We start from the raw sequence: 112,226 nt of genomic DNA, 5'->3' as shown, positions 1-112,226 counted from the left end.
CCGGCGGTGCTCGCCTTCCTGCGCGAGGCCCCCCTGTCGCGGGACGGCGAGGACGACCTCGTGCTGTGCGTGCACAACTTCTCGCGCTTCGCCCAGCCGACCGAGCTGGACCTGAGCCGGTTCCGCGGGCGGCATCCCGTCGAACTGTTCGGCGGGGTCCGCTTCCCGGCGATCGGTGAACTGCCGTACCTGCTCACCCTCGCGGGGCACGGCTTCTACTGGTTCAGGCTGCGCCGCGAGTCCGCGTAGCGGACCCGCGTGGTTCCGGCCGGGCGGGGCGGTGGCGCGTTTCCACCGGCCCGCCCGGGGCACGCACAAGGAACACCCCCGACGACCCCGGGGAAAGGACATGACCCCCATGGCGGATCCGGTCACCACCCCCTCGCTCCTGGATTCCCTCGCTCCTCTGTTGCGCACCTGGCTGCCGAGACAACGCTGGTTCGCGGGCAAGGGACGCGCGGTCACCGGGTTCACCCCGGTCGCCGTCACCGAGCTGCTCCCGCCCCACGGCCGCCTCGGCCTGTACCATCTGCTGCTCCGCGTCCACCAGCCGGACCTGCGCGGCCCCGGCGACTGCTACCAGTTCCTCATAGGCGTGCGCGAGGCGCTGCCGCCCCGGCTGGCGCCCGCGCTGATCGGACACGTGGACGAGGGGCCGCTCGCCGGACGCACGGTGTACGAGGCCCTGTACGACCCCCGGCCCGCCGAAGTGCTCCTGGAGGCCCTGCGCACCCGGGCCCGCGTCGGCGGGCTGCGCTTCGAACGGGACCCGGGGCACGAGATCCGCACGGGTCTGGTGGCCCGGCTGCTGACCGCCGAACAGTCCAACTCCTCGGTGGTGTACGGCGACACGTTCATCCTGAAGCTGCTGCGCCGGGTGGTGCCCGGCGTCAATCCCGACCTGGAGCTGCCGCTCGCGCTGGCCCGCGAGGGCTGCCCCCGGGTGCCCGCGCCGACGGCGTGGGCGCGCGCGGAGATCGGGCGGGAGACGTATGTCCTCGCCGTGCTCCAGCCCTTCGTGCGCGGCGCGGCCGACGGCTGGGAGCTGGCGCTGCGCGAACTGGCCAAGGGCGAGGACTTCGTCGCCGAGGCGCGCGCGCTGGGCCGGGCCACCGCCGAGGTGCACACCGCGCTCGCCCGCGCCCTGCCGACGGTCACCCTCGGGCACGCCCCCCTGCGGGCGCTGGCCGAGGGGATGAGGGAGCGGCTGGGGGCGGCCGTACAGGCCGTACCGGCGCTGCGGCCGTACGAGGACGGGCTGCGGCAGGCATACGCGGATCTGGACCGGCCGGCCGCCGAGGGCCGCACCTGGACCGCGCAGCGGATCCACGGCGATCTGCACCTCGGGCAGTGTCTGCGCGCGGCGGACGGGACCTGGTCGCTGATCGACTTCGAGGGCGAGCCGGCCCGGCCGCTCGCCGAACGGCGCCTGCCGCAGCCGCCGGTGCGGGACGTCGCCGGGATGCTGCGCTCCTTCGACTACGCGGCCCACTCGGTGCGGCCGCCCGCACCGGACTGGGCGCGCGGGTGCCGGGCCGCCTACTGCGCGGGGTACGCGCAGGTGGCGGGCCGCGATCCGCGCGCCGACGCGGTGCTGCTGCGGGCCTACGAGACCGACAAGGCGGTGTACGAGGTGCTCTACGAGGCCCGGCACCGGCCCGACTGGCTCCCCGTACCGCTCTCGGCGATCCGCCGGCTCGCCGCGTCCGACCAGGAGGCCCGTCCGTGACGAACCGGCACACCGGCTCCGCCGCCGTGGACCGAGCCGACCGCGAGCGGCTGCTGCACGGCGTCCATCACGACCCGCACGCGGTCCTCGGCGCCCATCCGGTGCCGGGCGGTGTCGCGTTCCGGGCCTTTCGGCCGTACGCGCTGTCCGTCACCGTCGTCGCCGGCGAGCTGAAGGCGGAACTGCACGACGACGGGGACGGCTTCTTCAGCGGCCTGCTCCCGCTCCCCGAGGTCCGCGCCTACCGGCTGCGCGTGGCGTACGAGGGGACGGTCCTGGAGACCGAGGACGCCTACCGTTTCCTGCCCACGCTCGGCGAGCTGGACCTGCATCTGATCGGCGAGGGCCGGCACGAGCAGCTGTGGCGGGCGCTCGGCGCGCATGTCACGGTGCACGAGGGCGTGTCCGGCACCCGGTTCGCGGTGTGGGCGCCGGACGCGCGCGGGGTGCGGCTCGCGGGCGGTTTCGACTTCTGGGACGGCACCGGGCATCCGATGCGCTCGCTGGGCTCGTCCGGGGTGTGGGAGCTGTTCGTGCCGGGCCTCGGCGAGGGCGAGCTGTACAAGTTCGAGATCACCCGTCCCGACGGCTCGCGCACCCTGCGCGCCGATCCGCTGGCCCGCCGCACGGAGGCCCCGCCCGCCACCTCGTCGATCGTGACCGCCTCGCACCACGAGTGGGGCGACGCGCAGTGGATGGCACACCGGGGGGACAGAGACGTGCACCGGGCGCCGCTGTCGGTGTACGAGGTCCATCTGCCCTCCTGGCGGCCGGGGCTGTCGTATCGCGAGCTGGCCGACCAACTCCCTGCCTATGTCTCCGAGTTGGGTTTCACGCATGTGGAGCTGATGCCGGTCGCCGAGCATCCCTTCGGCGGCTCCTGGGGCTACCAGGTGACCGGCTTCTACGCCCCCACGGCCCGGCTCGGCACACCGGACGACTTCCGCCACCTGGTGGACAGGCTGCATCAGGCCGGGATCGGTGTGCTGATGGACTGGGTGCCGGCGCACTTCCCGCGCGACGACTGGGCGCTGGCCGAGTTCGACGGGCGTCCGCTGTACGAGCACCACGATCCGCTGCGGGCCGCGCATCCGGACTGGGGGACGCTGGAGTTCGACTTCGGCCGCCGGGAGGTGCGCAACTTCCTGGTGGCGAACGCCGTGTACTGGTGCGAGGAGTTCCACATCGACGGGCTGCGCGTGGACGCCGTGGCCTCGATGCTGTACCTGGACTACTCGCGCGAGCCGGGCCAGTGGACGCCGAACGAGCACGGCGGCCGGGAGAACCTGGACGCGGTGGCCTTCCTCCAGGAGATGAACGCGACCGTGTACCGGCGCTGCCCGGGGGTCGTCACCATCGCCGAGGAGTCCACGGCCTGGGACGGGGTGACCCGGCCCACCGACAGCGGCGGGCTCGGCTTCGGCCTGAAGTGGAACATGGGCTGGATGCACGACTCGCTCCAGTACGTCCAGAAGGAGCCGGTGCACCGCAAGTACCACCACCACGAGATGACCTTCTCGATGGTGTACGCCTACAGCGAGAACTACGTCCTGCCCATCTCCCACGACGAGGTCGTGCACGGCAAACGGTCCCTCGTCTCGAAGATGCCCGGCGACTGGTGGCAGCAGCGCGCCGACCACCGGGCCTATCTGGGCTTCATGTGGGCCCATCCCGGCAAGCAACTCCTCTTCATGGGCCAGGAGTTCGCGCAGGGCGCCGAGTGGTCCGAGGCGCACGGCCCCGACTGGTGGCTGCTCGACCCGGCGTACGGCGCCGAGGCCGACCACCGGGGGGTACGGGACCTGGTCCGGGACCTGAACACCCGCTACCGCGCGGCCCCCGCGCTCTGGGAGCGGGACACCGACCCGGCGGGCTTCGAGTGGATCACCGGGGACGCGGCCGACGACAACGTCCTCGCGTTCCTGCGCCGGTCCGCCGACGGCACCCCGCTCCTCGCCGTCTGCCACTTCTCGCCGGTGGTGCGCGAGGACTACCGCCTCGGCGTCCCGGAGGACGTGCCGGCGTGGGCGGAGGTGCTCAACACCGACGCCGTGCGCTACGGCGGCAGCGGCGTCGTCCACCCGGACGTGGTCAAGCCGGAGCCGAGGGGGGCCCACGGCCGCCCCGCCAGCATCCGGCTGACCCTGCCCCCGCTGGCTACTGTGTGGCTGCGGCCGGCGTGAGCGCCTCGGGCAGAGCGTCCGTGTACAGCACCCCGAGCCGCTGCGTGGCCCGGGTGAGGGCGACGTAGAGGTCGCTGGTGCCGTAGCGGCCCGGTTCCACCACGAGGACCGCGTCGAACTCCAGGCCCTTGGACTGGCGGGGGTCGAGGAGGACGACGCCGCGGGTGAGGTCGGGTTCGGCGCCGGCCGTGACGCCGTCGAGGCGGGCGGCCAGCCGCCGGTGCAGCTCGCGCGGGGCGATGACCGCCAGGCGGCCCTCGGCGGGGGTGAGTTCGGCGACCGCCTCGGCGACCGCGCCGGGCAGGTCGTCCGCCGCCCGGCGCACCCACGGCCGTACGCCCGTCGAGCGGACCGAGCTGGGCGGCTCGAAGTCCGGGTGCTCGGCGCGTACGACGGCCGCGGCCAGCTCCATGATCTCGGCCGGGGTGCGGTAGTTGACGCCGAGCCGGGTGTGCTCCCAGCGGTCCTCGACGTACGGCGCGAGGATGTCCGCCCAGGAGCCGATACCGGCCGCCTCCGCCGTCTGGGCCGGGTCGCCGACCAGGGTCATCGAGCGGGTCGGGCTGCGCCGCATCAGCAGCCGCCAGGCCATCGGCGACAGCTCCTGCGCCTCGTCCACGATGATGTGCCCGAACGCCCAGGTGCGGTCGGCCGCGGCCCGTTCGGCGGCGCTGCGGTGGTCCGCCTCCTCCTGCCGCTCGGCGAACCGCTCGGCGTCGATGATGTCGTGCGCGGACAGGACCTCGGAATCGTCGTCCTGCTTGTCCTCGAACTCGTACGTCCGGGACGCGTAGGAGACGTCCAGCACGCCCTGCGCGTAGGCGACCTGCGTCTCGCGTTCCCGCTCGGCCCGGGCGCGGGCCGAGCGGTCGTCCTCGCCGAGGAGTTCGGCCGCCTCGTCGAGGAGCGGGACGTCGGCGACCGTCCAGGCGCGGGTCACGGGTCTGCGGATCGCGTCCGCGTCCGCCTGCGTCAGGTGGTCGTGCGGGTCGGCGAGGAAGTCGGCGACGAGGCGCTGCGGGGTGATCCGGGGCCACAACCGGTCGACGGCGGACCAGACTTCGGGGTTCTCGGCGAGTTCGTCGCGGATCTGGGTGATGTCGGAGGCGTCGAGCAGGCTGGTTCCGTCGTAGGGGTCGGTGCCGACGCGTTCGGCGTACAGCTCGGTGAGGGTGTTGAGGATGTGGCCCTCGAAGTACTCGCGGGCCGCGTTGTGCGGGAGCTTCGCGGCGCGGGTGCGCTCGCGGGCGACGGAGACGAGTCCGTCGTCGAGCATCAGCACCTCGCGGTCGTGCTGGACGGTGATCACCGGGTCGGGCAGGGCCTGCCGGTCGCGGACGACGGCGGCCAGCACCTCGGCCATGTCGGCGCGGCCCTTCACGGCGGCCGCCTCGGGGGTGTCGGTCGCGGTGGCCTTCACGCCGGGGAACAGCTCGCCGACGGTGGCGAGCAGCACGCCGGTCTCGCCGAGCGAGGGCAGCACCTCGCCGATGTAGCCGAGGAAGGCCGGGTTGGGGCCGACGATCAGCACGGCGCGACGGGCCAGCAGCTCGCGGTACTCGTAGAGCAGATAGGCGGCGCGGTGCAGCGCGACCGCCGTCTTGCCCGTCCCCGGCCCGCCCTCGACCACCAGCACCCCGCGGTGCGGTGCCCGGATGATCTCGTCCTGTGCGGCCTGGATGGTCTGCACGATGTCGCTCATGCGGCCGGTGCGTGCCGAGTTCAGCGCGGCCAGCAGCACGGCGTCGCCGCTCGGGTCCTCGTGCCCGGTGCGGGTGGTGTCGCCGAGGTCCAGGATCTCGTCGTGCAGCGAGGTCACGGTGCGGCCCTCGGTGCCGATGTGCCGGCGGCGGCGCAGGCCCATCGGGGTGTGCCCGGTGGCGAGGTAGAAGGGCCGGGCGACGTCGGCCCGCCAGTCGATCAGTACCGGGGTGTGCTCGGCGTCGTCCTCGCGCAGCCCGATCCGGCCGATGTGGTGGGCGGTGCCGTCGGCCAGGTCGATCCGGCCGAAGCAGAGCGAGCCGTCCACGGCGTTCAGCGCGGCGAGCAGCCCCGAGCGCTCGGCGACGAGGATGTCCCGCTCCAGCCGGGCCTGCATGGGCTTGTCGCCCTGGGCGAGCGCGTCCGTGACCGAGGTCTCGGTCTCCCCGCGCAGTACGTCCACGCGCGCGTACAGTCCGTCGATGAATTCCTGCTCGTTGCGCAATTCATCGCCTGGATATTCGCTGTTTGACAATTCCACTCCCGCCCGGATATACTCTGCTCAGTGAACTTCCTCGCGACATCGCAGGATTGAAGTCGCGAACCACCGAATATACGCAGAGAAATCCCCCGAGCGCAATTGCTCAGGGGATTTTTTGGTGCCCGGCTGTTCTTTACCGCATGTCGTCCAGCACGTCGGCCAGTTCCTCGCGCAGGCGCCGTTTGGGCCGCGCCCCCACCATCGCCTTCACCGGCTCACCGCCCCGGAACAGCATGAACGTCGGCATCGACAGCACCTTGTACGCGTTCGTGGTCTCCGGACTGGTGTCCACATCCAGCTGTACGACCTTCAGCCGGCCCTCCTCCTCGGCCGCGAGTGCGCTGAGCACCGGGCCCATCTGCCGGCACGGCGGACACCAGTCGGCCGTGAACTCGACCAGCACCGGAAGATCCGCCCGCAGCACCTCCGCCTCGAAATCCGCGTCCCGCACCTCGGCCACGCCCGCCGCGTTGATCACCGCTGCTGTCCTCCCAGTTCGCACCCGGGCTCCGGACCCCCCGGAACCAGCGCGTCGGCGGCCAGCGCGTCCCGCGCCTCCTCGGCCCGCACCAGCTGCCCCGCGACCGTCTCCCGCACCGACCGGAGCTGCCCGATGAGCGCGTCCAGCTCGGCCAGCTTGCGCCGGTAGACCTGGAGCGAGGCCGGGCAGGAGTCGCCCTCCGGGTGCCCGGCCCGCAGGCACTCCACGAAGGGCCGCGTCTCCTCCAGCCCGAACCCGAAGTCCTGGAGGGTCCGGATCTGCGCCAGCAGCCGCAGATCCCCCTCGTCGTACGTGCGGTGCCCCTTGGCGTCGCGCCGGGCCGGCAGCAGCCCGCGCGACTCGTAGTACCGCAGCGCGCGGGTCGTGGTCCCGGCCCGCGCGGCCAGCTCGCCGATTCGCATGACGACGACGGTAGGCGTTGACGCCGGGGTCAGGGCAAGACCGGCTGGACCCCCGCCGACTCCTCGACCTCCATCAGCGACGCGCTCTGCCGCTCCTCCTCGAAGGCCCTGGCGCCGCCCCGGAGGCCGAAGAGGCGTTTGGCGACGGCGATGTAGAGGACGGCCAAGATGTTGAGGACGAGGGTGGCGATCTTCAGATAGCTGACCTTCTCGGTGAGTTCGTAGATCTCCAGGGGGAGGAACGCGGCCGTCGCGACGACCGTCAGGTACTCCGCCCAGCGCTTGGCGTACCACAGGCCGACCGCCTCGACCAGCTCGATCAGGGCGTAGGCCAGCGCCAGGGCGGCGACGATCATGAGGGTGGAGTGCTTGTAGCCGAACGCCTTCTGGATCGAGCCGACCACGGGTGAGTGGTCGAGGTCGTAGTGGAAGTGCCGGAAGACCGGGCGCAGGACGTCCAGGTATTCGTTGAAGAGGCGGCGCACCGCGTCCTGGCTGTTGCTGAACTTCCAGACCGCTATGGCGACCAGCACGATGAACACGCCGCGCACCAGCCGCTCGATCGCGAGGAAGCGCAGGATGAACAGGTCCCGCAGCACCTTGCCGCGCGGCACCAGCGGGGCGTTCGCCGCCGGGCCCGAGCCGTGCGGCTCGCCGAGCACGAAGTCGCCGCAGCGCAGACAGCGCCAGGCGTCCCCGAGCGCGGTCCCGGCGTGCAGCCGCGGCCGCAGCGTGGGCTCGTCGGGCGCGTAGGTCGTATGGCCCTTGCGCGCACAGGTCCGCCGGTCCCAGTCGATCTTCATGTCCCCCGAGCCTCCACTTGCGTGTACCTGATGTCTCGCCTGTACGGACGCCACGCGCGAACGTGCCGTTCCGAATGATCCGGAGCGGCACGTTAGCGGACGGGGGCGAGGAGTGCTCAGGCGGCGGTGCTGTCCACCAGTTCCCTCTCCTGCTCCTTCACCTCGGGCGCGGCCTTTTCACGGCGCGGGAGCAGAACGGCCACCAGGACGGTGCCGATGCCGAGGATGACCGCGCCGACCAGGCTGGTGTGCGCGACGGCGTCGGAGAAGGAGGAGCCGACCGCGTCGGCCATCTGCCGGGCGCCGGCGGCGAGTTCGGCGGCCTGCTGCTTGAGCTGCGCCGCCTGCTGCGGGTCGGTCGCCTTCGCGGCCTGTGCGGCCAGTGCGTGCGCCTTGTCGCCGATGCCCTGGGCGACCGCGTAGCCGGCGCCGACCGAGTCCTGCGCGGTGTCCAGGGCGCTCGCCGGGAGCTTGCTGCCGGCCGTGGCGTCGCTCAGGTGGTTGCCGTACGACGTCGCGAGCAGCGAGCCGAGGATGGCGATGCCGAGCGAGCCGCCCAGCTCCAGCGAGGTGTCGTTGACCGCGCCACCGACGCCCAGTTCGGACTCGGGGAAGGCGCCCATGATGGCGTCGGTGCAGGGCGAGAGGGCGAGACCGATGGCGAGGCCCAGGATGATCAGCGGGGCGAGGAAGTCGCCGTACGTCGAGCCGGCGTCGACCCGGGTCAGCAGGGCGAGGGCGGTGGTGCCGCCGACCATGCCCGCGCCGACCGTCCATTTCATGCCGACGCGGGGGGTCAGGAAGCCGGTCAGGGCCGAGCCGACGAAGACCGCGCCGGCCAGCGGGAGCATCCGGACGCCGGTCTGGAGGGCGTCGTAGCCGAGGACGAACTGGAGGTGCTGGGTCAGGTAGTAGAAGGCGCCGAAGACGGCGAGGAAGAACAGGGCGACGGCGAGGTTGGAGCCCGCGAAGCGGCGGTGCGCGAAGCGGCGGACGTCCAGGATGGGGCGGGGGTGGCGCAGCTCCCAGAGGACGAACGCCACCAGGGCGGCGCCGGCGACGGCCGCGGCCGTGATCGCCTTCGCGTGCCAGCCGAAGTGCGGACCCTCGATGATCATGTAGACGAGGGAGCCGGTCCACAGGACGGAGAGCAGGCCGCCGACGTAGTCGATGCGGTCGTGGTGACCGGCCTTGGACGGCGGGATGAGCACGAAGGCGAGGACGATCGCGACGGCCGCGACGGGCACGTTGATCAGGAAGGTCGAGGACCAGCCGTGGTCGCGCAGCAGCGCGCCCGCGACGACCGGTCCGGCGGCGATGGCGAGGCCGGCGGTGGCGGTCCACAGCACGATCGCCTTGGCGCGCTCGGCGCGCGGGAAGGTCGCGGCGAGCAGGGAGAGCGTGGCGGGCATGATCAGCGCCGCGCCGACGCCCATCACGGCGCGGGCCGCGATGACGGTCGTGGAGCTGTCGGCGAGGTAGCCGAAGACGGCACCGCCGCCGAAGACCGCGAGACCGAGGACGAGTGCGCCGCGCCGGCTGTACTTGTCGCCGATCGCGCCGAGCAGCAGCATCAGCGCGGCGTACGGGACGGTGTAGCCGTCGATCACCCACTGGAGATCGGCACTGGAGAGCCCGAGGTCCTTCGTCATGTCGGGTGCGGCGACCGTGAGGGCGGTGTTCGCCATCACGATGATCAGCAGGCTCAGGCAGAGCACGAGCAGTGCCCACCAGCGCCGGGCGTACGGGCGCTCCATCTTCTCGACCGGTTCGGTCATGACGAGTCGCATGGCAGGGGTCGCCTTCCTCGGATCGCGACGGTTGGTGCGGAACGGTGCGGACTTGCACAGTGACGTGCAATTGCACAACCATGTGTAATGTACGCCGTTGCACAGTGGTGTGCAAATCGTGAAGGGCATGCAGAATGACTGCCATGACCACGGGTAACAGCCGCGCCGACGCCAACCGGCGCCGCATCCTCGACGTCGCCCTCGCGGAACTGCTGCGCGACCCCGACGCCTCCATGGACCAGATCGCGCGCGCCGCGGGGGTCGTACGACGGACGGTGTACGGCCATTTCCCCAGCCGCGAGGCGCTGATCAGCACGCTGGTCGACGAGGCCGTGGCGGCGCTGGCGGACGCGGACGCGGGCGCCCGCAGGGAGGTCGCCGACCCGGCGGAGGCGGTGGCCCGGTCGGTGCTCGCGATCTGGGAGATCGCCGACCGCTACCGGCTGCTGGTCGCGCTCGCCCAGCGCACGGTCACCGTCCAGGGCATCCGAGAGCGCCTCGCCCCGCTGCGCGCGAACAAGGTCCGGCTGCTGGAGCGCGGGCTGGAGAAGGGCGTGTTCAGCTCACCGCTGCCGGCCCCGGCGCTGGCGTACGTGCACGAGCAGCTGCTGTTCGCCGTGATGGAGGCGGTGAACGACGGCCTCCTGACAGCGGCGGAGGCGGGCCGCTCGGCCACGGTCACGGTCCTGACCGCGGCGGGCGTGCCCGCCTCGACGGCCACCGAGCTGGTGGCCGAGGTGAGTGAGGAGTCGTAGCAGCGCCGTAGCGGTGCCGTGGACATGCCGGATGCCCGGCCCCGGTTCAGGCGGGGCCGGACATCCGGAGCTTCTTTCGGGGTCAGGCCTTGGCCAGCGCATCTTCCCGCTGCTCGGGCACCTCGGCCACCGTCCCGTGGCCCTCGTCCATGAGCGTCGTCTCGTCGAAGGGCAGCTCACCGGCGAGCACCCGCCGCACCCGCTCCTTGTCGATCTCCTTGGTCCAGGTGCCCACGAGCACCGTCGCCACCGCGTTGCCCGCGAAGTTGGTCAGGGCGCGGGCCTCGCTCATGAAGCGGTCGATGCCGACGATCAGACCGACGCCGTCGACCAGCGCGGGCTTGTGCGACTGGAGGCCGCCGGCCAGGGTCGCGAGACCGGCCCCGCTGACGCCCGCCGCGCCCTTGGACGCCAGCAGCAGGAACAGCAGCAGCGGGATCTGCTCGCCGATCGACATCGGCGTGCCCAGCGCGTCCGCGATGTAGAGCGACGCCATGGTCATGTAGATCATCGTGCCGTCGAGGTTGAACGAGTACCCGGTCGGCACGGTGATGCCGACGACCGGCCTGCTGACGCCCAGGTGCTCCATCTTCGCGATGAGCCGCGGCAGCGCGGACTCGGAGGAGGAGGTGGACAGGATCAGCAGGAACTCACGGGCGAGGTACTTGCACAGCGAGAAGACGTTCACCCCCGCGACGATCCGCAGGATCGCGCCGAGCACCACGAAGACGAACAGGACGCAGGTGATGTAGAAGCCGAGCATCAGCACGGCGAGGCTCTTGAGCGCGTCGATGCCGGCCGAGCCGGTCACGGCCGCGATGGCGCCGAAGGCACCGAGCGGCGCGAGCCACATGACCATCGACAGGATGCGGAAGACCAGCCGCTGGATGTGCTCGACACCGCGCAGCACCGGCTGCCCGACCGGGCCCATGGCCTGGAGCGCGAACCCGGCGAGCAGGGCGATCAGCAGCGTCTGGAGGACCTGGCCCTCGGTGAAGGCGGAGACGAACGTGGTCGGGATGATCGACAGCACGAACTCGACGGGCGGCAGCGCGTCGCTGGAGACCTGGGCGTGCCCGGTGTGCTTGATCGCGTTGGTCAGGTGCAGCCCGTCACCCGGGTGCAGCACGTTGCCGACGACGAGGCCGATGCCGAGCGCGACCAGCGACATCACGAGGAAGTAGCCGAGGGCGATACCGCCGACGGCGCCGACCTTGGCCGCCTTCCGTACCGATCCGATGCCGAGCACGATCGTGCAGAAGATGATCGGCGAGATCATCATCTTGATCAGGTTCACGAAACCGGTTCCGAGCGGCTTCAGCTGGACGGCGGCATCGGGCCAGATGAGCCCCACGGCGATGCCGAGCACGACCGCCGCGATCACGGCGATGTACAGGTAATGAGTCCGGTCCCGCTTCACGCGGGGTACGGCTGGTGCCGTATCGGGGGTGCTGGCGGCCACGGCTGCCCTCCTTGACGTCTTCGTCGGCATCACCGGCGTGCGGCTCACGTCCGGGGGTGTTGTGGGGGATGCCGTGACTATCTCCCGGCCTGTGAGAGCGGTCACCCTTCCGTTCATTTAGTTCACGCTTAACCGAGGGGGCACACTGCTGACATGCGCGTTCCCTCCCTCCCCCGACCTCGCAGCCTGGCGGGCCAGCTGTTCGCCATGCAGGCCGTGCTGATCGCACTGGTCGTGGCCGGGTACGCGCTGTTCACCTACGTCAGCGACCGCGGGCAGGCCGAGGACGCGGCGAAGCGGCAGGTCGTCGCGGTGGCCCGGTCGATCGCGGACGCCCCCTCGGTCCGCTCGGCGATCCACACCCCGAACCCCTCCGCCGCGCTGCAGCCCTACGCCCTCCAGGTCACCCGGGACGCGGACGTCGACTTCGTGACGATCATGAACACGGACGGCATCCGCTGGACCCACCCCGACCCCTCGCAGATCGGCAAGCGCTTCCTCGGCCGTATCGACCCCGCCGTGCACGGCCACACCTTCACCGAGACCTACACCGGCACCCTCGGCCCGTCCGTCCGCGCGGTGACCCCGGTCGAGGACGGCGGCCGCGTCATCGGCCTGGTCAGCGCCGGCATCAAGGTGGAGGCGATCAGCGAGCGGGTCCAGGGCCAGGTCACGGCCCTGCTCGGGGTGGCCGGCGGCACCCTGCTGCTGGGCGCGGTCGGCACCTACGTCGTGAACGCACGCCTGCGCCGCCACACCCACGGCATGAACGCCACCGAGCTGAGCCGGATGCACGACTACCACCAGGCGGCGCTGCACGCGGTCCGCGAGGGCCTGCTGATGCTGGACGCGCAGTACAGGGTGGCGCTGATCAACGACGGCGGGCGGGAGCTGCTGGGGGTGGGGAGCGAGCAGGAGGTGATCGGCCACTCGGTGGCGGACCTCGGCCTGCCGGGCCCGCTGACGGGCGCGCTGCTGTCGTCGGAGCCGAGGGTCGACGAGGTCCATCTGACGACCTCCCGGGTCCTGGTGGTGAACACCTCCCCGGTGTCGGGCGGCGAGCGGCGCGGAACGATGGTGACGTTGCGCGACGTGACCGAACTCCAGGCGCTGATGGGCGAGTTGGACTCGGAGCGCGGCTTCACCCAGGCCCTGCGCTCACAGGCCCACGAAGCCGCCAACCGCCTCCACACGGTCGTCTCGCTGATCGAGCTGGGCCGGGCCGAGGAGGCGGTGGCGTTCGCCACGGCCGAGCTGGAGCTGGCGCAGGCCCTGACCGACCAGGTGGTGGCGGCGGTGAGCGAGCCGGTGCTGGCCGCGCTGCTGCTCGGCAAGACGGCCCAGGCCAACGAGCGGGGCGTGGAACTGGTCGTCTCCCCCGACAGCCGCCTGGACGACGGCCTGCTCCCGGCGGAACTGTCCTCCCGCGACCTGGTCACGATCCTCGGCAACCTGATCGACAACGCGGTGGACGCGGCGCAGGGCAGCGCCGGGGCGCGGGTGACGGTCACGGCGTACGCCTCGGACGACGAGGTGGTCCTGCGGGTGACCGACACCGGCCCCGGTGTCGACCCGGCCCATGCGGACCTGGTATTCCAGCGGGGGTTCTCCACCAAGCCGGCCGGGCCCGGCGGGCGGGGCCTCGGGCTGGCCCTGGTCCGGCAGGCGGTGGCCCGCCACGAGGGCACGCTGACGGTGGCGGAATCCGACGACAACGGCGCGGACGGCGAGGGCGGAGCGGTGTTCGAGGTGCGGTTGCCGACGCGTGCGGCTTCCCCGGTGCCGGGAGGCGACACGACATGACGGATGCACCGGCGATCAGGGTGCTGGTGGTCGAGGACGACCCGGTGGCCGCCGACGCGCACGTGCTGTACGTCGGCCGGGTCCCCGGGTTCGTCGCGGTCGGCAAGGCCCACACGGGCGCGGAGGCACGCCGCGTCCTGGACCGCACGCCCGTGGACCTCCTTCTGCTGGACCTCCACCTCCCCGACGTGCACGGCCTCCAGTTCGCCCGCTCCCTGCGCGCGGCGGGCCATCACGCGGACGTGATAGCGGTGACCTCGGCCCGCGACCTCGCGGTGGTCCGCGAGGGCGTCTCCCTGGGTGTCGTCCAGTACGTCCTGAAGCCCTTCACCTTCGCCACCCTCCGCGACCGCCTCGTCCGCTACGCCGAGTTCCACGCCGCGGCCGGCGAGGCGAGCGGCCAGGACGAGGTCGACCGCGCCCTCGCGACCCTCCGTGCGCCGTCCCCCGCCGCCCTGCCGAAGGGGCTGAGCGCCCCGACGCTGGAACGCGTGACGGCGGCACTGCGGGAGGCCTCGGAGGGCCTCACAGCAGCGGGCCTGGCGGAGTCGGTGGGCATCTCCCGCATCACCGCCCGACGCTACCTGGAGCATCTGGTGGACTCGGGCCGAGCCGGACGCAGCCCGCTGTACGGGCAGGTGGGAAGGCCGGAGCTGGTGTACCGGTGGGTGGCACAGGGGCGGTGAGGCCGCGCCGGCCCGGCGTCTCTGCGCCACGCCAGTGCCCGGAGCAGCGCCTGAAGGGCGAGGTCCGCCGTGACCCGCGGCTTCTTACTCCGCCGTGGCGAATCCCGCGTACGACACGACCTGCACACCGAGGCCGACCACCGCCAGTGCCTCCAGCACGGAGACCGCGACGAGCATCCCACCGTCGTCCCCCGCCGCCCAGAACAGCACGAGGGCCGCCAACGGCACGACGCAGAAGGCCGTCAGGTCCACCACGCACTGAATGGCCTTGCGCGACCTGCGGCGTGCGTCGGTGCGGTGCTCCGTTTCCCAGCGAAAGACAGAAGAGTCGTCGGGGGCGCCCGCGAGTCGGGTCAGTCGCGGCCCCAGGTCGTCGCGTACGTACGCCCCGATCGCCGAGATCTTCTGATCGTTCACGAGATACGTCCAGCCGAGTACGACACACACCGGCGGCAGCGCCAGCAGCATCGACGCCTGCTTGGCCTGGGCGGCGGCGGCGATGACGGCGGCCACGACGGTCAGGGTGACGTACAGCAGATTGTCCCGGAACCCGATCCGGGTCTTCTGCTCGTCCTTGAGCGTCTGGTACTCGGTGAGCAGCAACTGCCCGACGGTGACGTCTCGTTCCGGCACTCCAGCCCCTTCCCCCGGCAGTACTTGAGGAGTGTGCCGCAGCCCCCCGTACCCCAATCCCGCGCACATCCATTGACCTGACTAGACCACTCCTCTTACCTTCACACGGCAGTCATCTCCGCGCCATCCCCACGTGCGCTCAGGAGGTCATGCCCGTGCGCCCCACCGCCGCCCTCTCCGCCCTCCTCACCGCCGCTCTCGCCGCCGCGACTCTCACCGGGTGCGGCAGCGGTTCCGGAAGCGGTCCGAACACGCTGAAGGTGTCGTACAAGCAGTCGACCGACAACTCCATCAAGGTGATGGACACCTATCTCGCCGGGATCAAGAAGGAGTTCGAGAAGAAGTACCCGGGGAAGAAGGTCGAGTTCGTTCCGGTGAAGGCACCGGACTCCGAGTACTACACCAAGGTCCAGCAGATGATGCGTTCGCCGAGGACCGCGCCGGACCTGGTCTACGAGGACACCTTCCTCATCAACTCCGACATCACGAGCGGGTATTTGAAGCCCCTCGACCCCTATCTCGCCGGCTGGCCGGACTGGAAGCAGTTCCTCGACACGGCGAAGGCGTCGGCGCGGGGGGAGGACGGGAAGACGTACGGCGTGCCGGACGGGACCGACACCCGGGGGCTGTGGTTCGACAAGCGGGTGTTCCGGAAGGCCGGGCTACCGCTCGACTGGCAGCCGAAGACCTGGGCCGACGTCCTCGCCGCCGCCCGCACCATCAGGCAGAAGGTCCCCGGCGTCGTCCCGCTCAACGTCTACACCGGCAAGCCGGCCGGCGAGCGGGCCACCATGCAGGGCATGGAGATGCTGCTGTACGGCACGGGGAACGGGACGTCCGACCCGTTGTACGACAGCGGCAGCAAGAAGTGGATCACGGGCGGCCAGGGGTTCACGGACTCGCTGAAGTTCATCGAGAGCGTCTACAAGGAGAAGCTCGGGCCCGACGTCTCCGACGCCCTCGACCCGAACTACGCCACCACCGTCGCGGGCGAACTGCTCCCCGAGGGCAAGCTGGGCATCGACCTCGACGGCTCCTGGCTGCCGCAGAACTGGCTGCCGGGCAGCGGCCGTGACTGGCCGGACTGGTCCCGGCAGCTCGGCCTCGCGTACATGCCGACGCAAGCCGGGCAGGCACCGGGCAAGGTGAGCATGTCCGGCGGCTGGACGTGGGCCGTCCCGGCCAAGGCGGCCCACCCCGACCTCGCCTTCGACTTCGTCAAGACGATGCAGACGGAGGCCAACGCCAGGAAGTGGTACATCGCCAACTCCGGTATCGCGCTGCGCAAGGACGTCGCCGCCGACCCCGCGTACGCCACCGCCCAGCCCGGCATCAAGTTCTTCACCGACCTCGTGTCCAGCACGCACTACCGGCCCGCGTATCCGGCGTATCCGAAGGTGTCCACGGCGATCCAGGAGGCGATGGAGAGCGTGACCACCGGTGACGCGTCGGCCGAGAAGGCGGCGAGCACGTACGACTCGACGCTGAAGGACGTCACCGGCGGCCAAGTGGTCCACAAGTGAGGCGCCGTCCCGGCCGGGCCCGTCCCGGCCAGGCCCGCCGCCGGTTCACGCGGGCGCTCCCGCTCACCCCCGCCGTCGTCCTCATCCTGCTCTTCCTCGCCGGGCCGATCGCCTACTGCGTCTACATCGCCTTCACCGACCTGCAGTTGACGGGGCAGGCGCACGCGTCGTTCGTCGGGTTCGACAACTTCCGCCGGGCCTTCCAGGACAGCGAGTTCCTGAACGCCGTATGGCTGACGCTGGTGTTCACCGTGCTGTCCTCGCTCGTCGGGCAGAACACCCTGGGGCTCGCGCTGGCCGCGCTGATGAAGCGGGCGAGCAAGCCGGTGCGGACCCTCACCGGCGGGGTGGTGGTCACGGCCTGGGTGCTGCCGGAGGTCGTCGCCGGGTTCCTGCTGTACGCCTTCTTCCGACGGGAGGGGACGCTCGACGCCATCCTGGAGTGGCTTCATCTGCCGCGTCAGAACTGGCTGTTCACCCTGCCCGTCCTCGCCGTGTCCTTCGCCAACGTCTGGCGCGGGACGGCGTTCTCGATGCTCGTCTACTCGGCCGCGCTGGACGAGATCCCCGCCGAGATCACGGAGGCCGCGGAGGTCGACGGGGCCGGCGGCTGGCGCCGGATGTGGCACATCACGCTGCCGATGATCCGCCGGTCCATCGCCACCAACCTCATGCTCAACACCCTCCAGACGCTCTCCGTCTTCGGGCTGATCTGGGTGATGACCCGGGGCGGCCCCGGCAACAAGAGCCAGACCCTGCCGCTGTTCATGTACGAACAGGCCTTCCAGAACAGCATGATCGGGTACGGCACCGCGGTCGCCCTGCTCCTGCTGCTCGTCGGTTCCCTGTTCTCCGTCGTGTACCTGCGTCTGCTGCGAACGGAGGTGTGACCGGCCGTGCCCCGCAAGCGCGCCTCCCGCCGGCTCACCGCGGACGCCGCCCTGCTGCTGGTGGCGGCCGCCTTCGCGCTACCCCTCGCCTGGGTGGTGCTGTCCGCCGTGGACCCGCACGCCGACCTGAGGGTCCGCGTCCCGGGCGGCTTCACGCTCGCCAACTTCCGGGCCGTCCTCACCCCCGACATCACCTACACCCCGCTGCTCAACAGCCTGATCCTGTGCGGCTGCGCGACCGCGCTGACGGTCGTCTGCGCCGCCCTCGCCGCGTACCCGCTCTCCCGCTTCCGCTCCCGTCTGAACCGGCCGTTCCTGCTGACGGTCCTGTTCGCGACGAGCCTGCCGATCACCGCGATCATGGTGCCGGTGTACGCGCTGTTCGTCCGCGTGAACCTGATCGACACCATGCAGGGCACGATCCTGTTCTTCGCCGCCTCCCAACTCCCCTTCGCCATCTGGCTGATGAAGAACTTCATGGACGGCGTGCCGAGGGAGCTGGAGGAGGCGGCCTGGACGGACGGCGCCTCCGGGCTCCAGTCGCTGCTGCGCATCGTGCTGCCGCTGATGGGCCCCGGCGTCGCCGTCGTCACGGTGTTCTCGTTCGTGACGATGTGGGGCAACTTCTTCGTCCCGTTCATGCTGCTGCTCACCCCGGACCAGATGCCGGCCTCGGTCAGCATCAACGACTTCTTCGGCAACCGCGGCATGGTGGCGTACGGCCAGCTCGCCGCGTTCTCCGTGCTCTACTCGACGCCGGTGATCCTGCTGTACGTCCTGGTGGCGCGCAGACTGGGCGGCGGGTTCGCGCTGGGCGGGGCGGTCAAGGGGTAGCCGGGAGAGGTGTTCCGTCCGTTACATTCCTTGCATACCGAACAGTCGGAACTGTACGTTCACACAATCCGTGTTCCTGGCCGAACAGACCGTAGCCATCCCCGCACCGACCCCCTTAGTTTGTGCGAGGTGCGCCAACCGTCAGCTCCTCCGTTCAACGCCCAGGCCGCCCGCAGACTGCGCGCGGCGCTCGGCATGGGCCCCGAGCATGTCGCCTACGGCATGCGGGTCTCGTACGGCATGCCCTATGTCACGCCCGATCTCGTCATCGCCTGGGAGCGGGGTACGGCGGTGCCGTCGAGCCCCGAAGTCACCGCTCTCGCCGGGGTGTTGTGGTGCTCCCCCGGCGAGCTGATCGGACGGCCCCGCACCCTGCGGGAGCACCGCGTCGCGCGCGGCCTCGCCGGTGAGGACGTCGCCCGTGTCACCGGCCTGGAGCACCGCGCCTATCTGCGGATGGAGGAGAGCGACGACTGGCGCGGCAGCGAACGCCAGTCCGCCGCGCTCGCCGAGATCCTCCAGCTGTCCCTGCCGGACTTCGTCGCCGTGACGAAGCGGGAGGGGAAGCTCACCGAACTGCTGCGCAGCGCGGTCACCACACGCTGGCAGGCCTACGTACGGCCGGTCGCCAGGCTGGTACCCCTGGACCGGAAGCTGCTGGAGAGCGCTCTCCAGCGGCTGCACACGGACTACCAGGGGCAGATGGTGGCCAGCCTCAACTGGGGCGGGAACAGCGCGGCCGACGCCGCCGGCGACGCGGGCCGCGAGTTCCTCGACGGGATAGTCGAGCGCTTCTGGGCGCTCGCCGTTCCCTAGGGTCACTCGTGCCTAGAAGACCGACTCCGCCTCGTCCATCCGGTCCTTCGGCACCGTCTTCAGTTCGGTGACCGCCTCGGCGAGCGGCACCATCTGGATGTCGGTGCCGCGTAGCGCGGTCATCCTGCCGAACTCGCCGCGGTGGGCGGCCTCGACGGCGTGCCAGCCGAAGCGGGTGGCGAGGACGCGGTCGTAGGCGGTGGGGACGCCGCCGCGCTGGACGTGGCCGAGGATGACCGGCTTGGCCTCCTTGCCGAGGCGCCGCTCCAGCTCGTAGGCCAGGGCGGTGCCGATGCCCTGGAAGCGCTCGTGGCCGTACTGGTCGATCTCGCCCTTGCCGTAGTCCATGCTGCCCTCGGCGGGGTGGGCGCCCTCGGCGACGCAGATGACGGCGAACTTCTTGCCGCGGGCGAAGCGCTCCTCGACCATCTTGACCAGGTCGACCGGGTCGAAGGGCCGCTCGGGCAGGCAGATGCCGTGGGCGCCGGCGGCCATGCCGGACTCCAGGGCGATCCAGCCGGCGTGCCGGCCCATGACCTCGACGACCATCACGCGCTGGTGGGACTCGGCGGTGGTCTTGAGCCGGTCCATCGCCTCGGTCGCGACGCCCACGGCCGTGTCGAAGCCGAAGGTGCGGTCGGTGGAGGAGATGTCGTTGTCGATGGTCTTCGGGACGCCCACGACGGGCAGGCCGGCGTCGGAGAGCATGCGGGCCGCGGTCAGCGTGCCCTCGCCGCCGATCGGGATCAGCGCGTCGATGCCGAACTCCTCGACCATGTCGGTCGCCTTGTCGCAGGCCTCGCGCAGCCGGTCGCGCTCCAGCCGGGAGGAGCCGAGGATCGTGCCGCCGCGGGCCAGGATGCCGCTGACGGCGTCCAGGTCGAGGGAGCGGTAGTGGCGGTCGAGCAGACCGCGGTAGCCGTCCTCGAAGCCGATGACCTCGTCGCCGTACTGCGTCACGGCCCGGTGCACGACCGACCGGATCACGGCGTTCAGGCCGGGGCAGTCGCCGCCTGCGGTGAGAACTCCGATGCGCATCGTGCTGTGTCTCCTGCTCGCTGTCGGTGCGGGTGAGCCAGTGCCGATTGTTCCACGTCCGCCGGAGCACTGACCTACTTGACGGGCGCTTTATCCGGAGCCGGAGGTATTGTCAAGAGGGTTCCGCTCACCTTGGTGGGCGATTTTTATGCCGGTGATGCGACATACGAGACTTTGCGACATACAAGACATGAGGAACGGAGTGGACGCGTGACGCGCAGCGTGTACGTGACCGGGATCGACCGCGGTGACGGCCGCCAGGTCGTGGAGCTGGGAGTCATGGAGCTCCTGACCCGCCAGGTCGACCGGGTGGGGGTCTTCCGTCCGCTCGTCCACGACCGGCCCGATCGGATGTTCGAACTGCTCCGGTCGCGCTACCGGCTCTCCCAGGACCCGGCGACCGTCTACGGCATGGACTACCACGAGGCCTCCGCGCTCCAGGCCGAGCGGGGCACCGACGAACTGGTCTCCACGCTGGTCGACCGCTTCCACCTGGTGGCCCGGGACTACGACGTCGTCCTCGTCCTCGGCACCGACTTCGCCGACACCCAGCTGCCCGACGAGCTGTCCCTGAACGCCCGCCTGGCCAACGAGTTCGGCGCCTCCGTGATCCCGGTGGTCGGCGGCCGCAAGCAGCCGGCCGAGTCCGTGCTCGCCGAGACCCGCAACGCCTTCCGTGCCTACGACGGCCTCGGCTGCGACGTGCTCGCCATGGTCACCAACCGGGTGGCCCGCGAGGACCGCGACGAGATCGCCGAGCGGCTGCGCGACCGGCTGCCCGTGCCCTGCTACGTCGTCCCCGACGAGCCCGCACTGTCCGCGCCGACCGTCTCCCAGATCGTCCACACCCTCGACGCGAAGGTCCTGCTCGGCGACGACTCGGGGCTGGCCCGGGACGCGCTGGACTTCGTCTTCGGCGGCGCGATGCTGCCGAACCTGCTCGGCGCCCTGACGCCGGGCTGCCTGGTCGTCACCCCGGGCGACCGCGCCGACCTGGTCATCGGCTCGCTGGCCGCGCACAGCGCCGGCACCCCGCCGATAGCCGGGGTGCTGCTGACCCTGAACGAGGTGCCGCGCGAGGAGATCCTCACCCTCGCCGCCCGCCTCGCCCCGGGCACCCCGGTGCTGTCCGTGACCGGCAACAGCTTCCCCACCGCCGAGCAGCTGTTCTCGCTGGAGGGCAAGCTGAACGCGGCCACCCCGCGCAAGGCGGAGACCGCGCTCGGCCTGTTCGAGCGCTACGCCGACACCGCCGAGCTGGCCGCGCGGGTGAGCGCGCCCAGCACCGACCGGGTCACCCCGATGATGTTCGAGCACAAGCTGCTGGAGCAGGCCCGCTCCGACAGGCGCCGGGTCGTGCTCCCCGAGGGCACCGAGGCGCGCGTGCTGCACGCGGCCGGGGTGCTGCTGCGCCGGGGCGTGTGCGACCTGACCCTGCTGGGCCCCGAGGACCAGATCCGCAAGAAGGCCGCCGACCTCGGCATCGACCTCGGCGACACCCAGCTGATCGACCCGGCCACCAGCGAGCTGCGCGACGCCTTCGCCGAGCAGTACGCCCTGCTCCGGGCGCACAAGGGCGTCACCGTCGAGCTGGCCCACGACGTCGTGTCGGACGTCAACTACTTCGGCACCCTGATGGTCCAGGAGGGCCTGGCCGACGGCATGGTCTCGGGCTCCGTGCACTCCACGGCCGCCACCATCCGGCCCGCCTTCGAGATCATCAAGACCACGCCGGACTCCTCGATCGTCTCGTCCGTCTTCTTCATGTGCCTCGCCGACAAGGTGCTGGTCTACGGCGACTGCGCGGTCAACCCGGACCCGGACGCGCAGGCGCTCGCGGACATCGCCATCCAGTCGGCGGCGACGGCCGCGCGGTTCGGCGTGGAGCCGAGGATCGCGATGCTGTCGTACTCCACCGGCACGTCCGGCTCGGGCGCCGACGTCGACAAGGTGCGCGAGGCGACCGAGCTGGCGCGCTCGCGCCGCCCCGACCTGAAGATCGAGGGGCCGATCCAGTACGACGCGGCCGTCGAGCCCACGGTCGCCGCGACCAAGCTGCCGGACTCCGACGTCGCCGGGCAGGCGACGGTCCTGATCTTCCCGGACCTCAACACCGGCAACAACACGTACAAGGCCGTGCAGCGCTCGGCCGGCGCGATCGCCGTCGGCCCGGTCCTCCAGGGTCTGCGCAAACCGGTCAACGACCTGTCCCGGGGCGCGCTCGTCCAGGACATCGTCAACACCGTCGCCATCACGGCCATCCAGGCCCAGACGCCCGCCAACTGACCTCCCCGTACAGAGAGTTCTCGAACACCGTGGCTGCAACCCGCGTCCTCGTCCTCAACTCCGGCTCCTCGTCGCTGAAGTACCAGCTGCTCGACATGCGCGACGCCGCCCGGCTGGCCGCCGGTCTGGTGGAGCGCATCGGCGAGCAGACCTCCCGGCTCCGGCACACCTGCCTCACCAGCGGCGAGACCCGTGAGCACACCGGGCCCATCGCCGACCACGACGCCGCGCTCAAGGCGGTCGCCGCCGAGCTGGGCCGGGACGGCCTCGGCCTGGACTCGCCCGAACTGGCCGCGATCGGCCACCGCGTGGTGCACGGCGGGCTGTTCTTCACCGAGCCGACCGTCATCGACGACGCGGTGATCGCCGAGATCGAGCGGCTGGTACCGGTCGCCCCGCTGCACAACCCGGCCAACCTCACCGGCATCCGCACCGCCCGGGCGCTGCGCCCGGACCTGCCCCAGGTCGCCGTCTTCGACACCGCGTTCCACACGACGATGCCGGAGTCCGCGGCCCGCTACGCGATCGACCCGAAGATCGCCGACCGCCACCGCATCCGCCGCTACGGCTTCCACGGCACCTCGCACGCGTACGTCTCCCGCGAGACGGCGCGGCTGCTGGGCAAGGACCCGTCCGAGGTCAACGTGATCGTGCTGCACCTGGGCAACGGCGCCTCGGCCTCGGCGGTCGAGAAGGGCCGGTGCGTGGACACCTCGATGGGGATGACCCCGCTGGAGGGGCTCGTGATGGGCACCCGCTCCGGTGATCTGGATCCGGCCGTCATCTTCCATTTGGCCCGGGTTGGCGGAATGTCCATGGACGAGATCGACACTCTTCTCAACAAGAGGAGCGGCCTGTTCGGCTTGTGCGGGGACAACGACATGCGGGAGATCCGCCGCCGGATCGACGAGGGCGACGAAGAAGCCGCACTCGCCTTCGACATTTACATTCACCGGCTCAAGAAGTACATCGGCGCTTATTTCGCCGTACTGGGCACGGTGGACGCGATCGCGTTCACGGCCGGGGTCGGCGAGAACGCCGTGCCGGTGCGCGAGGCCGCGCTCACGGGCCTCGACGGGCTGGGCCTCGCGGTCGACCCGGAGCTGAACGCGATGCGAGCGGACGAGGCCAGACTGATCTCTCCGAAGGACGCGCGTGTCGCGGTCGCCGTGGTCCCGACGGATGAGGAACTGGAGATCGCGACCCAGACCTACGCACTGGTCGGAAAGAACAACTGAATAGCACCTGAGCGGTGCGGCACTCATTTGTATCTTCCGCCAGACGGAATATTCCGTAGCGAAACAAACCGATAGGATCGCCCCATGCGCCGTTCCAAAATCGTCTGTACGCTCGGCCCCGCGGTCGACTCCCACGAGATGCTCGTCGCCATGATCGAGGCGGGCATGAATGTGGCCCGTTTCAACTTCAGCCACGGCACCCACGCCGAGCACCAGACGCGGTACGACCGCGTCCGGGCCGCGGCCAAGGAGACCGGCCGGGCCATCGGTGTCCTCGCCGACCTCCAGGGGCCGAAGATCCGCCTGGAGACCTTCGCCGAGGGGCCGGTCGAGCTCGAACGCGGTGACGAGTTCGTCATCACGACCGAGGACGTCCCGGGCGACAAGTCCATCTGCGGTACGACGTACAAGGGGCTGCCGGGCGACGTCTCGCGCGGCGACCAGGTCCTGATCAACGACGGCAACGTCGAGCTGAAGGTCCTGGACGTCGAGGGCCCCCGGGTCAGGACGATCGTCATCGAGGGCGGTGTCGTCTCCGACCACAAGGGCATCAACCTGCCCGGCGCGGCGGTCAACGTGCCCGCGCTGAGCGAGAAGGACATCGAGGACCTGCGTTTCGCCCTCCGCATGGGCTGCGACATGGTCGCGCTGTCCTTCGTCCGGGACGCCAAGGACGTCCAGGACGTCCACCGCGTCATGGACGAGGAGGGCCGCCGGGTCCCCGTCATCGCCAAGGTCGAGAAGCCGCAGGCGGTGCAGAACATGGAGGACGTCGTCGCGGCGTTCGACGCCGTGATGGTCGCCCGCGGCGACCTCGCCGTCGAGTACCCGCTCGAAAAGGTCCCCATGGTGCAGAAGCGCCTGATCGAGCTGTGCCGGCGCAACGCCAAGCCGGTGATCGTGGCGACCCAGATGATGGAGTCGATGATCACCAACTCCCGCCCGACCCGCGCCGAGGCCTCCGACGTGGCCAACGCGATCCTGGACGGCGCGGACGCGGTCATGCTGTCCGCCGAGTCCAGCGTGGGCGCCTACCCGGTCGAGACGGTCAAGACGATGTCGAAGATCGTCCAGGCGGCCGAGGAGGAGCTGCTGAGCAAGGGCCTCCAGCCGCTCGTGCCCGGCAAGAAGCCGCGCACGCAGGGCGGTTCGGTCGCGCGTGCCGCGTGCGAGATCGCGGACTTCCTCGGCGGCAAGGGCCTGATCGCCTTCACCCAGTCCGGTGACACCGCGCGCCGGCTGTCCCGCTACCGCGCGGTCCAGCCGATCGTCGCCTTCACCACGGACGAGGGCACCCGCAACCAGCTCACCCTCAGCTGGGGCGTGGAGTCGCACATCGTGCCGTTCGTCAACACCACCGACGAGATGGTCGACCTGGTGGACCAGGAGGTCGCCAAGCTGGGCCGCTTCGACGCGGGCGACATCGTGATCATCACGGCTGGCTCGCCCCCCGGCGTCCCCGGCACCACCAACATGCTCCGCGTCCACCACCTGGGCACGCAGGGCGGCTGAGCGACCGGCCGTACGGGGCCCGTGCGGGCCCTGTACGGCGCCGAGGGCGCCTCCTGGGGATCCAGGGGGCGCCCTCGGCTTTTGTGCGGCTCCCGAACGGGCTTGTGCGACCGGTCAGTTGTCGGTCGTGTAGACGTGCATCCCGGGCACGTGGAGGTTGCCGCCGAACTGGGCGGCCTGGACGGCCTTCACGTTGGTGAAGTAGATCAGCGGGATGTTGAGCGGCGGCGGGCTGTCCGGGCTGAAGGTGATCGGGATCAGGCCGAACAGATTGCCCGAGATGCTCTCCGTGTACATCGTCGTGGAGCCGCCGGTGATGGTGGACGTCGACCCCTTGGACGCCTGCACGTGGTAGACCTTGCCGGACAGCTTGTCGTTCACCGTCTGGTGCAGGTCACCGATGTCCGTGCCGCCGGAGATGACGTACTTCAGCACCTTCTTGGTGGTGCCGGACGCCGTCTTCACCTCGACGATGCCCTGGTAGTCGGCGCTCTTGAGCAGCAGCGAGCTGGCGTTGAGGTACCAGGGGTCGTCCGCCACCGGCACCTGGTTGTCGACGCCGCTCTGGTCGGTCGTGGCCGCCGGGCAGTCCCCCGCCGGGGTGCCGGCGCTCGCCGACGGACTCGGGGTGGCCGACGCGGCCGCGTCCTTCGCCGCCTTGGTCGTGTCGGCGACCGTCTTGGACACCGTGCCGGTGGCGTTCTTCACCGTGTCCGTGACGGTCGTGCCCGCCTTGGAGGCGGTGTCCTTGACCGTGTCGGCGAGCTTGGAGCCGGTGGACCCCGAGGAACTCGCCGACGCGCCCGAGGCCTTCGGGGACGCGCTGGCCGACGGGGTCGCCGACGGCGAGGAGCTCGCGGACGAGCCGGAGTCCGTGCCGCCGCCGAGCAGGCCGCCGAGCGTGTCGCCGATGGTGCCCAGCAGACCGCCGCCGCTCTTGGACGCGGACGGCGACGGCGACGGCGAGGCCGAGTCGCTGCCCGAACCCGAGCCGCCGGAGCCGGAGGTCGCGCTCGGCGTCGGGGTGGCCTTGCCGCCGGAACCCGAACCCGATGAAGACGACGAACCCGATGAAGACGACGACGAGGACGTGTCCGAGCCCTTGGTGCCGGCGCTCGCCGAGGGGGACGGCGTGGCCGAGTCGGACGCGCTGGCGGAGGCGGACGGCGTCGGCGAGGCCGAGCTGTCCTTGCCGGCCAGTTGCTTGACGCAGTTCTTGTACTCGTCCGCCGTCAGGCTCTTCGAGGTCGTCGACGGGGACGGGCTGCCGCCGCTGTCGGCGAGCGCCAGCGTGGACGTGAAGCCCATGCCCATCAGCACCGCGGTCGGCATCGCCACCGAGGCTATCGCCTTGCCGGCGGGCATGTGGAACCTGGTGAACAGCGGCTTTCTGGGTGCCGCGTGGCGGGGCCCGGTTCTCTCACGGGACCCGTCCACCTCGGTCTCGCGGGTCGCCTCGTCAGCCGGCACTGTGCCTCCCGTTCGCCCCGTTGGCCGGGCTCGTTCCTGACAGGTCGTTCTCGCCCACGCCGTCCGTGGCCATGCCCTTGTCGAAGCCGTAGGGGGCCTCGCCCGGCGTCTCACCCCCGGCCGGGGGGACATCCTGCCCCGGCTGCGGCTGCGGAGGAACGCCCGGCGCCCAGGACACGGCCATCGCTCCGCCGATCAGGGCGAGCAGGAAGCCCATGACGAAGCCGCCGAAGTTGGACACGGGAAGGGACACCAGCGCCAGCAGGATCGCGGCGACTCCCGCGAAGGTCCGTACGTGCTTCTGGAACCAGAGGCTGATGCCCAGGACGACGAGCAGCACACCGATGATCAGGGATCCGGCACCGGCGGTGGTCGCCATCGCCAGCGTGAGATGGCCGATCTGGAGATGCGCGTACGGGAAGTACATGATCGGAAAGCCGCCGAGCAGGACGAACAGACCGGCCCAGAACGGACGCGCACCACGCCAGGCGCGGAACTGCTGCCTCCGGTAGGTGAACTGGCCGGGGTGGGCGGCAGGGGTCTCGGCGCTCATGGAAAACAGCTCCCTGTTGCGGTGTTGCTGTGGCGGTGATGTGCCCCGGGCGCGAAGGACGCCCGAGGAGTGGACGGGCGGGGGCGCCACCTGCCCCCCGCCCGTCATCGAGTGCTCAGTAGCACTCGTGCGTTCCCGTGGACACCGACATGTGCAGACCGCTGAGCTTGAAGGTTCCGGCGGTGGTCGCCCACGCCGTCTGCTTCACGTTCGTCAGCGTGGCCGAGTCGGCCTGCTGGGCGAACCCGTAGGGGTTGGACTGCTCGCTGCCGCCCTTCATGCCCGGACCCTTGCCGGCGTCCTTGGCGGCCACACCGATGTCGATGTTGTTGAACGTCGCGTCGGCGCTCAGGTCATCGAGGTCGATGTAGAGGTTCGACGCCTCGACCGGAGTGGACGCGCCGGCCTTCAGCGTGAGGCTGACCGAGCCGAACACCGGGATGTTCGGCGTCACGACGGACTGGCACATGTTCGTGATCTTCGCGGACTTGAACGCCGAGACGGCGACGGGGTGAGCCGTCTTCTGGCCGTCGAGCGTGTAGCCCGAGTCGATCGCTCCGTACTGTTCGAAGCCCGTGCCGTCGAGCCGGTCCGCCGTCACCTTGAACGACTGGCCGGAGACACTGAACGACGCGGCGAGAGCGCCCTGCGCGAGGGCGACACCTATGCACGCCGTGGCGGCGACGCTGGGCACCATGACCACAGCGAACCGCTTCCATCTGGTCCCGCCACGCACCTGGGACTCCATATTTCCTCCTTCTCGGACGTACATCTCCTGGTCCGGAAACCGCGGTGGACGGCTCGGCCGGACAGGGATGGGAGAAGTGCTACGTCCTCGGAAGGGGAACGCCTGCGCCCGGTGGCACGAAATGCGCCACGATCACCGGCGATCACCCCCGAGCGACAACCACTGGTCGCGCCTGACACGCATCACGCACAACCTTGCTGGACAGGCTTCGCCGGCCGGCGAAGACCCCCCTGCCCAAGAGCCGGCGCCACTGCCGCCGGCTCTGCTCGGTGGGGACCCAGAGTCCCCGTGACCCGACCGGTTGCCGGGGTACGGGAATGGACCGAGCGTCGCCGATCGTGGTGCATTCTCGCCCGTGACACAAGGGGCTTCGTTACTCGGTAGTAACGGCGGGATAACCGTAGGACGACCCGCCGATCTCGGAGTGCGACACACGGTTGCAACTCTGGGCAGAGCAAAGCCGTTGATCCCTGGATAAAACCAGACAGACCAACGGCTTCGATTTACTCCGAGTAACAGCGGCCGCAATTACCAAGATTTGGTAAAGCGGGGCCGCCCTGACGTCTCGTCGGCAAATCTTTCACCCCGGCATCACAAGCCGTGGCGTTTAGTGACTGGTCAGAACAACGCCCGGGCCAGCGCCCTGCGCGCCCCGACCACCCGCGGGTCCTCCTGGCCCACGACGTCGAACAGCTCCAGCAGCCGCAGCCGCACCTTGTCGCGGTCGTCGCCCGCGGTGCGGCTCACGGTGTCGATCAGGCGCCCGAAAGCGTCCTCGACATGCCCGCCCACCAGATCCAGGTCGGCCGCGGCGATCTGCGCGTCGGCGTCCTTCGGCCGCTCGGCCGCCTCCTGGCGCACCTTCTGCGGGTCGAAGCCCTGCACCCGCTGGAGCAGTTCGGCCTGCGCCAGGCCGAGCTTGGCCTCCGGGTGCCCCGGGTCGTCGGCCAGCACGTTCTGGTACGCCCGGACGGCACCGGCCAGGTCGCCCGCGTCCAGGGCGTCGGCCGCCGCGTTCAGCGCCGCGTCGTACGGCCCCGCCTGCTCCTGCGCGGGCGCCTCGCCCGGCTCGGCGTCCGGGTCGACGGTCAGGCCGGTCAGCCCGAAGCGCTGCTCGGCGACCTGCACCAGCTGGTCCAGCGTCTCCCGGATCTGCTGCTCGCCGGCCGCCCCCTGGAAGAGCGGCAGCGCCTGGCCCGCGACGACGGCGAACACCGCCGGGATGCCCTGCACCCCGAACTGCTGCATCAGCATCTGGTTGGCGTCGACGTCGATCTTGGCGAGGAGGAAGCGCCCGTTGTACTCGACGGCGAGCCGCTCCAGGACCGGGCTCAGCTGCTTGCAGGGCTGACACCACTCGGCCCAGAAGTCGATGACGACCGGGACCTCGGCGGAGCGCTGGAGGACATCGCGCTCGAAGCCCGCCTCATCGACGTCGATGACGAGATCGGCCGGGGCGACGGCCCCCGTGCCGCCCTGCCGGGCGGCCTCGGCGCGCGTCTGCTCGGCCTTGGCCTTGGCCTCCTGGGCCGCCTTCACCGCGGCGAGGTCGACGACGCCGCTCATGGACATGTTCCGTGGCTGCATGCGTCTATCCTCCCCCGTCACCGCGCCGGAATGAAAAAGTCGTGCGCCCGGGGCGCCGGGTCCCCACCCCACGCCTCATGATCGCGCCCGCGTACGTCCGTCACGGGCTGCTCTCACGCGCTTTCGCTACGACTCGTAGCGTAATGCCATGGGGACCCCGCGCGACACCACCCCCCGGTGATCTCCCTCACGACACCACAGGACCCGCCCGTTATGGTCAAGGGATGCAGAGCCGCACCCCCGCCAGCCGTACCGGGCGCCCGCGCGACCCCGCCGCGGACGCCGCGATCCTGGCCGCGACCAGGGCAGCGCTGGTGGAGCTGGGCTGGTCCAAGCTCACCCTGGGAGACGTGGCGACGCGGGCCGGGGTTGCGAAGACGACCCTCTACCGCCGCTGGGCCGGCAAGAACGAACTGGTGGTCGACGCGGTCGCCGAACTCTTCGACGAACTGGAGCTGCCCGACCGCGGCAGCCTGGCCGACGACATCGAGGGCGTCGTGCTCCAGTTCGCGGCGATCCTCGCCCGCCCGGAGGCCAAGAGCGGCCTGATGGCGGTGGTCGCCGAGGCCACCCGCGACGACGCCCTGCGCGAGCGCATCCGCTCCTCCATCGTGGAGCGCCAGATGCGCCTCGTCCTCCAGGGCCGCGCGCGGGCACAGAAACGGGGCGAACTCCCGCCGGAACCCGATCCGCGGGAGGCCGCCCGCACGGTGGACCTCATCTTCGACGTGGTGGCGGGTGCGGTGGTGCACCGCACCCTGGTCAGCGGCAAGGCGGCGGACGAGGAGTGGGTGCGCAGCTTCACGCGCGTCCTGATCGGCGGACTCGCCTCGTCCGCCTGACCCCCTCCGCCCCCCGGCCGCTCGCCCGCCGCTCGCCCTCAGAAGCCCGCCGGCTCCGTGTACACCCCCCACTCGTCCCGCAGCACCCCGCAGATCTCGCCCAGCGTCGCCTCGGCGCGTACGGCGTCCAGCATCGGCTCGATCATGTTCGAGCCGTCGCGGGCCGCGGCCAGCATGGCGTCCAGGGCGGTCCGCACGGCGCTCTCGTCCCGGGCGGCCTTGCGCGCGGCGAGCACCCGCACCTGCTCGCGCTCCACCTCGTGGCTCACCCGCAGGATCTCCAGGTCCCCGGTGACGGACCCGGTGTGGACGTTCACGCCCACGACCCGCTTGTCGCCCTTCTCCAGCGACTGCTGGTAGCGGAAGGCGGACTCGGCGATCTCGCCGGTGAACCAGCCGTCCTCGATCCCGCGCAGGATCCCGGAGGTGATCGGCCCGATCGGGTGCTGCCCGTCGGGGTGCGCCCGCAGGCCCCGCTCCTTGATCTGCTCGAAGATCTTCTCCGCGTCCGCCTCGATCCGGTCCGTCAGTTGCTCGACGAACCACGAACCGCCCAGCGGATCGGCCACGTTGGCGACCCCGGTCTCCTCCATCAGCACCTGCTGGGTGCGCAGCGCGATCTCGGCCGCCTGCTCGCTCGGCAGCGCGAGGGTCTCGTCCAGGGCGTTGGTGTGCAGCGAGTTGGTCCCGCCGAGCACCGCCGCCAGCGCCTCCACGGCCGTACGCACCACGTTGTTGTACGGCTGCTGCGCGGTCAGCGAGACGCCGGCGGTCTGTGTGTGGAAGCGCAGCCACTGCGCCTTGTCGCTCTGCGCGCCGTACACGTCGCGCATCCAGCGGGCCCAGATGCGGCGTGCGGCGCGGAACTTGGCGATCTCCTCGAAGAAGTCCAGGTGCGCGTCGAAGAAGAAGGAGAGGCCGGGCGCGAAGACGTCGACGTCCAGGCCGCGGCTGAGGCCGAGTTCGACGTACCCGAAGCCGTCCGCGAGCGTGTACGCCAGCTCCTGAGCGGCCGTCGAGCCGGCCTCGCGGATGTGGTAGCCGGAGACGGACAGCGGCTTGTAGGCGGGGATGCCGGCCGCGCAGTGCTCCATCAGGTCGCCGATCAGGCGCAGATGCGGCTCGGGCTGGAAGAGCCACTCCTTCTGCGCGATGTACTCCTTGAAGATGTCGGTCTGGAGTGTGCCGTTGAGGACCGACGGGTCCACGCCCTGGCGCTCGGCGGCGACCAGGTACATGCAGAAGACGGGCACGGCGGGCCCGCTGATGGTCATGGAAGTGGTGACGTCGCCGAGCGGGATGTCCTTGAACAGGACCTCCATGTCGGCGGCCGAGTCGATGGCGACGCCGCAGTGCCCGACCTCGCCGAGCGAGCGCGGGTCGTCGGAGTCGCGGCCCATCAGCGTCGGCATGTCGAAGGCCACGGACAGACCGCCGCCGCCCGCGGCCAGGATCATCTTGTAGCGCTCGTTGGTCTGCTCGGCGTTGCCGAACCCGGCGAACTGCCGGATCGTCCAGGTGCGGCCGCGGTATCCGGTCGGATGGAGCCCGCGCGTGAAGGGGTACTCCCCGGGCCAGCCGATCCGCTCGAATCCCTCGTACGTGTCTCCCGGCCGGGGACCGTACACCGGCTCCACGGGATCACCGGAGAGCGTGGTGAAGTCAGCGTCGCGCTTGCGCGCGGCGTCATAGCGGGCCTGCCAGCGCCGGCGGCCTTCCTCGATGGCGTGAGCGTCCATACCCTCGAATTTACTTGGACGTCCTAGTAAATGTCGATGGCTGACCGCCGCACGGCACGCGAGGGGCGCTCGTACGGCGGTGGAGTCGCGCGGTGTCTCAGGCCTTCGCGGCGACCGGGGCCCGGTCGGTGACCTTGGCCTCCAGCTCGCGGGTGAGCCGCCGCTCGACGAAGAAGGCGGCGGTGGGAATCGTGCCCGCGAGCAGCACCCACAGCTGGCGGCCGACCGGCATCTTGGCCTTGGAGCCCAGGTCGAAGGCGACGACGAGGTAGACGACGTACAGCCAGCCGTGGGCGATGGCGACGACGCGCGTGACGTCGGCGGCACCGCTGATGTCCAGCCCGTACTTCGCGATCATGCTCAGGCACAGGAGTACCAGCAGGACACCCGTGGTGTAGGCCATGACGCGGTAGCGGGTCAGCACACTTTTTTTCATGGAGTCGAGCGTAACCACCCGTTCCGGCAGATCTTGGCCGGGGTCGGCCGTCGCCCCGGTCCTCGTCTCAGTCCTCGTCGAAGTCGTGCGCCGCGACCCGCAGCGGACGGAACATCGCGAAGATCTCCGCGCACTCCTCCGCGTCGTACACGCCGAGCCCGAAGTCCATCGCCATCAGGTCGCGGGTGGCCGCGTCGACCACCTCGCGGCCCTTGTCGGTGATCACGGCGAGGGTGCCGCGGCCGTCGTTGGGGTTGGGCCGCCGGGCCACCAGACCGGACTTCACCAGCCGGTCCACGGTGTTCGTCACCGAGGTGGGATGCACCATGAGCCGCTCACCGATCTTGGACATCGGCAGCTCGCCGGCCTTGGAGAAGGTGAGCAGCACCAGGGCCTCGTAGCGCGCGAAGGTCAGCCCGTACGGCTTGACCACCGCGTCCACCTCGGCGAGCAGGATCTGCTGGGCCCGCATGATCGAGGTGATCGCGGCCATGGACGGCACGTTTCCCCAGCGCTGCTTCCAGAGCTCGTCGGCACGGGCGATGGGGTCGAAGGGGAGGCTGAGAGGCTTGGGCACGTCATCAGACCCTACCGGCCGGTCATATCCCGGGCAGCCCCGTCTCGGTCCTCGGTCGCCCGGACCGCCAGGGCCAGCCCGCAGCAGCACAGCACACCGAGCGCGCCGGCCCCCGTCACCGCCGCCCGCACCCCCACCGCCTGCGCCGCCACCCCGGCCAGCGCCATGCCCACGCCCTGGACGGTCATCAGCCCGGCGCTGAGCACGGTCATGGCCCGCCCGCGCCGCTCGTCGGGCACGGCCCGCACGAACCACTGGTCGAGGCCCAGGGTGTACGCCGAGCCGGCCCCGGAGACCAGCAGGAGCAGCAGGGACACGACGAGCCCGGGGCGCAGGGCGAAGCCCAGGTAGGGCAGCAGGGTCAGGCACAGCAGGGGGAGCGCGACGCGTTCCCGGTGCGCGGGCGTGAGGCGCGCACCGGCGAACAGTTCGCCGGCCACCGTGCCGACGGGCAGCGCGCACATCAGCAGCCCGAGCCCGGCGGAGCCGCTGCCGAGCGCGTCGGCGTACGGCGCGGCCAGCGCCTCGGGGACGACGGAGAACGCCGCCGGGAGCCAGAAGACGAGCAGCAGCACCCGGATCCGGCGGTCCGTCGCGAGGCCGCGCAGACCTGCCGGCGCATCCGCACGGTCCCGGGTGCGGGCGGGCCGGCGCCGGGTGCCGCAGCGCAGCAGGGTGGCGGAGCCGAGGAAGCCGGCGACGGTGATCAGCAGGGCGTGGCGGGGCGTGAGGACCGTGAGGAGGAGCCCGCCGAGGCCGTAGCCGACGAGCAGCGCGCTCTGGGCGACGATCCGCAGCAGGGAGCGGCCGAGCACGAACAGGTCGCCGCCGCCGAGGACGTCGGCGAGGGTCGCCATGCGGGTACCGGCGAACACCGGGGAGACGACGGCGAGCGCGCAGCGCAGCGCGAGCAGGACACCGGTCCCGGTGCCCGGCACCGTCATCAGGGCCACGCAGCCCGCGCACACCAGGTCGCAGACGACCAGCACCCGGCGGGCCGGAAAGCGGTCGGCGACGGGCGCGAGCAGGGTGCCGCCGACGGCGTACGGCAGGAAGCCCAGGGCGAAGGTGAGCGCGCTCAGCAGGGGCGAGCGGGTGAGGTCGTAGACGAGGACGGAGAGCGCGATCTCGCTGACGATGACGCCGAGCATGGACAGCACGTGCGCGGCGAAGACGGCCCGGAACTCGGGCACGGCGAGGACACGGCCGTATCCGGCGGGCGCCGGGGCCGTCTGCGGTGGTGCGGACATGCGGGGAGCGTGGCGGAGGGCGGACCGGAGGCCCTAGATTTTCGGCTCCAGCCGAATCTTCGCCCGCGTCTTCGCGCTCTTCCGGAAGGTGGCCCGTGCCCTCGCATCTGCATTTCGGCGACGCCGACTTCCTGCGCTGCCGGTTCGCGATCTCGCCGATGTGGGAGACGCAGGAGGCCGTGCGCACCCTGAAGCGCCCGGACCGGCACGGCTATCACGCACCCTGGCTGCGCCGGATCCGCGCGGCCGCGGCCGGGCTCGACCTCGCCCCGCTGTGGCTGCTGATGCCCCGCCGGGGCCACTCCCCCGACTGGCTGGGGCCGCCGCCGATCGGCCCGGCGGCGACCTTCGAGGAGGAGATCGCGGCCGTACGGGCCTGCGACCCGGAGGCGGCACGGGAGGACACCGCCCTCTCCCTGGCCTGCACCCCGGGGGCGCTGCGGTCGCCGCGGGGCCGGGCCTGGCTGGCGGATCCGGCCCGCATGATCGCGGAGCTGGCGGACGCCGTGGAGGAGGCCTGGCATGTGCTGATCGAACCGGACTGGCTCCGGCTGCGGGCCCTGCTGGAGGCGGACGTCGCCTTCCACTCGCGCAGACTGGCCGAGGTGGGCCTCGGCACACTGCTGCCGGAACTGGACCGGCGGCTGTCCTGGGACGGCCGCACGCTCACGCTGGCCCTGCGCGGGGAGTACGCCCGCGACCTCGCCGGCCAGGGCCTGGTGCTGATGCCGAGCGTGTTCTCCTGGCCCGACGTGGTCACCGGCTTCGAGCCCCCGTGGCAGCCGACGGTGGTGTATCCGGCCCGGGGGCTGGCGGGGCTGTGGGCGGATCCGGGCGAGCGGACCCCCGCGGCGCTGGTACGGCTGCTGGGCGCGAACCGGGCGGCCGTGCTGACCGCGCTGGACGAACCGGCGGCCACGACCGCGCTGGCCCACCGCCTGGGCCTCGCCCCGTCGTCGGTGTCGTCCCACCTGACCGTGCTGCGGGACGCGGGTCTGCTGACGTCACGGCGGTACGGCCATCAAGTGCTGTACGAGAGAACGCCGTTGGGGATGGCGCTGGCCGCCGGCGGCTGACCCCGGGTCTCAGCCGTACTGCTCCAGCATGCGCAGCACCCGAGGCGCGCGGACCTCCCCGGCGCTCTCCCTCACACACCTGCGCGCGGCCGGCGTGCACCCGAGCGGCGCTTTGAACAGCGCCAGCGAGCTGGCCACGACCAGCAGCAGCGGACACAGATACGCCACGGTGTCCGCGAACCGCCCGAAGAGCCGGAGCAGCGACTCCAGCCCGAGCCCGGTCAGGCACACCGTGAGGACCAGCGCGCGGACCGTCAGCTCGGCGAGCCAGTTGGCCAGGGCCCGCTCGGGGGTGATGCCCCGCTCCAGCCAGAGCCGCAGCCGGTCCAGGGACCAGGCCGTGGCCCAGCCGGTCAGCGGCCGCAGCAGCACCCGGTCGGCGACCGCGCCGAAGGCGCCCCAGCGGGGCCGGTAGTCGAAGCCGGTGACCAGGCGGACGCCGTGGGCGTCGGGCACGTAGCGCCAGTAGGCGCTCGCCTCGGCGATCAGGGACAGCGGGTGCGGGGAGGAGAAGCGCACGGCGGAGGTGCGGGTGCCGTCGGGGCGGTCCGTCTCGTCCGCCGCGTGACCGGTGCCGGACACGGTGAGGAACGGCAGCACGCGCGCGGTGCAGGAGAACCGCCGGGGCTCACCCGCCGCGCCCGGCAGCTCCTCGATCGCGGTGAACCGGAGGTCCCAGCGCCGGCGTGCGTCGGGATCCTGGGTGCGCGCCCACAGCGTGTCCAGGTCGGCGCGTATGTGTGTCCCTATACCGACACTCATGGTGTTCCCCCAGGTCAGAACGTGCTCTGAAGTGATCGCTCAGAGCATCGACAGGGGAAAGTACAACGCGGTGGGCGTGCCGCTCAAAACGAGGGGTCCGGCTGACCGGCCAGGTGCCGTTCGACGGTCTCGACCTTGGAGGTCAGGCCGTCCGTCACGCCGGGCCGGATGTCGGCCTTGAGGACGAGCGACACGCGCGGGGCGCGCTCCTCCACGGTGGCGACGGCGCGCCGGACGACGTCCATGACCTCGTCCCACTCGCCCTCGATCGAGGTGAACATGGCGTCGGTGCGGTTCGGCAGCCCCGACTCGCGCACCACGCGGACGGCGTCGGCGACGTACTCCCCCACGTCCTCGCCGACACCCAGGGGCGTCACGGAGAAGGCGACGATCATGCGTTCACGACCCCTTCCTTACGGGCACGCGCGGCGATGACCTCGTCCTCAGCGGCGCGCTTCAGCTTGCGCTCCGCGAAGAAGCCGCCGGTGGGCAGCACGGACAGCACGAAGTAGAAGAGGCCGGTCTTCAGGGGCCACTTGGTGCGGTTCCAGGCATCCGCCCAGAAGATCACGTAGAGGATGAAGAGGACTCCGTGGATCCCGCCCATGACGGGGACCGCGTTGAAGTCCGTGGTCCGCTTCAGCACCGAGCACACGAGCAGGATCAGGAAGGACACGGCCTCCGGGGCCGAGACCAGGCGGAGGCGGCGGAGGGCGGTGGCGGTCTTGATGTCCACAGGTCACCTTCGGTGGGGAGTCGTCGACGCTTTGTGAATGCGTGCACAAACGTTGCCCCATTGTGGCAAACGCCGGCCCTAGGGGTCCGCTCAGGGTCGGTATCCACCCGGGGACCCTGTTCCGTCCACCCGCGCCGCCGCTAGTTTCGCTGCGTGGCGATGTTCCGACTTCAAGGCAGCAAGGTGCTCGCCGTCGACATGACCGGGGACGCCGTGAAGGCGAAGAACGGCTCGATGGTCGCGTACGACGGAAGCATGTCCTTCAAGAAACTGACGGGCGGGGGTGAGGGGCTGCGCGGGATGGTGACCCGCCGGCTCACCGGTGAGCAGATGACGGTGATGGAGGTGAAGGGGCAGGGGACGTGCTGGTTCGCGGACCGCGCCTCGGAGATCAACCTCGTGAGCCTGACGGGAGACAAGCTCTACGTCGAGTCGAGCAACCTGCTCGTGACGGACGCCGCTCTGCGCACCGGGACGACGTTCACGGGACTGCGCGGCGCCTCGCAGGGCAACGGCCTGTTCACGACGACGGTCGAGGGGCACGGGCAGGCGGCACTGCTGTCGGACGGTCCGGCGGTGGCGCTCCGGGTCAGCCCCCAGTACCCGCTGACCGTGGACCCGGGTGCGTACATCGCCCATCAGGGCAACGTCCGGCAGTCCTTCCAGTCCGGCGTGACGTTCCGCACGTTCCTCGGGGAGGGCGGCGGCGAGGCCTTCCAGATCCGGTTCGAGGGCGACGGACTGGTGTACGTGCAGCCGAGCGAGCGGAACACGATCGCGGGGGATCTGTAGAGATGGCGTTCCGGGAGATCAACTCCAAGATGGTCGAGGCGACGGTGCTGCCCGGGCAGCGGCTGTTCAGCCAGCGCGGGGCGATGCTCGCGTACCGGGGGGACGTGTCCTTCACGCCGAACATCCAGGGCGGTCAGGGCGGGCTGATGTCCATGCTCGGGCGCCGGGTGGCGGGCGAGGCGACCCCGCTGATGTCGGTCGAGGGCAGCGGGACCGTCTTCTTCGGGCACGGCGGCCACCACGTCCACGTCATCCACCTCACGGGCGACACCCTGTACGTCGAGGCGGACCGGCTGCTCGCCTTCGAGGGCACGCTGCGGCAGGGGACGATGTTCATGGGCTCGCAGGGCGGGGTGATGGGCCTGGTCCGGGGCCAGGTGACCGGTCAGGGTCTGTTCACGACGACGCTCCAGGGGCAGGGCTCGGTCGCCGTGATGGCGCACGGCGGTGTCTTCGAGCTCCCGATCACCCCGCAGCGCCCGGTCCACGTCGACCCGCAGGCCTACGTCGCCCACCACGGCGAGGTGCGCAACAGGCTGTCGGCCGCGCTCGGCTGGCGCGAGATGGTGGGCCGGGGCTCGGGCGAGGCGTTCCAGCTGGAGCTGAGCGGCAGCGGCACGGTGTTCGTCCAGGCGTCGGAGGAGAAGCTGTGAGCACGTACGGAACGCCGGGCGCGGGACCGGGCGGACCGGTCGGACCGGTCGTGCACGACCCGATGACCCTGCCCGCCGACGACAACGTGAACGCGTACACGTTCTGTGTCGAGCTGAAGAGCGGGCAGTGGTTCCTGCAGAAGGGGAAGATGATCGCCTACTACGGGGCGATCGAGTTCAACGGGATCGGGCACGGGCGACTCGACCGACTTGTCCGTACCTCGTTCCATTCGCCACTGCACGCAAGCGACTGGGTCGTGGCCGAGGGCTCGGGCAAGATGCTGCTCGCCGACCGGGCCTTCGACGTCAATTCCTATGACCTCGACGACGGGAACCTGACCATTCGCGCGGGCAACCTGCTCGCTTTTCAGCCAAGTCTCGCGCTGAAGCAATCGATCGTGCCGGGTTTTCTGACCCTTATCGGAACCGGAAAGTTTGTGGCCGCATCTAACGGTCCGGTGGTGTTCATGGAACCTCCGATCCGGGTTGACCCGCAGGCGCTCGTCGGGTGGGCCGACTGCCCGTCCCCGTGCCATCACTACGACCACGGGTACCTGACGGGCGTCCTGGGCGGTCTACGTGCGATGACGGGCTTCGGCGGGGTGTCCGGCGAGGAGCACCAGTTCGAGTTCGTGGGCGCCGGGACGGTCCTGCTGCAGTCGTCGGAGAGCCTGATGGACGAGACGGCGACGGGGGTCGTGCCGGCGGAGCCGGGCGTGCCGGGAGGTGGCGCTCCGGGGCCGGGCGGACACGGTCAGCAACCGCCGGGCGCACCGCGCCTTCCCGGACAGCTGGGGGACCTCCAGCGTCGCTTCGGGCTGTGAGCGGTAGTCTGCGGAGTGTGACATCGAACGCGTGCGCACTGTCACATCATCCAAAGTAGTTCGGCATTCAACTTCTTAGGTAGACTTCATTCATGGAGACCGAGACGGCCACGCGCTGGCTGACCGATGCGGAGCAGTGCGCCTGGCGCACCCACCTGGAGGTCAACAGGCTGTTGACGTACCAGTTGGAGAAGGATCTTCAGCCGTTCGGCCTGACGATGAACGACTACGAGATCCTCGTGAACCTGTCCGAGTCCGACGACGTACGGATGCGGATGAGCGACCTCGCCACTGCCACGCTGCAGTCCAAGAGCCGGCTCTCGCACCAGATCACGCGGATGGAGAGCGCGAACCTGGTGCGCCGTGAGAACTGCGAGTCCGACCGGCGCGGGCTGTACGCGGTACTGACCGAGCACGGCATGGAGACGATGCAGAAGGTGGCGCCACATCATGTCGCCTCCGTGCGACGGCACTTCATCGATCTGCTGTCGCCGGAGGCGCTGACGGAGCTGGACAAGGCCCTGAAGCCGATCGCCGAGCACCTCAGAGGGCAGCGGGGGCGTCCCTGAGTCCGCGGCCCGAGCGGCCGAGGGTGCCGACGGCGCTGATCAGCGCCGTGGCGCCCGCCAGGGCGAAGCACACCCCCAGCGGGAGGCGGCCGAGCAACAGACCCGTCGCCGCCGCCCCGCCCGAACTCCCCGCGTTCACGGCCGTGTTGACCCAGGCGCCCGCCCGTGTCCGGGCGCCCTCGGCCGCCGACTCGTCGGCCAGCAGGTATGCCGTGGTCAGCGTGGGAGCGATGAACGCACCGGCGCAGGCCATCGCCGCCGTCAGGCTCCACAGCCCCGGAGCGAGGCCCGCCGCGGCGATCACCAGGCCGAGCCCCACCGCGAACCGGCACAGCCGTACCCGGGCCGGTGCCCGCCACCGCACCGCCCCGTTGACCAGCCCGCCCACCGCGCTGCCCGCGGAGAGCGCGCCCAGGACCCAGGGCACCGGGCCCGTGTCGTGGGAACGCGCCGTGGCGAAGGCCATCACCAGCAGCTCCACGCCGCTCAGGGCGAGTCCGGCGCCGGCGGCCACGCCGACCGGGACCAGCAGGCCGGAGAGGGAGCCGGGCGTTCGCCCGAGCGCGGCGGGGCGGGGGCCCGGCAGCCCCGGTGACGTGACGAAGACGCAGGTGCCGCACACGATCAGCAGTGCGCTCAGCAGGATCCCGGACGCCGGCGGGGCGACGCCCGTCAGCGCGCCGACCAGCGCCGGGCCGGAGACGTACAGCAGTTCCTCGGCGACCCCGTCCAGGCTGTAGGCGCGGGCCAGCATGCCCGGCTCCGGGGCCAGTTCGGCCCACACGGCCCGCATCGTCGGGCCCAGCGGCGGCGCGCACGCGCCCGCGAGCGCGACGGCCACGGCGATGAGCGCCGCCGGTGCGCCCGGGCGCCAGGTCAGGGCGGCCAGGACGCACAGGACAGCGCCGTGGACGGTCGCCATGGGGAGCAGCGCGCGGCGCGGGCCATGGCGGTCGATCAGGGACGCCTTGACCGGCATCAGGAAGATCGTGGCGCCGAACAGGGACATCACGGCGCCGGAGACGGCGTAGGAGCCGGTGGCGCGGGTGACGGACAGCAGCATCGCGACGGACACCGTGCCGTAGGACAGGCGGGCCGTCAGGGCGGAGGCGAAGGCGCGGCGGGCGTGGGGCAGGCGCAGGACGGCGGCGTACGAGGGCCGCGCGGGGGCATGCGTGGACATGCGGATGTTCCTCTGGTCGAGGCGGAAGAGGGGACACCGAGGGACGCGAGGGCCGGTCGTTCGTACGGCCTCGCGGTCCGGTGCGCGCTCTACGCCAAGGAGAGGGACATGCCGGTCAAGATAGCTGCCGGGCGCGGGAGTCGGCCAGCGCTCAGCCCCGCGTGAGGCCCGCCACCAGCTCGTCCGCCGCGCGGTACGGGTCCAGCTCGCCCGCGACGATCCGCTCGGCCAGCGCGCTGAGACGGCGGTCGCCGTGCAGGTCGCCGATGCGTTCGCGCAGGGCCGTGACCGCGATGGTCTCCACCTCGCGGGCCGCGCGGGCCCGGCGGCGTTCGGCGAGGACGCCGTGCTCCTCCATCCACGCGCGGTGCTTCTCCAGGGCCTCCACGACCTCGTCGACGCCCTCCGCGCGCGCCGCCACCGTCTTCACGATCGGCGGGCGCCAGTCGCCTGGGGCGCGGGCCTCGCCGAGGCCCAGCATGTGGTTCAGCTCGCGGGCCGTCGCGTCGGCGCCGTCCCGGTCCGCCTTGTTGACGACGTAGACGTCGCCGATCTCCAGGATGCCGGCCTTCGCCGCCTGGATGCCGTCGCCCATCCCCGGGGCCAGCAGGACGACCGACGTGTCCGCCTGGGAGGCGATCTCGACCTCCGACTGGCCGACGCCGACCGTCTCGACGAGGATCACGTCGCAGCCCGCCGCGTCGAGGACCCGGATGGCCTGGGGGGCCGCCCAGGCCAGGCCGCCCAGGTGGCCGCGGGTGGCCATCGAGCGGATGTAGACGCCGGGGTCGGAGGCGTGGTCGGACATCCGGACGCGGTCGCCGAGCAGGGCGCCGCCGGAGAACGGGGAGGACGGGTCGACGGCCAGGACGCCGACCCGCCTGCCCTGTTTGCGGTACGCCGTGACGAGTGCGGAGGTCGAGGTGGACTTGCCGACGCCGGGCGAGCCGGTCAGGCCGACCACATAGGCGTTGCCGGTCAGCGGGGCCAGTGCCGCCATGACCTCCCTGAGCTGCGGGGACGCCCCCTCCACCAGGGAGATCAGCCGGGCCACGGCACGCGGTCGGCCGTCCCTGGCCTGGGCCACCAGAGAGGAGACGTCCTGCATCAAACAGCTCCGTTCACTCGCGAGAAAGTACTGCTCAGGCCTTCGGTACCCGCACGATCAGGGCGTCACCCTGGCCGCCGCCACCGCACAGCGCGGCCGCGCCGGTACCGCCGCCGCGGCGCTTGAGCTCCAGCGCCAGGGACAGGACGAGACGGGCACCGGACATGCCGATCGGGTGGCCCAGGGCGATGGCGCCGCCGTTGACGTTCACCCTTTCCGTGGACACACCGAGGTCCTTCATTGACTGCACGGCGACCGCGGCGAAGGCCTCGTTGATCTCGATCAGGTCGAGGTCGGAGACCTCCAGGCCGTCCTTCTTCAGGGCGTGCAGGATGGCGTTGGAGGGCTGCGACTGGAGGCTGTTGTCCGGTCCGGCCACGTTGCCGTGCGCGCCGATCTCGGCGAGCCACTCCAGGCCCAGCTCCTCGGCCTTGGCCTTGCTCATCACGACCACGGCCGCCGCACCGTCCGAGATCTGCGAGGAGGTACCGGCCGTGATCGTGCCGTCCTTGGCGAAGGCCGGGCGCAGCTTGCCCAGGGACTCCACCGTGGTGTCGGCGCGGATGCCCTCGTCCTTGCTGAAGACGACCGGCTCGCCCTTGCGCTGCGGGATCTCGACCGGGGTGATCTCGGCCTCGAACACGCCGTTCTTCTGCGCGGCGGCGGCCCGCTGGTGGGACAGCGCGGCGATCTCGTCCTGCTCGGGGCGCCGGATACCGAGACGCGTGTTGTGCTTCTCGGTCGACTCGCCCATGGCGATGCCCTCGAAGGAGTCGGTCAGGCCGTCGTGGGCCATCGCGTCGAGCATCTCGACGGCGCCGTACTTGAAGCCCTCGCGGGACTTCGGCAGCAGGTGGGGGGCGTTGGTCATGGACTCCTGGCCGCCCGCGACCACGATGTCGAACTCACCGGCGCGGATGAGCTGGTCGGCGAGCGCGATGGCGTCGAGGCCGGACAGACACACCTTGTTGATGGTCAGCGCCGGGACGCTCATCGGGATGCCGGCCTTGACCGCCGCCTGGCGGGCCGGGATCTGGCCCGCGCCGGCCTGCAGCACCTGGCCCATGATGACGTACTGCACCTGGTCGCCACCGATCCCCGCACGGTCGAGGGCGGCCTTGATCGCGACGCCGCCGAGGTCGGCGCCCGAGAAGGACTTGAGGGAGCCCAGAAGTCGTCCCATGGGCGTGCGCGCGCCCGCGACGATCACAGAGCTGGTCGTTCCAGAAGGCATGAGCTGCGATCCCCTTACCGGCCTGCGCGGCCGAGGAGTGAACGAGGGTTTACTTCGAATGTACTGATGGCACTCCGTGCCGTCACCGGCCCGTCGGTGTGATCGCGCGCACGTTGCGTAACCACCCGCAGGGCGCTGCACTGAATCCATGCTGACGCGAATCGACCACATCGGGATCGCCTGCCACGACCTCGACGCCACCGTCGAGTTCTACCGGGCCACGTACGGCTTCGAGGTGTTCCACACCGAGGTCAACGAGGAGCAGGGCGTGCGCGAGGCCATGCTCAAGATCAACGAGACGTCGGACGGCGGCGCCTCCTACCTCCAGCTGCTGGAACCGACCCGCGAGGACTCCGCCGTGGGCAAGTGGCTGGCGAAGAACGGCGAGGGCGTCCACCACATCGCCTTCGGCACGGCGGACGTGGACGCCGACTCCGAGGAGATCCGCGGCAAGGGCGTCCGGGTCCTCTACCAGGAGCCCCGGATCGGCTCCATGGGGTCGCGGATCACCTTCCTGCATCCAAAGGATTGCCACGGTGTCCTGACAGAACTGGTCACTTCGGCCCCTGTTGAGTCCACTGAGCACTGACTCCCGTACATAAGGGCCGGTAGGGTTGGGGGCGGTCGTCTCTGAACGCGGGGGACGGCCGCATGCCGGGGTCCGGGTTTTCGGGGGACGAGCGTCGGGGCAGCAGCCCGTGCTCCGCCGTTGATCTGACACCATTCCCCGGGGGCCCCGTTCGGCGGTTGGACGGAGCTCGTTGCAGAAGCTGACCAGGGGACGGATGGGACCGCGCAGTGCGGGGCTACGAGAGCCAGGAGCGAGAGCCGGCGGCTGACGTCGACCACCTCTCTCGGTTCGAGGCCGAGATGAAGCGGCTGAGGACCGAGCGGGAAAAGGCGATCCAGCACGCCGAGGACCTCGGCTACCAGGTCGAGGTGCTGCGCGCCAAGCTGCACGAGGCGCGCCGCACCCTCATGACCCGGCCCGCCTTCGACGGCGGCGACATCGGCTACCAGGCCGAGCAGTTGCTCCGCAATGCCCAGATGCAGGCCGACCAGCTGCGCCAGGAGGCGGAGCGGATGGCCGCGGAGGCCCGCGCGCAGACCCAGCGCATCCTCCAGGAGCACGCCGAGCAGGCCGCCCGTCTCCAGGCCGAGCTGCACCAGGAGGCGGTGACCCGGCGCCAGCAGCTCGACCAGGAGCTGGCCGAGCGCCGCTCGACGGTCGAGTCGCACGTCAACGAGAACGTGGCCTGGGCGGAGCAGCTGCGCGCCCGCACCGAGCAGCAGGCCCGGCGGCTGCTGGACGAGTCCCGCGCGGAGGCCGACCAGGCGCTGGCCGCCGCCCGCGCGGAGGCCGAGCGGCTGACCGACGAGGCCCGCCAGCGGCTCACGAACGACGCCGAGGCGGCCCGCGCGGAGGCCGAGCAGATCCTGCGCCGGGCCCGCACGGACGCCGAGCGGCTGCTGAACGCCGCGTCCACGCAGGCCCAGGAGGCCACCGACCACGCCGAGCAGCTGCGCTCCTCCACGGTCACCGAGTCGGACGCCGCCCGCCGGCAGTCCGCCGAGCTGAGCCGGGCCGCCGAGGAGCGGATGGCGGCGGCCGAGGAGGCGCTGCGCAAGGCGCAGGCCGAGGCCGAGAAGCTGGTCACCGAGGCCGAGCAGACGGCCGCGAAGACCCTGTCGAGCGCCGAGGCCGCGAACGAGACGCGCACGCGCACGGCGAAGGAGCAGGTCGCCCGGCTGGTCGAGGAGGCCACCAAGGAGGCCGAGACCACCCGCTCGGATGCCGAGCAGCTGGTCGCGGACGCCCGCGCCGAGGCCGAGAAGATCGTCGCCGAGGCCGCCGAGAAGGCCCGTACGATCACCGCCGAGGAGAGCGCGACCCAGCTGTCCAAGGCGGCCAAGACCGCCGAGGACGTGCTCGACAAGGCCGCCGAGGAGGCCAAGCGGACCACCCGGGCCGCCGCCGAGGAGGCCGAGCGGATCCGTACCGAGGCCGAGGCCGAGGCGGACCGGCTGCGCGCCGAGGCGCACGACATCGCCGAGCAGCTCAAGGGCGCGGCGAAGGACGACACCAAGGAGTACCGCGCCAAGACGGTCGAGCTGCAGGAGGAGGCCCGCCGGCTGCGCGGCGAGGCCGAGCAGCTGCGCGCCGACGCGGTCGCCGAGGGCGAGTCGATCCGTGCCGAGGCCCGCCGGGAGGCGGTCACGCAGATCGAGGAGGGCGCCAAGTCCGCCGAGGAGCTGCTGGCCAAGGCCAGGGTCGACGCCGACGAGCTGCGCAAGAGCGCGGCCGCGGACAGCGAGAAGGTCCGCACCGAGGCCATCGAGCGGGCCACCGGTCTGCGCCGGCAGGCCGACGAGACCCTGGAGCGCAGCCGTGCGGAGGCCGAGCGGCTGCGGGCCGAGGCCGAGGCGCAGGTCGAGACGGTCCGCACGGACGCCGAGAGCGCGGCGCGCGAGCTGCGCGAGGAGACCGAGCGCGCGGTCGAGGCCCGCCGCGCCGAGGCCGCCGAGGAGCTGACCCGGCTCCAGAGCGAGGCACAGGAGCGCCTGGACTCCGCCGAGCAGGCGCTCGGCGAGGCCCGCGAGGAGGCCACCCGGATCCGCCGGGAGGCCGCCGAGGAGGCCGAGCGGCTGCGCACGGAGGCCGCCGAGCGGATCCGTACGCTCCAGCAGCAGGCCGAGGCCGAGGCCGAGCGGCTGCGCGACGAGGCCGCGGCCGACGCGTCCGCCTCCCGCGCCGAGGCCGAGTCCGTCGCCGTACGGCTGCGCTCCGAGGCCGGCGCCGATGCCGAGCGGCTGAAGACGGAGGCGCAGGAGAGCGCCGACCGGGTGCGCACGGAGGCGCAGGCCGCCGCCGAGCGGCTCGCCACCGAGGCATCCGAGACGCTGGCCGCCGCGCAGGAGGAGGCCGCCCGGCGCCGCCGCGAGGCCGAGGAGACGCTCGGCTCGGCGCGCGAGGAGGCCGGCCAGGAGCGGCTGCGCGCCCGCGAGCAGAGCGAGGAGCTGCTGGCCTCCGCCCGCAAGCGGGTCGAGGAGGCGCAGGCCGAGGCGGTCCGGCTGGTGGAGGAGGCCGACCGGCGCGCCACCGAGATGGTCTCGGCCGCCGAGCAGCACGCCCAGCAGGTGCGGGACTCCGTCGCCGGGCTGCACGAGCAGGCGCAGGAGGAGATCACCGGGCTGCGCTCGGCCGCCGAGCACGCGGCGGACCGGACGAAGCGGGAGGCCGAACAGGAGGCGGACCGGGTCCGCGCCGACGCCTACGCCGAGCGGGAGCGGGCGAGCGAGGACGCCGCCCGGATCCGCCGCGAGGTCGGCGAGGAGACGGAGGCCGCGAAGGCGCTGGCGGAGCGTACGGTCGCGGAGGCGATCGCGGAGGCCGAGCGGCTGCGCGCGGACGCGGGCGAGTACAGCCAGCGTGTGCGCACCGAGGCCTCCGACGCGCTCGCCGAGGCCGACCAGAGCGCGGCCCGCACCCGGGCGGACGCCCGCGAGGACGCCAACCGCATCCGCTCGGACGCGGCGACGCAGGCGGACACCCTGATCACCGAGGCCCGCAGCGAGGCCGAGCGACTGACGACCGAGACGGCCGCGGAGGCCGACCGGGTGCGCACCGAGGCGCTGGCCGAGGCCGAGCGGCTCCAGTCGGAGACCGTGGCCGAGGCGGACCGGGTCCGCGCGGAGGCGCTGGCGGGCGCCGAGCAGCTGATCGGTGAGGCCACCGACGACGCCGAGCGGCTGCGCGCCGAGGCGGCGGAGACGGTCGGCTCGGCCCAGCAGCACGCCGAGCGGCTGCGGGCGGACGCCGAGCGGCTGCGGTCGGAGGCGGAGGCGGAGGCGGAGCGGCTCGTCAACTCCGCGCGCGAGGAGGCCGACCGGACCCTGGACGAGGCCCGCAAGGACGCCAACAAGCGGCGCTCGGAGGCGGCCGAGCAGGTCGACACGCTCATCACGGAGACCACGGCCGAGGCCGACAAGCTGCTCACCGAGGCGCAGCAGCAGGCGCTGAAGACGACCGCGGACGCCGAGTCGCAGGCCGACACGATGGTGGGCGCGGCCCGCAGCGAGGCCGAGCGGATCGTCGCCGAGTCGACCGTCGAGGGCAACTCCCTGGTGGAGAAGGCCCGTACGGACGCGGACGAGCTGCTGGTCGGTGCCCGCCGGGACGCGACCGCGATAAGGGAGCGGGCCGAGGAGCTGCGCGACCGCATCACGACCGAGATCGAGGAGCTGCACGAGCGGGCCCGCCGCGAGGCCGCCGAGACGATGAAGTCCACCGGCGACCGCTGCGACGCGCTCATCAAGGCCGCCGAGGAGCAGCTGGCCAAGGCGGAGGCGAAGGCCAAGGAGATGGTGTCCGATGCCAACTCCGAGGCGGGCAAGGTGCGTATCGCCGCCGTCAAGAAGGCGGAGGGGCTGCTCAAGGAGGCCGAGCAGAAGAAGGCCAGGCTGGTCAAGGAGGCCGAGGAGCTGAAGGCCGAGGCGATCCGGGAGGCCCGGCGCACGGTCGAGGAGGGCAAGCGCGAGCTGGAGATCCTGGTGCGCCGGCGCGAGGACATCAACGCCGAGATCTCACGGGTCCAGGACGTCCTGGAGGCGCTGGAGTCCTTCGAGGCGCCGACGGCCGGCAAGGACGGCGGGGTCAAGGCGGGCGCCTCGGTCGGTGCCCCACGATCGGGTGGCAAATCGTCAGACGGGTAGCGCGTCGGGGACGTTCCGGTGTCTTCTGGGGGCTTTGCCCGGGTCGTTGGCAAGCTTTCCGGCCGTCAGCCACCCAAAAGGGGTCTCATTCTCCAGATCAAACACGTATCCGCGTGATGACACACCGCTTCGGCCCCTAGGATTCCACCTATCACCTCACCGGTCTCATTCGACAGGAACCCCATGAGCGACACTTCCCCCTACGGCTTCGAGCTTGTGCGGCGTGGGTACGACCGCGCTCAGGTGGACGAACGTATCTCCAAGCTCGTCTCCGACCGTGACAGCGCTCTCACCCGGATCACCGCCCTGGAGAAGCGCATCGAGGAGCTCCACCTCGAAACGCAGAACGCCCAGGCCCAGGTCACCGACGCCGAGCCGTCGTACGCGGGTCTCGGCGCGCGGGTCGAGAAGATCCTGCGCCTGGCCGAGGAAGAGGCCAAGGAGCTGCGTGAGGAGGCCCGGCGGGCGGCCGAACAGCACCGCGACCTCGCCGAGTCGGCGGCCCAGCAGGTCCGCAACGACGCCGAGTCCTACGCCGCCGAGCGCAAGGCCAAGGCCGAGGACGAGGGCGTCCGGATCGTCGAGAAGGCCAAGGGCGACGCGGCCCAGCTGCGCACCGAGGCGCAGAAGGACGCGCAGTCCAAGCGCGAGGAGGCGGACGCCCTCTTCGAGGAGACCCGCGCCAAGGCCGCGCAGGCCGCCGCCGACTTCGAGACGAACCTCGCCAAGCGCCGCGAGCAGTCGGAGCGCGACCTGGCCTCGCGCCAGCAGAAGGCCGAGAAGCGGCTGGCGGAGATCGAGCACCGCGCGGAGCAGCTGCGCCTGGAGGCGGAGAAGCTGCGCACGGACGCCGAGCGCCGCGCCCGCCAGACGGTGGAGACGGCCCAGCGCCAGGCCGAGGACATCGTGGCCGACGCCAACGCCAAGGCGGACCGGATCCGGTCGGAATCCGAGCGCGAGCTCGCTGCGCTGACCAACCGCCGCGACAGCATCAACGCCCAGCTGACCAACGTCCGCGAGATGCTGGCCACGCTGACCGGCGCCGCGGTGGCTGCCGCCGGTGCGCCGGGTGAGGACGAGCCCATCTCCCGTGGGGTGCCGGCTCAGCAGACGCGGTAACGCTCGCGCGCACGGTAGCCGAACCGGGCGAAGCCCCCTTCCACTCCGGTGGCAGGGGGCTTTCGCTCGTCTTAGCGTGGCCGCATGATCGAGCTGGCGGGGCTGACCAAGCGGTACGGCGAGAAGGTGGCGGTCGACCATCTCACCTTCCAGGTCAGACCCGGCATCGTGACCGGCTTCCTCGGGCCCAACGGGGCCGGGAAGTCCACCACCATGCGGATGATCCTCGGGCTCGACCACCCCACCGCCGGGGACGTCCGGATCGACGGCAGGCACTACGACCAGCTGGCGGACCCGCTGACGTACATCGGGGCGCTGCTGGACGCCAAGGCCGTGCACGGCGGGCGCAGCGCGTACAACCATCTGCTCTGCCTCGCGCAGAGCAACGGCATTCCGAGGAGCCGGGTCGGCGAGGTGCTGGAGGCCGTCGGACTGACCGCCGTGGCGCGCAAGAAGGCCAAGGGGTTCTCGTACGGCATGGGGCAGCGGCTCGGGATCGCCGGGGCGCTGCTCGGCGATCCGCGGATCCTGATGTTCGACGAGCCGGTCAACGGGCTCGACCCGGAGGGCATCCACTGGATCCGGAACCTGATGAAGTCGCTGGCCGCGCAGGGGCGGACGGTGTTCGTCTCCAGTCATCTGATGAGCGAGATGGCGCTGACCGCCGATCATCTGGTGGTCATCGGGCAGGGGCGGCTGCTCGCGGACACGTCCATGGCCGCCTTCATCCGGGACAACGCGCGCGCGTACGTCCGGATCCGCTCGCCCCAGCGGGAGCGGCTGCTCGACGTGCTGCACGAGGACGGGGTCATCGTCGTCGAGGCGGGCGGGGAGGCGCTGGAGGTGGACGGGGGCAAGGCCGAGCGGATCGGCGAGCTGGCGGCGCGGCACGGGATCGTGCTGCACGAGCTGAGCACCCAGCAGGCGTCGCTGGAGGAGGCGTTCATGCGGCTGACGGCGGAGTCGGTGGAGTACCACGCGCAGGCCGGCCCGGAACCGGAACCCGCCCCGCAGGACTGGGGCGCCGGCTGGAAGGGGGCGTGAGCGCCATGGCGGCCGGTCAGGTCGTCCGGTCCGAGTGGACGAAGATCCGGTCGGTGGCGTCGACGGTGTGGACGCTGTCGGTCGCTCTGGTCGTCACCATCGCGCTCGGCATGCTCATCTCGGCGCTGACCCGCGGCCAGTTCGCCTCGATGCCGGTCACGGACCGGCTGTCGTTCGACCCGACCTTCGTGTCCTTCGCGGGCATGAGCCTCGGCCAGCTCGCCATGATCGTGTTCGGTGTGCTGGTCGTGTCGAACGAGTACAGCACCGGCATGATCCTCGTCTCGCTGGCCGCCGTGCCGCGCCGCGCCACCTTCCTGTTCAGCAAGGTCGCCGTGGCCGCCGCGCTCGCGCTGGTCGTGGCGATGGCGACGAGCTTCGCCGCGTTCTTCCTCGGGCAGGCGGTGCTCGGCCCGTACCGGGCGCACCTCGGGGATCCCGGGGTGCTGCGCGCGGTGGTCGGCGGCGGGCTGTACATGACGCTGATCGCGGTGTTCTCGATGGGGGTCGCGGCGATGCTGCGCTCGCCGATGCTCTCGCTCGGCATCCTGATGCCGTTCTTCTTCCTGATCTCCACCGTCCTCGGCAACGTCGACGCGACCAAGAAGATCGGCCGGTTCCTGCCGGACCAGGCGGGCAGCCGGATCATGCAGGTGGTGCCGAGACTCGGCGACGAGCGGCCGTACGGGCCCTGGGGCGGGCTCGGGATCATGGTGCTGTGGGTGCTCGCGGCGCTCGCGGGCGGATACGTGCTGCTGAAGCGGCGGGACGCGCAGTAGGCCGATTGTTCACGCTTCGTGATGCTCAGGCTTTACTTTCTTTTGAGCGGAACCGTCAGCCGCTCGATATCCTCCTAACCCTTACGGGGGCGTGCGCCCCGCTGTCCAGATCCTTTCGATGGGTGCGGAGCATGATCGAGGCTGTCGGCCTGACCAAGCGCTACGGCGACAAGACCGCCGTGTACAACCTTTCCTTCCAGGTGCGACCGGGAACCGTGACCGGCTTCCTCGGGCCGAACGGCTCGGGCAAGTCGACGACGATGCGGATGATCCTCGGGCTGGACAACCCCACGTCCGGCACCGTGACCATCGGCGGCTACCCGTACCGCAAGCTGCCCAACGCGCCCCGCCAGGTCGGCGCGCTGCTCGACGCCAAGGCCGTGCACGGCGGGCGCAGCGCGCGCAACCACCTGCTGAGCCTCGCCCAGCTGTCGGGCATCCCGGCCCGGCGCGTGGACGAGGTGCTCGGGGTCGTCGGCCTCCAGGACGTGGCCAAAAAGCGCTCCAAGGGGTTCTCGCTCGGCATGGGGCAGCGCCTGGGCATCGCCGCCGCGCTCCTCGGCGACCCGCAGGTGCTGCTGTTCGACGAGCCGGTCAACGGCCTCGACCCCGAGGGCATCCTCTGGGTCCGCAACCTGATGAAGGCGCTCGCGGCGGAGGGCCGTACGGTCTTCGTCTCCTCGCACCTGATGAGCGAGATGGCGCTGACCGCCGACCACCTCATCGTCATCGGCCGCGGCCAGCTGCTCTCCGACATGAGCGTGACGGACTTCATCTCGGCCAACTCCGCCGACTTCGCGCGCGTGCGCACCCCCGACACCGAGCCCCAGCTGCGCGAGAAGCTGACCTCCGCGCTCACCGAGGCCGGCGGCCACGTGCTGCCGGAGCAGGACGGCGCGCTGCGGGTGACCGGGCTGCCGCTGCCCCGGATCAGCGACCTCGCGCACGCGGCGGACGTGCGGCTGTGGGAGCTGTCGCCGCACCAGGCCTCGCTGGAGGAGGCGTACATGCGGATGACGCAGGGCGCCGTGGACTACCGCTCGACCATCGACCAGAAGGCGGGCCTGCAGCAGCCGCTGCCGCCCGGCGCGCAGCCGCCCATGCCGGTGCCCGGCCAGGGCCAGCCCGGCTGGTACGCCCCGCCGCCGCCCCAGCAGGGCGGGCAGCCCGTCCCGGGCCAGGCCCCGGCCGGCGGCCCCTACGGCGCACAGCCGGGCCCGTACGGCGCCCCGCAGGCCCCGCAGGGCCACCCCGCCCCGGGCGCCCCGAACCCGTACGCGCAGGGCCCGGCGCCCACCGCTCCCCCGGCACCGGCCGCCGCGCCCGCCCCCGCACCCGCCGACCTGACCCGGACCCAGCCCAAGGACGACGCCCGATGAGCACCCACCAGCCCCCGATGCCGCAGGCACCCGCAGCTGCCGCTCCCGACTGGCAGGCGGCACCCGGCGGGCAGTACCCCGGTTACACCTCGCCGATCCCGGTCGTGCGCGCCCACCTCGGGCACGCGCTGGCCTCCGAGTGGACGAAGATCAAGTCGGTGCGGTCGACGATCTGGACGCTCGGCGTCTTCGTGCTGCTCGTCGTCGGCATCGGCCTGCTGGCCGGCGCGGTGGTCAGCCGCTCCTCCTCGCAGATGAACGACCAGAGCCCGCTCCAGCTCGGCTTCTTCGGGCTGCTGCTCGGCAGCATGTGCATCATGACCCTCGGCGTGCTGACCACGGCGTCCGAGTACGGCACGGGCATGATCCGGACGACGATGACGGCGTGCCCGAGCCGCAGCCGGGTGCTGGCCGCGAAGGCGATCGTGTTCTTCGTCCTGGCCTTCGTGATCACGCTGGCCTGCGCCGCGTTCGTGGCGATGGTGCAGAACGCCATGGTGCAGGGCAACGGCGCGCGGACGCCGACCGGCAGCGAGTGGTTCAAGGCCACCGTCGGCGTGAGCCTCTACATCGCGCTGCTCGGCTTGCTCTCGCTGCTCATCGGCTCGATCATCCGGCACTCGGCGGGCGCCATCACGATCATGATCGGCCTGCTGCTCGCGCCGCTGGTGATCGCGCTGTTCATGTTCTCCGAGTCGCTGCACAAGCTCCGCGAGTGGCTGCTGGAGTACTCGATCCCGAACCAGATGAGCGTGTTCTACTCCAACTCGCTGAGCACGTCCGGCCCGTCGGGCTGGGACCCGCTGTGGATCATGCTGGGCGTGACGGTCGCGGCGTACGCCGGTGCCTTCGCGCTGCTGCGCAGCCGGGACGTGTGACGCCGAGGCCCGGCCCTCAGAACTTCGGCGCGTTACGGGACCGCTGCACCCGCGTGGTGCGGCGGTCCTTCGCGTTCCAGCACGCCTTGTGCCAGTGCCGGCGGTCGTCCACGCCCGCGTGCTCGGGCCAGGCCACGACGTGCGGGACCCCGGAGGGGATCAGCTGGTCGCAGCCCGGGCAGCGGTAGGACTTGCCCTGCGCGCTCGCCCCGGCGACATGGCGCACGCTCCACTCCTCGCCCTGCCAGTCCTCGGTCGACTGCCAGCCGCCGTACCGGCCGGTGCGGTCGTCCTCGGCACTGCGGCCCGGCGATCCGGCTGCCTTCGGTCGGTTGCGGCGCGGGGACACGGGACACCTCTCGGGGCTGCACGGGGAAGCACGGGCTCCGTCCAGCGTACGCGCCGCCGAGCGGGGTACGCGAAGAGCTCCAACCCCTACAAGTCGCCCTCCAGGGCCCGTCATTCTGAAGACAATCGGCAAATCCCTCCGCCAAGCCGTGTCCTGGGCACGTGTCGGACGGTTATGCCGGGTGGGGGAGCTCCGGGTCGGGGCCAAGGAAGCAGGAAACGCGATGTACGTAGGAAGCTTTGTGCTGGGCGCCCAGTTCCCGGGCCAGGGTCCGGGAGAGGCCCTGCACCGGGCGGTCCGCTCGGCGGAGGTCGCCGAGGAGGCCGGGCTGGACGCGGTCTGGCTGGCCGAGCACCACTTCGTGCCGTACGGCACATGCCCGTCCGCGGTCACCCTGGCCGCGTATCTGCTCGGCCGCACCCACCGCATCCGGGTCGGTACGGCGGTCAGCGTACTGCCCACCGCGCACCCGGTGGCCCTCGGCGAGCAGGCCGCGCTGCTGCATCTGACGAGCGGCGGCCGGTTCACGCTGGGCGTGGGCCGCGGCGGCCCCTGGGTGGACCTGGAGGTGTTCGGCATGGGCCTCGGCGCGTACGAACACGGATTCCCGGAGTCACTCGATCTGCTGCTGCGCTGGCTGCGCGAGCCGCGGGTGGCGGGCGAGGGCGAGCGGTTCGCCTTCCGTGAGGTGGCCGTCGTACCCCGGCCCTCGGACGGGCTGACGGAGACGCCCGGCCCCGAGGTCGTCGTCGCCTGCACCTCCCCGGCGAGCGTGCGGCTGGCCGCCGAGCGCGGGCTGCCCATGCTCCTCGGCATGCACGTCGGGGACGAGGAGAAGGCCGAGATGGTCGCCCTGTGGCGGCGCTGCGCCCGGGCGGCGGGCCGGCCCGCCGAGGAGATCGCGGGGGCGGCGCACGTCTCGGCCGGGGTGTGCCAGCTCGCGGACCGGCGCACGGACGCGGTGGAGACCCTGCTGAAGGCGATGCCGGGCTGGCTGAAGCAGGGGCTGGAGGCGCATGTGACGGTCGACGGGCGGACGCGTCAGATGCGCGATCCGTACGCCTACACCGAACTGCTCTGCGGCCTGCACCCGGTGGGCACCCCGCGGCTCGCCGCCGACCGGCTCGCGGCCACCTCGGAGCGCACGGGCATCTCCCGCTTCGCCCTCCTCGTCGAGGGCTCGGGCGACCTCGCCGCGACCGAGGAGAACCTGCGGCGGCTGGGCACCGAGGTCCTGCCTCAACTGCGTTGATCCAACGGGCCTTTCGCGCAAGCCACCTGGGGGGCTTGCCGCCCCAGTGGTGAAAGCACCTCCCGCGAGTGGAGCGGCAAGCAAGCGGCTCACTGCCGGTGTCGTGGCGGGGCAGCCCGTCAGCAGTCCCGAAGCTCCGGCGACTGGTTGAGCAACTGGTTGCGCACCGACGTGAAGCGAGCCAAGGTCTCGTCCGCCGAGGCGTCCAGCGGGAACACCGCCACCCGGTGGCAGTTCTGGAAGGCCAGACGCACACCGAAGTGCCGCTGCAGCGCGCCGCGGATGGCATCACTCGCGAGCGCGCGCAACAGCTGACCGCGTGCCTGCTCGTCCGGCGGGGGCGTCAGGTTGTCGGCGAACGGACCGCCGTCGACCTTCAGCCGCGCCACCAGGGAGCTGATCATCTCCCATGCGTAAGGCAGGGAGGTCCGGACGCAGTCGACGAATTCTGCTTCGTCGACCTCGCCTCGCTCGGCCTGTTCGAGTAGGGCCGGTGAGACGTCGAGCGACATGGGTTCTCCTCTCGCACCCCCGCAGGGAGCAGGGGTTGCCGGACAGGTAAGGGAGTTCGCGATGTCGAACACGCTCCGTACATACGCCGCGACCTCACGTTCCCTACGGTAGGCAACCGTAGGTGACCACACCAGCAGAATGCGTATATGGAACGGTCCCGTTACGCGCACAATCGGCCAGGGATGAACAAGAGTTTCCAGGGACAATTGGGGCGATCGTTCGGGAGCAGGGCGGGCGAATCGCGCGCACCTCGGGGTGTCGAGTAGCGTTGCCGACCATGCGTCTCGTCATTGCCCGCTGCTCGGTCGACTACGCCGGCCGGCTCACCGCCCACCTGCCCTCGGCGCCCCGACTGATCCTGGTCAAGGCGGACGGCAGCGTCTCCATCCACGCGGACGACCGGGCCTACAAGCCCCTGAACTGGATGTCGCCGCCCTGCACGCTGAAGGAAGGAAGCGGCGAGGAAGACGGCGTCTGGACGGTCGTCAACAAGGCGGGCGAGAAACTGATCATCACGATGGAGGAGATCCTCCACGACTCCTCGCACGAACTCGGCGTGGACCCCGGCCTGATCAAGGACGGCGTGGAAGCGCACCTCCAGGAACTCCTCGCCGACCGCATCGAGACCCTGGGCGAGGGCTACACCCTGATCCGCCGCGAGTACATGACGGCCATCGGCCCGGTGGACATCCTGTGCCGGGACGCGGACGGCGCGACGGTGGCGGTCGAGATCAAGCGCCGGGGCGAGATCGACGGCGTGGAGCAACTGACGCGCTATCTCGATCTGTTGAACCGGGACCCGCACCTGGCCCCGGTCCGCGGTGTCTTCGCCGCCCAGGAGATCAAGCCCCAGGCCCGCGTCCTCGCCACCGACCGCGGCATCAACTGCCAGATCCTGGACTACGACGCCCTGCGCGGCATCGAGGACGACAAGCTGCGGCTGTTCTAGCGGGCCCTGTTCCGCGCCGCCCGCCCCTTTCGAGAGGGGCGGGCGGCGCGGGACGGTCAGGCCACCGTGCCGGAAGGCTGCGGTGCGCTCTGGGGCGCCGACGCGCTGCTCGTCGTGGTGCCGGTCGTGCCGGTGGTGGATCCGCTGGTCGTGCTGCCGGTGGAGCCGCTACCGGTCGTGCCGCCGCCCGAACCACCCGTGGTGCCGCCACCCGTGGTCCCGCCCGTGGTGCCACTCGTGGAGCCTCCGGTGGTGGTCCCGCCGGTGCCGCTGCCCGTCGTACCGCCCGTGCTGCCGCTGGTCGTGCCGCCGGTGCTGCCGCTGCTCGTGCCGCCCGACGGGCTCCCGCTGGAGCTGCCCGTGGACCCTCCCGTGCCGCTGCCGGACGTCCCGCCCGTCGGCGAGGTGGAGGACCCCGACGGCTTGGGCGACTTGGACGGCGGGGTCGAGGTCCTGCCGGACCCGGACGGGCTGATGCTCTCCGACGGCCGTGCCGGGTCCGTCGACGGCCCCGAGCCGCCCGTCGTGGCGGACGTGCCGCCCGAGCCGGCGGTCGTAGGCCGCCCGGTCGCCCCGCCCGTCGTACCGCCGCCGCGGCTCTGCCCGGGGTCCGCGCCGAGGGAGCCGCCGTCCGTGCCCTCGCTGATGGAGGGGTTGACGTCGACCTTGCCGGCCGGGTTCTTGCCGGCGTTCTCGTGGGACGTCATGCCGAGCGTGACGACCGTGCCGAGGACCGCGGCGAGCAGCGCGCCGGAGCCGGCCGCCACCAGGTTGCGGCGGGCCAGCCGGCGGATGCCACCGATCCCGCCGCGCGCCGGGGCCGCGGGCAGCTGCTGGGTGACCAGGGGCTCGCCGAGCGGAGCGTACGGCGGCGGCGCCGACTCCTCGTGCCGTATCTCCGGCAGCTCCTCCCCCGCCATGGCCGTGATCCCGGGCAGCTCGCCCGAGCGGTCGGCGACCAGCGCGAGGGCCCGGCGCCCGGCGACGGTGCCCCGCTTGTCGGCGAGTGCGCCGCGCAGCCCGATGGACGCCTCCAGCTCGGCGCGGGCCCGGTCCAGCTGGCCGCAGCAGAGCGCCAGGACGCCCAACTCATGGTGAAAATAGGCCTGTTCATGTACGTCACCGGCCGGGCGGGCGGCCTCCGCACCGGAACGCAGCGCGCGCTCCCACGCGCCCCACTGGAGCCCGGCGGCGAAGGAGGGCGCGGCCGTACGGGCGAGCCGTACCGCGCAGCTCTCCTCGCCGTCGACGGGCGCGGCGGTCTGCGGGACGACGGCGGCGAGCGCGGCCAGCACCGCGTCGGCCTCCGCGCTCACCCGCTCGGGAGTGACCGAGGGGTGGCCGGTCCACCAGGTGTAGTGCTCGGCGGCGGCGAGCGCCCGGTCCGGGGCGTCGTCGGCGTATCCGGCGGCCTCCAGCTGGGTCTGCACCCCGGCCGCGAGCCGGTAGCGGGCGCCCACCGGGGAGACCAGTCCGCAGGCGGCCAGCTCGCCGAGGGCGGCGTCGGCGTGGGTGTCGCCGACCAGCGCCGGCAGATGCGCCTGGTGCGGCACCTCGCCGCCGAGGGCGACGGCGAAGCGCAGGGTGGCGCGGGCGGAGGCGCTGAGCCGGGAGGCGAGCAGCGGGGCGGGCGCGGCGGCCTCGCCGAGGGCGGGCAGCGGGACGGCGTCCGCCGGCTCCGCCGTCAGGTCCACGGGCAGCCGCACGTCCGGTCGTGCGTCATCGAAGACGCCGTACGCGCCGTACTCGTCGTGCTGGTCCGCCGACTCCGGGCCGGCCCGGAGCTCGTCGCGCTGCCGGAGCAGGGCGCCGGCCTGGACGAACCGCAGGGGCAGGCCCTCGGACTCGAACCACAGGTCGCCTGCCCAGTTGGCCTCCTCCTCGGTGAGGACGCGGCCGACGGTGCGCTCCAGGATCTGCACACCGGCGGCGCGGTCGAGGCCGCCGAGGAAGACCTCCTCGACCGCGGAGGCGGCGGAGGGCGCGGGCACGTCGGGGGTGGCGCCGATCAGGAAGGCGCACTCGCGGGCGGTGTCGAGGAGCTCGTCCAGACCGGCGCCGCCGAACTCGATGTCGTCCAGGACGACGACCGCGCCGATCTCGGCGACGAGCGCGCGCAGGTCGTCCGGGGCGGGGCGGTGGCCGGGGGCGTCGTACGCGGCGTGGAAGAGGTCGTGGAGGACGTCGCCGGCGGTGCGGCGGAAGCCGCTGAGCCGGACCACGCCGTCGGGAGCGAGGTCCTGGCAGTCCTCGGCGACGAGGTCGAGCAGGGCGGTGCGGCCGGAGCCGCCGGGGCCGGTGAGGCGCACGGAGCGGCCGCGGGCCAGCAGCCGGACCAGGCGCTCGCGCCCGTCCTGGCGTTCCAGCAGGGCGAGCGGCGGCTGGGCGGGACCGGCCGGGGCGGGCGGCCTGGCGGCCCGCTCGGTCTCGGCGCGCTCGGCGGCGGTGCGCTTGCGGGGTGCGGCGGGGCGCTGGGCCGGCGGGCAGGGCTCTATCTCGCTGCCGTCGACGGGGTTGACGGTCAGCAGCAGATCACCGGCGACGAGCTGCGCCGTGCGGGCGGGCGGGGGCGTGCTCGTGCCGAAGTCGGAGGTGAGGGATTCCCGGGGCGCGCGGCGGCCCGGCGCCTGTCCGTGTCCCTCGGGTCCCAGGTGGCCCGGACGTCCCGGGTCGACCGGGTCGATGGGTTCCATCGGTTCCATGGGTTTCCTGCCCCCCAAAAGCGTCGTGTGCCCGTGATCCGGCCCCTCCCGGCCTTGTCGCACACCGCGTTGTCGCTCCTGGTCCGGGCCCGCTCGGTCGAGGGTTGCGAGGCAGCGGGCGACCGAACCCTAAACCTTGGCTCAGTATCTCCGACAGGGCGGGGTGCCGTACGGTCCGGGACGTCACGGTCCGGTGAGGATTGCCCACGCAGTGCGCACCCGTCCCGGCCGCCCGGCGCTTCACATCCCGGGACCGGCCGTGCGCGCGTCACACGCGGGGCAGCGACTCCACGCCGATGCCGCCCTCGATGGCGAGGATGCGGTGCAGCCGGGTGGCCACCAGCAGGCGCTGCATCTGCGGCGGGACGCCGCGCAGCACCAGACGGCGACCGCAGCGGCCGGCCCGCCGGTGGGCGCCCATGATCACCCCGAGCCCGGTGGCGTCCCAGGAGTCCAGTTCCGACAGGTCGAGCACCAGGTCGCCGATGCCGTGATCGACGGCGCGGTGCAGGGCCGTACGGGCGTCCGCCGCGCTGCGGACGTCGAGGCGGCCCCCGACGACCAGCTCGGCATGGTCGCCCCTGATGTGCATAAGCGCTCCCCGTTGAGTGCGGTTGGCGTTCTCCGTGACGCTGCCTCGTCCTGATCGGTACCCGTGACGTTGCAACGTCTGACTGTGCGAGTGGTGGTGCGGTTGCTGTTTGTAAGCGAACCGATACCGAATTCACCCCGGGGAGTGATACTCCCGGGGGTGAGATCCGGCGGATGTCCGTACAGATGGTGCTCAGTACTTGTAGAAGCCCTGCCCGCTCTTGCGGCCGATGTCACCGGCGTCCACCATCCGGCGCATCAGCTCCGGCGCGGCGAACTTCTCGTCCTGGGACTCGGTGTAGATGTTGCTCGTGGCGTGCAGCAGGATGTCGACGCCGGTGAGGTCGGCGGTCGCGAGCGGGCCCATGGCGTGGCCGAAGCCCAGCTTGCAGGCGAGGTCGATGTCCTCGGCGGTGGCGACCCCGGACTCGTAGAGCTTGGTGGCCTCCACGACGAGCGCGGAGATGAGCCGGGTGGTCACGAAGCCGGCCACGTCGCGGTTGACGACGATGCAGGTCTTGCCGACGGACTCGGCGAACTCCCGTGCGGTGGCGAGGGTTTCGTCGCTCGTCTTGTACCCGCGGACCAGCTCGACGAGCTGCATCATCGGCACCGGCGAGAAGAAGTGGACGCCGACGACCCGCTCGGGGTGCTCGGTGGCCGCCGCGATCTTGGTGATCGGGATGGCGGAGGTGTTGGAGGCGAGCACGGTGTCCGGGCGCACGATCTTGTCGAGCGCGCGGAAGATCTCGTGCTTGACCTCCAGCTTCTCGAAGACGGCCTCCACGACGACGTCGGCGTCGGCGGCGGCGTCCAGGTCCGTGGTGGCGGTGATGCGGGCGAGGGCGGCCTCGGCGTCCGCCGCCTCCAGCTTCCCCTTGCTGACGAACTTGTCGTACGAGGCCTTGATGCCGTCGGTGCCACGCTTCAGTGCCTCGTCGGTGACATCGCGCAGGACGACGTCCCAGCCCGCCTGTGCGGCGACCTGAGCGATGCCGGACCCCATGAGACCGGCTCCGATGACGGCGAGCTTCCGTGCCACTGACGACTCCCTTGAATCGCGCTCCAAGTCTGCTTCTCCGGCGGACCCTAGCGCTCCGGAGGCGCTGTGTGAGCGGTTAGTAACGCGTGTCACGGTCTCAGGTGGTGAGACGCCGGTCACTCCACGATCCCGAATTCCTCGCGCCTTCACGCCGGTTGACGTTTCGCGTGATGCGGCACGGTTGTCCCATTCGGCTCGATACGCTACGTGCCCGACCTGTCACACACCGACCATGTGAGGGGGCACCATGCCCGTGCGGAGGGTGGTCACCGGACGCAGCCAGGAGCCCCGGCGGCGCTACGCGGAAGAACTCCGCCGCCTGCGCACGACCAGGGGCCTGAGCCTGCGGGCACTGGCGGACGCGGTGGGCTGGGACCCGTCGCACTTCAGGAAACTGGAGAGCGGAGAGACTCCGGGCGGCCCGGAGGTGGCGGAGGCGCTGGACCAGTTCTACGGGACGCCGGGGTTGTTGCTGGCGATGTGGGAGATGGCCCTGGCAGATCCGACGCAGTTCAAGCAGCAGTACCGGCGGTACATGATGCGAGAGGCGGAGGCGGTGAGCCTGTGGCACTTCGGGGTGAGCATCCTGCCGGGTTTGCTGCAGACAGATGCCTACGCCCGCGAGGTGCTTGCCCTTGGCGGCTACAAGGGCAAGGAGTTGGACCAGCAGGTGGCGGCCCGCACCGGGCGGCGGATGTTGCTGGAGGGCGATGACGCCCCGCCGTTCCGCGCCCTCATCGCCGAGACGGTGCTGCGCACGCCGCTGCGCGACGCGGGCGCATGGCGGGAGCAGCTGGAGTATCTGCTGGAGATGTCGGAGCGTCCGAACATCAGCCTTCAGGCGTTGCCGGACCGTTCCGGCCTGCACGGTCTGGTGAGTACCGCCGTCATGTTCCTGCGACTGACAAACGGGACTACGGTGGCCTACACGGAGAACGCGCACCGTGGTGAACTGATCGAAGAACACGCGGCAGTTGAGAAGTTGCAACGTGCGTACGATGCCATGCGCGACCGAGCGCTGAACCCAGCCGAGTCGCGGAAGTTCATCCTGCGGATGTTGGAGGAAGTGCCGTGCGAGCCATCGACCTGAGCGGCGTGACCTGGCGCAAGAGCAGCCACAGCAACCCCGACGGCGGCGAATGCCTCGAAGTCTGCGACAGCCTCCCCTCCGCCGTCCCCGTCCGCGACAGCAAGGCCCCTGACGGTCCGGTGCTCCTCTTCGCGGCCCGGCCCTGGGCGTCGTTCGTCGCGGCCGTCGGGGACGGGGCGTTCCGCTAGGCCCTCCCCCGTACCGCGTACCCGAGGACCCGTTCGCTCAGCAGGTCCTCGATCTCGTCGATGAGGGCGAGCACCTCGCGGGACACTTCGCCCGGTTCGCGGCCGGCCATCATCTCGCGGCCGATGGTGACGAAGACCGTCTGGTGGATCCAGCAGATCTGACCCGCCATCAGATCCGGCAGCGGGTCGCCGTCGGCGGCGCCGGTCTCCTCGCGCAGGGCGGCGGTCACGTTGTCGTGCACCTCCTGCTGAAGCGTCCACAGCCGGGAGCGCAGCGGCGGTGCCTCGTGGATGACCCGCATGAAGCGGTCGTAGCCCGCCATCAGGCCGACCCGGGGCGAGACGGCCTGGACCTCGCCGCGCAGCTCGCGCAGGACGGCGCCCGCGGCGGACTCGCCCGCGTCCCGGCTGCGGATCCAGCGTGCGAGCCGGTCGACCACACCTGCCGAGCGGTCGAAGAAGAGGTCTTCCTTGGCCGGGAAGTAGTTGTAGACCGTGTTGACGGAGACGTTGGCGGCCTCCGCGATCTCGGCGACGGTCACGGCCTCGAAGCCACGCTCCAGGAACAGACCCGTGGCGACATCCGAGATGTACTGCCTGGTCTGCCGCTTCTTCCGCTCCCTGAGCCCCTCTGCCATGTCCGCATCCTAGCTTCGCTGGACCAACTTAAAAGTTGGAGAGGCAGAAATTTTGGTGACGTTGCAAAATTTCAGGGACTCTGTTTTTCTGGTCGGCATGGCAGCAGTCATCAGCGCGGCGGGCCTCGCCCGCACCTTCCAGAGCAAGGCCGGCCCCGTCGAGGCCGTCCGGGGCATCGACCTCACCGTCCACGAGGGCGAGATCCTCGGCTTCCTCGGACCCAACGGCGCCGGCAAGACGACCACCCTGCGGATGCTCACCACCCTGCTGAAACCGACGGGCGGCGCGGCCACCGTCGCCGGGCACGACCTCGCGAGCGACCCGGCCGGGGTGCGCCGGGTGTCCGGGTACGTCGCCCAGTCCGGCGGGGTCGATCCGCAGATCACCGTGCGGGAGGAACTGGTCACCCAGGGCCGGATGTACCGGCTGTCCAAGGCCGAGGCGACCGGGCGGGCCGGGGAACTCGCCCGCGACCTGGACCTCGGCGACCTCCTCGACCGGAAGACGGCCGCCCTCTCCGGCGGGCAGCGCCGCCGCCTCGACATCGCGATGGCGCTCACGCACCACCCGAAGGTGCTCTTCCTGGACGAGCCGACGACCGGGCTCGACCCCGCCAGCCGCGCCGACCTGTGGGACCTGGTCCGCCGGCTGCGCGACCGGCACGGCACGACCGTGTTCCTGACCACCCACTACCTGGACGAGGCCGACGCCCTCGCCGACCGCCTGGTGATCGTCGACCGGGGCACGGTCGCCGCCGAGGGCACGCCGGGCGCGCTCAAGCTCCGGCACGGCGGCTCGCTCGACGCCACCCTCCAGGACACCTTCCTCGCCATCACCGGCCGCGGCCCCGCCCCGGCCGACACCGCCCCCGTATCCGTCTAGCGATCCGGCGCAAAGGAAGAAGAAAAAGGAAGAAGATGCTGCTCCACGACACGGCCCTCGTCTACGGCCGCTATCTGCGCCAGTCCCTGCGCTCCCGCTTCGCGCTGCTCTTCGGCGTGCTCACCCCACTGCTCTATCTGCTCTTCTTCGGACCGCTGCTCACCCGGCTCCCACTGGGCGGCGGCGGCAGCTCCTGGCAGGTGCTGGTGCCCGGCCTGCTGCTCCAACTCGGCCTGTTCGGCGCCCTGTTCGCGGGGTTCACGGTCATCATCGAGAAGGGGCAGGGGGTGCTGGAGCGGATGCGTGTGACCCCCGTCAGCCGGCTCGCCCTGCTCCTCGGCCGGGTGCTGCGCGACGCCACGGTGTTCGTCTTCCAGGCGGTGCTGCTGGTGCTGGCCGCGCTGGCGATGGGCCTGCGGGCGCCGCTCACCGGCATCCTGATCGGCTTCGCGTTCGTCGCCCTGCTCACCCTCTCGCTGGCCTCGCTGTCGTACGCGCTCGGCATGGTGGTGCGCACCCCACAGGAGTTCGGCCCGCTGATCAACGCGGTGTCGATGCCGTCGATGCTGCTGTCCGGCCTGATGCTCCCGATGACCCTCGCGCCCACCTGGCTGAACGTGCTCTCGCACTTCGTGCCGTTCCGCTATCTCGTGGACGCGGTGCGCGACGCGTACATCGGCCGGTACGCCACCGCGCACATGCTCTACGGCAGCCTCGTCGCCGTCGGCTTCGCGGTGCTCGCGGTGACGGTGGGCACACGAGTGTTCCGAACGGCCGGGGCGTAACTAGGCTGGCCTTATGGTCAATCTGACGCGCATCTACACCCGGACCGGCGACAAGGGCACCACCGCCCTCGGTGACATGAGCCGGGTGCCCAAGACCGACCTCAGGATCTCCGCCTACGCCGACGCCAACGAGGCCAACGCCGTCATCGGCACCGCGCTCGCGCTGGGCGGCCTGGAGGCGGAGGTCGTGCAGGTCCTCACCCGCGTCCAGAACGACCTGTTCGACGTGGGTGCGGACCTGTCGACGCCCGTCGTGGAGAACCCGGAGTTCCCGCCGCTGCGGGTCGAGCAGTTCTACATCGACCGGCTGGAGGCGGACTGCGACCGCTTCAACGAACGCCTGGAGAAGCTGCGGTCCTTCATCCTGCCCGGCGGCACCGCGGGCGCGGCCCTGCTCCACCAGGCCTGCACGGTCGTCCGCCGCGCCGAGCGCTCCACCTGGGCGGCCCTGGAGGTGCACGGCGAGACGATGAACCCGCTCACCGCCACCTACCTCAACCGCCTGTCCGACCTGTTGTTCATCCTGGCCAGGTGCGCCAACGGGGAGACGGGCGACGTGCTGTGGGTACCGGGCGGGGAGCGCTGAGCAACACCCCCGCTCCCCGCCGGGTCACCGGTCCGCCGCGCTCGTCGCGTCCTGGTCGGCCGCGGCCGCGGCGGACTCGGCCGCGTTCACCTTCTGCTGCATCTGCGCGTATCCCGAGGGCGCGCCGGAGGAGGCCGGAGCCTTCGGTGACGCGCCGTCGTGGTGCGCGCAGCCCGCGGTGAGCGCCACGAGCAGCGCCACCGCCGGCAGCACGGCAGAGCGGGCCCTCATCAGCCCGCCGCCTTGCCCTCGCCGTTGTCCTTGCACCAGGTGGAGACGGCGGCCAGGTCCTTCTGCCGCTGCTCCAGGGTCGTCACCAGCGACTTGCGGAAGTTCAGCCTGTCCTGGAGATAGGTGGCGATCGCGGTGTGGCCCGCCTTCTTCGCGTTGTCCACCCGCTTCTCCAGCCGGGCCACCGAGCCGCGCGTGCCCGCCCCGGCGTCGAGCCGCTTCAGGGCCCGTGCGATCCGCCGGTCGATCTTCGGCAGCCGCTTGCACAGCGACTTCGCCCCGTCGCCGGTGGGACCCGGTGCGGGGGTGCTGCCGGCGGCGGCCGCCGTGCCCGCCGTGCCCGCCAGGACGGCCGTCACGGCGAGCCCCGCGAGCAGCGTGCGCGTGTGGCGTCGTACGTACATCTGCCTCTCCGTTCACTTCCCGGGCGGCCTCGGTCGGCCGTCCGTCGCGACGGACGCTAGGCAGGGTCCTTGGGGAAACTCTGTGACCGGTTTGCGCCGGCTGTGCCGATCAGCCAGTCCCGCCGGTCGGACATGCCCGGCGGTTCGCCGCCGTCCACGGGCAGCCGTACCGCGAAGCGAGCACCCACGCCGTCCGGGCCGTCCGTCACGGCCACGCTCCCCCGGTGCAGCGCCGCCTGCTGCGCGACGAGCGTGAGGCCGAGTCCGGAGCCGGTGCTGTCCCGGCCGCGCTGGAACCGCTCGAAGACCCGGGACCGGGCCTCGGCCGGCACGCCCGGACCCTGATCGTCCACGGTGATCAGCACCTCGCCGGCACCGCCCCGGTCCACGGCCACCCGCACCCGGGCCCGGCCCGCCCGGTCCCGGCCGTGGGCCAGGGCGTTGGCCAGCAGGTTGTCCAGGAGCAGCCGCAGCCCCGGCTCCCAGCCGTGCATCGTGAGCCCGGGCGGCGCGTCCAGGGTGATCGCGGCGTCGGGCGCGCGGCGGCGGGCCTCGGCCACGGCCGCGTCGGCCACCTCGGACAGGTCGACGGAGCGGAACGCCTCCGCCTCCACCAGGTCGCCGCGCCCCAGCTCCCGGAGCATCACCAACAGGCCGAGCAGCCGGGCGTGTTCGCGGCGCAGATCGTCCATGACCTCGGTGCGGTCCGGCTCCGGCAGGTCGGGGTGGCCGGCGAGGATGTCGAGGTTGGTGCCCATGCTCATCAGCGGGGTGCGCAGTTCGTGCGCGGCGGCCGACGAGAAGGAGCGGGCGGTGTCCAGGGCCTCGGCGGTGCGCGCGGCCTGTTCGTCGTAGCGGGCCAGGACGGTGCGCACGGTGGCCGCCAGTTCGTCGACCTCGACCACGCCGGTCCGCCACTGGCCCAGCCGGGCACCGCTGGTGCGCGGGTCGAGGCCCGCGGTGCGGCGGGTGAGCCGGCGCAGCGGGGCGCTCGTACCGGTGGCCAGGCCCCAGGCGAGCAGCCCGGACAGCGGTGCGGCGAGGATCGCGGCGCCGACCACCCGGCGGCGGACGAGCGGGATCTGCACGCGTTGCGCGGTGTCGGGCGAGAAGAGCCACAGCGTGCCGGAGGCCGTCCCCGCGCGCAGCGGCCGGGCCAGGGCCCGCCAGGTGCGGCCGCCGGCGTGGACGACGGCGAAGCCGGACGTGCGGTCGGGCAGCGCCGCCGCGGGGTCGGGCTGGGGGCCGCCGCTGAAGGCCGAGTCCGGACCGACGACGCGTACGCCGACGTCGAGGGCCGCGTCGAACAGCTGCCGCTGCCGTGTGTCGGCGGCCTTGGGGCGGTCGTTCGCCGCGGCGCGCAGCAGGGATCGGGCGTCGGGGGCGAGGGCCGCCGCGCGCTTGCGCAGGTGCTGGTCCTCGGCCTTGCGCAGATCGCCGGAGACCAGGTGCAGCAGCAGCCAGCCGCCGGCCAGCACGAGCAGCGGGACGGTGCAGCCGACGGCCAGGCCGATGCGGGTGGAGAGCCTCACGGTGCGTCCCCCGGCTGCCGCGGCTCCTGCGGTTTTCCGGGCTCCCTGGGCTCCCTGAGGACGAAGCCGACGCCGCGGACGGTGTGGATGAGCCGGGGGCGGCCCCGGGTCTCCAGTTTGCGCCGCAGATAGCTGACGAAGGTGTCGACGGTGTCGGTGCGTACGTCGAAGTCGTAGCCCCACACCCGTTCCAGGAGCTGGTCGCGGGTGAGGACCAGCCCGGCGTTGCGGGCGAGCACCTCCAGCAGCTCGAACTCGCGCCGGGTCAGCTCCAGCGGGATGCCGTCACGCTCGGCGGTGCGGGCGTCCGGGTCGATCACCAGGCCGGCCGTGCGCAGCGGCGCCGTGCGGCCGGTGGCGGCCGGCGGGCGGCGGCGCAGCAGGGCGCGCAGCCGCAGCACCAGCTCCTGCAGGGCGAAGGGTTTGACGAGGTAGTCGTCGCCGCCCGCCTGGAGCCCGGCGATCCGGTCGGCGGTCTCGTCCAGCGCGGAGAGCATGAGCACGGGCAGGTCCCGGCCCGCGTCGCGCAGCCGGGTGCACACCTCGATGCCGCTCATGCCGGGCATCGACACGTCGAGGACGAGCACGTCCGGCGGGGCGTCCTCGATCGCGGCCAGCGCCCCGGGGCCGTCGGCGGCGGTCCGCACCACGAAGCCGCCGAGTCTGAGTCCGCGCTCCAGCGAGCGCCGGATCGCCGCGTCGTCGTCGACGACCAGCACCGCGCCGGACCCCGCCCCGTCAGTCATACGCCCTCCTCATCGTCCGGTCAGCGTACGGTCCTCCGCCTCACGCGCGGCAGTGCCGGCCGGTGCCTTCTTCGGCCACAGCAGATAGGTCAGGGCGATCACCCCGTGGATCCCGAGGACCCGCAGCGCGGCCCACTGCCAGGAGCGCAGCGGGCCGGTGGCGGTGCCGTCGCCGACGTACCAGATCGCGCACTGGAGCAGGGCGAGGGAGACGGCCGCCGCGAGCAGCGTGCGCAGCCAGAGCCGGCCTTCGTACCGGGCGCGGGCGAGGCCGTACCTGGGCGGCTTCGGGGGCCGGGGGGCGCCCGCGAGACGGTGGGCGGCGTGGCCGTCCAGCCAGGTGATCGTGGAGTGGCCGTAGGCGACGGTGAAGCCGATGTAGAGCGCGGCCAGGCCGTGCTCCCAGCTCGGCCGGGCGCCGCCGCGCAGGTCGACGGCCGTCGCGAGGAACAGCACGACCTCCAGCAGCGGTTCGCACAGCAGCAGCGCCACGCTGGTTCGGCGCCATTTCAGCAGGTAGCGGACGGCCAGTCCGGCCGCCAGCAGTACCCAGAACGCCACCTCGCAGGCGATGACCAATCCGACGACCACGGCTCGCTCCTTCCCGTCACCCTCCCAGCCTCGCCGCCGTTCTGTCCGCTTTCGTCGTCTGCGGGGGCGACCTCGCCGTAAACGAAAGTTGCAGTTCGGGACCCTTCTCAAGGACCAGGCGGGGACCGGGCCGAGCGTGTTGGATGGACCCATGGCACGAGCGCTCGCCCGCCCCCACTCCGACGACCTGCGCATCGCGCTGGGCGGACTGCTCGGCGGGGTGGTGCTGTGGGCGCTCGGGATCCATCCGCGCACCGCCTCGGACCCGCTGGTGCTGTGGCACGCGGCCTGGGCCCCGCTGGTGCCGCTGGCGGTGACGGCCGCGTGCGAGCCGCTGCGCCGCTCCCGGCCCCGGCTCGGCGTGTTCGTCGGCACGCTCGCGCTGACCCTGGACACGGTGACGCTGGGCAACGTCGTCACCGTCGTCATGTACACCGACCTGATCTACGCGTCGGTCCTGTACGGCGACCCCGCCTCGGCCCGCCGCGTCCCCTGGATCACCGGGATGCTGACGGTGCTCGGCGGTGTCGTGCCCGCGGCGATCTGGCGCGATCCGCAGGCGCTGCTGATCGGTGTGGGGATCGGTGTGGTCGCGTTCGCGCCGGCGGCGACCGGCTGGGTGGTGCGCAACCACCGTGACGCCGCCGAGGCGGCCCGGCTGCGCGCCGAACAGACCGCGCTGCTCGCCGAGATGGACCGCACCCAGGCGGTCACGGCCGAACGGTCGCGGATGGCACGGGAGTTGCACGACATGGTCGCCAACCACCTGTCCGCGATCGCCATCCACTCCACGGCCGCGCTGTCGCTCGACGACGCGCGGACCTCCCGGGACGCCCTCACGGTGATCCGGGAGAACAGCGTGGAGGGGCTGGCCGAGATGCGCCGGCTGATCGGTATCCTGCGGGACAGCAGCGGCGACCTGGAGCCCGCGGCCACCCCGACGCTCGACGGCCTGGCCACGCTGGTCAAGGGCGCCCGCGCCAACGGGCTGGACGTCCGTCTCGCGGACGGCCACGGCCGGGTTCCGGCGCCGGTGGAGCTGGCCGCGTACCGGATCGTGCAGGAGTCGCTGACCAACGCGCTGAAGCACGCGGCCGAGGGGCCCGTCGAGGTCTCGCTGCGGCAGGAGGAGAGCACGTTGCACGTCCGCGTGACCAGCGCCTACCGGCGTGGTGACACCCCGCGCGCGCCCGGCTCGGGCTCCGGGCTCACCGGGATGCGGGAGCGGGCCGCACTGCTCGGCGGCACCTTCGAGGCAGGGCCCGGAACAGGCCCCGGCATCGACCGCTGGACCGTACGCGCCACCCTCCCCCTCGACCGGGAAAACCCCGCATGACCCACACCCCGCACACCCGCGCCGCCGGCCACCGGCCCCCTCCCCGCCCGGGACGTGCGCGCCGCGCTGCCGTGCGCCGAAGGAGACCCGCATGACCGCCCCCGCCATCCGGGTCCTCGTCGCCGAGGACCAGTCCGCCGTGCGCGCCGGGCTCGCGCTGATCCTGCGCAGCGCGCCCGACATCGAGGTGGCCGGCGAGGCGGCGGACGGCGAGCAGGCGGTGGAGCTGGCCCGGGAACTGCGGCCGGACCTGGTCCTGATGGATGTGCAGATGCCGCGCCTGGACGGGGTGTCGGCGACCCGGGCCATCGTCGCGGAGGGCCTCGCGGACGTGCTCGTGCTGACCACGTTCGACCTGGACGAGTACGTCTTCGGGGCGCTCAGGGCGGGAGCGTCCGGGTTCCTGCTGAAGCACACCGAGGCACGGGACCTGCTGGAGGCGGTGCGGACGGTGGCGCGCGGCGAGGGGATCGTGGCCCCGGCGGTCACCCGTCGGCTGATCGCCGAGTTCGCCGCCGTACCGGCGCACGCGGCGACGTCCGACCCGGCCGTGCTGGAGGCGCTGACCCGGCGCGAGCGCGAGGTGCTGTCGTGCATCGGCGAGGGCCTGTCCAACGCCCAGATCGCCGAGCGGCTGGGGATGGCCGAGGGCACGGTGAAGACCCACGTCAGCCGGCTGCTGGGCAAGCTGGGGCTGCGCAGCCGGGTCCAAGCGGCCGTACTGGCGCAGGAGTTGGGGATCTAGCCGGGCTGTCGGAGCCGGGTCCTGCGAATTGGTCCAGACCTATTGACCCGTGGTCCAGACCTTTCTACTCTCGCAGCACCATGGGCGTGAAGGCTCAGTCATGCCCACGACACCCCCATACATTCCCCGATACGGAGGAGGCGCACCATGCGCTTCAGACACAGAGCCGCGGCAGGCTTCGCGACCCTGTTGCTCCCCCTGGCCGGCCTCGTCGGACTCGCCGACCCGGCCCATGCCGCGACGGCCGAGGCCACGGCGAGCTTCACCAAGACCACCGACTGGGGAACCGGCTTCGGCGGCCAGTGGACCATCAAGAACACCGGCTCCAGCAGCATCAGTTCGTGGACCGTCGCGTGGGACTTCCCCTCCGGCACGTCCGTCACCTCGGCCTGGGACGCGGACGTCACCAACTCCGGCAACCACTGGACCGCCAAGAACAAGTCCTACAACGGCACCCTCGCCCCCGGCGCCTCCGTCTCCTTCGGCTTCAACGGCTCGGGCCCGGGATCACCGAGCAACTGCACGCTCAACGGCGGCAGTTGCGACGGCGGTACGACCGTCCCCGGCGACAACCCGCCCTCCGCGCCCGGCACCCCGACCGCCTCCGGCGTCACCGACACCTCGGTGAGGCTCAGCTGGGGCGCAGCCACCGACGACAAGGGCGTCAAGAACTACGACGTCCTGCGGGACGGCAAGGTCGTCTCCACCGTGACGACGACCTCGTACACGGACACCGGTCTGACCGCCGGCACCGACTACTCCTACACCGTGCAGGCCCGCGACACCGCCGACCAGACCGGCCCGGTCAGCGGCGCCGTCGCCGTCCACACCACCGGCGGTGGCTCCACTCCCCCGACCACCGGCGACAAGGTCAAGCTGGGCTACTTCACCGAGTGGGGCATCTACGGCCGCAACTACAACGTCAAGAACCTGGTGACGTCCGGCTCGGCCGCGAAGATCACGCACATCAACTACGCCTTCGGCAACGTGACGAACGGCCAGTGCGCGATCGGTGACGCCTACGCCGACTACCAGAAGACGTTCACCGCCGACCAGTCGGTCAGCGGCGCGGCGGACACCTGGGACCAGCCGCTGGCCGGCAACTTCAACCAGCTGCGCGAGCTGAAGGCCAAGTACCCGAACCTCAAGATCCTGTGGTCCTTCGGCGGCTGGACCTGGTCCGGCGGCTTCGCGCAGGCGGCGGCCAACCCCACCGCGTTCGCGGACTCCTGCTACAACCTGGTCAACGACCCGCGCTGGGCCGACGTCTTCGACGGCATCGACATCGACTGGGAGTACCCGAACGCCTGCGGCCTGTCCTGCGACACGAGCGGGGCCGCGGCTTTCAAGAACGTGCTGTCCGCGCTGCGCGCCAAGTTCGGCAGCAGCAAGCTCGTCACGGCCGCGGTCACCGCCGACGGCTCGGCCGGCGGCAAGATCGAGGCCGCCGACTACGCCGGGGCCGCGCAGTACGTCAACTGGTACAACGTGATGACGTACGACTTCTTCGGCGCCTGGGACGCCCAGGGCCCGACCGCCCCGCACTCCCCGCTCACCTCGTACTCCGGCATCCCGAAGGCGGGCTTCACCACCGCCGACGCGATCGCCAAGTACAAGTCCGTCGGGGTGCCGTCGAGCAAGCTGCTCATCGGCATCGGGCTGTACGGCCGCGGCTGGACCGGCGTCACCCAGGACGCCCCGGGCGGCACGGCCACGGGCCCGGCGGCCGGCACCTACGAGCAGGGCATCGAGGACTACAAGGTGCTCAAGACGTCCTGCCCGGTCACCGGCACCATCGCGGGCACGGCGTACGCGCACTGCGGCAGCAACTGGTGGTCGTACGACACCCCGTCCACCATCGCCGGGAAGATGAGCTGGGCCAAGTCCCAGGGGCTCGGCGGCGCCTTCTTCTGGGAGTTCAGCGGTGACACCAGCGACGGCGAGCTGGTGAACGCGATCAGCAGCAATATGTAAGGCGCTACCTGCAAGAGGGCTCTAAGCGACGTTGACGCTCCCCCAGACTTCGTCCGGGGGGGGGACCCCCACCCAGCGAGTGAATGTGGCTACGCCACATTCACTCGCTGTCCGGGCGGGGCTGCCTCCAGCCACGCGAGAAATCCGGTCAGCGCGTCTTCGCTCATGGCGAGTTCGAGGCGGGTGCCCCGATGCGTACAGGCGAGGACCACCGCGTCGGAGAGCAGCGCCAGCTCCTCCTCGCCCTCGGGCAGCCGGCGCCCGGCCACCTCGATGGCGGCGCGCTCCAGGGTGCGGCGCGGGCGGAAGCCGTAGGAGAAGACGCGGTACCACTCGATGCGGTCGCCGTTGTAGCGGGCGACGCCGTAGCTCCAGCCCTTGCCGCTGGCGTCCGGGGGCTCGGCCACGTCCCAGCGCAGGGAACAGTCGAAGGTGCCGCCGGAGCGCTGGATCAGTCTGCGGCGCAGTCCGAACAGGAACAGTCCCGCCACCACGAGCGCGACCACGACCCCGCACACAGTCAGAGCGAGGATCATCGGCACCGACCTCCTCGTCTCCCAGGTAGCGGAACTGCTTCTGTTACTGAGTAATGAAACTTAAAAAACACCCACATCTGCCTCAGCCGCGACCGGCACCGGATTGCTCCGGGCCGGCCGCGGCTGAGTGACGTCATACGGCAGCCGTGCTGTGGACTCAGCTCGCCGCCGCCGCACGAAGGCGGACATCCGCGCGGCGCTCGGCGGCGGCGTCGCCCTCCGCCTTCGCACGCTCCAGCTCCCGCTCCGTGCGCTGGACATCGATCTCGTCCGACAGCTCGGCGATCTCGGCCAGCAACGACAGCTTGTTGTCCGCGAACGAGACGAAACCGCCGTGCACCGCGGCGACGACCGTTCCACCATCACTCGTACGGATGGTCACCGGGCCCGACTCCAGCACACCGAGCAGCGGCTGGTGACCGGGCATGACGCCGATGTCGCCGGACGTGGTGCGCGCGACGACCAGGGTGGCCTCGCCGGACCAGACCTCTCGGTCGGCCGCGACCAGCGCGACGTGCAGCTCAGCAGCCAAGGTGGCTCCTCGGGTCACCACCCGGCGGTTGTGCCGGGTGTTGGTTACAAGTCTAGTGGGCGTGGATGAGGGGGCGGGACGCGCCCGCCCCCTCACACGAACTCAAGGAGTTCACACGAACTCAGGGAGTTCAGGAGACGCCCAGCTCCTTGGCGTTGGCCTTGAGGTCCTCCAGGCCACCGCACATGAAGAACGCCTGCTCCGGGAAGTGGTCGTACTCGCCGTCGCAGATCGCGTTGAACGCCGCGATCGTCTCGTCCAGCGGGACGTCCGAACCGTCCACGCCGGTGAACTGCTTGGCGACGTGGGTGTTCTGGGACAGGAAGCGCTCCACGCGACGGGCACGGTGGACGACGAGCTTGTCCTCCTCGCCGAGCTCGTCGATACCGAGGATCGCGATGATGTCCTGGAGGTCCTTGTACTTCTGCAGGATGTTCTTCACACGCATGGCCGCGTTGTAGTGGTCCGCCGCGATGTAGCGCGGGTCCAGGATCCGGGACGTCGAGTCCAGCGGGTCCACGGCCGGGTAGATGCCCTTCTCGGAGATCGGACGGGAGAGCACCGTCGTCGCGTCGAGGTGGGCGAAGGTGGTCGCCGGGGCCGGGTCGGTCAGGTCGTCCGCGGGGACGTAGATCGCCTGCATCGAGGTGATCGAGTGACCGCGGGTCGAGGTGATGCGCTCCTGGAGGAGACCCATCTCGTCGGCCAGGTTCGGCTGGTAGCCCACCGCGGAGGGCATACGGCCGAGCAGGGTCGAGACCTCGGAACCGGCCTGCGTGAAGCGGAAGATGTTGTCGATGAAGAACAGCACGTCCTGCTTCTGGACGTCACGGAAGTACTCGGCCATGGTGAGGCCGGCCAGCGCGACGCGCAGACGGGTGCCCGGGGGCTCGTCCATCTGACCGAAGACCAGGGCGGTCTTGTCGATGACGCCCGAGTCGGACATCTCCTCGATCAGGTCGTTGCCCTCACGGGTGCGCTCGCCGACACCGGCGAACACGGAGACACCGTCGTGGTTGTTGGCGACACGGTAGATCATCTCCTGGATGAGCACCGTCTTGCCGACGCCGGCGCCGCCGAACAGGCCGATCTTGCCGCCCTTGACGTACGGGGTGAGCAGGTCGATGACCTTGACGCCCGTCTCGAACATCTCGGTCTTCGACTCAAGCTCGTCGAAGTTCGGGGCCTTGCGGTGGATGCCCCAGCGCTCGCCGTCGTACGTCTCGTCGACGTTCAGCACCTCACCGAGGGTGTTGAACACCTTGCCCTTGGTGAAGTCGCCGACGGGCACCGTGATGGAGTTGCCGGTGTCCGTCACCGGGGCCTGGCGGACCAGACCGTCGGTGGGCTGCATGGAGATGGTGCGGACCAGGCCGTCACCCAGGTGCTGGGCGACCTCCAGGGTCAGCGTCTTCTTCTCGCCTGCGTTCGCCGGGTCGGCGACCTCGACGTGCAGGGCGTTGTAGATCTCCGGCATCGCGTCGACGGGGAACTCCACGTCGACGACCGGGCCGATGACCCGGGCGACGCGGCCCGTAGCCGTCGCGGTCTCAACAGTGGTGGTCATTTATCGGTCACTCCCCGCGGTCGCGTCGGCCAGGGCGCTCGCGCCACCGACGATCTCGCTGATTTCCTGGGTGATTTCGGCCTGGCGGGCCGCGTTGGCAAGACGGGAGAGCGTGTTGATCAGCTCGCCCGCGTTGTCGGTGGCCGACTTCATCGCGCGCCGCGTGGCGGCGTGCTTCGAAGCGGCCGACTGGAGCAGCGCGTTGTAGATGCGGCTCTCCACATAGCGCGGCAGCAGGGCGTCGAGGACGTCCTCCGCCGAGGGCTCGAAGTCGTACAGCGGCAGGATCTCGCCCTTCGGCGCCTCCTGCGCGACCTCTTCGAGACGCAGCGGAAGGAGCCGGGCGTCCAGCGCCGTCTGCGTCATCATCGAGACGAACTCGGTGAAGACGATGTGGAGTTCGTCCACGCCGCCCTCGGCCGTCTCCTTCTCGATGGCCTCGATCAGGGGCGCCGCGACCTTCTTGGCGTCCGCGTACGACGGCTCGTCCGTGAAGCCCGTGAACGACTCCGCGATGGTGCGCTCACGGAAGTTGTAGTGGGCGACACCGCGCCTGCCGACGATGTACGTGTCGACCTGCTTGCCGTCGCGCTCCAGGCGCTCGGTGAGCTGCTCCGCCGTCTTGATGGCGTTGGAGTTGAAGGCGCCGGCCAGACCGCGGTCGCTCGTGAGGAGCAGGACCGCGGCACGGGTCGGGTTCTCCGTCTCCGTGGTGAGCGGGTGCTTGGTGTTCGAACCCGTGCCGACCGCCGTGACCGCGCGGGTCAGTTCCTGCGCGTACGGCGTGGAGGCCGCCACCTTGCGCTGCGCCTTGACGACGCGCGAGGCGGCGATCATCTCCATCGCCTTGGTGATCTTCTTGGTCGCGGTGACGGATCGGATGCGACGCTTGTAGACCCGGAGCTGGGCTCCCATGAGTCAGGTCCCTTCCTTACGTCACTTGGCGGCAGCGGCCGGAGAGTCCTCGCCGAGCAGCTTGCCGTCCGAGGTCTCGAACTGCTTCTTGAACTCCGCCACGGCGTCGTCGACCGCCTGGATCGTGTCGTTCGACATCTTGGCGCCCTCCTTGATGGAGGTCATCAGGCCCTGGTGCTTCCGGTGCAGGAAGTCGATCAGTTCCTTCTCGAAGCGGCGGATGTCGGCGACCGGGACGTCGTCCATACGGCCGTTGGTGCCGGCCCAGACGGAGACGACCTGGTCCTCGGTGGCCATCGGCTGGTACTGGTCCTGCTTCAGCAGCTCGACCATGCGCGAACCGCGCTCCAGCTGCGCCTTGGAGGCCGCGTCCAGGTCCGAACCGAAGGCGGCGAACGCCTCCAGCTCACGGAACTGGGCGAGGTCCACACGCAGACGGCCGGAGACCTGGCGCATCGCCTTGTGCTGCGCGGAACCACCGACTCGGGAGACGGAGATACCGACGTTCAGCGCGGGGCGCTGACCGGCGTTGAACAGGTCCGACTCCAGGAAGCACTGGCCGTCGGTGATGGAGATGACGTTGGTCGGGATGAACGCCGAGACGTCGTTGGCCTTGGTCTCGACGATCGGCAGACCGGTCATCGAACCGGCGCCCATGTCGTCGGAGAGCTTGGCGCAGCGCTCCAGCAGGCGGGAGTGCAGGTAGAAGACGTCACCCGGGTAGGCCTCACGGCCCGGCGGGCGGCGCAGCAGCAGGGACACGGCGCGGTAGGCGTCGGCCTGCTTCGAGAGGTCGTCGAAGATGATGAGGACGTGCTTACCCTCGTACATCCACTGCTGACCGATGGCCGAACCGGTGTACGGCGCCAGGTACTTGAAGCCGGCCGGGTCGGACGCCGGGGCGGCGACGATGGTCGTGTACTCCAGGGCGCCGTTCTCCTCCAGCGCGCGGCGCACGCCGGCGATGGTGGAGCCCTTCTGGCCGATGGCGACGTAGATGCAGCGGACCTGCTTCTTCGGGTCGCCGGTGCGCCAGTTGTCACGCTGGTTGATGATCGTGTCGACGGCCAGGGCGGTCTTGCCGGTCTGGCGGTCACCGATGATCAGCTGACGCTGACCGCGGCCGATCGGGGTCATCGCGTCGACGGCCTTGTAGCCCGTCTCCATCGGCTCGTGCACCGACTTGCGCTGCATGACCGTGGGGGCCTGCAGCTCAAGGGCGCGGCGGCCGGACGTCTCGATCTCGCCGAGGCCGTCGATCGGGTTGCCGAGCGGGTCGACTACACGGCCGAGGTAGCCCTCGCCCACCGCGACGGAGAGGACCTCACCGGTGCGCGTGACCGGCTGACCCTCCTCGATGCCGCTGAACTCACCGAGGACGATGGCACCGATCTCGCGCTCCTCAAGGTTGAGGGCGAGGCCGAGGGTGCCGTCCTCGAACTTCAGCAGTTCGTTGGCCATGGCCGAGGGAAGACCCTCGATCTTCGCGATGCCGTCGCCGGCAAGGGTGACCGTACCGACCTCCTCGCGCGAGGCCGCGTCCGGCTTGTACGACTGGACAAAGTTCTCCAGCGCGTCCCGGATCTCCTCCGGCCGGATCGTGAGCTCCGCCATCTGGGTTCCCTGCTCTCCTTGTTGGGCCCGAAGTTTCACTTTGGGGGTCTGGGGGCGACCCCCAGGATTCTTCTGCACGGCCCAACCAGGGCCGTTCTGAGTACTACTGCTGTTCTCGAATACCGAGCGTCAGCTCGCCATGCGGCGGGCGGCGTCCTCCAGCCGGTCCGCGAGGGAGCCGTTGATGACCTCGTCACCGACCTGTACGCGGATACCGCCGACGACCTCGGGGTCCACGTCCAGGTTGAGGTGCATCCGCCGGCCGTAGAGCTTGGCGAGGGCGGCGCCGAGGCGCTGCTTCTGGCCGTCACTCAGCGGCACCGCCGAGGTGACGACGGCGACCATGCGGTCCCGGCGGTCGGCGGCCAGCTTGGACAGGGACTCCAGTCCCGCTTCCAGGCTACGTCCACGCGGCGCGGTCACGAGGCGCGCGACCAGACGCTCGGTGGCGGGCTTGGCCCGTCCGCCCAGCAGCCGGTGCAGCAGCTCGGTCTTGGCCTCGGCGCCGGCGGCGCGGTCGGTCAGCGCGGCGCGCAGCTCGGTGCTGGAGGAGACGATCCGGCCGAACCGGAACAGCTCGTCCTCGACCTCGTCCAGGTTGCCCCGCTTGTCGGCGGCGGTGAGGTCGGCGATGTTCGCCAGCTCCTCCAGCGCGTCGACCAGGTCGCGGGACTGCGACCAGCGGGCGCGGGCCATCCCGGACACCAGGTCAGCGGTGGGACCGCTGACCTGGCCGCCGATCAGGCGCTGGACCAGCTCCGCCTTGGCCTCCGCCTGCTGCGCCGGGTCGGTGAGGGCCCGGCGCAGGCCGGCCTCGCGGTCGAGCAGCGCGGTGACGGCCGCCAGCTCGTCGGCGAGCTGAGCAGCGTCCACCGACGTGGAGTCCGTCAGCGCGTCGAGACGCTCACGGGCGGCAGCCAGGGCCTCGCGGCTCGCTCCGTGCATGGCCGTCATCGAGTCGCCTCGGCCTTCTCCTCAAGCTCGTCGAGGAAACGGTCGATCACACGGCTCTGGCGGGCGTGGTCCTCAAGGGACTCGCCGACGAGCTTGCCGGCCAGTTCGGTGGCGAGCTTGCCGACGTCCTGACGCAGGGTCTGGGCGGCGGCCTTGCGGTCGGCCTCGATCTGGGTGTGGCCCGCGGTGACGATCTCCTCGCGCTGCCGCTGGCCCTCGGCCCGCATCTCGGCGATGAGCGCGGCACCCTGCTCCTGCGCCTCCTGGCGCAGGCGCGCGGCCTCGTGCCGGGCCTCGGCGAGCTGAGCCTTGTACTGCTCAAGCACGCTCTGGGCCTCGACCTTCATGGCGTCGGCCTCTTCGATACCGCCTTCGATCGCCGCTCGGCGCTCCTCCAGAACCTTGTTGATGTTCGGAAGCAGCTTCTTCCAGAAGAAGAAGAACACGATGGCGAAGGCGATGGTGCCGACGAGCAGCTCGGGACCGGCGGGGACGAGCGGGTTCTGCTTCGTCTCCTCGGCCGCCAGCTGTGCCAGGTTGGCGATCACATCAGTGCCTTTCGTCGAAACGTGTCGGTGGGAGGTTGATTACCGACCGAACACGAACGGCATAACGATGCCGATGAGGGCGAGCGCCTCGCAGAAGGCGAAGCCGAGGATCTGGTTGGCGCGGATCAGACCGGCGGCCTCGGGCTGGCGGGCCAGGGCCTGGGTGCCGTTACCGAAGATGATGCCGACGCCGATGCCGGGGCCGATGGCCGCAAGGCCGTAGCCGATGGAACCGAGGGAACCGGAGACGCCGGCGGCGAGGTCGATGGCAGCGGACATGCCGTTTCTTCCTTCTCTTTTACGGACCGGTGGGGGTTGGCCACCGGACGACTGGGGTTTTGGGGCGGGTGGTTCGGCTCAGTGGTGCTCGGCGAGAGCGCCCTGAATGTAGGAGCAGGCCAGCAGCACGAAGACGTATGCCTGGACGGCCTGCACGAAGAGCTCGAAGAGGATCATGGCCATGGTCATCAGGAACGACACACCGGCGCCCACGACCAGCCAGCTGTTGAGCAGGTACCAGGAAGCCACGGTGAACATGACCAGCATCAGGTGACCGGCGAACATGTTGGCGAAGAGTCGCACCGCGTGCGTGAACGGGCGGACCAGCAGGTTCGAGAAGAACTCGATGACCATGACGAGCGGCAGCACGGCGCCGAGCGACTTGTCGTAGCCCGTGACGTTCTTGAAGAAGCCGACGAAGCCGTGCTTCTTGAACGTGAGCGCGACCCAGGTGATGTAGACGATCGCGGCCAGCACCATCGGGAAGGCGATCACCGAGGACACCGGGAACTGTGCCAGCGGGATCACGGACCAGACGTTCATGAGCCAGACGAAGAAGAAGAGGGAGACCATGAGCGGCACCCACTTCTCGCCCTCGCGCTTGCCGAGGGTCTCGTACACGATGCCGCGGCGCACGAAGTCGTAGCCGGCCTCACCGACCATCTGCAGCTTGCCCGGGACGACCTTGGCCTTGCCGAAGGCGGCCGAGAAGAAGACGACGATGAGCAGCGTGGTGACGAGCGCCAGCAGCATCACCTTGTTGAACTCAAAGCCCCCGACCGTGAAGAGCGGCTTGAACAGGAAGGAGTTCAGGCCCGGGGCCGGGAAGCCGCACCCGTTGTCGGACATGATCCGACAACTCCAGTCAAAGGCGAGCTGGGTCTGGTCAGCACTCACCGCGGGCTCCTTCGGCGTGACGCATGGGTACGGCAACCTCGTTGTGTCGGCGCGGCGCGTGGCCGCGGATCGGCACCGGACTGGTGTTACGGATGTGGGGGCGGCTGGGGGGCGTCGAGCCTCGCCATTGAGCAGGCGTCAGCTCGGCTGCCCGCGCCCGCGATGCCGCAGTTGGCACCGGACGATAGCAGGAGATCTCACAAGCCTTTATCCCGCCCCTACCTCTCACGACGACGGCCCTGTCTTCGAGGGCTTCTCGCTCTTCTCGGAGTCCGGATCGACGTAGAAGATCTTGGCCTTCATGTGCGCGCGAGCCTGCGCGGCCATCCACACGACGGTCGCGACGACGAGCGCCACGGCGAACGTCTTCGGATTGAAGAGAGAGGTGTCCTTGAAAACAGCGACGAAGATCAGGAGGAGAAGCAGCTGGGCCACGTAGAGCAACAGGCCCATCATCTGGAACAGCTGCGGGAGCGTTTTTGCCGTCCATTGGAGGACGTAGAGGCCGACTCCCATGAAAACAATGGCCAGCAGCGTGCCTACACCCGCGCCGAGCGCACCCTTGCCCCCCGCGACCGCTGCGCTCACGGCGACAGTGATCACGCCTGCGACCGCTGTGGGCACAGCGATCTGCAGAAGGTTCCGGGCGTCTTTGGACGGCATGGCGGCAACTCCGCTTTCACAAGGGGGCAGGGTGTCGTCATGGACGAGCGTAGTCCCGGGCTGAGTGATCGAGACCTCACACCAATGGACCGTCGCACTACGGTCCTTCGGCTCTATCCGGGGTTCTCGTGAACCGTATCACAAACTATTTGATGAGGTCTTTACCCGCTTGGTGTGCTTGCTGTCACACATGAGAGTGACAGTGCGCGTCTGTGCAAAAATGGCGCCCACTTGTCTGGTATTAGGGGGCTTTGGTCCCCCACGAGTTGGCAATGCTCTCGTCAGATTCTTACCTTGTGCGTCTCAGTGACGATCAACAAAACGCGAACGAGGGCCAATGGCGGTCGCCCCGTTGACGCCCGCGATCCCGGCCGTGACCGGCGCCCGTTCGGTGGTCTCCTCCGCCTCCCGGGCCGCCCCCGCCACGGCGGCCTCGGCCGCCTCGGCGGCCCGGCGCCGCCTGCGGTAGCGGGGCGGCACGAAGGCCTGCGCCCACACCGGCACACGCGGGGTGAAGCGCGGGAGCAGCAGCAGGACCAGTCCGATCGCGCTGAGGAAGACGACGCCGAGCACGATCCACATGGACGCCGAGTTCACCGAGTAGGCGAGGGCGCCGAAGGCGATCAGGGCCGACCAGAAGTACATGATCAGCACGGCCCGGCTGTGCGAGTGGCCGATCTCCAGCAGCCGGTGGTGCAGGTGCCCGCGGTCGGCGGCGAACGGCGACTGGCCGCGCCAGGTGCGGCGGACGATCGCGAGGACCAGGTCGGCGGCCGGCACGGCGATGATCGTCAGCGGGAGGAGGAGCGGGATGTAGACCGGCACGGTCGCGTGCACCGCGGCCCTCTCGGAACCCACGTACAGGCCCAGCGCGTCCGGGTCCAGCTGACCCGTGATCGAGATCGCGCCCGCGGCCAGCACCAGGCCGATCAGCATCGAGCCCGAGTCGCCCATGAAGATCCGCGCGGGATGCATGTTGTGCGGCAGGAAGCCCAGGCACATGCCCATCAGGATCGCCGAGAACAGGGTGGCCGGGGCGGCCGCCTCGATGCCGTACGAGTACCAGATCCGGTAGGCGTACAGGAAGAACGCGCCGGCCGCGATGCAGACCATGCCGGCGGCGAGGCCGTCCAGGCCGTCCACGAAGTTCACCGCGTTGATCGTGATGACGACGAGGGCGACGGTGAGCAGGGTGCCCTGCCACTGGGTCAGCGCCACGTTGCCGACGCCGGGGACGGGCAGCCACAGGATCGTCAGACCCTGCATGACCATGACGCCCGCGGCGATCATCTGGCCGCCCAGCTTGATCAGCGCGTCGATCTCGAACTTGTCGTCCAGGACGCCGATCAGCCAGATCAGGGCCGCGCCGGAGAGCAGGGCCCGCGGCTCGTTGGACTTCTCGAAGACCTCGTTGAGGCCGGTCAGGTGGTCCGCGACGAGCAGGCCCGCGCACAGGCCGAGGAACATGGCGATACCGCCGAGCCGCGGAGTCGGTTCCCGGTGCACGTCACGGGCCCTGATCTCCGGCATCGCCCCGGCCACGATCGCGAACTTCCGCACCGGCCCCGTCAGCAGGTACGTCACCGCGGCCGTGATGCAGAGCGTCAGCAGGTATTCACGCACGGGCTTCCCCACAGGTCTCGCTGGCCATCACAGCCCCACACCCTAGCGATGGACGTATATGGATGGGGACTTCCGGGTAGCGACGATGGTTGCACGTGTGGCTGTGGTGTACGGCGCACATGGGGGTGTACGGCCCGACGCCTGCCCCGGTTCAGGCCGGATACGGCGGAAAATCACCGGTCAGTTCCCGCACCTCCTCCCGCGCCCGGGCCGGCTCGACGGTGCCCCGCAGCACCCCGGCCATCAGTGCCGCGATCCGGGCCATCTCCGGCTCGCCCATGCCCTGGGTGGTCACCGCGGCCGTGCCCAGGCGCAGCCCGCGGCCGTCGTCGTGCGGCAGCACACAGCAGTCCAGAACGATCCCGGCGGCGGCGAGGCGGCCGCGGGCGGTGCGGCCGTCCACACCGAGCGGGGCGGGGTCGACGGTGATCAGATGGGTGTCGGTGCCGCCGGTGGTGACCGTGAAGCCCTCGGCCTCCAGCAGCGCGGCCAGCGTCCTGGCGTTGGCGACCACCCGGTGGACGTACGCGGCGAACGCCGGGGTGGCCGCCTCGCCGAACGCGACGGCCTTGGCGGCGATGGTGTGCATCTGGGCGCCGCCCTGGGTGAAGGGGAACACGGCCCGGTCGATCCGCTCGGCCAGCTCGGGGGTCCCGCACAGGATCATGCCGCCGCGCGGCCCGCGCAGCACCTTGTGCGTCGTCGCGCACACGACATCGGCGTACGGCACCGGGTTCGGCGCCGCTCCCCCGGCGACCAGCCCGATCGGATGCGCGGCGTCGGCGATCAGATAGGCCCCGACCTCGTCGGCCACCTCGCGGAAGAAGGCGTAGTCGAAGTGGCGGGGGTAGGCGATGGACCCGCACACGATCGCCTTGGGCCGGTGGTTGCGCGCCAGATGGCGCACCTGGTCGTGGTCGATGAGCCCGGTCTCGGCGTCGACGCCGTAGCCGACGAAGTCGAACCAGCGGCCCGAGAAGTTCGCGGGCGAGCCGTGCGTGAGGTGACCGCCGGAGTGCAGGCCGAGGGCGAGGACGGTGTCCCCGGGGCGCAGCAGGGCGGCGTAGGCGGCCAGGACGGCCGAGGAGCCCGAGTGGGCCTGGACGTTGGCGTGCGCGGCCCCGAACAGCGCCCTGGCCCGCTCCACGGCGAGCCGCTCGGCGATGTCGACCAGTTCGCAGCCGCCGTGATGGCGGGCGCCGGGATAGCCCTCGGCGTACTTGTTGGCGAGCGGCGAGCCGAGCGCGGCCAGCACGGCGGGCGAGGTGAAGTTCTCGGCGGCGATCAGCTGGAGCGACGTCGACTGCCGGCGCAGCTCGCCCAGCAGGATCTCGGCCAGCTCGGGGTCCTGTTGCCGCAGGACATCGGTCGGGAGGGCAGAGGTGACCGACATGACGGGCTCCCGGGCGGTCGACGGTGACGTAAACCCAATGTAGGCCCGCCGCGCGCCCCCCGCGCGACCGTTACACCCGCGTGTATCCCTTATGTCCGAGTGGCCACGCCGGTCAGCGCCGTCACCACCGGGTCCAGCGCCTGGTGTATCTCGCCCCCGACGGACCGGAAGAACGGCAGCGGGGCGCCGTACGGGTCGTGCACCTCGTCCGCCTCCGCCGTGGGCGCGAGCAGCCACCCCCGCAGCGCCGCGGCCGCCCGCACCAGCGCACGGGCGCGCATCACCACACCGTCCTCCAGCGGCGGCAGCGTGGCGGGGTCTATCGCGCGGACCAGCCGGGTGAACTCCTTCAGCGTGAACGTCCGCAGCCCCGCCGAATGCCCCATCGAGATCACCTGCGCCCGGTGGTCCCGCGTGGCCGTGAGCACCAGGTCGGCCCTGATGACGTGCTCGTCCAGCAGTTCCCGGCCGCAGAAGCCCGAGGCGTCCGCGCCGAACTCGGCCAGCACCGCCTCCGCGTTGGCCTCCATCGGGGCGCCCTCGTGGCCCCAGGTGCCCGCGCTCTCCACGATCAGCCCGCCGCCGAGCACGCCGAGCCGCTCCGCGACGAAATGGCGGGTCAGCCGCTCGGTGATGGGCGAGCGGCACACGTTGCCGGTGCTGACATGGAGGATGCGGAAGGTGTCGCGCGGAAAGCCGAACGTCGTGGTCGTCTCCGCCGCACTGGCCCCGATGCCTATGCCACGCCCCGCTTCAGGGGCCGTCAATTCGCCACCTCAAGGTCAGGTACGACCTTCCGCAGCTCCTCCGCCGAGATCGCGCCCTCGCGCAGCAGCACGGGCACGGAACGGCTGACGTCCACGATGGACGACGGCACGATGCCGGGGGTCGGGCCGCCGTCGAGGTAGACGGAGACGGAGTCGCCGAGCATCTCCTGGGCCGCGTCGCAGTCCTCCGGCGCGGGGTGCCCGGTGAGGTTCGCCGACGACACCGCCATCGGGCCGACCTCGGTGAGCAGCTCGATCGCGACGGGGTGCAGCGGCATGCGGACGGCCACCGTGCCCCGGGTGTCGCCGAGGTCCCACTGGAGCGAGGGCTGGTGCTTGGCGACGAGCGTGAGGGCGCCCGGCCAGAACGCGTCGACCAGCTCCCAGGCCAGCTCGGAGAAGTCCGTGACGAGGCCGTGCAGGGTGTTCGGGGAGCCGATGAGCACAGGAGTGGGCATGTTGCGGCCCCGGCCCTTGGCGGCGAGCAGGTCGGCGACGCCCTCCGAGGAGAACGCGTCGGCGCCGATGCCGTAGACCGTGTCGGTCGGCAGCACCACCAGCTCGCCCCGGCGGACGGCGGACGCGGCCTCGCGCAGACCCGTCGCGCGGTCGGTCGCGTCGTTGGTGTCGTATCGCCGTGCCATGTCTAGCGGGCCTCCTCGTACACGTACAGCCGGATGAAAATCGTCGGGGTGCTCACGGCAGCGCCTTGCGGGCGGTCGCGAACCGGGGGCGGTTGTTGAGGTCGGGGTGGTCGGCCGCGTCGGCCCAGCCCCGCTCCTCGGTGAAGATCCACGGCACCTGGCCGCCCTGGGTGTCGGCGTGCTCGATCACGACGACCCCGCCGGGGCGCAGCAGCCGGTGGGCGGTGCGCTCGATGCCGCGGATCAGGTCGAGGCCGTCCTCACCGGAGAAGAGAGCCAGCTCCGGGTCGTAGTCGCGGGCCTCGATGGCGACGTACTCCCACTCGGTGAGCGGGATGTACGGCGGGTTGGAGATGACCAGGTCGACCTGGCCGTCGAGGTCGGGGAAGGCGGTCAGGGCGTCGCCCTGGCGCAGGTCGACCCTGGAGCCCGCCACGTTCTTGCGGGTCCACACCAGGGCGTCCTCGGACAGCTCCACGGCGTGCACCCGCGAGCGCGGGACCTCCTGGGCGAGGGCCAGCGCGATGGCGCCGGAGCCGGTGCACAGGTCCACGATGCACGGCTCGACGACGTCCATGGCGCGCACGGCGTCTATGGCCCAGCCGACCACGGACTCGGTCTCCGGCCGGGGCACGAACACGCCCGGCCCGACCTGGAGTTCCAGGTAGCGGAAGTAGGCCCGCCCGGTGATGTGCTGGAGCGGCTCGCGCTGCTCGCGCCGGGCGATGACCTCCCAGTACCGGGCGTCGAAGTCGGCGTCCTTCACGGAGTGCAGTGCGCCGCGCTTCACCCCGTGCACGAACGCGGCCAGCTCCTCCGCGTCGTTGCGCGGCGAGGGCACGCCGGCGTCGGCCAGCCGCTGGGTGGCCTGGGCCACCTCCGCGAGCAGCAGGTTCACGCGAGTCCTCCGTGTCGTACTGGGTCGAGCGTTGATGCCTTTATGCAGCTGCCAGCTTCGCCGCCGAGTCGGCGTCGACGCAGGCCTGGATCACCGCGGCGAGGTCGCCGTCCAGGACCTGGTCCAGGTTGTACGCCTTGAAGCCGACGCGGTGGTCCGAGATGCGGTTCTCCGGGAAGTTGTAGGTGCGGATCTTCTCGGAGCGGTCGACGGTGCGGACCTGGCTGCGGCGGGCGTCCGCGGCCTCCCGCTCGGCCTCCTCCTGCGCCGCGGCGAGCAGCCTGGAACGCAGGATACGCAGGGCCTGCTCCTTGTTCTGGAGCTGGCTCTTCTCGTTCTGGCAGGAGGCGACGACGCCGGTCGGCAGGTGCGTGATGCGCACCGCGGAGTCGGTGGTGTTGACGGACTGTCCGCCGGGACCGGAGGACCGGTAGACGTCGATACGGAGGTCGTTCGGGTTGATCTCCACGTCCACCTCCTCGGCCTCGGGGGTCACGAGGACACCGGCGGCGGAGGTGTGGATACGGCCCTGCGACTCGGTCGCCGGCACGCGCTGCACCCGGTGCACACCGCCCTCGTACTTCAGCCGCGCCCACACGCCCTGGCCGGGCTCGGTGGCGCCCTGGCCGCCCTTGGTCTTCACCGCGACCTGGACGTCCTTGTAGCCGCCCAGCTCGGACTCGGTGGCGTCGATGATCTCGGTCTTCCAGCCGACGCGCTCGGCGTAGCGCAGGTACATGCGCAGCAGGTCGCCGGCGAACAGCGCCGACTCGTCGCCGCCCGCGCCCGCCTTGATCTCCAGGATGACGTCCTTGTCGTCACTCGGGTCGCGCGGGACGAGCAGCAGACGCAGCTTCTCGGTCAGCTCCTCGCGCTGCTTCTCCAGGTCCTTGACCTCGGCGGCGAAGTCGGGGTCGTCGGCGGCCAGCTCGCGCGCGGTCTCGATGTCTTCGCCCGACTGCTTCCAGGAGCGGTACGTGGCGACGATCGGGGTCAGCTCGGCGTAGCGCTTGTTCAGCTTGCGCGCGTTCGCCTGGTCGGCGTGGACCGACGGGTCGGCGAGCTGCTTCTCCAGATCGCCGTGCTCGGTGACGAGTTCCTCGACGGCCTCGAACATCTTGGGCTCCTGTACTGCGGTGAAGGGAAGGGCGGGCGACCAAAAACGCCGGTCCCGGGCACACCCCGGGGAGGGTGTGGCCGTGGACCGGCGAATGGGGGCTCGCTACTTCTTGGAGCCGGCGGCAGCCTTGCCGAAGCGGGCCTCGAAGCGGGCCACACGGCCACCGGTGTCGAGGATCTTCTGCTTGCCCGTGTAGAACGGGTGGCACTCGGAGCAGACCTCGGCCCGGATGGTGCCGGACTCGATGGTGCTGCGGGTGGTGAACGACGCGCCACAGGTGCAGCTGACCTGCGTCTCGACGTACTCGGGGTGGATGTCGCGCTTCAAGGTGTCTCCTAGGTTCCGGGAGGGCGCCGGGTCGCCGCCGCGGGATGCGGGAGCGTGAACCGGAGCCGACGTACCAGTCTGCCAGGACTGGCGCCATCCCCCAAAACCGGGGGTGCTCGTCATCTATTCCCCGGGGGCGGCGCCGGCGACGGGAGAGGGGGAATCACCCCTCAGGAGCTCACCACGCCCTTGGCCTCGCCCGCGGCCGTACCCTCCGTCGCCGACTTCGGGATCGGCCGGTCGTTCTTCAGGGCGGACCAGACCTGCTGGGCCTTGGCGGTCTCCAGGACCACCCGGTTGGGGTCGGCCGGGTCGTACTGCACCGGCATCGTGACCATGTCCATGTGCTTCGCGCTGACACCCTTGAGGCCGTTGGCGAAGTCGATGAGGGAGTTGACCGAGCCCAGGTCCGAATCGGTGGTCACGGCCTTGGTGGCGGTGTCGGCGAGGTCGTAGAGCTTCTTGGGGTTGCTGAACACGCCGACGTTCTTGACCTGGTCGAGCAGCGCCTTGACGAACGCCTGCTGGAGCTGGATGCGGCCCAGGTCGGAGCCGTCGCCGACGCCGTGCCGGGTACGGACGAGGCCGAGGGCCTGTTGGCCGTTCAGGGTGTGGGCGCCGGCCCGGAGGGTCAGGTGGCTCCGCGGGTCGTCGATGTTCTTCGTGGTCGTGACCGGGACGCCGCCGAGGTCGTCGATGAGCCGCTGGAAGCCCTCGAAGTCGACCTCCAGGTAGTGGTCCATGCGGATGCCGGAGAGCGACTCGACGGTCTTCACGGCACAGGCCGCGCCGCCGGTGGAGTACGCCTCGTTGAACATCACGCCGGTCGCGGCCGGGTGCGCGGTGCCGGCGGTGTCGGTGCATGAGGGGCGGTCGACGAGGGTGTCCCGGGGGATGGAGACGACGCTGGCCTTCTTGTGGCCCTCGTAGACGTGGACGATCATCGCCGTGTCGGAGCGGGCGCTGCCGTCGTCGGTGCCGCCGCCGAGCTTCTTGTTGGAGCCGGAGCGGCTGTCCGAGCCGAGGACCAGGATGTTCTCGGAGCCGTTGTCGACCTTCGTGGGCCGGTCGGCACCGAGCGCCTGGTTGATGTCGACGCTCTTGAGGTTGCCGTTGAGCTTGAAGTAGACGTACCCGGCGCCGGTGCCGCCGAGGACGACCACGCCCGCGGCCGTCCAGGCCGCGACCCGCAGCGCCCTGCGGCCCTTGCTCGGGGCCTTGCGGCGGCGTCCCCTGCCGGTGCGGGGGCCCGCCCCGTCCGGCTCGGCTATGACGGGCTCCGGCGTGCTCTGGGCGGACACATCGCTCCTAGGTCTCGTCGGTCGGTGGTACCCCCTGCTTTCAGGGTCGGGCGGGCGTCACCGCTCCATCGTCGCTCCGTACGGTCAGACGGAGAAACTCGGGACAGAGTTGCACAACGCAGAGTGCCCACCGCGTACAGCGGTGGGCACTCTGCGTAGTCACTCCTGGTGGGCGACGCCCGTGAACCCTGTGGCAGGGATCTCGGTTGTGACCTTTCCGACGCTCTTGTCCTAGTCGCCGTTACCGGGCATCGGCGTCGTCTTCTGGATCTGCAACAGGAACTCGGCGTTCGACTTCGTCTGCTTCATCTTGTCCAGAAGCAGCTCGATCGCCTGCTGCGAGTCGAGCGCGTGCAGCACCCGGCGCAGCTTCCAGGTGATGGCCAGCTCCTCGGCGCCGAGGAGGATCTCTTCCTTACGGGTGCCGGACGCGTCCACGTCCACCGCCGGGAAGATGCGCTTGTCGGCGAGCTTCCGGTCGAGCTTGAGCTCCGCGTTGCCGGTGCCCTTGAACTCCTCGAAGATCACCTCGTCCATGCGGGACCCGGTGTCCACCAGGGCGGTGGCGAGGATGGTCAGCGAGCCGCCGTCCTCGATGTTGCGGGCCGCACCGAAGAAGCGCTTCGGCGGGTACAGGGCGGTCGAGTCGACACCACCGGACAGGATGCGGCCGGAGGCCGGCGCCGCCAGGTTGTAGGCACGGCCCAGACGCGTGATGGAGTCGAGCAGGACGACGACGTCGTGACCCAGCTCCACGAGGCGCTTGGCGCGCTCGATGGCCAGCTCGGCGACCGTGGTGTGGTCCTCGGCCGGGCGGTCGAAGGTCGAGGAGATGACCTCGCCCTTGACCGACCGCTGCATGTCGGTGACCTCTTCCGGACGCTCGTCGACGAGGACGACCATCAGGTGGCACTCGGGGTTGTTGTGCGTGATCGCGTTGGCGATCGCCTGCATGATCATGGTCTTGCCGGTCTTCGGCGGGGCCACGATCAGACCGCGCTGGCCCTTGCCGATGGGCGACACGAGGTCGATGATGCGGGTGGTCAGCACGCCCGGGTCGGTCTCCAGGCGGAGCCGGTCCTGCGGGTAGAGCGGGGTCAGCTTGTTGAACTCCGGTCGGCCGCGGCCGTGTTCGGGCGCCATGCCGTTGACGGAGTCGAGGCGGACCAGCGCGTTGAACTTCTCGCGGCGCTCGCCCTCCTTCGGCTGGCGGACCGCGCCGGTGACGTGGTCACCCTTGCGCAGGCCGTTCTTGCGGACCTGGGCGAGGGAGACGTACACGTCGTTCGGACCCGGCAGGTAGCCGGAGGTGCGGATGAAGGCGTAGTTGTCGAGGATGTCCAGGATGCCCGCGACGGGGATCAGGACGTCGTCCTCGGCGAGCTGCGGCTCGTTGGCGCCGAACTCGTCGCGGCCACGGCGGCCACGGCGGTCGCGGTAGCGCCCGCGACGGCCCCGGCGGCCGCCCTCGAAGTCGTCGTCGTCCTGCGGGCCGTTGTCGCGCTGGCGGTCCTGACGGTCCTGCCGGTCCTGCCGGCTGCCGCCCTGCTGCTGGCCGCCCTGCTGCTGACGGTCCTGACGGCCGCCCTGGCCCTGCTGGTCGTCGCCCTTGCCGCGACGGTCGCGGTCCCGGCCGCGCTCACGGCGGTCGCGGCGGCCGCGGCCCTCGCCCTCGGCGGCGTCGCCCTTGGCGCCCTCGCCCTGCTGCTGGGCTTCGGTCCTGGACTCGGCCTTCGCCTCGGCGACGACCGTCTCGGCGCCGCTCGCGGTGGGGCTGCCGGCCTCGGCGGTGGCGCGGCGGCGACGGCGCTCGGTGGGCGCGTCGTCGGAGGCCGGCTGGCCGGGGATCTCGATCTGCTGCTGGGCCACGGCCTTCTCGGCCGGAGCCTCGGCCTTCTTGTCGCCGTCGGCGGCCTCACCCGTGCGGGCCTTGGAGGTGGCGCGGCGCTTGGGCTTGGTCTCGGTGGCGGTCTCGGCCTTGGCGGCGGCTCCCCCGGAGGGGGTACCCCCACCGGCGGCCTGCGCCTCCTTGATGACCTCGATCAGCTGGCTCTTGCGCATCCGCGCGGTGCCCCTGATGCCGAGGCCCGAGGCGACCTGTTGCAGCTCGGCCAGCACCATGCCCTCAAGGCCGGTACCGCGGCGCCGCCGGGAGCCGGCACCGGTGGCAGGCGCGGAGGCGTCCGTGGCGGGCGCGGCAGCGGTCTCCTCGACACGTGCGCCCATCAGATCGGTGGTGTCGCTCACGAAGGGTCCTTCCCTGGAGCGGACGTCGGCCTGTCTGGCTCGGCGACCGGTTGTGCTGTCCGGCTACGGTCCTGCTTCTGTGAACCGCGCCGGGGCGGTGGTCCGCCAAAGCGGCGGAAGAGAAATGTGCGGTGATCGGCGCTTCCGCGAGTCGTGGCACCCAGTGTCACGTGGCGTGGTAGCACCGGTTCCGGAGCGTGCCCGGCGGCCCGCTCAGTGCTCGCATACGTCGTACTGCCCAGGTGCGGCGCAAGGAACACGGAGTGGCGTGGGAGGCTCCCGGAAGAATGTCTGTCCCGGACGGGGACACGAGGCACCTCGCCATGGTGGGGTCGGGTGCAGACTTGAGATTAACACTACCGGATCCAACAAACATTCCCCCTCTCCAAATCCGGCAACCGGACGCAGTTAATCAACACCGGAGGTCGCGAGCGGCAGCACGCTCGCGCCCTGTACGTCCAGGTCCAGCCGGTTGGCGGCCCAGCCCTCACCCGCGAGGTGAGAGACCTTGTCGGCGCTGTCGGCGTCGGCCAGCGCCATGACGGTGGGGCCGGCGCCCGAGATGACGGCCGGGATGCCGTCGGCGCGCAGCCGCTCCACGAGCGCGGCGCTCTCCGGCATGGCCGGGGCGCGGTACTCCTGGTGAAGGCGGTCCTCGGTGGCGGGCAGCAGCAGCTCGGGGCGCCGGGTGAGGGCCTCGACGAGCAGGGCGGCACGGCCCGCGTTGGCGGCGGCGTCGACGTGCGGCACGGAGCGCGGGAGCAGACCGCGCGCGGTCTCCGTCAGGACCGGCTTTCCGGGTACGAAAACCACCGGAACGATGGAATCGCTGGGCTCCATCCTGATCGCCCGGGCGGCGCCGGCCTCCATCCAGGACAGGGTGAATCCGCCGAGCAGACAGGCGGCGACGTTGTCGGGGTGGCCCTCGATCTCCGTGGCCAGTTCGAGGAGGGCGGCGTCGTCGAGCCTGGCCTCCCCGCCTATGGTCACCGCGCGGGCGGCGACGATGCCGGCGCAGATGGCGGCGGAGGAGGAGCCCAGGCCGCGGCCGTGCGGAATGCGGTTGGCGCAGACGATTTCCAGGCCGCGGGGCTGTCCGCCCAGCAGATCGAAGGCGGTACGCATCGAGCGGACGAGGAGGTGGCTCTCGTCGCGCGGGAGGGTCTCGTTGCCCTCGCCCGCGATGTCGATGTGCAGCCCGGCGTCGGCCACCCGGACGACCACGTCGTCGTACAGCCCCAGCGCGAGGCCGAAGGCGTCGAAGCCCGGGCCGAGATTGGCGCTGGTGGCGGGGACGCGCACCCGGACGGCGGCGGCGCGGAACGCTGGACCGGCCATCGCTCGTTGACTCTCCTTGAGCTGCGTGACTGTCGAAGACATTCGATGACGTTCGATACGTGCTGGAGACCCGCGGACCGCGCAGACGGCGCGGCGTCACCCATATGCGCAGGCATATGCAATGGGCGGGTTCCCTACAGCCTATCGAAGGAAGGTTCTGTGGCGACATAGGGCGCACAGGAGGCGCACGATGCGTGTCGTAAGCCCCCTGTGCACCCTGTCAGGGTTTTACCAGGGCTCAGGCCAGGCCGAGGCGCTCGGCGGCGGTGGCCGCGTCGACCGGCACGGTGACCGGCTGCGGGGCGCCGGCGACGGCCCAGTCGGGGTCCTTCAGACCGTTGCCGGTGACGGTGCACACGATCCGCTGGCCCGGGTCGACCTTGCCCTGCTCGGCAGCCTTGAGCAGACCGGCCACGGAGGCGGCGGAGGCGGGCTCCACGAAGACACCCTCCTGCGCGGCCAACATCCGGTAGGCGCGCAGGATTTCACGGTCCGTCACCTCGTCGATGGCACCGCCGGACTCGTCGCGGGCCGCGAGCGCGAACACCCAGGAGGCGGGGTTGCCGATGCGGATGGCGGTGGCGATGGTCGAGGGGTCCTTGACGACCTCGCCGCGCACGATCGGCGCGCTGCCGGAGGCCTGGAAGCCCCACATCCGGGGGGTCTTCGCGGAGATGCCGTCGGCGGCGTACTCCTTGTAGCCCTTCCAGTAGGCGGTGATGTTGCCCGCGTTGCCGACCGGCAGGACGTGGATGTCGGGCGCGTCGCCGAGCATGTCCACGATCTCGAAGGCGGCCGTCTTCTGGCCCTCGATCCGCACCGGGTTGACCGAATTGACCAGCGCCACCGGGTAGTTCTCGCTCAGCTCGCGGGCGAGGGTGAGGCAGTCGTCGAAGTTGCCGTCGACCTGGAGGATCTTCGCGCCGTGCACGAGGGCCTGGCCCATCTTGCCGAGCGCGATCTTGCCCTGCGGCACGAGGACGGCCGAGACCATGCCGGCCCGCACGGCGTACGCGGCGGCGGAGGCCGACGTGTTGCCGGTGGAGGCGCAGATGACGGCCTTGGCCCCGTCCTCCTTGGCCTTGGAGATGGCCATGGTCATGCCGCGGTCCTTGAAGGAGCCGGTGGGGTTGGCGCCCTCGACCTTCAGGTGGACCTCACAGCCCGTGCGCTCGGAGAGCACCTGCGCGGGCACGAGCGGCGTGCCGCCCTCGCGGAGCGTCACGACCGGCGTGGTGTCGGATACCGGCAGCCTGTCCCGGTACTCCTCGATGATTCCGCGCCACTGGTGGGTCATTGCTGGTTACTCTCCTTCAACCCGCATGATGCTGGCGACACCCCGCACGGTGTCGAGCTTGCGCAGCGCCTCGACGGTCCCGGTGAGGGAGGCGTCGGACGCCCGGTGGGTGACGACGACGAGGGAGGCCTCGCCGTCCTTGCCCTGCTGGCGAACGGTGTCGATCGACACCCCGTGCTCGGCGAAGACGGTGGCGACCTGGGCGAGCACGCCCGGCTTGTCCGCGACGTCGAGGCTGATGTGGTAGCGCGTGACGACCTCGCCCATGGGCGAGACGGGCAGGGCCGCGTACGCCGACTCACCGGGCCCCGTTGCGCCGTTGAGCCGGTTACGGCAGACGGCGACGAGGTCGCCGAGCACGGCGGAGGCGGTCGGGGAACCGCCGGCGCCGGGGCCGTAGAACATGAGCTGGCCGGCCGCGTCGGACTCCACGAAGACGGCGTTGTACGCGCCGCGCACGGAGGCGAGCGGGTGGCTCAGCGGAATCATGGCGGGGTGCACGCGCGCGGTGACGGACGCCCCGTCCTGCGCCCGCTCGCAGATGGCGAGCAGCTTGATGGTGCAGCCCATCTCCTTCGCCGAGCGGAAGTCGGCGGCGGTGACCTCGGCCATGCCCTCGCGGTAGACGTCGTCGAGACGCACGCGCGTGTGGAAGGCGATACCGGCGAGGATGGCGGCCTTGGCGGCGGCGTCGAAACCCTCGACGTCGGCGGTCGGGTCGGCCTCGGCGTACCCGAGCGCGGTGGCCTCGTCGAGCGCCTCCTGATAGCCGGCGCCCGTGGAGTCCATCTTGTCGAGGATGAAGTTGGTGGTGCCGTTGACGATGCCGAGCACCCGGTTGACCTTGTCGCCGGCGAGGGACTCGCGCAGCGGGCGGATCAGCGGGATGGCACCGGCGACGGCGGCCTCGTAGTACAGGTCCCGGTCGTGCTCCTCGGCGACGGCGTGCAGGGCGGCGCCGTCCTGGGCGAGCAGGGCCTTGTTCGCGGAGACGACGGACGCGCCGTGCTCGAAGGCGGTGGTGATCAGGGACCGGGCGGGCTCGATGCCGCCGATCACCTCTACCACGACGTCGATGTCCCCCCGTTTGACGAGGGCGGTGGCGTCGGTGGTCACGAGTTCCGCCGGGATGCCCTCGCGCACCTTGGAGGGCCGCCGTACGGCGACGCCCGCGAGTTCCACCGGGGCGCCGATCCTCTGGGCGAGGTCGTCGGCGTGCGTCGTCATGATGCGCGCCACCTCTGAGCCGACAACCCCACAGCCCAGCAGCGCCACCTTCAGCGGACGCGTACGCATCATCCGACCTCGTTTCCTCATACCGTCTACGGTTGGACCAGTCTCACTCACCGGACGGGAGTTTCTACCCTTGGTCCGGATCGTGAGACATGAATTTCATTTGTACGGGGCCGGGCGACAGGAGATCTTCCAGCCCCTCTGTTCGTGACTAGCCGACGTCGAGGCGCAGCAGGTCCTCCTCCGTCTCACGCCGGACGATCACCCGGGCCTCCCCGTCCCGCACGGCGACGACGGGCGGCCGGAGCACATGGTTGTAGTTGCTGGCCATGGACCGGCAGTACGCGCCCGTGGCCGGTACGGCGATGAGGTCCCCCGGCGCCAGGTCGGCCGGCAGGAACGCGTCCTTGACCACGATGTCCCCGCTCTCGCAGTGCTTGCCGACCACGCGGGCGAGCATGGGCTCGGCGGTGGAGGTGCGCGAGACGAGGGCGACGCTGTACTCGGCGTCGTACAGCGCCGTGCGGATGTTGTCGGACATGCCGCCGTCGACGGACACGTACGTCCGCAACCCGTCGAGCGGCTTGACGGTGCCGACCTCGTAGAGGGTGAAGGCGGTGGGCCCGACGATGGCGCGGCCGGGCTCGACGGAGATCCGGGGAGTGCGCAGCCGGGCGGCCTCGCACTCCCGGGTGACGATCTCGGTGAGGGCCTTGGCGATCTCGTGCGGCTCGCGCGGATCGTCGTCGCTGGTGTAGGCGATGCCGAGCCCGCCCCCGAGGTCGATCTCGGGCAGCTCGACGCCGTGCTCGTCCCGGACGTCCTTGAGCAGCCCCACCACGCGGTGCGCGGCGACCTCGAAGCCGGACATGTCGAAGATCTGCGACCCGATGTGGGAGTGGATGCCGATCAGTTCGAGCCCGTCGAGCTGGAGGGCCCGCCGCACGGCCTCGGCGGCCTGCCCGCCGGCGAGCGGGATCCCGAACTTCTGGTCCTCGTGGGCGGTGGCGATGAACTCGTGCGTGTGCGCCTCCACGCCGACCGTGATCCGGATCTGGGCCTTCTGCCGCTTGCCGAGGGACTGTGCGATGTGGGCGACGCGCACGATCTCCTGGAACGAGTCGAGCACGATCCGCCCGACCCCGGCCTCGACGGCGCGACGGATCTCGTCCGTGGACTTGTTGTTGCCGTGGAAGGCGATGCGCTCGGCGGGCATGCCGGCGGACAGGGCGGTGGCCAGCTCCCCGCCGGAACACACGTCGAGATTGAGCCCCTCCTCGTCGAGCCAGCGCACGACGGCACGCGAGAGGAAGGCCTTGCCGGCGTAGAACACGTCGGCGTCGGGCCCGAAGGCGGTGCGCCAGGCACGCGCCCGGGCCCGGAAGTCGGCCTCGTCGAGGACGTACGCGGGGGTCCCGAACTCCTCGGCGAGCCGGTTCACATCGACCCCGCCGACGGTGACGACCCCGTCGGCGTCCCGCCCGACGGTCTGGGCCCACACCTTGTGGTCGAGGGTGTTGAGATCGGCGGGCGGCGCGGAGTAGTGGCCCTCGGGCAGGACATCGGCGTGACGGGGCCCGGCGGGATGGGCGGAACGGCTCATGACGGTGGCTCTCAGACTCTCTGTCTCTCTCCGGGGCGCGTCTGCACTGGGGCCTCAGAGATGTTCGGGTGCGTCGATACCGAGCAGGGACAGGCCGCCGGCCAGCACCGTCCCGGCGGCTTCGGCGAGCGCGAGCCGGGCGCGGTGGGCGGCCGAGGGTTTCTCCTCGCCGCAGGGGAGCACGGAGGCGAGGAAGGGCAGCGCGGCATCGGCGACGGTGACGAGATGCCGGGCGAGCCGGTCCGGGGCACGGTGGGTGGCGGCCGCGGCGAGGATACGGGGGTGTTCGGCGAGGGCGGCGAGCAGCTCGCGGGGAGCGGTACCGCTGTCGAAGCCGGTGTCGGTGTCGCTGTCGAGGCCGAGGGGGCCGGGTTCGGCGCTGAAGCCCAGGCGGCCGGCGTTTCTGCTGAGGGACCGGACACGCGCGTGGGCGTACCGCACCCGGAACAGCGGATTGCTCTCCCGCTGGACGAGATGGTCGGCGGTGATCCGGGGCCGGTCGTGCGGTGCGGGATGCAGCAGCGCCCACTGGGCGGCGTCGGCCCCGAGCGGGGCGGGGTCCTCCGGCGCGGGTACCGGCCGCAGGTTGACGGGCTCGCCGTGCTCGACGGTGGCCCGCCCGCCCTGCGCGGCGACCAGCCGTACGACGGCGTCGGCGACGACCTCGGCCCGGACCTCGTACGGCACGCGCAGCGCGACGATCTGCCCGGCGAGGGCGTCGCCGTGGCCGTACGCGGCACCGCGGGCGCCGACCTCCCGGACGACGGCGGTGACGAGGTCGGCCTGCGCCCGCTCGGCGAGGCTGATGTTGAGGAACCCGGGGCCGGTGACGACGACGTCGCGGATGCCGTCGGCGTCGGTGAGCCGGGGCACCAGGATCTCGGCGACCCGTCGCGAAGGCTGCCCGGCCGACCGGGCGAGCTGGAGGGCGATGGTCGTGGCGTAGTCCCCGCACCCCCCGGGCCCCGGCACGGTCACCACGGCCCGCTCGGGCACCGTCACACTCAGCTCCCCGTCATCGACAGCACGGCGCACCGCATGCAGCACGGTGCGGGACAACTCGACGGGGGTCACGGGACAAGCGTAGGGGAGGGAGGGGGTGGGTATGCGACGTGGTTTCTCACTGTGGGACGGGCGGGGGATTTACGGGGTTTCGGGAGGGGCGAGCGGCCGGCATCCCAGCTCACGGCCCACCGACCGCACGGGCTGCGGCCTAGCCGCCGTAGAAGATCCGGTGGCTCGGTACGCCGTCGGCGGCGGCGCTGTCCTGCCCGCCCCCGCCGCCCGGTTCCCCGTCGCCGTCGCCCTCGCCGTCGTCTCCCCCGTCATCGCCGCCGCGGCGCCCGCCGTCTCCCCCGTGCCCCGCTCCCCCGCGGCCGTCCCCGCGCTGGATGAGCTGCTTGACGAGCCGGACCAGGTCGGCCGGTTCGAAGGGCTTGGCGAGGAAGGCGTCGACGCCGACGTCGAGGCCGCTCTCGACCTCGTGCTGCGTGCACGCGCTGATGATGGCGAGCGGCAGATGGTGCGTACGGGGATCGGCGCGCAGCCGGGCCGCGGTGCGCAGGCCGTCCAGCCGGGGCATCACGACGTCGAGGGTCACGACATCGGGCCGCACCTGGTGCACCACGTCCAGACACTCGGCACCATCGGCCGCGGTCACGACCTCAAGCCCTTCCAGCTCGAGATTGACCCTGATCAGCTGCCGGATGACCTTGTTGTCGTCCACAACAAGCACCCGACCCGAGGCGCCTGGCACACGTCGAGAGTAGGTCCGGACCGGCCACCGCGTCCGGGTTTTCCCCACTTCCGCCCCGTACAGGGGACCCGTTCCGCCGACCACCGCACACCGGCCCCGCCGCACCCCGCTCCCCACCCCCGGAAACGGGTTCCTGATCACCCCGCCGGACCTGCTAGTGTTCTACCCGTCGCCGCGAGCGAAGCGCTCAACAGCCGACACGCCCCCGTAGCTCAGGGGATAGAGCAACGGCCTCCGGAGCCGTGTGCGCAGGTTCGAATCCTGCCGGGGGCACTCCGGATTAAGGCGCTGAGCTGCAGAAATGCAGGTCAGCGCCTTTCTTGTGCATGCCAAAACTGCAACGGCCAACTTGGCCGTAATCGCCCGACGCCCTGGGACGCTGACCTGAGGCTTCACAGCACCGAACCGGCGATTTCCCATTTGTCCGATCCCGTGGAATCGCTCCGTGCGGGACATACGTGGGACGAACGTGAATAAACGAAGCTCCTGTAAGAGAAGCCCCTCTCCTCACCTGTCTGTTTGCAGCCAAGACGGCGAGAAGCGCACCCGGCGCAGCAGGCCGTTTCACTTTCCTGGGTCGGAGTTCGCATCGGTCGCGTCAGGGGGTCAGTACTGCAGCCCGCCTGGACCGGCCAATGTTCCTGCTGGAGCTGATCGCGCAGGTTAACCCCTGGATCAGCCGGGGCAGTTCATGGCAGAGGATGCCTTCGGCAAGTACCTACTGACGTCGCCGACCCGGTGAGAGATACTGCGGAAGGTTCCGACTGACGATCATGCACTGAGCTGGGGGAAACAGTGGCGGGCGGGAACGATCCTTACGCACGGGAGCTCGCGCGGCAGACCAGAGAACGGGAGCGAGCTCGGAAGGCCGCTGAGGCCGAGGCCAAGCGGAAGGCCCGTGAGGAGAAGCTCGCCCATGAAGCGGCCCGCGCCCAGGAAGCCGTCGACCGGTCCAGCGTTGCCGAGAACGATGCCGAGCAACTCTCCAAGCTGTTACAGACAGCCGTACTGGAGGGACAACCGCTGACGTTCGATCGGCTGAAGCAGGAGTTTGTTCCCTCCTTGTTCGTGCCACCCAAGGGACGTACGAAAGCCGCACCCGTGCCGCGCTGGGAGGAGTACGAGCCGGAGGCACCGCGGGGGCTGCTCAGCGCTCTCGGTTTCGGACGGCGCGGCCACGACGCCGAGGTCGAAGCCGCCCGCAAGCGGTTCGACAGAGCACTGCGAGACCATGCGCGCGACGAAAAGAAGCGCGTCGAGAAGCTGGAAAAGGCTCGCGCCCAACACGAGGAGCGCAACCAGGAAGAGGCCGCCCGGGTCGAGGCATGGAATACCGACCTCGAACAGCGACGAAGCGCGTACCGGGACAGAGACGTGGAGGCCGTCGGGTGGTTCGCCGACCAGGTCTTGGCCGCCTCCGGGTACCCGCACGGCTTCCCCAAGGCCCACCAGGTCTCGTACCAGGCGGATACGGGTGACCTTCTGGTTGAGATCGACCTGCCACTGGAGGACGTGGTCCCAGCGGCGCGCTCATACCGGTACGTGAAGACGCGTGACGAGATCACGCCTGTTCCGCGTCCGGAGAAAGAGCGCAAGGAGTTGTACGCGTCAGTCCTGGCTCAAACAGCTCTGCGCACCGTGCACGAACTCTTTGCCGCCGACACCGACGGCGTGATCCAGTCCATCGCCTTGAACGGGCATGTGGCCACCATCGACCGCGCCACCGGGCGGGACGTCCACCCGTGCTTGATCACGCTCCAGACCGACCGGGACGAGTTCAGTCAGCTGGTCCTGACCCAAGTGGATCCACGGGCCTGCTTGAAACGACTGCGGTCACTGATCTCGCCGAACCCATACGAGTTGGAGCCGGTGCGGCCGCTCGTCACGTTCGACCTGTCCAAGTTCCGCATCATGGACAGCCTGGACGTCGTGGCGGGCCTGGACAGCCGCCCCGTACTGATCGACCTGACACCCACCGAGTTCGAGCACCTCATTAGGCAACTGTTCGAAGCCATCGGCCTGGACAGCGTGAACACCCAGCCCTCGAAGGACGAGGGTGTGGATGCGGTCGCCATGAACACTGACCCCGTGATGAAGGGCCTGTGCATCATCCAGGCCAAACGCACCAAGAACGTGGTCCCGTTCGAGACCGTCTCCGCACTCGCCGGCGTCGTGGAACACAAGCGGGCCGCCAAAGGCATCCTGGTGTCAACCTCCTGGTTCGGCCGAGCCAGCGAGGCATTCGCCAACGAACACGGGCGCCTCGAACTCCTCGACGGAGCCAACCTGGTGCACCTGTTCAAGGAGCACATGAACCTCGATGTCATCCCGGGGCCGGTGCCTCCGAAACGACGCCCCAAGTAGGGGTCGAGCCCCAGCCGCGGCGTGGGACATCTCTACACCTCGCTACTGACGTACGCCCCGTACCCGGAAAAGTTGCTCCGGCTCCGGGGCAAACCGCCCGCACCGGGCCCCTTCCCGCGCTCCTCCGTACCTGGTGAGCGTCACCGGATCGGAAGCTCGGACTGTTGACCGCGACGAGTCAGCGAACGCACACGTTCATCGGGCTCTATCGGTACTCCTTGAGCAGCGCCTCGATGCGCTGGTTAGCGACCGCTTGTCGTCCATACAGGCACTTGGCGTATCGGGTCATGAGGACCTCAACGCTGTTGCCGGCGCGTTCGGCGACCTCGGTGGGATCTACTGCCGGCATTCAGCCAGGTAGACAGGGCCGAGTGGCGGAGGTCGTACGGGCGGGCCGCGAGCGGTGAGTCCGCCACATCCGGCGGGAGGGCAAGGTCACGGGCTTCATGCCAGACGCCGTAATAGGTGCTGGAGCCTACGATGCCGCCGTGCTCGTTGAAGAACAGCCGTCCGTCCTCCGCAGTGCCGAAGGTCTGGATGCTCTCCCGCCACAGCATCACCAGCTCGGGCGGCAGCGGCACCGGTCAGGTGTCGCCCGGCGGGTGGCTCTTCAGAGCACGCTCGTCATGGAGGCGCCCGGTGTCGGTCCACTCCTTGCCCGCCTGGGGTCGAGTGACGTGCAGGATCGCCCTGCCCCAACCCTCCGTGGGCAGAACGCAGTCCGGCAGGGACACTGCAACCGCCTCCGCAGGCCGCAGTCCGGCGTAGTACATGCCAGCGAACAAGCCGACCAACCGCCGTCCGCGGGCACGCCGGTAGCCACCGACGTACGAGAGAGCGCACAGCAGGGAGCGCGCCTGGGCAGGGTTGGCGACTACCCGTGGGTCGACCTGCTTTACGGTCTTGGTGATCCGCCAGTTGATGGGGGCCATCGGGTCGGTGCGGAGTCCGCCTTGCTCGATCGCGTACCGCACTGCGTTCACGAGGGTCATGCGCTTGTGTCCCTGGGTCTCGGCGGCTGCGATCATGCCGTCCTGCTTCAGCTGCAGGGCTTGCCTCACCGCCCGCATGACGACCGGGTCCATCAAGTCGGCCAAGGGGCGTGACGCCCTCTCCACCCAGCGCAGAGCAAGCCGCACGTCGGCGGGCGCCATACGCGGGTCCGGCCGGGGCACGACGAACGCCCAGTCCCGCAGCGCCTGCCGCAGCAACTCGTCGTTGGGGCGGCCTCGTACGTTCCGGAGCATCGCCTGGGTGACCGAGCACAGTGCATCGTTGGTCTCGTTGCGGGTTTTCGCCCCGACCTGCGGCCAGCGCATCTCCAGATAGCCGAGCGCGAAGTCATACCAGCTGGTGGAGACCGAGCCGTGGCTTGTCCCCGCAGAGACCGACTCATCAGCGGCGCCCACTCGGACCGCTCGGACCAGCGCGGCGCCGAGCTCGTCCGCTAGCGCCCTGACTTCCGTCGCACTTCCCGCGGAAGTGTTTCTGCCGGCCCGCGCCGCAATCACGGTCTTGCCCCCACTTCTCCGTCTGGGAACGCGGTGTGTCTGCGATCCCGAACTCCTCATGACGTCCACCACCTCTCTGACCAGGGGAGCGCTTCCGGCCCAGGTTGCAGCGGGGCCCTCGGCGTCCTCGCTGTGCATGCCAGGTAACGCACAAGTCACCAAGGCGAGTCATAGGGGTTCTCTCTGCAAGGCAGGACTTCGACACCCGCAGAGAGGATGAGGGGTAGGATGAGTAGCATGAGTGAGCCTACCGGCAAGTATTCCATCACTATGCCGCGCGACATCGCCGAAGCCGCCAAGGCCCGCAGCGGCCCCTCCGGGTTGTCCGCCTACGTGGCCGCCGCCGTGGCCCGTCAGATCGAACGCGACAATCTGAACGAGCTCATCCAGGTCGCCGAGGCCGAACACGGGCCCGTCACGGACGAGGAGATTCAGACTCTCCGCGACCAGCTTCACCAGGCCCGATTGGAGCAGACACGGGACGGGGCGAACGCCGCGTGACCCGATCTCCTGCCGTCCCTGGTGGCACCCTCGTCCTGGACAGCGAAGGACTAGCCAAGGCCGTGCTGCGCGATCGCACAGTCACCGGCTGGCTCGCCCTCGCACGCGCCGACGACCTGCGAGTGATCACCTCTGCGGCAACCCTCGTCGAGGTGGTCCACCCCCGGATCAACCGGCCGGCCCTGGAGTGGACGCTGTCCCGACTCGTCGTGGAACCGGTGACCGAGCCCATCGCCCGCCACGCCGCCGTGCTCCTCGCTGACGCCGGGCTGCACGGCCACAAGTACGCCATCGACGCCATGCTCAGCGCAACCGCCCTCGCCGCCCCCGACCCAGTCACGATCCTGACCTCCGACCCGGAGGACCTCACCGCCCTCTGCAGCGGACACGCCACTGTCATCAAGATTTGACCAGCACCCAAAAGTAGGTTGCGAACAAAGATTCGATGATCCAGGGCGCGCGTTGAACGGCTGCGCAGACCACAAGAAGAAACGGGTACCGATCCGCAAAACAGATGACTCCTCGGTCTCGCATGTACCAGAATCCTTCTCAACTACGGCCGCGAGCTGAAGAGTTCGCGGCACCCGGTTGAGAGTGGGGGTCTGCTGCACGATCGGGTGACATCTGAACTTGCCTGCCCCTAGGCCGACCGTTTGCGGGACGCGGTCTTCTTCGTCGTCGGCTTGGCGGTCTTCTTCGCCGCGGACTTGGCCGCAGGCTTCTTCGCCGTCGCCGTCTTCTTGGCGGCCGGAGTCTTCTTCTCGGTGGCGGCGGTCTTGCGTGGCAGGCGTCTGACCTCCGCCTCGACGTCCGAGGGGGGTTCGCCCCGGGACTCGCGGGCCGCTCGCACGCTGCTCTCCAGCGCCGCCATCAGGTCGAGGACCTTGCCGCCGGCCGCGGGGGCCGGGGTCTCGGGCGGGGCCTCGCCGGAGGCCTTCGCGGCGATGACCTCCTCCAGGGCCTCCCGGTACTCGTCGTGCAGGTCCGCCAGGTCGACCTCGCCCAGGGTGTCCATCAGGGCGTCGGCGAGGTCGAGTTCCTTGTCGCGGACGGTGACGTCGGTGTCCGGGGCGACGCCCTCGGGGGCGCGTACCTCGTCCGGCCAGAGCAGGCCGTGCATGGCGATGGCGTCGCCGACCACCCGCAGCATGCCGAGGCGTTCGCGGCCGCGCAGGGCGTACTTCGCGATGGCCACCTTGTTGCTGCGCTTCAGGGCCTCCCGGAGGAGGACGTACGGCTTGGCGGCCGGGACCCCGCTCGCGGCCAGGTAGTACGCCGCGTCCATCTGGAGCGGGTCGATCCGGTCGGCCGGTACGAAGGCCACGATCTCGATCGTGCGGGCGGTGGGGATGGGGAGGTGGGAGAGGTCGTCGTCGGTGATCGGGATGATCGTGCCGTCCGCGTCCTCGTAGCCCTTGCCGATCTCCGCGGCGCTGACCTCGCGGTCCTCCAGTTCGCAGACCTTGCGGTAGCGGATGCGGCCGCCGTCCTCGGTGTGGATCTGGCGGAAGGAGACCGAGTGGCTCTCCGTGGCGTTCACCAGCTTGATCGGGATGCTGACGAGACCGAAGGAGATCGCGCCGTTCCATATCGACCGCACGTGCCGCACCCGCCCTTCCGTCGGTTCCACCGGTTTCGCTGGTTTTGCCTGTTTATCTGGGATTGTCATCTTATGACGCCTATCACAGAGGTGGCGGGCCGGCGGGTCGCGCTCAGCAACCTGGAGAAGGTGCTGTATCCGCGGACCGGTTTCACCAAGGCGGAGCTGGTGCACTACTACGCGACCAGCGCCGACGCGCTGCTGCCGCATCTGCGCGACCGGGCCGTGTCCTTCCTGCGCTATCCGGACGGGCCCGACGGGCAGGTGTTCTTCACCAAGAACGTGCCGCCGGGTACGCCCGAGTGGGTCACCACCGCCGAGGTGCCCCGCTCGGAGGGGCCGGCCCGGATGGTCGTCGTACAGGATCTGGCCAGCCTCGTCTGGGCCGCGAACCTCGTCACCGAGTTCCATACGCACCAGTGGCTCGTGCAGCGCCCCGACGAGGCCGACCGGCTGGTGTTCGACCTCGATCCGGGGCCGCCCGCCCATCTCGTCCACTGCTGCGAGGTGGCCCTGTGGCTGCGCGAGCGGCTCGCGGCGGACGGGATCGCGGCGTACCCGAAGACGGCGGGGTCGAAGGGGCTGCATCTGCTGGCCGCCGTGCGGGGCTCGTCCGCCGAGCGGGCCAGCGAGTACGCCAAGGCGCTCGCCGTCGAGGCCGAGCGGGCCATGCCCCGGCTGGTGGTGCACCGGATGACCAGGAGCCTGCGGCCGGGCAAGGTGTTCGTCGACTGGAGCCAGAACGCCGCGCGCAAGACCACGGCCACGCCCTACACCCTGCGCGCCCGCCCCACACCGCTCGTCTCCGCCCCGGTCACCTGGGACGAGGTCGCGGACTGCCACAGCCCGTCCCAGCTGGAGTTCCAGGCTCGGGACATCGCCCCGCGGCTGCGGGACCTCGGGGAGCTGATGGCACCCCTGCTGGACCCGGAGACGGCGGCTCCGCTGCCCGGGTGACTCCTACACCCTCCCCCACGTGTTCCGGTCCCGTGCCATTCCGTGCAGCGCCTCCACGTCCGCCGGCTTCAGCACCCCGCCCAGCCGGGCCAGGTCCGCCAGATCCGTGTCCTGGAGGATCCGCAGGGCGCGCGGCCGGGCGGTGACCGTCACCTCGGCGGGGCCCGCGAGGGCCAGGACCGGGCGGACCTCGGCGGTCAGGGCGTAGGAGGCGCGGTCGGCGTCCGCGCGCAGGCGGCGCAGGAGGGGCTCGGGCTCGCGGCGGCCGACGGTGACCAGGGGGTCGGCGACCAGGATCCGGGCCTTACGGGCGTACAGGGCGTGGACGGCGAAGACGCCGCCGGGGCCGAGCAGCAGATGGTGGATGCGGTCGCCGCCGGGCAGCACGAGGGAGTGCAGGGTGTGCCAGCCGGCGCCCTCCAGGGCGTCCAGGGCCTGGCCGACGGTCTGCTCGGCGGTCAGGGCGCGGCGGCGCGGGTCGGGGCGCAGCCGGTGGGCGGGGCCGGGATCGCGGTCGAGGGCGACGAGCAGGGCCTCGCCGGGGCGGTTGGGCGCCAGGTCGTCGTCGGGGTGCAGGGTCAGCCGGGCCAGTTCGGCCGGGGTCGGGACCGGGGGCGGGCCCACGGTCACCGGGCCGGTCAGAAAGGGTTTCAGGGCGTGGAGTACGTCGTCCCTGCTGTCCTCGCCGAGCAGGTTCACCCGGCCCGCCTCCCGGTCGTACCAGGCGACGTTGCTGCCGTCCGGGCGGCAGACGTACAGCCGTTCCCGGCCGTGCCGATAGGCCGGCACCACGCGCAGTGCGTTCATGCGCCATCACCCCTCGACCATGGGAACAGGCGGGGTGCTCCGGGGGCAAGACCGGTTACCTTGAAGAAAGGCCCTGGAGGACGGCCCTGTGCAGGGGAGTTGGGGAGGCGCCGTTGCGGATCCGCGGGAGGCAGCCCGCCGTACCGGCTCCGGAGCGTCCGTGGAGCGAGATCGTGCCCGGCCTGTGGATGGGCGGGCACGAGGTCCGGGGCCGTTCCGGGCGGGCAGAGCCCGTCGTGGTGCGGGACGAGTTCGACGTGGTGCAGACGCTGCTGCGGCTGCCGGGGCACGGCCCCGATCCGGGCGTCGAGCACCATGTGTGGCCGATTCCCGACGGACCGCTGGACGGGACGCAGCTCGCCGGGGTGATGCGGCTGGCGGGCGCGGCGAACGAGGCGCTGGACTCCGGGCGCCGGGTGCTCGTGCGCTGCTACCACGGGTACAACCGCTCGGGCCTGGTCGTCGCCCACGCCCTGGTCCAGCGCGGACACTCCTCGCCGGACGAGGTGATCCAGCTGATCCGGGCCCGGCGCTCGGCCTGGGCGCTGCACAACGAGCTGTTCGTGGAGTACCTGCGCGCGGGACTGCCGACCGTCCGGCTGCTCGAAGATCTGGCCGAGTAACCTCTGCGCAGCACCACCCCCAGGGAATAAAAAGGACTTCCCTACAAAATTACGAGCAATACGAGACTACGCATAAGGTTGTACGGGGTCCCGTCCGGCCCCTCGCCCCGACCAGTCCGCCCGCCCGACCAGTCCGCCCGCCCGTCCGTCCGTCAGCCCCAGGAGCACCGTGCCAGCCCGCCGTCCCGCGCGTATCGCCCTCGCCGCGGTCGCCGTCGCCCTGCTGTCGGTGACGGCATCGGGCTGCGGGGACCGCGGCGCGCTGCGGGCCGCCGGGCCGACCCCGACGGCGGTCAGCCCCGCCAAGCTCTGGCCCGACCTCCGGCCGGCGTCCAGCCCGGCCTACCCCTACGACGTGGCGACCCGGTCGCTCGTCAAGGGGATCAAGGTCCCCGGCGACGACATCCGCAAGGTGAACCCGGTCGACGTGGTCGCGGCGGAGATCAGGTCGGAGCCGGACGACTACGGGTCGAAGGGGGCGTACCACGGGACCGTGGACCGGCTGAAGGACTGCCGGCCCGGCGGCGACGAGGCGCGCTGCCCGCTGCTGAAGCCGTACTACCGGGACCTCACCGGCGACGGCAAGGACGATCTGACGCTCGGCTTCCGGCTCTACCCGACCAACCAGACGGCGGTACGGGTCTACACGGTCGAGAAGCACCGGCTGGTGCAGGTGCTGGCCGACAACGATGCGATCCTCGGGGTGGAGCTGGCCGGGCGGGCGCTGATCGAGCGCTCGCCGGCGGACATCTCCGGCTACGAGTACCGCACGACCTGGGTGTGGGACCCGGGACAGCGCGCGATGGTGTTCTCGCGGGACGAGTACCTGCACACCGGTGACGGACGGAAGGCCACGAAGCCGTCCCGGTCCGCCGCGCCGTCCGCCTCACCCTCCGCCAGGTCCTCCACCCCGGCCTCCGCCCCGGCCTCCTCACCCCCGTCGGCCACCCCCTCGGCGGGCACCTCGTGAAGCCCGGTCTGCCGCGGTGGGCCGGTCCGCTCGCCGTGAAGGCGGCCGTGTTCATCACGGTCATGTGCTGTGCGCTGGCCGCGCTGCTCGGCGTCCTGGTGCACGTCTCGGTGACCGACCGGACCGTCAACCAGGCCCGCGACCAGGCGCTGTCCCGGCTCGACGACGCCACGCAGGCGTACGAGGCCGGGGACACGCTGCTGCCGGGCGCCGGTGTGGACCCCGAGGGGCTGCCCTCGTCGCTGCGGTCGCTGGCGGCGTCGGGGCAGCGCGGCACGGTGGTCTCCACGCACCGGGGGCGCCCGACCATGTGGGCGGCGGGCCCGGCGGCCGGGCACCGGGCGCTGGCCGTGGAGCTGGACTACTCGCAGCAGGTCCGCACGATCACCGGGCTCGACACCTCGATCCTGTGGTCGTCGGGGCTCGCGATCGGGATCACCGTGCTGGTCGGGGTGTTCGCGGTGACCCGGGTGACCCGGCGGCTGCACGCCACCGCGCGCGTGGCGCGGCGGATCAGCACCGGCGACCTGGACGCGCGCGTGGACGACCCGCTGTCCAAGGATCCGTTCCGGCCGCAGGACGAGGTGGCCGCGGTCGCGGCGGCCCTGGACAGGATGGCCTCCACGCTGCAGAGCAAGCTGCTGAGCGAGCAGCGGTTCACGGCGGACGTGGCGCACGAGCTGCGCACCCCGCTGACCGGGCTGCACGCGGCCGCGGAGCTGCTGCCGCCGGGCCGGCCGACGGAGCTGGTGCGGGACCGGGTGGCGGCGCTGCGCACCCTCACCGAGGACCTGCTGGAGATCTCCCGGCTCGACACCGGGCGGGAGAAGCCGGCGGTGGGCACCGAGGAGCTGGGGGCGCTGGCCCGGCGGGTGGTGCGGGCGTCGGGCACCGACACGGAGGTGCGGATCGTCCGTAACGCGCGCGTGGAGACCGACCGGCGGCGGCTGGAGCGGGTGCTGGGGAACCTGGTGGCCAACGCGCACAAGCACGGAGGGCTTCCCGTGGTGCTGACGGTGGACGGGCCGGTGGTGACCGTGCGGGACCACGGGGGCGGGTATCCGAAGTACCTGGTGGCCCATGGGCCGCAGAGGTTCCGCACGGAGGGCGGGGCCACGGGACACGGGCTGGGGCTCACCATCGCCAAGGGCCAGGCGGAGGTCCTGGGCGCGCGGCTGGCGTTCGCCAACGCGGTGGACGGGGGCGCGGTGGCCACGCTGATCCTCCCGGTGGACGAATCCCCGGGCCTCTGAGAGAGCGTCGTGCCGGGCTGGGCCACCTGACGCCTCGTAATGTGGCGAACAGTAAGGTTTCGCCCCTTTTCTGGAGGCCCACATGTCTTTGCCCCGTTCCCTCACCCGATCACTCGCCGTAGCGGCCGCCGCCGGCGCCCTCCTCGCCACCGCCTCCATCGCCCCCGCCGCCGCCGGCGGCGGCAAGGGGGGCGAGGAGGGGCTCGGGCACTACAAGGGGGTCGTCACCGCCAAGGGCGGGATCTGGCTGCGGGAGCGGCCGGACCGCAGCAACCGGCAGGTGCGGTTCGTCAAGCAGGGCGAGCAGGTCTCCATCTACTGCAAGACCTCCGGGGACGCCGTGCGCGGCAACCCGGTCTGGTACCTGCTGACGAACGGCACCTGGGCCTGGGGGTCGGCGCGCTACATCGCCAACGTCGGCCCGGCGCCGCGCTCGTGTTAGTGGGCACAGCCCACAAGACGCCCCATATGGGTAGGTTCCGGGCATGACCAAGGCCGGAACCACCCTGGCGGCGGCGCGGAGACCCGCACCCGCCGTACGTCTCCCCCGGCGCCGTGGCTTCGAACTCGCCCTGATCGTGCTGGCCGTCCTGCTGTGCGTGTACGGCTACTGCGCGGTGGGGCTCGCCCGGACCGGCACCGTCCCGCCCGGCGCCCTCGGCTACGGCGCCGGGCTCGGGATGCTCGCCCTGGTCGCGCATCTCGTCGTACGCCTGCGGGCGCCGTACGCCGATCCGCTGCCGCTGCCGATCGGGGTGCTGCTCAACGGGCTCGGCCTGGTCCTGATCTACCGGCTGGACCTGGAGACCCCGCACGACCGCGCGGCACCCGCCCAGCTGGTGTGGTCCACGCTCGGGATCGGGCTGTTCACCGTCGTCGTCCTGCTGCTGCGCGACCACCGGATGCTCCAGCGGTACGCGTACGTGTTCGTGGCCGCGGCCCTCGTGCTCCTCGCGCTGCCGATCCTCTTCCCGCCCGTCAACGGGGCCCGCATCTGGCTGCGGATCGCCGGATTCTCCATCCAGCCCGGCGAGTTCGCGAAGGTGCTGCTCGCGGTGTTCTTCGCCGCGTACCTGGCCGCCAACCGCAACGCGCTCGCCTACACGGGGCGCCGGCTGTGGCGGCTCCAGTTCCCCACCGGGCGGGTGCTCGGCCCGATCGTGACGATCTGGCTGCTGAGCGTCGGCGTGCTGGTCCTGGAGCGGGACCTCGGCACCTCGCTGCTGTTCTTCGGGCTGTTCGTGGTGCTGCTGTACGTCGCGACCGGCCGGACGGGGTGGATCGCGGTCGGGCTGCTGCTGGCGGTGCTGGGCGCCGATGCCGTCGGACGGTTCGAGCCGCATGTGGGCGGGCGGATCGAGGACTGGCTGTATCCGTTCCACACGATCGACGCGGGGATCGGGCCCAACCAGCTGTCCCAGTCGCTGTTCGCGTTCGCGGCCGGCGGGGTGACCGGCACCGGGCTCGGGCTCGGGCACTCCGTGCTGATCGGCTTCGCCGTCAAGTCGGACTTCATCCTGGCGACGGCGGGCGAGGAGCTGGGCCTCGCCGGACTCGCGGCGATCTTCCTGCTGTACGCCCTGCTCGTGGAGCGCGGCTTCCGGGCCGGGCTCGCCCTGCGCGAGCCGTTCGGCAGGCTCCTCGCCGTCGGACTCGCCTCGCTGCTCGCGCTCCAGGTGTTCGTGATCGCGGGCGGGGTGACCGGGCTGATCCCGCTGACCGGCATGGCGATGCCGTTCCTCGCCCAGGGCGGCTCCTCGGTGGTCACCAACTGGGCGATCGTGGCCCTGCTGATCCGGGTCAGCGACTCGGCACGCAGCCAGTACGACGGGCGGGAGGCCCCGTGAGCGATCCCGGCCGCCACCACGACCGCGCCGGTCTTCCCGACGGCGGCCGGCCCATGGCCCGGTACATCCGCCGCGCCTGGGGGTTCTGCGCGCTGCTGCTCGCGGCCCTGCTGGTCAACGCCGCCCGGGTGCAGGTGGTGCAGTCGCGCCTCTTCGACGCCAATCCGGCCAACCGCCGTGCCACGATCGCCCGTTACGGCCAGCCGCGCGGCGACATCCTGGTCGGCGGCGAGCCGGTCACCGGGTCCACCGACACCGGCGAGCAGCTGCGCTACGAACGCGCCTACCGCAACGGCCCGTTGTACGCCCCGGTGACCGGCTTCGCCTCGCAGCTGTACGGCACCACGTTCCTGGAGCACGCCGCGGACGGGGTGCTCTCCGGCACCGATCCGCTGCTGTCGCCGCTGCCGCTGTGGCAGGACATGACGCACAGGCCCGGTCCGGCCGGGAACGTCGTGACGACGCTGAACCGGGCCGCGCAGGAGGCCGCGTACCGGGGGCTCGCCGGGCGCAAGGGCGCGGTCGCCGCGATCGACCCGGCCACGGGCCGCGTCCTGGCGCTGGTGTCGAGCCCGTCGTACGACCCCGGGCAGCTGTCCGGCAACGGCGAGGCGGTGACCTCGGCGTGGGAGCGGCTGAGCCACGACCCGGAGAAGCCGATGCTGAACCGGGCGGTACGGCAGACCTATCCGCCGGGCTCGACGTTCAAGGTGGTCACGGCCGCGGCGGCGCTGGAGGCGGGCGTGGTCACCGACCTGGACGCGGACACCGACTCCCCCGACCCCTACCGGCTGCCGGGCACCACGACCCGGCTGACCAACGAGGCCGACGGCTGCGACGACGCCTCGCTGCGGGCGGCCTTCGAGTGGTCCTGCAACACGGTGTTCGCCAAGCTCGGCGTGGACGTCGGGGCGCACGACATGGTGGCCACGGCGCAGGCGTTCGGCTTCAACGACACGGACGTGCGCGTCCCCTTCGGCGTCGCGCCCAGCACCTTCGACCCGCACGTGGACCGGGCGCAGCTGGCGCTGTCGTCGATCGGCCAGTACAACACGCGGGCCACGCCCCTGCAGATGGCGATGGTCGCGGCGGCCGTCGCCGACGGCGGTCTGCTGCACTCCCCTTACCTGATCGAGCGGACCACCGCGCACAGCGGTGAGATCCTCTCCGGGAGCGGGGCGCATCCGGTGCGGCAGGTGATGAGCCCGCCGACGGCCACCCGGCTCAAGGAGCTGATGACGGACGTGGTCCAGGAGGGCACCGGCACCCGGGCCGCCATCCCCGGCGCGCTGGTCGGCGGCAAGACCGGAACGGCGCAGCACGGGGTCGGCAACTCCGGTGTGCCGTATGCCTGGTTCGTCTCCTGGGCGCAGGCCGACCAGTCCCTGGAACCGCAGGTGGCGGTCGCGGTGGTGGTGGAGGACGCCTCGGCGGACC

108 protein-coding genes and 1 tRNA gene (2 of these 109 only partly in view) are annotated in these 112,226 nt (G+C 71.1%); 47 read left to right on the top strand and 62 right to left on the bottom strand.

Going from position 1 to position 112,226, the window contains the following annotated elements; translation table 11 throughout:
- From treS to glgB, 3 genes are all read left to right on the top strand, one after another.
- Positions 1-249 carry the end of a maltose alpha-D-glucosyltransferase gene (gene treS / locus AC4OXY_RS32580; RefSeq protein ID WP_362818827.1) on the top strand. Its footprint begins 1,470 nt before the window's first position, so the window shows 249 of its 1,719 coding nt (coding positions 1,471-1,719); its start codon lies beyond the left edge, outside the window; its stop codon occupies positions 247-249.
- 100 nt (positions 250-349) lie between these two features.
- Positions 350-1,729 (top strand): maltokinase N-terminal cap-like domain-containing protein, encoded by a 1,380-nt coding sequence (locus AC4OXY_RS32575; RefSeq protein ID WP_491991504.1) that lies wholly within the window; start codon positions 350-352, stop codon positions 1,727-1,729.
- Positions 1,726-3,912, top strand: a complete 2,187-nt coding sequence (gene glgB, locus AC4OXY_RS32570) for a 1,4-alpha-glucan branching enzyme (protein ID WP_491991503.1) — start codon at positions 1,726-1,728, stop codon at positions 3,910-3,912. The genes AC4OXY_RS32575 and glgB overlap by 4 nt, the downstream gene beginning before the upstream one ends.
- Here the strand turns inward: glgB and AC4OXY_RS32565 are convergent.
- The 5 genes from AC4OXY_RS32565 to AC4OXY_RS32545 form a co-directional block, all read right to left on the bottom strand.
- On the bottom strand, positions 3,887-6,118 hold the full coding sequence (locus AC4OXY_RS32565) for a HelD family protein (protein WP_491991502.1): 2,232 nt from the start codon (positions 6,116-6,118) through the stop codon (positions 3,887-3,889). The genes glgB and AC4OXY_RS32565 overlap by 26 nt on opposite strands.
- Positions 6,119-6,287: 169 nt before the next feature.
- Complete coding sequence (locus tag AC4OXY_RS32560; RefSeq protein WP_356027871.1) at positions 6,288-6,632, bottom strand: thioredoxin family protein; 345 nt, start codon at positions 6,630-6,632, stop codon at positions 6,288-6,290.
- Positions 6,629-7,057, bottom strand: coding sequence for a MerR family transcriptional regulator (locus AC4OXY_RS32555; protein WP_356027869.1), 429 nt, complete (start codon positions 7,055-7,057; stop codon positions 6,629-6,631). The genes AC4OXY_RS32560 and AC4OXY_RS32555 overlap by 4 nt, the downstream gene beginning before the upstream one ends.
- A gap of 29 nt (positions 7,058-7,086) precedes the next feature.
- Positions 7,087-7,860: a DUF2127 domain-containing protein gene (locus AC4OXY_RS32550; protein WP_362818818.1), complete on the bottom strand. Its 774-nt coding sequence runs from the start codon at positions 7,858-7,860 to the stop codon at positions 7,087-7,089.
- 116 nt (positions 7,861-7,976) lie between these two features.
- Positions 7,977-9,650 carry an MFS transporter gene (locus AC4OXY_RS32545; RefSeq protein WP_491991501.1) on the bottom strand — a complete coding sequence of 558 codons (1,674 nt, stop codon included), beginning with the start codon at positions 9,648-9,650 and terminating at the stop codon, positions 7,977-7,979.
- Between the two features lie 134 nt (positions 9,651-9,784).
- Between AC4OXY_RS32545 and AC4OXY_RS32540 the strand changes: the two genes are divergently transcribed.
- A complete protein-coding gene (locus tag AC4OXY_RS32540) occupies positions 9,785-10,405 on the top strand; it encodes a TetR/AcrR family transcriptional regulator (protein WP_071380829.1) in 621 nt (206 codons plus the stop codon).
- An 82-nt stretch (positions 10,406-10,487) separates the two neighbouring features.
- Here AC4OXY_RS32540 and AC4OXY_RS32535 read toward each other — a convergent pair whose 3' ends face one another.
- Positions 10,488-11,897, bottom strand: coding sequence for a cation:dicarboxylate symporter family transporter (locus AC4OXY_RS32535; protein WP_356027896.1), 1,410 nt, complete (start codon positions 11,895-11,897; stop codon positions 10,488-10,490).
- 123 nt (positions 11,898-12,020) lie between these two features.
- Between AC4OXY_RS32535 and AC4OXY_RS32530 the strand changes: the two genes are divergently transcribed.
- Together AC4OXY_RS32530 and AC4OXY_RS32525 are read left to right on the top strand one after the other, a co-directional pair.
- Positions 12,021-13,670, top strand: a complete 1,650-nt coding sequence (locus AC4OXY_RS32530; RefSeq protein ID WP_356027863.1) for a sensor histidine kinase — start codon at positions 12,021-12,023, stop codon at positions 13,668-13,670.
- Positions 13,667-14,356, top strand: coding sequence for a response regulator (locus AC4OXY_RS32525; RefSeq protein WP_356027861.1), 690 nt, complete (start codon positions 13,667-13,669; stop codon positions 14,354-14,356). The genes AC4OXY_RS32530 and AC4OXY_RS32525 overlap by 4 nt, the downstream gene beginning before the upstream one ends.
- Before the next feature lie 84 nt (positions 14,357-14,440).
- On the opposite strand, the gene AC4OXY_RS32520 is transcribed toward AC4OXY_RS32525, so the two are convergent.
- On the bottom strand, positions 14,441-14,989 hold the full coding sequence (locus AC4OXY_RS32520; RefSeq protein ID WP_491991500.1) for a hypothetical protein: 549 nt from the start codon (positions 14,987-14,989) through the stop codon (positions 14,441-14,443).
- 149 nt (positions 14,990-15,138) lie between these two features.
- On the opposite strand from AC4OXY_RS32520, the gene AC4OXY_RS32515 reads away from it, so the two are divergent.
- The 4 genes from AC4OXY_RS32515 to AC4OXY_RS32500 all read left to right on the top strand — a co-directional run bounded on the left by AC4OXY_RS32515 (position 15,139) and on the right by AC4OXY_RS32500 (position 19,052).
- Positions 15,139-16,512, top strand: a complete 1,374-nt coding sequence (locus AC4OXY_RS32515; protein WP_402066009.1) for an extracellular solute-binding protein — start codon at positions 15,139-15,141, stop codon at positions 16,510-16,512.
- Positions 16,509-17,402, top strand: a complete 894-nt coding sequence (locus AC4OXY_RS32510) for a carbohydrate ABC transporter permease (protein WP_491991499.1) — start codon at positions 16,509-16,511, stop codon at positions 17,400-17,402. Before AC4OXY_RS32515 ends, AC4OXY_RS32510 begins: the two co-directional genes overlap by 4 nt.
- A 6-nt stretch (positions 17,403-17,408) precedes the next feature.
- On the top strand, positions 17,409-18,236 hold the full coding sequence (locus AC4OXY_RS32505) for a carbohydrate ABC transporter permease (protein ID WP_356027853.1): 828 nt from the start codon (positions 17,409-17,411) through the stop codon (positions 18,234-18,236).
- A gap of 129 nt (positions 18,237-18,365) precedes the next feature.
- Positions 18,366-19,052, top strand: a complete 687-nt coding sequence (locus AC4OXY_RS32500) for a helix-turn-helix domain-containing protein (protein ID WP_356027852.1) — start codon at positions 18,366-18,368, stop codon at positions 19,050-19,052.
- 12 nt (positions 19,053-19,064) lie between these two features.
- Here AC4OXY_RS32500 and AC4OXY_RS32495 read toward each other — a convergent pair whose 3' ends face one another.
- A complete protein-coding gene (locus tag AC4OXY_RS32495; protein ID WP_356027850.1) occupies positions 19,065-20,090 on the bottom strand; it encodes an ATP-dependent 6-phosphofructokinase in 1,026 nt (341 codons plus the stop codon).
- 210 nt (positions 20,091-20,300) lie between these two features.
- Here AC4OXY_RS32495 and pta point away from each other — a divergent pair, with 210 nt between their 5' ends.
- The 3 genes from pta to pyk all read left to right on the top strand — a co-directional run bounded on the left by pta (position 20,301) and on the right by pyk (position 25,126).
- A complete protein-coding gene (pta, locus tag AC4OXY_RS32490) occupies positions 20,301-22,376 on the top strand; it encodes a phosphate acetyltransferase (RefSeq protein WP_362818807.1) in 2,076 nt (691 codons plus the stop codon).
- Between the two features lie 29 nt (positions 22,377-22,405).
- Complete coding sequence (locus AC4OXY_RS32485) at positions 22,406-23,614, top strand: acetate kinase (protein WP_356027846.1); 1,209 nt, start codon at positions 22,406-22,408, stop codon at positions 23,612-23,614.
- 84 nt (positions 23,615-23,698) lie between these two features.
- On the top strand, positions 23,699-25,126 hold the full coding sequence (pyk, locus tag AC4OXY_RS32480) for a pyruvate kinase (protein WP_356027844.1): 1,428 nt from the start codon (positions 23,699-23,701) through the stop codon (positions 25,124-25,126).
- Positions 25,127-25,240: 114 nt separating this feature from the next.
- On the opposite strand, the gene AC4OXY_RS32475 is transcribed toward pyk, so the two are convergent.
- From AC4OXY_RS32475 to AC4OXY_RS32460, 4 genes are all read right to left on the bottom strand, one after another.
- The gene (locus tag AC4OXY_RS32475; RefSeq protein ID WP_491991498.1) at positions 25,241-26,596 is read right to left on the bottom strand and encodes a hypothetical protein; all 1,356 of its coding nucleotides are present in this window, start codon (positions 26,594-26,596) and stop codon (positions 25,241-25,243) included.
- Positions 26,586-27,149 (bottom strand): DUF6114 domain-containing protein, encoded by a 564-nt coding sequence (locus tag AC4OXY_RS32470; RefSeq protein ID WP_356027840.1) that lies wholly within the window; start codon positions 27,147-27,149, stop codon positions 26,586-26,588. Before AC4OXY_RS32470 ends, AC4OXY_RS32475 begins: the two co-directional genes overlap by 11 nt.
- A gap of 115 nt (positions 27,150-27,264) precedes the next feature.
- On the bottom strand, positions 27,265-27,897 hold the full coding sequence (locus tag AC4OXY_RS32465) for a DUF6230 family protein (protein WP_356027838.1): 633 nt from the start codon (positions 27,895-27,897) through the stop codon (positions 27,265-27,267).
- A 618-nt stretch (positions 27,898-28,515) separates the two neighbouring features.
- Complete coding sequence (locus AC4OXY_RS32460) at positions 28,516-29,484, bottom strand: tetratricopeptide repeat protein (protein ID WP_356027836.1); 969 nt, start codon at positions 29,482-29,484, stop codon at positions 28,516-28,518.
- 224 nt (positions 29,485-29,708) lie between these two features.
- Here AC4OXY_RS32460 and AC4OXY_RS32455 point away from each other — a divergent pair, with 224 nt between their 5' ends.
- The gene (locus AC4OXY_RS32455; RefSeq protein WP_362818797.1) at positions 29,709-30,326 is read left to right on the top strand and encodes a TetR/AcrR family transcriptional regulator; all 618 of its coding nucleotides are present in this window, start codon (positions 29,709-29,711) and stop codon (positions 30,324-30,326) included.
- Positions 30,327-30,364: 38 nt separating this feature from the next.
- On the opposite strand, the gene icmA is transcribed toward AC4OXY_RS32455, so the two are convergent.
- The 4 genes from icmA to AC4OXY_RS32435 form a co-directional block, all read right to left on the bottom strand.
- Positions 30,365-32,065 (bottom strand): coenzyme B12-dependent isobutyryl-CoA mutase large subunit, encoded by a 1,701-nt coding sequence (gene icmA, locus AC4OXY_RS32450; protein WP_356027832.1) that lies wholly within the window; start codon positions 32,063-32,065, stop codon positions 30,365-30,367.
- A gap of 97 nt (positions 32,066-32,162) precedes the next feature.
- Entirely contained in the window at positions 32,163-32,501 is a 339-nt protein-coding gene (locus AC4OXY_RS32445) for a DUF3817 domain-containing protein (protein WP_356027830.1), read from the bottom strand.
- 67 nt (positions 32,502-32,568) lie between these two features.
- Positions 32,569-33,078, bottom strand: a complete 510-nt coding sequence (locus AC4OXY_RS32440) for a MarR family winged helix-turn-helix transcriptional regulator (protein ID WP_356027829.1) — start codon at positions 33,076-33,078, stop codon at positions 32,569-32,571.
- Between the two features lie 11 nt (positions 33,079-33,089).
- Positions 33,090-34,328 (bottom strand): MFS transporter, encoded by a 1,239-nt coding sequence (locus AC4OXY_RS32435; protein ID WP_356027827.1) that lies wholly within the window; start codon positions 34,326-34,328, stop codon positions 33,090-33,092.
- A 95-nt stretch (positions 34,329-34,423) separates the two neighbouring features.
- On the opposite strand from AC4OXY_RS32435, the gene AC4OXY_RS32430 reads away from it, so the two are divergent.
- On the top strand, positions 34,424-35,404 hold the full coding sequence (locus tag AC4OXY_RS32430; protein WP_356027825.1) for an ArsR/SmtB family transcription factor: 981 nt from the start codon (positions 34,424-34,426) through the stop codon (positions 35,402-35,404).
- 9 nt (positions 35,405-35,413) lie between these two features.
- Here AC4OXY_RS32430 and AC4OXY_RS32425 read toward each other — a convergent pair whose 3' ends face one another.
- From AC4OXY_RS32425 to AC4OXY_RS32415, 3 genes are all read right to left on the bottom strand, one after another.
- Positions 35,414-36,166, bottom strand: coding sequence for an SRPBCC family protein (locus AC4OXY_RS32425; protein ID WP_356027823.1), 753 nt, complete (start codon positions 36,164-36,166; stop codon positions 35,414-35,416).
- Positions 36,167-36,249: 83 nt separating this feature from the next.
- Positions 36,250-36,561, bottom strand: coding sequence for an MTH1187 family thiamine-binding protein (locus AC4OXY_RS32420; RefSeq protein WP_376288905.1), 312 nt, complete (start codon positions 36,559-36,561; stop codon positions 36,250-36,252).
- Positions 36,558-36,902, bottom strand: coding sequence for a DUF3817 domain-containing protein (locus AC4OXY_RS32415; protein WP_356027820.1), 345 nt, complete (start codon positions 36,900-36,902; stop codon positions 36,558-36,560). The genes AC4OXY_RS32420 and AC4OXY_RS32415 overlap by 4 nt, the downstream gene beginning before the upstream one ends.
- A gap of 159 nt (positions 36,903-37,061) precedes the next feature.
- Between AC4OXY_RS32415 and AC4OXY_RS32410 the strand changes: the two genes are divergently transcribed.
- The 4 genes from AC4OXY_RS32410 (at position 37,062) to AC4OXY_RS32395 (ending at position 39,740) form a co-directional block, all read left to right on the top strand.
- Complete coding sequence (locus AC4OXY_RS32410) at positions 37,062-37,694, top strand: AIM24 family protein (RefSeq protein ID WP_356027818.1); 633 nt, start codon at positions 37,062-37,064, stop codon at positions 37,692-37,694.
- A 2-nt stretch (positions 37,695-37,696) separates the two neighbouring features.
- Positions 37,697-38,347 (top strand): AIM24 family protein, encoded by a 651-nt coding sequence (locus tag AC4OXY_RS32405; protein ID WP_362818789.1) that lies wholly within the window; start codon positions 37,697-37,699, stop codon positions 38,345-38,347.
- Positions 38,344-39,171, top strand: coding sequence for an AIM24 family protein (locus AC4OXY_RS32400; RefSeq protein WP_491991497.1), 828 nt, complete (start codon positions 38,344-38,346; stop codon positions 39,169-39,171). Before AC4OXY_RS32405 ends, AC4OXY_RS32400 begins: the two co-directional genes overlap by 4 nt.
- Positions 39,172-39,263: 92 nt before the next feature.
- On the top strand, positions 39,264-39,740 hold the full coding sequence (locus tag AC4OXY_RS32395; protein ID WP_356027813.1) for a MarR family winged helix-turn-helix transcriptional regulator: 477 nt from the start codon (positions 39,264-39,266) through the stop codon (positions 39,738-39,740).
- Here AC4OXY_RS32395 and AC4OXY_RS32390 read toward each other — a convergent pair.
- From AC4OXY_RS32390 to AC4OXY_RS32380, 3 genes are all read right to left on the bottom strand, one after another.
- The gene (locus AC4OXY_RS32390) at positions 39,715-40,923 is read right to left on the bottom strand and encodes an MFS transporter (protein ID WP_491991496.1); all 1,209 of its coding nucleotides are present in this window, start codon (positions 40,921-40,923) and stop codon (positions 39,715-39,717) included. The two genes, AC4OXY_RS32395 and AC4OXY_RS32390, sit on opposite strands and share 26 nt — an antisense overlap.
- A gap of 151 nt (positions 40,924-41,074) precedes the next feature.
- Positions 41,075-42,031 (bottom strand): methylmalonyl Co-A mutase-associated GTPase MeaB, encoded by a 957-nt coding sequence (gene meaB, locus AC4OXY_RS32385; RefSeq protein ID WP_356027809.1) that lies wholly within the window; start codon positions 42,029-42,031, stop codon positions 41,075-41,077.
- 34 nt (positions 42,032-42,065) lie between these two features.
- The gene (locus AC4OXY_RS32380; RefSeq protein ID WP_356027807.1) at positions 42,066-43,265 is read right to left on the bottom strand and encodes an acetyl-CoA C-acetyltransferase; all 1,200 of its coding nucleotides are present in this window, start codon (positions 43,263-43,265) and stop codon (positions 42,066-42,068) included.
- Between the two features lie 148 nt (positions 43,266-43,413).
- Here AC4OXY_RS32380 and mce point away from each other — a divergent pair, with 148 nt between their 5' ends.
- The 7 genes from mce (at position 43,414) to AC4OXY_RS32345 (ending at position 53,177) form a co-directional block, all read left to right on the top strand.
- Complete coding sequence (gene mce / locus AC4OXY_RS32375; protein WP_356027805.1) at positions 43,414-43,854, top strand: methylmalonyl-CoA epimerase; 441 nt, start codon at positions 43,414-43,416, stop codon at positions 43,852-43,854.
- Positions 43,855-44,063: 209 nt separating this feature from the next.
- Complete coding sequence (gene scy, locus AC4OXY_RS32370) at positions 44,064-47,978, top strand: polarized growth protein Scy (protein ID WP_376288902.1); 3,915 nt, start codon at positions 44,064-44,066, stop codon at positions 47,976-47,978.
- 183 nt (positions 47,979-48,161) lie between these two features.
- A complete protein-coding gene (locus tag AC4OXY_RS32365; RefSeq protein WP_356027801.1) occupies positions 48,162-49,097 on the top strand; it encodes a coiled-coil domain-containing protein in 936 nt (311 codons plus the stop codon).
- Between the two features lie 84 nt (positions 49,098-49,181).
- The gene (locus tag AC4OXY_RS32360; protein ID WP_491991495.1) at positions 49,182-50,141 is read left to right on the top strand and encodes an ABC transporter ATP-binding protein; all 960 of its coding nucleotides are present in this window, start codon (positions 49,182-49,184) and stop codon (positions 50,139-50,141) included.
- Positions 50,142-50,146: 5 nt separating this feature from the next.
- On the top strand, positions 50,147-50,920 hold the full coding sequence (locus AC4OXY_RS32355) for an ABC-2 transporter permease (protein WP_402066034.1): 774 nt from the start codon (positions 50,147-50,149) through the stop codon (positions 50,918-50,920).
- Positions 50,921-51,051: 131 nt separating this feature from the next.
- Positions 51,052-52,299, top strand: a complete 1,248-nt coding sequence (locus AC4OXY_RS32350) for an ABC transporter ATP-binding protein (protein WP_356027797.1) — start codon at positions 51,052-51,054, stop codon at positions 52,297-52,299.
- Complete coding sequence (locus AC4OXY_RS32345) at positions 52,296-53,177, top strand: ABC transporter permease (RefSeq protein WP_356027795.1); 882 nt, start codon at positions 52,296-52,298, stop codon at positions 53,175-53,177. The genes AC4OXY_RS32350 and AC4OXY_RS32345 overlap by 4 nt, the downstream gene beginning before the upstream one ends.
- Positions 53,178-53,193: 16 nt before the next feature.
- On the opposite strand, the gene AC4OXY_RS32340 is transcribed toward AC4OXY_RS32345, so the two are convergent.
- A complete protein-coding gene (locus AC4OXY_RS32340) occupies positions 53,194-53,526 on the bottom strand; it encodes an Rv1322 family protein (RefSeq protein WP_356027793.1) in 333 nt (110 codons plus the stop codon).
- Positions 53,527-53,749: 223 nt separating this feature from the next.
- On the opposite strand from AC4OXY_RS32340, the gene AC4OXY_RS32335 reads away from it, so the two are divergent.
- Positions 53,750-54,778, top strand: a complete 1,029-nt coding sequence (locus AC4OXY_RS32335; RefSeq protein ID WP_356027791.1) for an LLM class flavin-dependent oxidoreductase — start codon at positions 53,750-53,752, stop codon at positions 54,776-54,778.
- A gap of 119 nt (positions 54,779-54,897) precedes the next feature.
- On the opposite strand, the gene AC4OXY_RS32330 is transcribed toward AC4OXY_RS32335, so the two are convergent.
- The gene (locus AC4OXY_RS32330; protein ID WP_356027789.1) at positions 54,898-55,290 is read right to left on the bottom strand and encodes an SCO5389 family protein; all 393 of its coding nucleotides are present in this window, start codon (positions 55,288-55,290) and stop codon (positions 54,898-54,900) included.
- Between the two features lie 278 nt (positions 55,291-55,568).
- On the opposite strand from AC4OXY_RS32330, the gene nucS reads away from it, so the two are divergent.
- Positions 55,569-56,240, top strand: coding sequence for an endonuclease NucS (gene nucS / locus AC4OXY_RS32325; protein ID WP_071376419.1), 672 nt, complete (start codon positions 55,569-55,571; stop codon positions 56,238-56,240).
- 56 nt (positions 56,241-56,296) lie between these two features.
- On the opposite strand, the gene AC4OXY_RS32320 is transcribed toward nucS, so the two are convergent.
- The 3 genes from AC4OXY_RS32320 to AC4OXY_RS32310 form a co-directional block, all read right to left on the bottom strand.
- Positions 56,297-58,942, bottom strand: coding sequence for an ATP-binding protein (locus tag AC4OXY_RS32320; protein WP_491991494.1), 2,646 nt, complete (start codon positions 58,940-58,942; stop codon positions 56,297-56,299).
- Positions 58,943-59,210: 268 nt separating this feature from the next.
- Positions 59,211-59,534, bottom strand: coding sequence for an STAS domain-containing protein (locus tag AC4OXY_RS32315; protein ID WP_356027785.1), 324 nt, complete (start codon positions 59,532-59,534; stop codon positions 59,211-59,213).
- A 192-nt stretch (positions 59,535-59,726) separates the two neighbouring features.
- Complete coding sequence (locus tag AC4OXY_RS32310; protein ID WP_362818770.1) at positions 59,727-60,575, bottom strand: 3-hydroxyacyl-CoA dehydrogenase family protein; 849 nt, start codon at positions 60,573-60,575, stop codon at positions 59,727-59,729.
- 247 nt (positions 60,576-60,822) lie between these two features.
- Here AC4OXY_RS32310 and AC4OXY_RS32305 point away from each other — a divergent pair, with 247 nt between their 5' ends.
- Positions 60,823-61,665, top strand: coding sequence for a helix-turn-helix domain-containing protein (locus AC4OXY_RS32305; RefSeq protein WP_356027781.1), 843 nt, complete (start codon positions 60,823-60,825; stop codon positions 61,663-61,665).
- Entirely contained in the window at positions 61,647-61,853 is a 207-nt protein-coding gene (locus tag AC4OXY_RS32300) for a DUF397 domain-containing protein (protein WP_491991493.1), read from the top strand. Before AC4OXY_RS32305 ends, AC4OXY_RS32300 begins: the two co-directional genes overlap by 19 nt.
- On the opposite strand, the gene AC4OXY_RS32295 is transcribed toward AC4OXY_RS32300, so the two are convergent.
- Complete coding sequence (locus tag AC4OXY_RS32295; protein WP_376288896.1) at positions 61,850-62,491, bottom strand: TetR/AcrR family transcriptional regulator; 642 nt, start codon at positions 62,489-62,491, stop codon at positions 61,850-61,852. The genes AC4OXY_RS32300 and AC4OXY_RS32295 overlap by 4 nt on opposite strands.
- Positions 62,492-62,588: 97 nt before the next feature.
- Between AC4OXY_RS32295 and AC4OXY_RS32290 the strand changes: the two genes are divergently transcribed.
- From AC4OXY_RS32290 to AC4OXY_RS32280, 3 genes are read left to right on the top strand one after another with little or no spacing between them, the layout of a single operon-like run.
- Complete coding sequence (locus AC4OXY_RS32290; protein WP_362818764.1) at positions 62,589-63,374, top strand: ABC transporter ATP-binding protein; 786 nt, start codon at positions 62,589-62,591, stop codon at positions 63,372-63,374.
- A 35-nt stretch (positions 63,375-63,409) separates the two neighbouring features.
- Positions 63,410-64,159 (top strand): ABC transporter permease, encoded by a 750-nt coding sequence (locus AC4OXY_RS32285; protein ID WP_356027773.1) that lies wholly within the window; start codon positions 63,410-63,412, stop codon positions 64,157-64,159.
- 13 nt (positions 64,160-64,172) lie between these two features.
- The gene (locus AC4OXY_RS32280; RefSeq protein ID WP_362818760.1) at positions 64,173-64,745 is read left to right on the top strand and encodes a cob(I)yrinic acid a,c-diamide adenosyltransferase; all 573 of its coding nucleotides are present in this window, start codon (positions 64,173-64,175) and stop codon (positions 64,743-64,745) included.
- Between the two features lie 24 nt (positions 64,746-64,769).
- Here the strand turns inward: AC4OXY_RS32280 and AC4OXY_RS32275 are convergent, their stop codons facing one another.
- From AC4OXY_RS32275 to AC4OXY_RS32255, 5 genes are read right to left on the bottom strand one after another with little or no spacing between them, the layout of a single operon-like run.
- Entirely contained in the window at positions 64,770-64,976 is a 207-nt protein-coding gene (locus AC4OXY_RS32275; RefSeq protein WP_071380873.1) for a hypothetical protein, read from the bottom strand.
- Complete coding sequence (locus AC4OXY_RS32270; RefSeq protein ID WP_402065960.1) at positions 64,976-65,380, bottom strand: hypothetical protein; 405 nt, start codon at positions 65,378-65,380, stop codon at positions 64,976-64,978. Before AC4OXY_RS32270 ends, AC4OXY_RS32275 begins: the two co-directional genes overlap by 1 nt.
- A 56-nt stretch (positions 65,381-65,436) precedes the next feature.
- Positions 65,437-66,912, bottom strand: coding sequence for a sensor histidine kinase (locus AC4OXY_RS32265; RefSeq protein WP_376288895.1), 1,476 nt, complete (start codon positions 66,910-66,912; stop codon positions 65,437-65,439).
- A complete protein-coding gene (locus tag AC4OXY_RS32260) occupies positions 66,909-67,658 on the bottom strand; it encodes a response regulator transcription factor (RefSeq protein WP_491991492.1) in 750 nt (249 codons plus the stop codon). Before AC4OXY_RS32260 ends, AC4OXY_RS32265 begins: the two co-directional genes overlap by 4 nt.
- Positions 67,659-67,667: 9 nt before the next feature.
- Positions 67,668-68,249, bottom strand: a complete 582-nt coding sequence (locus tag AC4OXY_RS32255; RefSeq protein ID WP_356027760.1) for a hypothetical protein — start codon at positions 68,247-68,249, stop codon at positions 67,668-67,670.
- Between the two features lie 151 nt (positions 68,250-68,400).
- Here AC4OXY_RS32255 and AC4OXY_RS32250 point away from each other — a divergent pair, with 151 nt between their 5' ends.
- The 3 genes from AC4OXY_RS32250 to AC4OXY_RS32240 all read left to right on the top strand — a co-directional run bounded on the left by AC4OXY_RS32250 (position 68,401) and on the right by AC4OXY_RS32240 (position 72,304).
- Positions 68,401-69,585 carry a sensor histidine kinase gene (locus AC4OXY_RS32250; RefSeq protein ID WP_362818756.1) on the top strand — a complete coding sequence of 395 codons (1,185 nt, stop codon included), beginning with the start codon at positions 68,401-68,403 and terminating at the stop codon, positions 69,583-69,585.
- Between the two features lie 91 nt (positions 69,586-69,676).
- The gene (locus AC4OXY_RS32245) at positions 69,677-70,330 is read left to right on the top strand and encodes a response regulator (protein ID WP_356027757.1); all 654 of its coding nucleotides are present in this window, start codon (positions 69,677-69,679) and stop codon (positions 70,328-70,330) included.
- 147 nt (positions 70,331-70,477) lie between these two features.
- A complete protein-coding gene (locus tag AC4OXY_RS32240; protein ID WP_376288891.1) occupies positions 70,478-72,304 on the top strand; it encodes a glycosyl hydrolase family 18 protein in 1,827 nt (608 codons plus the stop codon).
- Positions 72,305-72,393: 89 nt separating this feature from the next.
- Here the strand turns inward: AC4OXY_RS32240 and AC4OXY_RS32235 are convergent, their stop codons facing one another.
- The 25 genes from AC4OXY_RS32235 to AC4OXY_RS32115 form a co-directional block, all read right to left on the bottom strand.
- A complete protein-coding gene (locus AC4OXY_RS32235; RefSeq protein ID WP_071385887.1) occupies positions 72,394-72,840 on the bottom strand; it encodes a DUF2550 domain-containing protein in 447 nt (148 codons plus the stop codon).
- Positions 72,841-72,997: 157 nt separating this feature from the next.
- On the bottom strand, positions 72,998-73,372 hold the full coding sequence (locus AC4OXY_RS32230) for a F0F1 ATP synthase subunit epsilon (protein WP_356027752.1): 375 nt from the start codon (positions 73,370-73,372) through the stop codon (positions 72,998-73,000).
- A 130-nt stretch (positions 73,373-73,502) separates the two neighbouring features.
- Complete coding sequence (atpD, locus tag AC4OXY_RS32225) at positions 73,503-74,939, bottom strand: F0F1 ATP synthase subunit beta (protein ID WP_376288890.1); 1,437 nt, start codon at positions 74,937-74,939, stop codon at positions 73,503-73,505.
- The gene (locus tag AC4OXY_RS32220; protein WP_356027747.1) at positions 74,940-75,854 is read right to left on the bottom strand and encodes a F0F1 ATP synthase subunit gamma; all 915 of its coding nucleotides are present in this window, start codon (positions 75,852-75,854) and stop codon (positions 74,940-74,942) included.
- 21 nt (positions 75,855-75,875) lie between these two features.
- The gene (gene atpA / locus AC4OXY_RS32215) at positions 75,876-77,468 is read right to left on the bottom strand and encodes a F0F1 ATP synthase subunit alpha (protein ID WP_376288889.1); all 1,593 of its coding nucleotides are present in this window, start codon (positions 77,466-77,468) and stop codon (positions 75,876-75,878) included.
- Positions 77,469-77,597: 129 nt separating this feature from the next.
- Complete coding sequence (locus AC4OXY_RS32210) at positions 77,598-78,413, bottom strand: F0F1 ATP synthase subunit delta (RefSeq protein WP_376288927.1); 816 nt, start codon at positions 78,411-78,413, stop codon at positions 77,598-77,600.
- Between the two features lie 5 nt (positions 78,414-78,418).
- A complete protein-coding gene (locus AC4OXY_RS32205) occupies positions 78,419-78,970 on the bottom strand; it encodes a F0F1 ATP synthase subunit B (protein WP_356027740.1) in 552 nt (183 codons plus the stop codon).
- 39 nt (positions 78,971-79,009) lie between these two features.
- Positions 79,010-79,249 (bottom strand): ATP synthase F0 subunit C, encoded by a 240-nt coding sequence (atpE, locus tag AC4OXY_RS32200; protein ID WP_009190636.1) that lies wholly within the window; start codon positions 79,247-79,249, stop codon positions 79,010-79,012.
- Between the two features lie 78 nt (positions 79,250-79,327).
- The gene (atpB, locus tag AC4OXY_RS32195) at positions 79,328-80,146 is read right to left on the bottom strand and encodes a F0F1 ATP synthase subunit A (RefSeq protein ID WP_491991491.1); all 819 of its coding nucleotides are present in this window, start codon (positions 80,144-80,146) and stop codon (positions 79,328-79,330) included.
- A 225-nt stretch (positions 80,147-80,371) separates the two neighbouring features.
- Positions 80,372-80,809, bottom strand: a complete 438-nt coding sequence (locus tag AC4OXY_RS32190) for a Cg1360 family ATP-synthase-associated protein (RefSeq protein WP_491991490.1) — start codon at positions 80,807-80,809, stop codon at positions 80,372-80,374.
- A gap of 303 nt (positions 80,810-81,112) precedes the next feature.
- Positions 81,113-82,432, bottom strand: coding sequence for an MraY family glycosyltransferase (locus tag AC4OXY_RS32185; protein ID WP_356027735.1), 1,320 nt, complete (start codon positions 82,430-82,432; stop codon positions 81,113-81,115).
- 151 nt (positions 82,433-82,583) lie between these two features.
- The gene (gene glyA, locus AC4OXY_RS32180; protein ID WP_362818749.1) at positions 82,584-83,825 is read right to left on the bottom strand and encodes a serine hydroxymethyltransferase; all 1,242 of its coding nucleotides are present in this window, start codon (positions 83,823-83,825) and stop codon (positions 82,584-82,586) included.
- Positions 83,826-83,914: 89 nt separating this feature from the next.
- A complete protein-coding gene (locus AC4OXY_RS32175; protein WP_356027730.1) occupies positions 83,915-84,592 on the bottom strand; it encodes an arsenate reductase/protein-tyrosine-phosphatase family protein in 678 nt (225 codons plus the stop codon).
- Positions 84,589-85,236: an L-threonylcarbamoyladenylate synthase gene (locus tag AC4OXY_RS32170; RefSeq protein ID WP_071376449.1), complete on the bottom strand. Its 648-nt coding sequence runs from the start codon at positions 85,234-85,236 to the stop codon at positions 84,589-84,591. Before AC4OXY_RS32170 ends, AC4OXY_RS32175 begins: the two co-directional genes overlap by 4 nt.
- Before the next feature lie 52 nt (positions 85,237-85,288).
- Positions 85,289-86,134 (bottom strand): peptide chain release factor N(5)-glutamine methyltransferase, encoded by an 846-nt coding sequence (prmC, locus tag AC4OXY_RS32165; protein ID WP_071376450.1) that lies wholly within the window; start codon positions 86,132-86,134, stop codon positions 85,289-85,291.
- 40 nt (positions 86,135-86,174) lie between these two features.
- Complete coding sequence (gene prfA, locus AC4OXY_RS32160) at positions 86,175-87,251, bottom strand: peptide chain release factor 1 (protein ID WP_356027728.1); 1,077 nt, start codon at positions 87,249-87,251, stop codon at positions 86,175-86,177.
- 105 nt (positions 87,252-87,356) lie between these two features.
- Positions 87,357-87,581: a 50S ribosomal protein L31 gene (rpmE, locus tag AC4OXY_RS32155; RefSeq protein WP_019326867.1), complete on the bottom strand. Its 225-nt coding sequence runs from the start codon at positions 87,579-87,581 to the stop codon at positions 87,357-87,359.
- A gap of 170 nt (positions 87,582-87,751) precedes the next feature.
- Positions 87,752-88,882: an LCP family protein gene (locus tag AC4OXY_RS32150; RefSeq protein ID WP_356027725.1), complete on the bottom strand. Its 1,131-nt coding sequence runs from the start codon at positions 88,880-88,882 to the stop codon at positions 87,752-87,754.
- Positions 88,883-89,113: 231 nt separating this feature from the next.
- Entirely contained in the window at positions 89,114-91,129 is a 2,016-nt protein-coding gene (gene rho, locus AC4OXY_RS32145; RefSeq protein WP_491991489.1) for a transcription termination factor Rho, read from the bottom strand.
- Between the two features lie 408 nt (positions 91,130-91,537).
- Positions 91,538-92,467: a homoserine kinase gene (thrB, locus tag AC4OXY_RS32140; RefSeq protein ID WP_356027721.1), complete on the bottom strand. Its 930-nt coding sequence runs from the start codon at positions 92,465-92,467 to the stop codon at positions 91,538-91,540.
- 238 nt (positions 92,468-92,705) lie between these two features.
- A complete protein-coding gene (gene thrC, locus AC4OXY_RS32135) occupies positions 92,706-93,764 on the bottom strand; it encodes a threonine synthase (RefSeq protein WP_491991488.1) in 1,059 nt (352 codons plus the stop codon).
- Positions 93,765-93,770: 6 nt separating this feature from the next.
- Positions 93,771-95,063 (bottom strand): homoserine dehydrogenase, encoded by a 1,293-nt coding sequence (locus AC4OXY_RS32130; protein WP_356027717.1) that lies wholly within the window; start codon positions 95,061-95,063, stop codon positions 93,771-93,773.
- A 145-nt stretch (positions 95,064-95,208) separates the two neighbouring features.
- Positions 95,209-96,600 (bottom strand): diaminopimelate decarboxylase, encoded by a 1,392-nt coding sequence (gene lysA, locus AC4OXY_RS32125; protein WP_356027714.1) that lies wholly within the window; start codon positions 96,598-96,600, stop codon positions 95,209-95,211.
- Between the two features lie 54 nt (positions 96,601-96,654).
- Positions 96,655-97,674 (bottom strand): ArgS-related anticodon-binding protein NrtL, encoded by a 1,020-nt coding sequence (gene nrtL / locus AC4OXY_RS32120; RefSeq protein ID WP_491991487.1) that lies wholly within the window; start codon positions 97,672-97,674, stop codon positions 96,655-96,657.
- Positions 97,675-97,813: 139 nt separating this feature from the next.
- On the bottom strand, positions 97,814-98,404 hold the full coding sequence (locus AC4OXY_RS32115) for a response regulator (protein ID WP_491991486.1): 591 nt from the start codon (positions 98,402-98,404) through the stop codon (positions 97,814-97,816).
- A 153-nt stretch (positions 98,405-98,557) separates the two neighbouring features.
- On the opposite strand from AC4OXY_RS32115, the gene AC4OXY_RS32110 reads away from it, so the two are divergent.
- Together AC4OXY_RS32110 and AC4OXY_RS32105 are read left to right on the top strand one after the other, a co-directional pair.
- Positions 98,558-98,629: transfer RNA gene (locus tag AC4OXY_RS32110), tRNA-Arg, on the top strand.
- A 522-nt stretch (positions 98,630-99,151) separates the two neighbouring features.
- The gene (locus tag AC4OXY_RS32105; RefSeq protein WP_491991485.1) at positions 99,152-100,720 is read left to right on the top strand and encodes a restriction endonuclease; all 1,569 of its coding nucleotides are present in this window, start codon (positions 99,152-99,154) and stop codon (positions 100,718-100,720) included.
- 296 nt (positions 100,721-101,016) lie between these two features.
- Here AC4OXY_RS32105 and AC4OXY_RS32100 read toward each other — a convergent pair whose 3' ends face one another.
- Together AC4OXY_RS32100 and AC4OXY_RS32095 are read right to left on the bottom strand one after the other, a co-directional pair.
- On the bottom strand, positions 101,017-101,301 hold the full coding sequence (locus AC4OXY_RS32100; RefSeq protein WP_491991484.1) for a hypothetical protein: 285 nt from the start codon (positions 101,299-101,301) through the stop codon (positions 101,017-101,019).
- A 3-nt stretch (positions 101,302-101,304) separates the two neighbouring features.
- Entirely contained in the window at positions 101,305-102,129 is an 825-nt protein-coding gene (locus AC4OXY_RS32095) for a site-specific integrase (protein ID WP_491991483.1), read from the bottom strand.
- A gap of 339 nt (positions 102,130-102,468) precedes the next feature.
- Between AC4OXY_RS32095 and AC4OXY_RS32090 the strand changes: the two genes are divergently transcribed.
- The gene (locus tag AC4OXY_RS32090) at positions 102,469-102,732 is read left to right on the top strand and encodes a CopG family transcriptional regulator (protein ID WP_376288882.1); all 264 of its coding nucleotides are present in this window, start codon (positions 102,469-102,471) and stop codon (positions 102,730-102,732) included.
- Positions 102,729-103,142, top strand: coding sequence for a type II toxin-antitoxin system VapC family toxin (locus AC4OXY_RS32085; protein WP_376288881.1), 414 nt, complete (start codon positions 102,729-102,731; stop codon positions 103,140-103,142). The genes AC4OXY_RS32090 and AC4OXY_RS32085 overlap by 4 nt, the downstream gene beginning before the upstream one ends.
- A gap of 230 nt (positions 103,143-103,372) precedes the next feature.
- On the opposite strand, the gene ku is transcribed toward AC4OXY_RS32085, so the two are convergent.
- Positions 103,373-104,332 carry a non-homologous end joining protein Ku gene (gene ku / locus AC4OXY_RS32080; protein WP_491991482.1) on the bottom strand — a complete coding sequence of 320 codons (960 nt, stop codon included), beginning with the start codon at positions 104,330-104,332 and terminating at the stop codon, positions 103,373-103,375.
- A gap of 72 nt (positions 104,333-104,404) precedes the next feature.
- Between ku and ligD the strand changes: the two genes are divergently transcribed.
- Positions 104,405-105,289 (top strand): non-homologous end-joining DNA ligase, encoded by an 885-nt coding sequence (gene ligD, locus AC4OXY_RS32075; protein ID WP_491991481.1) that lies wholly within the window; start codon positions 104,405-104,407, stop codon positions 105,287-105,289.
- Between the two features lie 3 nt (positions 105,290-105,292).
- Here ligD and AC4OXY_RS32070 read toward each other — a convergent pair whose 3' ends face one another.
- Positions 105,293-106,096: a nuclease-related domain-containing protein gene (locus AC4OXY_RS32070; RefSeq protein WP_402065932.1), complete on the bottom strand. Its 804-nt coding sequence runs from the start codon at positions 106,094-106,096 to the stop codon at positions 105,293-105,295.
- A 113-nt stretch (positions 106,097-106,209) separates the two neighbouring features.
- Between AC4OXY_RS32070 and AC4OXY_RS32065 the strand changes: the two genes are divergently transcribed.
- The 6 genes from AC4OXY_RS32065 to AC4OXY_RS32040 form a co-directional block, all read left to right on the top strand.
- Positions 106,210-106,719: a protein-tyrosine phosphatase family protein gene (locus AC4OXY_RS32065; RefSeq protein WP_356027690.1), complete on the top strand. Its 510-nt coding sequence runs from the start codon at positions 106,210-106,212 to the stop codon at positions 106,717-106,719.
- 169 nt (positions 106,720-106,888) lie between these two features.
- A complete protein-coding gene (locus tag AC4OXY_RS32060) occupies positions 106,889-107,689 on the top strand; it encodes a hypothetical protein (protein ID WP_376288878.1) in 801 nt (266 codons plus the stop codon).
- Positions 107,686-108,942: an ATP-binding protein gene (locus tag AC4OXY_RS32055; RefSeq protein WP_362818639.1), complete on the top strand. Its 1,257-nt coding sequence runs from the start codon at positions 107,686-107,688 to the stop codon at positions 108,940-108,942. Before AC4OXY_RS32060 ends, AC4OXY_RS32055 begins: the two co-directional genes overlap by 4 nt.
- 82 nt (positions 108,943-109,024) lie before the next feature.
- On the top strand, positions 109,025-109,384 hold the full coding sequence (locus AC4OXY_RS32050; RefSeq protein WP_356027682.1) for an SH3 domain-containing protein: 360 nt from the start codon (positions 109,025-109,027) through the stop codon (positions 109,382-109,384).
- Positions 109,385-109,427: 43 nt separating this feature from the next.
- Positions 109,428-110,789 (top strand): FtsW/RodA/SpoVE family cell cycle protein, encoded by a 1,362-nt coding sequence (locus AC4OXY_RS32045; RefSeq protein WP_356027679.1) that lies wholly within the window; start codon positions 109,428-109,430, stop codon positions 110,787-110,789.
- A 53-nt stretch (positions 110,790-110,842) separates the two neighbouring features.
- Positions 110,843-112,226, top strand: partial view of a penicillin-binding transpeptidase domain-containing protein gene (locus AC4OXY_RS32040; RefSeq protein ID WP_356027891.1) — the 5' portion only. It continues 74 nt past the right edge of the window; only the first 1,384 of its 1,458 coding nucleotides appear in the window; the start codon lies at positions 110,843-110,845; the stop codon falls past the right edge of the window.

Source organism: Streptomyces sp. HUAS MG56 (assembly GCF_058673395.1).
The sequence above is the reverse complement of the archived record's forward strand: the minus strand, read 5'-3'. Positions and strand labels throughout refer to the sequence as shown.

What these genes read in the sequence shown, in the direction of transcription:
- AC4OXY_RS32285 (WP_356027773.1), top strand. Translation starts at nt 63,410, where the DNA reads ATGCTGCTCCACGACACGGCCCTCGTCTACGGCCGCTATCTGCGCCAG.
- atpD (WP_376288890.1), bottom strand. Translation starts at nt 74,939, where the DNA reads ATGACCACCACTGTTGAGACCGCGACGGCTACGGGCCGCGTCGCCCGG.
- AC4OXY_RS32295 (WP_376288896.1), bottom strand. Translation starts at nt 62,491, where the DNA reads ATGGCAGAGGGGCTCAGGGAGCGGAAGAAGCGGCAGACCAGGCAGTAC.
- AC4OXY_RS32335 (WP_356027791.1), top strand. Translation starts at nt 53,750, where the DNA reads ATGTACGTAGGAAGCTTTGTGCTGGGCGCCCAGTTCCCGGGCCAGGGT.
- atpE (WP_009190636.1), bottom strand. Translation starts at nt 79,249, where the DNA reads ATGTCCGCTGCCATCGACCTCGCCGCCGGCGTCTCCGGTTCCCTCGGT.
- AC4OXY_RS32530 (WP_356027863.1), top strand. Translation starts at nt 12,021, where the DNA reads ATGCGCGTTCCCTCCCTCCCCCGACCTCGCAGCCTGGCGGGCCAGCTG.
- meaB (WP_356027809.1), bottom strand. Translation starts at nt 42,031, where the DNA reads ATGCAGGACGTCTCCTCTCTGGTGGCCCAGGCCAGGGACGGCCGACCG.
- AC4OXY_RS32405 (WP_362818789.1), top strand. Translation starts at nt 37,697, where the DNA reads ATGGCGTTCCGGGAGATCAACTCCAAGATGGTCGAGGCGACGGTGCTG.
- thrC (WP_491991488.1), bottom strand. Translation starts at nt 93,764, where the DNA reads ATGACCCACCAGTGGCGCGGAATCATCGAGGAGTACCGGGACAGGCTG.
- nucS (WP_071376419.1), top strand. Translation starts at nt 55,569, where the DNA reads ATGCGTCTCGTCATTGCCCGCTGCTCGGTCGACTACGCCGGCCGGCTC.
- AC4OXY_RS32190 (WP_491991490.1), bottom strand. Translation starts at nt 80,809, where the DNA reads ATGCCGTCCAAAGACGCCCGGAACCTTCTGCAGATCGCTGTGCCCACA.
- prfA (WP_356027728.1), bottom strand. Translation starts at nt 87,251, where the DNA reads ATGTTCGAGGCCGTCGAGGAACTCGTCACCGAGCACGGCGATCTGGAG.
- mce (WP_356027805.1), top strand. Translation starts at nt 43,414, where the DNA reads ATGCTGACGCGAATCGACCACATCGGGATCGCCTGCCACGACCTCGAC.
- glyA (WP_362818749.1), bottom strand. Translation starts at nt 83,825, where the DNA reads ATGTCGGTCACCTCTGCCCTCCCGACCGATGTCCTGCGGCAACAGGAC.
- AC4OXY_RS32305 (WP_356027781.1), top strand. Translation starts at nt 60,823, where the DNA reads ATGCCCGTGCGGAGGGTGGTCACCGGACGCAGCCAGGAGCCCCGGCGG.
- ligD (WP_491991481.1), top strand. Translation starts at nt 104,405, where the DNA reads ATGACGCCTATCACAGAGGTGGCGGGCCGGCGGGTCGCGCTCAGCAAC.
- AC4OXY_RS32355 (WP_402066034.1), top strand. Translation starts at nt 50,147, where the DNA reads ATGGCGGCCGGTCAGGTCGTCCGGTCCGAGTGGACGAAGATCCGGTCG.
- AC4OXY_RS32420 (WP_376288905.1), bottom strand. Translation starts at nt 36,561, where the DNA reads ATGATCGTCGCCTTCTCCGTGACGCCCCTGGGTGTCGGCGAGGACGTG.
- AC4OXY_RS32240 (WP_376288891.1), top strand. Translation starts at nt 70,478, where the DNA reads ATGCGCTTCAGACACAGAGCCGCGGCAGGCTTCGCGACCCTGTTGCTC.
- AC4OXY_RS32250 (WP_362818756.1), top strand. Translation starts at nt 68,401, where the DNA reads ATGGCACGAGCGCTCGCCCGCCCCCACTCCGACGACCTGCGCATCGCG.
- AC4OXY_RS32545 (WP_491991501.1), bottom strand. Translation starts at nt 9,650, where the DNA reads ATGCGACTCGTCATGACCGAACCGGTCGAGAAGATGGAGCGCCCGTAC.
- AC4OXY_RS32360 (WP_491991495.1), top strand. Translation starts at nt 49,182, where the DNA reads ATGATCGAGCTGGCGGGGCTGACCAAGCGGTACGGCGAGAAGGTGGCG.
- icmA (WP_356027832.1), bottom strand. Translation starts at nt 32,065, where the DNA reads ATGGACGCTCACGCCATCGAGGAAGGCCGCCGGCGCTGGCAGGCCCGC.
- AC4OXY_RS32535 (WP_356027896.1), bottom strand. Translation starts at nt 11,897, where the DNA reads ATGCCGACGAAGACGTCAAGGAGGGCAGCCGTGGCCGCCAGCACCCCC.
- AC4OXY_RS32235 (WP_071385887.1), bottom strand. Translation starts at nt 72,840, where the DNA reads ATGATCCTCGCTCTGACTGTGTGCGGGGTCGTGGTCGCGCTCGTGGTG.
- AC4OXY_RS32210 (WP_376288927.1), bottom strand. Translation starts at nt 78,413, where the DNA reads ATGCACGGAGCGAGCCGCGAGGCCCTGGCTGCCGCCCGTGAGCGTCTC.
- AC4OXY_RS32090 (WP_376288882.1), top strand. Translation starts at nt 102,469, where the DNA reads ATGAGTGAGCCTACCGGCAAGTATTCCATCACTATGCCGCGCGACATC.
- AC4OXY_RS32170 (WP_071376449.1), bottom strand. Translation starts at nt 85,236, where the DNA reads ATGGCACGGCGATACGACACCAACGACGCGACCGACCGCGCGACGGGT.
- AC4OXY_RS32350 (WP_356027797.1), top strand. Translation starts at nt 51,052, where the DNA reads ATGATCGAGGCTGTCGGCCTGACCAAGCGCTACGGCGACAAGACCGCC.
- AC4OXY_RS32435 (WP_356027827.1), bottom strand. Translation starts at nt 34,328, where the DNA reads ATGTCCGCACCACCGCAGACGGCCCCGGCGCCCGCCGGATACGGCCGT.
- lysA (WP_356027714.1), bottom strand. Translation starts at nt 96,600, where the DNA reads ATGAGCCGTTCCGCCCATCCCGCCGGGCCCCGTCACGCCGATGTCCTG.
- AC4OXY_RS32365 (WP_356027801.1), top strand. Translation starts at nt 48,162, where the DNA reads ATGAGCGACACTTCCCCCTACGGCTTCGAGCTTGTGCGGCGTGGGTAC.
- AC4OXY_RS32045 (WP_356027679.1), top strand. Translation starts at nt 109,428, where the DNA reads ATGACCAAGGCCGGAACCACCCTGGCGGCGGCGCGGAGACCCGCACCC.
- AC4OXY_RS32525 (WP_356027861.1), top strand. Translation starts at nt 13,667, where the DNA reads ATGACGGATGCACCGGCGATCAGGGTGCTGGTGGTCGAGGACGACCCG.
- AC4OXY_RS32275 (WP_071380873.1), bottom strand. Translation starts at nt 64,976, where the DNA reads ATGAGGGCCCGCTCTGCCGTGCTGCCGGCGGTGGCGCTGCTCGTGGCG.
- AC4OXY_RS32290 (WP_362818764.1), top strand. Translation starts at nt 62,589, where the DNA reads ATGGCAGCAGTCATCAGCGCGGCGGGCCTCGCCCGCACCTTCCAGAGC.
- AC4OXY_RS32550 (WP_362818818.1), bottom strand. Translation starts at nt 7,860, where the DNA reads ATGAAGATCGACTGGGACCGGCGGACCTGTGCGCGCAAGGGCCATACG.
- AC4OXY_RS32495 (WP_356027850.1), bottom strand. Translation starts at nt 20,090, where the DNA reads ATGCGCATCGGAGTTCTCACCGCAGGCGGCGACTGCCCCGGCCTGAAC.
- AC4OXY_RS32070 (WP_402065932.1), bottom strand. Translation starts at nt 106,096, where the DNA reads ATGAACGCACTGCGCGTGGTGCCGGCCTATCGGCACGGCCGGGAACGG.
- thrB (WP_356027721.1), bottom strand. Translation starts at nt 92,467, where the DNA reads ATGGCCGGTCCAGCGTTCCGCGCCGCCGCCGTCCGGGTGCGCGTCCCC.
- AC4OXY_RS32445 (WP_356027830.1), bottom strand. Translation starts at nt 32,501, where the DNA reads ATGAAAAAAAGTGTGCTGACCCGCTACCGCGTCATGGCCTACACCACG.
- AC4OXY_RS32220 (WP_356027747.1), bottom strand. Translation starts at nt 75,854, where the DNA reads ATGGGAGCCCAGCTCCGGGTCTACAAGCGTCGCATCCGATCCGTCACC.
- AC4OXY_RS32245 (WP_356027757.1), top strand. Translation starts at nt 69,677, where the DNA reads ATGACCGCCCCCGCCATCCGGGTCCTCGTCGCCGAGGACCAGTCCGCC.
- AC4OXY_RS32315 (WP_356027785.1), bottom strand. Translation starts at nt 59,534, where the DNA reads ATGCACATCAGGGGCGACCATGCCGAGCTGGTCGTCGGGGGCCGCCTC.
- AC4OXY_RS32345 (WP_356027795.1), top strand. Translation starts at nt 52,296, where the DNA reads ATGAGCACCCACCAGCCCCCGATGCCGCAGGCACCCGCAGCTGCCGCT.
- AC4OXY_RS32270 (WP_402065960.1), bottom strand. Translation starts at nt 65,380, where the DNA reads ATGTACGTACGACGCCACACGCGCACGCTGCTCGCGGGGCTCGCCGTG.
- AC4OXY_RS32260 (WP_491991492.1), bottom strand. Translation starts at nt 67,658, where the DNA reads ATGACTGACGGGGCGGGGTCCGGCGCGGTGCTGGTCGTCGACGACGAC.
- AC4OXY_RS32555 (WP_356027869.1), bottom strand. Translation starts at nt 7,057, where the DNA reads ATGCGAATCGGCGAGCTGGCCGCGCGGGCCGGGACCACGACCCGCGCG.
- AC4OXY_RS32390 (WP_491991496.1), bottom strand. Translation starts at nt 40,923, where the DNA reads ATGTCCACGCATGCCCCCGCGCGGCCCTCGTACGCCGCCGTCCTGCGC.
- AC4OXY_RS32395 (WP_356027813.1), top strand. Translation starts at nt 39,264, where the DNA reads ATGGAGACCGAGACGGCCACGCGCTGGCTGACCGATGCGGAGCAGTGC.
- AC4OXY_RS32425 (WP_356027823.1), bottom strand. Translation starts at nt 36,166, where the DNA reads ATGAGTGTCGGTATAGGGACACACATACGCGCCGACCTGGACACGCTG.
- AC4OXY_RS32280 (WP_362818760.1), top strand. Translation starts at nt 64,173, where the DNA reads ATGGTCAATCTGACGCGCATCTACACCCGGACCGGCGACAAGGGCACC.
- atpA (WP_376288889.1), bottom strand. Translation starts at nt 77,468, where the DNA reads ATGGCGGAGCTCACGATCCGGCCGGAGGAGATCCGGGACGCGCTGGAG.
- pyk (WP_356027844.1), top strand. Translation starts at nt 23,699, where the DNA reads ATGCGCCGTTCCAAAATCGTCTGTACGCTCGGCCCCGCGGTCGACTCC.
- AC4OXY_RS32455 (WP_362818797.1), top strand. Translation starts at nt 29,709, where the DNA reads ATGCAGAGCCGCACCCCCGCCAGCCGTACCGGGCGCCCGCGCGACCCC.
- AC4OXY_RS32380 (WP_356027807.1), bottom strand. Translation starts at nt 43,265, where the DNA reads ATGCCTTCTGGAACGACCAGCTCTGTGATCGTCGCGGGCGCGCGCACG.
- AC4OXY_RS32050 (WP_356027682.1), top strand. Translation starts at nt 109,025, where the DNA reads ATGTCTTTGCCCCGTTCCCTCACCCGATCACTCGCCGTAGCGGCCGCC.
- AC4OXY_RS32320 (WP_491991494.1), bottom strand. Translation starts at nt 58,942, where the DNA reads ATGGAACCGATGGAACCCATCGACCCGGTCGACCCGGGACGTCCGGGC.
- AC4OXY_RS32410 (WP_356027818.1), top strand. Translation starts at nt 37,062, where the DNA reads ATGTTCCGACTTCAAGGCAGCAAGGTGCTCGCCGTCGACATGACCGGG.
- AC4OXY_RS32330 (WP_356027789.1), bottom strand. Translation starts at nt 55,290, where the DNA reads ATGTCGCTCGACGTCTCACCGGCCCTACTCGAACAGGCCGAGCGAGGC.
- AC4OXY_RS32470 (WP_356027840.1), bottom strand. Translation starts at nt 27,149, where the DNA reads ATGAGCGCCGAGACCCCTGCCGCCCACCCCGGCCAGTTCACCTACCGG.
- AC4OXY_RS32575 (WP_491991504.1), top strand. Translation starts at nt 350, where the DNA reads ATGACCCCCATGGCGGATCCGGTCACCACCCCCTCGCTCCTGGATTCC.
- AC4OXY_RS32465 (WP_356027838.1), bottom strand. Translation starts at nt 27,897, where the DNA reads ATGGAGTCCCAGGTGCGTGGCGGGACCAGATGGAAGCGGTTCGCTGTG.
- AC4OXY_RS32130 (WP_356027717.1), bottom strand. Translation starts at nt 95,063, where the DNA reads ATGATGCGTACGCGTCCGCTGAAGGTGGCGCTGCTGGGCTGTGGGGTT.
- AC4OXY_RS32460 (WP_356027836.1), bottom strand. Translation starts at nt 29,484, where the DNA reads ATGCAGCCACGGAACATGTCCATGAGCGGCGTCGTCGACCTCGCCGCG.
- AC4OXY_RS32540 (WP_071380829.1), top strand. Translation starts at nt 9,785, where the DNA reads ATGACTGCCATGACCACGGGTAACAGCCGCGCCGACGCCAACCGGCGC.
- AC4OXY_RS32515 (WP_402066009.1), top strand. Translation starts at nt 15,139, where the DNA reads ATGCCCGTGCGCCCCACCGCCGCCCTCTCCGCCCTCCTCACCGCCGCT.